This window comes from Paenibacillus thalictri (assembly GCF_004307995.1).
In the GTDB taxonomy this organism is placed as follows: domain Bacteria; phylum Bacillota; class Bacilli; order Paenibacillales; family NBRC-103111; genus Paenibacillus_AF; species Paenibacillus_AF thalictri.
In genome coordinates, this window is record NZ_SIRE01000008.1 from 115,344 (window position 1) to 230,686 (window position 115,343).

Below are 115,343 nucleotides of genomic sequence, written 5' to 3' on the forward strand. Positions count from 1 at the left end.
TGTCCATCACGCCAAGCTGACCGTCGCTGCGGCCCAGGCAAAAAAACACGTGTTTTGCGAAAAACCGCTTGGCGCTTCCCGGGCGGATATGCAGGCGATGGTAGAGGCTTGCAAGGCAAACGGCGTGCAGTTGATGACGGCGTTTACGAACCGTTATTCGCAAGCGGTTGTGCGGGCAAAAGAAGCGATTGACAGCGGAGCCATCGGCAAGGTGCTTGCCGTCAAATGCACCAACAAAGGCGGATTGCCCCGCCGCAGCTGGTTTACGGAGCAAAGCTTGTCGGGTGGCGGAGCGATGCTTGATCATTCGGTTCATGTCATGGACATTTTGAATTGGATTTTGCGTTCGCATGTGGTACAGGTGTATGCGGAGTCGGGCACGTTGTTCCACGATATTCCGATTGACGATATGGGTATGATCCATTTCAAATATGCAAACGGCGTTGTTGGCGTGCTCGATACGAGCTGGTCGCGGGTGAAGGCGTTTCCGATGAAACGGGATTTGACGCTTGAATTTATCGGGACCGGCGGTTCGATTTCCGTCGACGTGCGCAATATGGTCAATGAAGTGTACAGCAATAACGCGAGCAGCGCGGCATGGAGCGATTGGAGCGAAAACTTGAGCGATTTGGCCGTCGCCGATTTTGTAAGCTGCTTGCTGGAAGACCGACCTGTGCCGATTACCGGTGAAGACGGGATGAATTCGGCGCTTGTTGCGCTTGCCGCCTACGAATCGTCCCGGTTGGGCCGGGCGGTCAAGCTGGCTGATGAGTAGGACGGCAACTTTTCGTATTCGCTGGCAATGTATTGTCACCCATTTATTATGGAGGTGAGTTTGGCGTGAGTCAAAAACCGAACATTTTATTTATTATGTCGGACGATCATGCATCACACGCGATTGGCTGCTACGGCAGCCGGATCAACGAGACTCCGCAGCTTGACCGTATCGCAAGAGAAGGCATGAGGTTCGACAACTGTTTTTGCACCAATTCGATATGTGCGCCGAGCCGGGCGACGATTTTAACCGGGCAATACAATCATATCAACGGGGTTATGACGCTGCGAGACGATCTGGACGGCCGGAGAACAACGTTTCCCAAGCTGCTGCAGCAAGCGGGTTATCAGACCGCGATCATCGGCAAGTGGCATCTAGGCCACGGCGGGAACAGCGATCCGACCGGGTTCGATTACTGGAACGTGCTGCCGGAGCAGGGAGTGTACACGAATCCGGAGTTTATCGAGATGGGAGAGAACAGGCAATACAGCGGTTATGTCACCGAGGTAATTACGGATATGTCGCTGCAGTGGATTCAACAGCGCGATAAAAACAAGCCGTTTATGCTGATGTGCCACCACAAAGCGCCTCACCGGCCGTGGCAGCCTGCGCCGAAATATGCCGATTTGTACGAAGATGTCCTGATCCCGGAGCCGGATACGTTTGATGACGATTACAGCAACCGTGCCAGCGCCGCCGGGGCCGCCCGCATGCGGATCGACCGCGATTTGCAGAAAAAAGACGTGAAGGCCGATCCCCCCGAAGGACTGACGCCGCAACAACTCAAAAGCTGGAAATACCAGCGGTATATTAAAGATTATTTGCGTTGCGTGGCCTCCATCGACGAAAGTGTCGGCATGCTGCTTGATTTGCTGGACGAAGAGGGAATCGCGGACAATACGATCGTTGTATACACTTCCGATCAAGGCTTTTTCCTCGGGGATCACGGCTGGTTTGATAAACGTTTTATGTACGAGGAGTCGCTGCGTATGCCGCTGCTGATCCGTTACCCGCAAGAAATCCAAGCCGGCTCGATATGTACCGACATGGTATTAAATCTCGATTTCGCTTCCTCTTTCCTTGATGCGGCGGGTGTTCCCGTTCCGGAGGAGATGCAAGGCAGCAGTATCCGTCCTATCTGGAACGGGGAAACTCCTGAGGATTGGCGGACGTCGATGTATTACCGCTATTGGATGCATTTGTCCGGTCATTATATTTATGCCCATTACGGTATACGCACCCATCAGTACAAGCTGATTTATTATTACGCCGATGCGCTGGGCACAAGCGGTTCGATTGACGAACCAAAGCCGCCGGAATGGGAGCTGTTTGATCTGGAGCGCGATCCTTGCGAGATGAGCAACGTGTATCACGATCCCGAATACCGCGAGATTGCCGCCCGGCTGACAGATGAGCTGCACGCGCTGCAGCTTGAAGCTCAAGACAAGCCATACCTGGAGAGGGAACGAGCGTAAGCAATCGTGTTATCCTGCGGTCGAATTTCCATGGGCTGCAGCTTATCCGATCTCGTCATATGTCATCGGACTTCTTGCGCTAAAGTATCGCCGAAAGTATTGACTTCTGCGGTTAGTAAGGTAAAATAACTTACGTGGAAGTTTGTAAGTTTTGTTAACTAACCTGAAGTGAGCGATACAATTACCGTACAAAGAAGGTACTGAGAAGGCCGAGTGAATGCTAACGATGAAGACGATAAGTAAAAACGATATGAAAGAACTTAACCGGCTGAGCATATTAAAAACGATCAGAAGCGGCGTTTGCTCGCGCGCGGAAATATCCGCCTCGCTGGGCTTAAGCAAACCCGCCGTATCGTCGCTGGTCGACGAGCTGATCAAGGAAGGGCTGGTTGTTGAAACCGGCCGGGGCGATTCCACGGAAGCCGGAGGCAAGCGGCCGATTCTGCTTGATTTTCAAGCCGATGCGGCGCTGATTGCCGCCGTTTCCTTCAACAACAAACGTTATGAGGTCGCGTTGACAAATCTGGTCGGCAAAGTGTTGTTTTATGTGAAGAAAAAAATTACTTTGCACAGCGATTACCGCGAGACGATGGACCTGATTGTGCAGGATATCCGCCAATTGACGGATAAGGCACGTGAACAAGGCATTCAGCAGCCTGTTGTCGCTTGCGGCATGGCCATTCGCGGGCTTGTTGATACGAAGCGGGGAATGATGCGTTACTCCGCAGCTATTCCGTGGATCGACGCGCCGATCGGCGATTACATGGGTGAACGTCTGGGTATCCCGATTTTTCTCGAAAACGACGCCCGGGCTGGCACTTACGCCGAGCTGCTGCACGGCAACGGCACGTACAGGGACGCGTTGGTATGCGTCAGCGTTGGGCTCGGGATCGGGACGGGAGTTGTTATCAACAATGAGGTATACCGGGGAGCTTTTGACGCCGCAGTCAATTTGGCGCACTCGACCATCGATCATGCCGGCCCTCTTTGCCGTTGCGGCAATCGCGGCTGCTGGGACGCGTTGGCGTCGCTTACCGCTTTTGGCGAAGAGCTGTCGCGCCGGGACGGGAAATACGCCGAGCTTGATTTTGACGCCGCTTTGCGCATGTACCGCGAGGGAGATCCCGCCATTGCCGATGTATTGTTCAATTACACCGGTTATTGGCTTGGGGTAGGGATCGCCAACATTTTAAACGTGTTTAACCCGGAGCAGGTGATTATCCAAGGCGAGATTACAAACGCCGGCCCGGAGCTGGAACGGAAAATCGTCGAGGTCGTCCAATCAAGGGCGCTGCCGGCCGTCGCTGCCGGGGTGAAGATCGGGTTCTCCGAGAACTCCGCGCAGCTGCAGGTCAGAGGGGCGGCGGCAGTGATCGGCAAGCACTTTTTTTCCGAAACATACCATCGCGTCATTTGGAAATAAATTATGCAGCTAAGGAGTGGGATGATGCCGGGAGTTTACGGTTTGCACGATAAAGAGCAATTGATTGAACATATCGCGGATATTCGCCAACTGGCCGGCTTTCAGCGCACGGAACTGCTGCAGGGCAAAGGCCGGGGCAATGAGGTTATTCAGGTGCGCAACGGTTCGGGTTTGCAGTTTCAAATCGCGGTAAGCCGGGCCTTCGATATCGGGATGTGCGAGTTGTTTGGCATACCGCTGGCTTGGATGTCGCAGAACGGGCCGGTCGCTCCATACTTTTACGAAAAAGACGATTGGAACCGCAGCTTTGAAGGCGGTTTGCTGGCTACCTGCGGCCTGGCTACGATGGGCAAGCCAAGCGTAGACGAGGGGCGGGCGTTTGGTCCGCACGGGCGCATTTCCTCCACGCCGGCCGAGCTGCTGCAGGCGGAAGGGCGCTGGGACGATGAAGGACGTTACGAGCTCATATTTCGCGGTATCATGCGCGAAAGTACGGCAACCGGCGAAAATCTGGTCCTGGAGCGCACCATTGTGACCCGGCTTGGTGAAAACCGGATTTATTTGACCGATACGGTCACAAACGCATCACATCAGCCGGCCGTGCATTTGATGATGCACCATTTTAACTTCGGATTTCCGCTGATCGGGGAAAACTGCTCCATCGACATCCCGCCGGGTCCCAAAAGATGGATCAACGGGCAAGGCGCGACAGACGGCTGGAACGGGTTTCCCGCACCGCTGGAGTGCGGTCAGCCGACCGTAATGGTTCACGAGGATGTGCAGCCGGATCACGAAGGCGGCGTTCAAGTACAAATCAGCAATCGCATTTGGCATAACGGCCTGGCGCACAAGCTGCGGGTCAAGCTCCATTACGATAAAGCGGCAAGTCCGTATTTGACGCAATGGAAACATCCCGGCAAAGGCGTCTATGTGCTGGGTATTGAGCCGGGCAATGCGACTACCGAAGGGCGGGCCGTTCACCGCGAACGGGGAACGCTGCCGATGCTTGCTCCGGGAGAGCGGAAAACGTACACATTTTGCATCGAAGCGCAATTGGAAGCAATTTTAACATAACTAACGGGACATTGCGGCGAATATGAAGCGATGTTGAGAATCAACTGGACAGGCAGGTAAATCATATGAACGATGTATATCAGGATCAGCAGAACATGGCGACACATACGCCGAATCTTATCGTTACCGAGGATTACGCAGCCATGTCGCGTATTGCATGCGACATCGTGATGGGCCAGCTGGCGCAGCGCCCGGACAGCGTGTTGGGGTTGGCGACCGGCGGGACTCCGGTCGGCTTGTACGCGCAGCTGTGCGACCGACACGCGGATTTGTCGCGGACGGCGGTGTTTAACTTGGACGAGTATTACCCGCTTTCCCGGCAGCATCCGCAAAGCTTTTACCAATTTATGAAGCAGCACGTATATGACTCATTAAAGCCGCTCAGCTGGGATATTCCAGACGGGGAAGCTGACGATATAATCCGGGAATGCGCGCGTTACGAAACCGCTATCCGCGAGTCGGGCGGACTTGATCTGCAGGTGCTAGGCGTCGGCCGCAACGGGCACATAGGCTTTAATGAGCCGGGTACGTCTTTTGCCTCGCGCACTCGTCTCGTTTCGCTCAAACAAGAGACAGTGGAAGACAATGCGCGTTTTTTCGAGAACGCCAGCCTTGTTCCGCTGCAAGCCGTTACGATGGGGATCGCGACCATTCTGGAAGCGAAATCGATTATGCTGTTGGCAAGCGGGAGCGCAAAGGCGGAGGCGCTGCGCCAGTTGTTTTACGGCCGAGTATCAACAGAGGTGCCGGTGACGGCACTGCGCTTGCATCCGAACGTTCATGTTATCGCCGACAGGCAAGCGGCAGCTTTGCTGAGCGTGAAGTGATCTCGCTTCAGCTTCGCTGAACATCGGGGAATCGGACGGAACTCTGCCCACCTGATTCAAGCCCGCCTATAAAGGGAGGCCGCTGAAAAAGTAGCGAAGTGAGCGAAATGATTGTGGAGAAGCGCCAGCTTTTCGGATAAAGGAGGGTGCCCGAAATGGAAAAGGAGTTGCGGGTCGGCATCATCGGCTGCGGCGGGATTGCCCATGCCAAACATATGCCCAGCCTGGCCAAACTGCCGCAGGTCAGCTTGGCGGCATTCGCCAACCGCACGGAAGATAAGGCCCGGCAGGCCGCACAAACGTTTGGTTCAACCGATGCGAAAGTATTTTCCGACTACCGCCGGTTGCTCGAAGACCGTACGATTGATGTCGTTCATGTTTGCACCGCTAACGATACACATGCGGAAATTACGATTGCGGCTTTGGAAGCGGGCAAACATGTGATGTGCGAAAAACCGATGGCCAAGACGTCGGCCGATGCGCGGAGAATGGTGGAGGCGGCGAAACGTTCGGGCAAAAAGCTGACGGTCAGCTACAATAATCGCTATCGTCCCGATTCGCAATATTTGTACCGGATGTGCCGGGGCGGCGATTTGGGCCATATTTATATGGGCAAAGCCCATGCGCTGCGCCGCCGGGGAGTTCCGACGTGGGGGGCTTTCCTCGATAAAGAGAAGCAAGGCGGAGGGCCGCTGCTGGATATAGGCACCCATTCGCTGGATTTGGCGTTGTGGCTGATGGATAACTATAAGCCGAAAAAAGTGCTGGGCAGCGCGTTTTATCAACTCGGGAAGATGGCCGATGCGGCCAATCCGTACGGGTCGTGGGACCCTTCACGGTTCACGGTCGAAGATTCGGCGCTTGCGATGATTACGATGGAGAACGGGGCGACGGTGACACTGGAGGCCAGTTGGGCGTTAAACATCGTGCGCGACGGAACGGCGAAAGTCACTTTATGCGGCACGGATGCCGGAGCCGACATGTGGGACGGATTGACGATCAACGGCGAAAAGTACGGAAAGTTGTATACGACGCGTATTCATCTGCAAAACGAAGGTATTCCTTTCTACCAAACCCGCGAAGAAAGTCCGGCGGAGCTGGAAGCCCGCCTCTGGATCGAAGCGCTGATTAACGGTAAAGATCCCGTTGTCAAACCGGAGCAGGCGCTTATCGTGCAGCAAATACTCGAAGCGATTTATGTTTCGGCCGAGACTGGGGAAGCGGTGACGTTGTCAGGCGGCAGTGAGGAAAAGGTTTAATTCCGCAACAACGCAAGTTAAGGGGGATGACTATGATCCAAATAGCTATGGCCGGAGCCGGTGCAGCCGGGATGAGGTATACACAGCATTTGCTGAAAACGGGCCAAGCGCAAATCGCCGGCATATTTGACGAAACACAAGAAGCGGCAGCAGAGTTGGCAGCACATTGCGGATGCTCTGTGTTTGCTTCGCTGGAGGCGTTATTGGAAGCGGTGCCCGAGGGAGTTGTCTTTGTCTGCTCCAGACAACCGGAAAACAAGGCGCGCCACGTGATACAGGCATTGCAGCAAGGACGGCATGTGATTGCCGAACTGCCGGCCGCTTCCCGGCTGCAGGATGTGCGGGACATGTTGGCAGCCGCCGGGCCAAGCGCCAAGCGCCTGCTGTTTACGAACCCGGAACGGTTTTATTTTCATAACGCCGATGTGAAAAAACGCATCGCAGGCGGTGCGATTGGCAGCATCGGCATGATCAACGCCAAACGTTACAGCCCGCTGCCGTCCGAACATGCCGATTCCATCTCGTATGGCGCCGCCTCGGATGATTCGGTTTCGCTGTCGCCGGCTATCCAGCCGGGCGCCAATCAAGCGGCATGGACGGACAGTATCCGCTGGTCGAACGGCCAGCAGGAACCCGAAGGACAAGAAGCTCCGGCCGGCGCTTTATACCGGCTCGCTTTGTCCGATATCGGCCATCTTCGCTGGATCGCGGGGGATGTGGCCAGCGTCTACGCGATGCGCACGGTGGCCGAAGGTTTGGATTACGTCCTGGTGACACTGAAATTCCAATGCGGAGCGATCGCCAACATCGAAGCTTATTGGGGTTATCCCGGGGGATACGTATCCGCTGCCGAGTATGCCGGCCCCAAAGGCGTGATCCGTTATGATAGCCGTAAAACAAACGCGCTTTCCATCCATAAAACGGGGCATGCGGGCGCACACGCGCAGGCCAAACACCAAAGCAGTCCGTCATTCCGCGACCCCGAGGTAGCCGAATTTACTCATTTGTTAAGCTGCATAACGGATAGCCAACAGCCGGTGTCAACGGCGGCGGATGTGCTCGAAACGTTGAAGGTGACGGATGCGGCGTTACAGTCGATTCGGAGCGGGCAGCCGGTAGAGATGGCGGCGTTTGCTGCTGCTGATCAACTTGATGATGGGAAGGGGGATGGCGAACGTGCGTAAACTGAAGATCGGCATGATCAGCTTTGCTCATCTCCATGCTGTCAGTTATTTGCAGGCATTGGCGCAGCGCAGCGACGTGGAACTGACGGGCATTGCCGATGAAAACAAAGAGCGGGTGGAGCCGTACATCCGGCAGTACGGGCTTCCTTATTACGCCGACTATCGCGAACTGCTGGCCGGCGACGCCGATGCGGTCATCATCAGTTCGGAAAATGCCCGCCACGCCGAGCTGACCATCGCCGCAGCCAAACGCCAAAAACACGTGTTGTGCGAAAAGCCGCTGGGCCTTTCCAAAGATGAGATGCGTCAAATGATCGCAGCGTGCGAGGAAAACGGCGTGCAACTGATGACTTCTTTTCCGAACCGTTACATTCCGATGGTTGTAGAAGCCAAACAGGCGATCGAACGTGGCGAGATCGGCCGGGTGGTGGCGGTGAAAGCGACCAATAAAGGGGAGATGATCGGCGGTTGGTTTAATGACCGCACATTGTCCGGAGGCGGAGCGGTGATCGACCATACGGTACATGTGATGGATTTGTTGAACTGGATCCTCCGCTCCCAAGCGTTGGAGGTATACGCGGAGTCGGGCAGCTTGTTTCACGGCGCCGATATCGACGACGCGGGTATGGTGCATGTGAAATTTGCCAACGGGGTTATTGCCGCCCTTGATGCAAGCTGGTCGCGAACACATCCTTTTCCGTATAAACGCGACTTGACGATGGAAGTAATTGGCACGGATGGCGTCATCTCTTTTGATTATTTTGCCCAAATCAACGAGATTTATAGCGCAACGACCGATCATGCGGAGTGGAGTTATTGGGGCGACAATAAAGACGAACTGCTGATCGACGATTTTATTAGCTGCATCAGAGAAAACCGGCCGGTGGCCATTACCGGGGAAGACGGCTATAATTCCACCGTTATTGCGCTAGCCGCATACGAGTCGATTCGCTTGAAAAAGCCGGTCCGCTTATAAAGCGGATCGGATGGCAAACACGGATCAGCGGGCGGAAAAGGGGCGGAATACTTGGCATCCGCTAGGATCCGCCCTGTTAGAAGAATGTTCAATCCGCAAACAAGAATACATGCGATATCGGGGGAGGGAACACATTATGCTTACTATTGGTGTTGATTTGGGAGGAACGCAGATCAGAGCGGGGTTGTTTGACGAAGCCGGAGGACTGCTGTTTAAACATGAAGATTTAACGTTGGCCCATGAGGGGGCGGAGGCGGTGATCGGCAGGATCATCGAAGGCATTAGGCGGGTCGTTTCTTATGCGCAGGAGCAAGGACACGGAGAAAACATAACAGGCATCGGCATCGGCTGTCCCGGTCCGCTGGATCCTTTTACAGGCGTCGTATTGTCCCCTTCCACCTTGCCGGGGATGGTTGACATTCCGCTGCAGCACATCGTACACAGCGAATTTGGGCTGCCTGTGTATGTAAACAACGACGCTAACGCCGCAGCTTTAGGCGAGTGGCTGTACGGCAGCGGACGCGGCACCAACAATATGATTTATTTGACGATCAGCACGGGTATCGGCGCAGGCATTGTGATCGACGGGCGGCTGCTGCTCGGCGAGCAGGGCAGTGCCGGGGAAGTCGGACATATGATTATCGACCCGTACGGCCCAATGTGCAGCTGCAGCAACAGAGGCTGCTGGGAAGCATGTGCTTCGGGGACGGCGATCGCCGATATTGCCATCGAAAGATTAGCAAATGAAACGTCTGACAGCCAGCTCCGGCAAATCACGGGACCGGTGACGGCCAAAGAAGTCATTACGGCTGCGCTGAACAATGACCGGCTCGCCATGGAGATCATGGAACAAACCCGCATTTACTTGGGCATCGGGTTAATTAACATGATTAATTTATTTAATCCGCAAAAAGTCGTCATCGGCGGAGGCGTCAGCAAAGCAGGGGACTTCTTGTTGCAGCCGGCGGTGGATATGGCCAAGCAGCGATCGCAGCCGGGGATGAACGATGTGGCGTTTGTGATGGCGGAGCTTGGCGACGATGTCGGACTGTATGGCGCAGCGGCGTTGGTAAGCTATCAGAAGCAGCTGCGGAAGTAATTTGGTTTTTTGTTTAAATAATTAAATTCATATTGAAATTAAATAAAGTGAATGGTATGATTTATGTATGTTCACTATCCCGTTCGCGTTAGTGCGGACGAGGATTTCTCGGTGAAATCACCATAATTATATTCATAGTGAAATTAAAATAGAAAGGAGGTGAGAGCATGAAACAAAGATGGCAGGCGCAGCTGAAGAGGTACGGGTATAGTTTGCCGGAGACGTTGTCGGGGTATTTGTTTTTATCTCCCGTGTTGTTGTGGACGGCCATTTTTATGCTGTTCCCGCTCTTTTACATTATATATTTAAGTTTTTTCGAGTGGAACATGGTTGATCCGGATAAGAAATTTATTGGCTTCAGCAATTATACCCGGATGCTGGAAGACAACGAGTTTATTCAATCGGTCTACCACACCTTGTATTTTACCGTCGGCAAAACCGTTTTATCGGTCGTAGCAGCCCTGGCTATCGCGATGCTGCTGAACCGGAAAATTCGTGGCATCGTGCTTATTCGCGGCTTTTTTTACTCGCCGGTAGTCGTTTCGATGATTGCTGCGGCGATGATTTGGGGGTATTTGTTTGATCCGCAAATCGGCCCGCTGACGCAGCTGTTTAAAGCGGTGGGCTTAACCGCACCGCAATGGCTGGACGATCCGGACTGGGCGATGAGCTCGATTATCATCATGAGTGTATGGAAAAACATGGGCTATTATGCAGTCATTTATTTGGCGGCGCTGCAAGGCATCTCCGGAGATTATTACGAAGCTGCAGCCATTGACGGAGCGACGGGGGCCAAGCAATTTATACATATCACCTGGCCTTTGCTGATGCCGGCGACCATGCTTGTGCTGATAATGACCGTAATTCATGCGTTTCAAGTGTTCGCGCAGGTGTATGTCATGACGTCGGGCGGTCCGCTCGGCAGCACAAGCGTGATCGTGTATTACCTTTACGAAGTGGGCTTCCAGCATTTCGAAATGGGTTATGCCAGCGCTATCGGCTTCGTTCTGTTCATCATCATGTTCCTGGTCACGCTGGTCCAGTTCAAAATGATGGACAAAAAAATCGATTTTTAACACGAAAGAAGGGGTGGCTTTGGTTGACAAAGGTCAAGGCCGAAAAACGTTTTTCCTCTACATTACCGCTTATGCAACGGGGATCCTGACGCTTTTTCCGTTCTTGTGGATGGTTTCGACGTCCTTTAAAAGCCAGAAGGAGGCTTTTACTTCGGGCCTGAGCATTATCCCGCAGGCGTTTCGCCTGGAAAATTATGCTGACGCTTTCGAGAAGGCGATGTTATGGCGTTACTTGTTTAATTCGCTGTTTGTCAGCGTTTTATCCACCGCAGGTGTCGCCGTCACTTCGCTGCTGGCAGGATATGCGTTGTCGCGGATGCATTTTCCGGGACGCAAAACGATATTCCTGATCGTGCTGGGCACGATGCTGATCCCGCACCAGGCGACGATGGTGCCGAGCTTTTTGCTGATGAAAACATTTGGGTGGGTCAATTCGTATCAAGCGCTGATCGTGCCGTTTCTGGTGTACCCGTTTGCCGTGTTCTTGATCCGCAATTTTTTGTTCTCCATTCCGAAGGATTTGGAGGAAGCGGCGAATTTGGACGGCTGCAGCCGTATACAAACATTGCTGAAAGTAATCCTTCCGATCTCGAAGCCGGCGATCGCCAGTGTCGTTATTTTTAACTTCACCTATGTGTGGAACGACTTCTTCTGGCCGCTTGTCATGACGACATCAACGGAGATGAGAACCATTCAGGTTGGGCTTGCGTTGATCAAAAGCGAATTTCTCATGCAGTGGCCGATGCTGATGGCAGCGACCGTGTTGTCGTCGATTCCGATTTTTGTCGTATACACCGTGTTCCAGAAGTTTTTTGTGCAGGGCTCCGTTTCTTCAGGAGTGAAAGGGTAGAAGGAATCAAAGTTATCGTAAAGGCACGAAAAGTACGAATGTGTGTGCCTCATCGAAAGGGCTTCGCTCAAAGCTTCCTTACTATAAAACTGGGGTGAATTGTATGAAACAGATGAAATGGGCGCTTGCGGTTTGTCTCGCCTCCACATCGTTGTTATCGGCTTGCGGCAGCAGCGCCGATCCAAAGGAAAACAAAAGCAGCACCGGCAAAAGCGAAGCCGGGAATAAAAGCGAAACGGCGCCTGCAGCCAAAACTAACGTCGAGTTCCTCTACGCGTTGGCCGGAGCAAACGGTGGAGTTGTGCAAACTTTGGTGAAGAAATACAACGAATCGCAAAACAAATATAACGTCAAGGCTACGTTTGTGCCGCCGGATCAGCGGATCGAGAAAATAACGACTTCCATCGCCGCCGGTTCTCCGCCCGATCTGTATACCGCAGGTCCGCCGGATATCGCGCAGTTAAGCGGCTCCAAAGGTTTAATGTCGATTGACCAACTCGCCAAAGATAAAGAGAAAAAAGTGATCCGCGAGCAATTTTTCGAAAGCTTGCGTCCTGTCGTGATGAAGGACAACGAAATGTGGGGCGTGCCGATCAGCGGTGGCGTTGCGGCTTTATATTACAACGAAGATTTGTTTAAACAGGCGGGACTGACAAGAGCACCGGAGTCGTGGGAGGAAATCGTCGAATACGCCAAAAAGCTGACCGATCCGGCCAAAGGCCAATGGGGCCTGCTACTGCCGACCAAGGAAGTATTGTTTACGAACAACTTGTGGGCACCGTTTTTATGGCAGGCCGGAGGCGATTATTTCACCCCGGATATGAAGCATGCGGCGTTTAACTCCAAGCCGGGCGTCGAAGCGCTGCAGCTGTGGGTCGATTTGGTGCAAAAACATAAAGTGACGCCGCTTCAGCAAATGGATGAAAACTTGATCACTCAGACGTTTGCTACCGGTAAAATCGGCATGTTCATCGGTTTCCCGCTTTGGATTACGCAGTCCAAGGACTTTCCGTTTGTGACCAAAACCGCCGTGCTGCCTAAGCGCGAGAAAGCGGCTTCGTATTTGGGCGGCTGGTATTTGACCATTCCTGCAGCAGGCAAAAACAAAGACGGAGCTTACGACTTTATGGCATGGCTGCTGCAGCCGGAAAATTCGGCGGCTTGGAACATCGGAATGGGCAGCTTGCCGACCCAGCAATCTACGCTGGATACGAAGGAATATCAAGATTATGTGAAAAAGACGCCGCTTGTTCAGCCGTTCTCCGAGATGCTGAAGTTTGCGGTCGCACCTCCGCCTACAGATAGCTATACAAGGGTCGGCACAACGATTTCCAAAGCGATCGTCAAAGCGATGTACGGCAAAGAATCGCCGCAGCAAGCACTGGATGAGGCCGCACAAGAGGTAAACAAGCTGCTCGGAGGCGGCAAATAAAGGCGGAACTTTTCAACGGTTAGCTGTGCGGTCTTCGGTATCTTTAAACCGGCGGCAGGCCGGCCTGCGACCCTATTGTCATCCGCCGTCCCAAGCCGTTCATAGACTTTCATTGCCAAGTTTAGTAAGATGAAACCAAGAGATTATGGAGCGTTGTACCGCAGCCATTGTGCCGGTCACCGCCGTCACATTGCGAATTTGGCAGGTTGAATAACGAAGGGGACATAACGGATGGTTTTGCATGTCGGAAAAGAACTGAATATCAAAAAAGTGATCAAGTTCATTCGTGAGAACGGGCCGATCTCACGCAAGGAAATATCGGAGAAGATGGACATCCCGCAGCCGACGATTACCCGGATCATTGAGGAGCTGCAGCAGGAGGGGATCATCAAGGAGCTGGGAACCGTCCCGTCACATCGCGGACGGCGGCAGGTGATGCTTGCTTTGGATCCGAAATGCTATTATGCCATCGGCGTGGAAATCGGAAGAAACGTCGTTCATACGGCGCTGGTCGATCTTGACGGCAGCATGATTAATTTCAAAATGAAAGAAATGTCCAAGGGTGACAAAATAGCGGATGTGATGAGCTACTTGCGGGAAACGACGGGCCAGCTGCTTCAGGAAGCGAAGGTAGACGATTCCCGGCTGCTCGGCGTTGGCGTCGGTATTCCCGGCTGGCTGCACGAAACGAAAGAAGGCTTCATCTCCCCATCTAATTTTTACGGGGAGAAAAAAATTCCGCTGCGCACGCTGCTGGAGGAAGTCATCCCTTATCCGGTCATTATCGACAACAACGCCAACGTGGCCGCTCTGGCCGAGAAATGGTTCGGCAAAGGGCGCGGGACAACCAATCTCATTTATGTTTTGGCGGAAATCGGGATTGGCAGCGGCATCATCATTCGCGACAATTTGTACCGGGGATTGGGCGGAAAAGCGGGTGAAATTGCCCATACCACCGTCGATATTTACGGCGAGTTGTGCACATGCGGCAATTACGGCTGTTTGGAAACGCTGGTGTCCGTGCTGCGTATCGTCGAGAAGATGAAGAAAAAGCTGAAAGTGGAAGGCCGCGACGAGCTGCGCTATTTTGCCAAGGAGATTGATGAGATTGAGCTTGCGGATATCGTCTCCGCCTGTCGTCAAGGTTCCGTTTTGGCCCAAAAGCAGCTGGAGGAAACGGGTACGTATTTGGGCATCGGCATTTCCAACGTCATTCAGCATTTTGCCCCGGACATGATCATCGTTGGCGGCAAGCTGGGGACGTGTCATCCGATCATTGTCGATGAAATTAAACGAACGATCGAAGCAAGGGAAGCCAAAAGCAGCGCTCCAAAAACGCCGATTGTCGTCTCGGAATTGCAAGAGGTCATTGTGCTGGGAGCTGCCGCTCAAGTCATTGACGACGCTTTTTCGCTTTATTCGCTGCTGTAGCGCAACGGCGAAGTTTTTTTAGTCATATAATTTCACTATGAAAATAAGTTAATGGCGGACTCCGGTCCCGCTAACGAATAACGGGGAGGTCAAAGAATGCGAATTATTTATTTGGACATTGATTCGATCAGGCCGGATCATATCGGGAGTTATGGGTATACACGCAATACGACGCCCAATATCGATAAAATTGCGGAGCAAGGGGTTCGTTTCAATCATGTGTATTGCGCGGCGTCACCTTGCGTCCCGTCGCGAGCCAGTTTTATGTCCGGCCGGTTTGGCATCAACCACGGTGCTTTGACGCATTGGGGGACAGGCGGCCAGTTTCATTATCCGGAAGGCGACTTTCATAGTACGGAGCTGCCGTTTTTCACCCGTTATTTGCGTCAGGCGGACTACCGGACGATCACTTTCTCCTCGTTTGGCGACCGCCATCACGCCTGGTGGTACTTTGCCGGATGGAATGAAATTCATACGCATTCGCTCAAAGGCGGCAACGAAGACGCGCATGAAGTGAACGCCGCGGTGATCCCGTGGATCAAGCAGCATGGACTCGAAGACAACTACTTTTTGCACATTCAATATTGGGATCCGCATGCAAGATATACGTATCCGAAGCAGTATGCGGAGCAGTTCGCGGACGAACCGGCTCCCGCATTTCCGGACGAGGAGACGATCCGTGAGCACCGCAGCAATTCGCATCCGCGTTCCGCGACGTTCCTGCATTGGTCGGACGATTACAGCAAAATTCCGAAGGATACGATGCCGTTGGAGATTGCCGAACGCCGCGATTTCAAAAAGCTGATCGACGGTTATGACGGCGGCATTTCCTACATGGACAAGTTTGTCGGAGAGCTCGTGGAGGCCTATCGGGAGCTCGGGATCGCTGATGAAATATGTTTTATTATTAGCGCGGACCATGCGGAATCTTTCGGCGAGCAGGGCGTTTACATGGAGCACGGCATGGCCACCGAAGCGGTGCATCACATTCCGCTGATCGTCAAAATTCCCGGCGTGACCAAACCCGGACACGTCAACAGCGATTTGATCTATAACGTGGACGTGATGGCTACGGTAGCCGAACTGCTCGGATTACCCGTGCCAACAGGCTGGGACGGTTCGTCCTTTTTGCCGGCATTAAAAGGCGAAGAGCTGGAGGGCCACGACTATATCGTGCTGGAACACGCGTTATATGCTTGTCAGAGGGCGGTGCGCGATCATAAGTGGTATTTTATCCGCACGTATCATGAAGGATTTTATGATTTTCCTGAAGTCGTGCTTTACGATCTGGAGAACGACCCGCATCAAACCGCTAATGTCGCCGACCGCCACCCGGACATCGTTGAACTGATGCAGACCCGGCTGACCGAGTGGGAACAAGCTAATTTGGCCAAAAGCGGCAGGGAGAGCGATCCGATGCAGGACATTATCCGAACCGGCGGGCCTTTCCGTTATATGCAGCCGGAGCAGTGGATCGGAAGACTGCAAAGAGCCGGCTGGAACCAACATGCGGACGCATTGGCGGACAAATATGCGCGTTAACGCACATGTGAATGAAGGGCTGGAAACAAGGAGCAGGTCATAACGGCGAGGGGAAGCACTTGCAACGAGACAGACCGCCGGAGCAAATGTGAGATTCGCTTAACCAGATGAATAATTAACTATGTAAAATAATGAATTGGAGGAGTTGTCTTATGAACATTTATTGGGGAGATTTGCACAATCACTGCGGTATCAGCTACGGTTACGGGAGCTTGGAAAATGCGCTGAAAGCGGCCAAGGGGCAGCTGGATTTCGTAACGGTCATCGGTCACGCTTCTTGGCACGATATGCCGGAGCGGACACCGGAGCTGGAGTTTCTCGTCGATTTTCACGTCAAAGGGTTTGCCAAGCTGAAAGCGCAGTGGGAGCAAGTGCTGGAAACCGTCAAACAGGCTAACGTGCCGCACGAATTCGTCGCATTTCAAGGTTACGAAGCACACTCCAGCTTATACGGCGACCATCATATCGTCTGTATGGACGACGATATGCCGCTGTTGCAGGATGATTCCCCTTATGGCGTCGTCGCCAAGCTGAAGCCGCGGCGCGCAATCGCCGTGCCGCATCACGTCGGTTATACGCCGGGTTACCGTGGCGGCAACTGGGATACGTTTGATCCGGCGATCAGTCCGATTGTCGAAGTGTATTCGAAACACGGCTGCGGCATGTCCGATGAAAGCTTGTACCCGTATTTGCACGATATGGGCCCACGCGACTCCCGCAGCATGGTATTCGCCGGCATTCAAAAAGGCCACCGCTTCGGTTTTGTCGGCTCGACCGACCATCATGCCGGATATCCGGGTTCCTATGGAGACGGGCGCCTGGCGGTGCTGGCGACGGAAAAAACACGCGAAGGCATCTGGGAAGCAATTCAAGCCCGCCGCACGTATGCGGTAACCGGGGATAAAATGCAGTGCGGCTTCCGTTTGAACGGCGCCGACATGGGCAGCGAAGTACAGGTTTCCGGCGAACGGAACTTGCAGCTGGATATCAAAGGCTGCGACCGTTTCGACAAAATCGTCGTCTACAAAAATTTACGGCCGTGGAAGACTGTTGCCGGAGAATCGCTGCGTGTGGCGGCAGGTTCGGCTGCGGGAACGTATAAAGTGCGTGTGGAGATGGGCTGGGGCGATGCCAAAGACGGTTATTTCTGGCAGGGCCAAACGTCCGTACAAGGCGGCAAGCTGGCTTCCGTGGAGACATGCTTCAGAGGCCGCAGCGTGCTTGCGCCGACGCCGGATATGAAGGACAATCCGAATATGAACGAGCTGCATAACGAACTTGTAAGCCAGACGGAAAACGAAGTCACTTGGACCTGCACGACCTTCAAAAACCCGACCACTTTGCATTCTCATACCGCCGCGCTGATCCTTGAAATCGAAGGTGATGTTTCCACCGTTGTGGAAGTGACGCTTAACGGCAAAACGATGTCCGCCTCGATCGGCGAACTGCTGCTTGGCAGCCGCAGCGTACATCTGAAGCCGCACAATTCCGAAGCTTTTGTGCTGCACCGCGCCGTTCCGGAAGCGGAATATACGTTCAGCGGCGAGTGGATCGATACGGAAAAAGAAGCGGAAACCGACGTGTATCATGTGGAGATCCGTCAAGTCAACAACCAGTATGCCTGGATTTCACCGATTTTTGTTGTATAAAACAGTCATCTGCAAATAAACAAGCTAGGTGAAATACTGAGTAAATAAGTCAAGGCCTCGTCCATCGCGACGAGGCTTTTTTCTCGCTTGCGCTGATCCCTGATCGTTCCCTGCGAAAGAAAATCTCCGGCTATTTCCCGCTGCTGCAATTTGTGCAAGAGCCTTCCTATATCGATCCGAAAATATTTTACTTGGAATGCGTAGGGTTGAAACATTTGCTTCGCTTGATCAGTCCAATTAAGTAGCAAATAAATAAAGGGGGAGCGAAATGCGCAAAGCTCTAATTGTAAAAAGTATAGCGGCATTTCTTCTGCTCACGGCTTGCGAGGTAAAAACGGATGCCGGACCTGCGGCGTCGGAGATAGCGGTGGATACGATTACCGTCCTCGCCAAATCGGACATCGATTATGACCGCAACGGCAGCATGGAAAAACTTGAGGTGCGGATGCTGTCGGGAGGTTTGAAAGAAGAGCAAGAGCCCGGACCGTACACGGGTCCGTATTGGGAAGGGACTTTTCAGTTGATGCTGTCTGGGGTAGACGGGACGCCGCTTCATCGGCTAGATTTGAATTCGACGTTCGGAAGCGAAGCGCTCATTTTTGCCAAAAATCGCGCATTTAACATCGCTTTCGCCGATTACAACAATGACGGGTATCCGGATTTTACAATCGGCCAATATTTTTCTTCGAACGGGTTTACCTACAATATATATTCGCTTCAGCCGGAAGGCATTATTGTTCTGCATCGCGATTTGTACACGGCTGCCGGCGAATATTCGATCCTCTACGAGAAAGCAGGCACTGCTTCGTTCAAAAACCGCTATTATGACATGGATAAAGGAAAAATGACCGAGACGTTATTTACATGGCAAGGCGACAAGTTCGTCCGGACGGAATGTGAAGGCTGCGGTATGCCCCGGCCGGCTGGAGATGAGCAGTGGCTGCTTTCGAAGGAGACGGAAGAGCGGTACGGCCGGTTTGCGGAGAACAAGGAGGAAGAGCTGCTTCGCGGACTTTCGCCGCTTGACGTTTTCAAGTTTTATGTTAAGGCTTCCGAAGAGGGAGACTACGAAACGCAATATGCGCTTTTCATCAAGGATCCCAGTCACGAGCTGCCCTCCTATAAGACGTATATCAACGAAATTTCGCGGGATCAGGAAGCGCTGGAACGGTCCAACAGATGTGGGCGGAGCTTAAAGCAAGCTACGGGCTGACGGAAGAGGTCGAAGGAGATCGGGCGCTTATTCGCATCTCCAACGGAAGCGGCAACAAAGAAGATGAGAAAGGGTTCCAGCTTGTCAAAAGCAAAGACGGGATATGGAAAGCCGCGTGGCTGCCGATGCAATGAGCAAACGCATGGCGGGTCATTTTGTAATACGGAGAGTTTAGCTATAATCGTACTTTACAAGAGCATTTGTGATAACCTCTTAAAAGGGACGGTTTCTGACGTTCCATTCCAATTCATCCAAGAAAGGCAGAGTGAATAACCGTGGCAACCATCGATGATTTTTTGAGTCTGGATATACGTATCGGTACTGTGATCAAAGCGGAAGCATTTCCCGAAGCACGAAAACCCGCTATCAAATTGGAGATTGATTTTGGTGAGCTAGGTATAAAACGTTCTTCGGCTCAAATAACGAAAAGATACAGTCCGGAACGGCTGGCCGGTCAACAAGTGGCCGCCGTAGTCAATTTTCCGGCAAGACGTATTGCCGGTTTTGAATCTGAAGTGCTGGTCATCGGAGGTGTTCCGGAGGAAGGTGATGTCGTATTGCTAAAACCGGATGAACCGGTTAAAAATGGCACTCCGGTTGCTTAAAATGGCAAGTGAACGCTGCTGCATGAGCGAATCATGCTTACGATCGCTAATTGTCCCCGAATATCTTGAATGTACCTGCTTACGGCAGGTGAAATTCGGGGACAAAAGCGAACGCTGGCGCTTCTCCAGCATGATTTCGCTCACTTAAGCTGCTTTTTCAGTGGCCTTGGTTATTCCGCACGGGATCCTTTCATTGATATACGTTTAGCTCCCAACTAGACGGTTCCCGTCTTCCAACTTGCATTCAAAGCGGTATGTTCCGGAGCCAACCGTCTGATTGGCATGGCCGGGCAAAACAACGACGGCTTCGGTATTGGCAGGAACGGTGATTTCGACATCGATGCTGCCGTCCGAGTTCTTTTCCCACGAAGAGCGGATCGTTCCGTATATCGATTCGTAGGAGGCCCGGACATAATTCAACTGCTCGCCGAATTGAGGCGCTATCCGGAACCGCTTGTATCCGGGCTGGCCGTCCAAGGTGTCGATGCCCGCCGCGGACCGGTACAGCCATTCTCCGACGGAGCCGTATGCGTAGTGGTTGTAGGAATTCATGTTATCGCTCCAGAAGGAGCCGTCGGGTTTGATGCCGTCCCAATGTTCCCAGATCGTTGTAGCGCCTTGGGTGACGGAGTACAACCAGGACGGATATTCTTTTTGCAGCACAAGTTTGTACGCCAAGTCGTTGTATCCGTAACGGGTCAGCACGGGGCAAAGGTAAGGCGTGCCGACAAAACCGGTCGTCAATTTGCAGTCGTTTTTCTCGATGAGAGACGCCAGGATGCCGGCGGCGCGCTCGCGATGACGCTCTTCGAGCAGGTCAAACATAAGCGCAAGCACATAAGCAGTCTGCGTTGGAGCGATGACCCGGCCGTTCGGCGAAACGAACTCCTTGCGGAAGTTCTCGACGACATTCCGGTGCAGCTCACGGTACGCCGCGGCATCATCGGAATACCCGAGCGCTTCGGCGCTGCGCGACAGCAGATCTGCGCAATGGGCGTAAAACGCGGTAGCAATCAGGTCTGTCGGCGTCTGCCCGATATAACTGCCATCCTTGCCGTCCAACGCCAGCCAATCGCCGAAATGGAAGCCGGTGTTCCACAGAAACTCGTTGTCGCCGCGGCTGTGAATATATTCCACCCATGCTTTCATGCTGGGATACTGCTGCTTCAATAATCGGACGTCGCCGTACACTTCGTACATTGTCCACGGACAAATCACCGCCGCATCCCCCCAAGCGGATGAGGAGTGATTGCTGTCGTCCTCCGTGAATTGGTCGTTAAACGGGATAAACGGAATGACGAAAGGTACGCCGCCATTTTTCAACTGGTCTGCCGCCAAATCGCGAAGCCATTTCGTAAAAAACGGCGCGACATCCATCAAAAAGGTAGACGTACGAATGAAAACTTGAGCGTCGCCGGTCCAGCCCAGACGTTCGTCGCGCTGCGGACAGTCGGTCGGCACGTCGAGGAAGTTTCCTTTTTGCCCCCAAAGAATATTTCGCCACAACTGGTTGAGCAGCTCGTCAGACGTTTCGAAGCTGCCGGCCGGCTCCAGATCGGAATGTGCAACGCAGCCGACAAAGCGCCCTTCAAGCTTATCTTCGGACACGCCTTCCACCAGCACGTAACGGAAGCCTTGGAAGCTGAACAAAGGCTCAAATGTTTCCTCGCCTTCACCATGGCAGATGTAGGTTACGGTTTGTTTGGCTGTTCTCAGGTTGCCGGTGTAGAAGTTGCCTTCCTTATCCAATACTTCGGCATGCTGTAAGCGAATCACGGTACCCGGCGCTTCATTCACAGTAAATCGCATCCAGCCGACCATGTTTTGGCCGAGGTCCAGCACGGTTTCGCCTTTTGGCGTACGCAGCGTGCGAATCGGCAGCAGTTCCTGGATAACGCGGACCGGTTCATTTTCCTGGGCGATGAGTAGGTCCTTCGACCAAGCTTGACGTTGCACTTGAGTCCAGGCGGCATCGTTAAAATGAGGTTCGGCCCAGCCCTTCGCTTCTTGGCGAGCGTCGTATGTCTCGCCGTGATAGATTTCCGACATGCGCAAGGCGCCTTCGCTTGCCTTCCAATTTCCGTCAGCATCCGTGAAAATACACTGTTCGCTCCCGTCCGCATAAGTGACGTGAAGTTCAAGCAGCAGGCCGCGTTCTTTTCCATATAAGCTGCGGCCGCCGGTCCAGGCAAGGTTTCCGCTGTACCAGCCGTTCCCCAGCACTACGCCAAGAGCGTTACTGCCTTCCGTCAACAGCTCCGTCACGTCGTACGACTGGTATTGCAGCCGCTTGTGATAGCTGGTCCAACCAGGCGCCATCCGGGTATCGTCCGCGTCCCGCCCGTTGAGAAAAAGCCGGTACACGCCGTGGGCCGTCGCGTAAACACGCGCAGATACAGGGTTTTCGTGAAGGGTAAAGGCCGTTCTTACATAATGGCACGGGTCTTCTTCGAGGGAGGGAGAAGCAGGGAGTTCGGCGGTAATCCATGCCGCCTGCCATGCCTGAGGCGACATTAAGCCTGTCTCCCAATAGGCCGTTTCGCTCCAGTCCGACTCTGTTCCGTCGGCGAGTTTGACGCGCACGCGGTACCAGTACCGGGTCCGCGGCTTGAGCGCCGTACCTGCGTAGTCAACATGAACCGACTGATCCGTATCGACAACCCCCGAATCCCATAATAGCGCCGCGCCGTCCATATAGGGATGCGTACTGACTTGAATCCGGTATGCGCTTTGTTTTGCTCCTTGCGCCTCTACCGATAACTTCCAGAAAAACCGGGGGATTTGCACATCCATTCCGAGCGGATTCCGCTTATATTCGCAGCGCAGATCGTAAACCGATACCTTTTTCATCAATTGGAGCCCTCCAAATCAACTGTATTTATACCAAGTATACGAAGGGAAACCACGTCAACACACGGGTATTCTTGACAAATGAACAAGGGATATATGACAATAAATAAAGGATAAGGACAGTCAGTTTTGGGGGGATGTACATGGAGCGCCGGGTGGGTCTGTTGCGCCGTTCCGAACTGTTAGGTGAAGAAGAAAGTCTTTTCGTGAATCGGGTGGAAGAAACATTTGAATTGGAATATCATTCCCACGATTTTTACGAAATCGCTTATGTGTCAGGGGGCAGGGGTTTCCACCATTGGGGCGGCCGCGTTGTGCCCGTATCCAAGGGAGATTTGTTTCTTCTCCCGATCGGATTGCCTCATGTGTTTCGTCCTGCCTCGGCGGACGAAGGAGAGAAGCTGGCGGTGTATAACTGCGTTTTTTCCGAATCGCTGCTGCGTAAGGCCGCGGAAACCATCGAAGATATCGACTTGTTCGTTATGTTTGAGCCGGAAGGAAAACAAATACGGGATACGCGATGGATGATCGAGCCGTTATACCAACGTATGTTGGAGGAATACAAAGGGAAATCCGCCGGTTCAAGCGGCATGCTTTTTGGTCTGTTTCTGCAGTTGCTAGTGCAGCTTCACCGGTTTATATGCGGCATGGATGTTGCAGGTAAACCGCAAAACGGCGACGATCCGATTCAAGATGCCATCGATTATATTGGCCGTCATGCGGCGGAAAATCTGACGATTCGTCTGCTTGCGGAACGATGCGGAATGAGTGAACGGCATTTTTTCAGACTATTTAAGTCGCGGACAGGGCACTCGTTTCTCGAATATGTGCAGCATACCCGCATCCGTATGAGCTGCGAGCTGCTTCTGGGCACCCGGCATAAGGTGGGCACGGTTGCGGAGATGGCCGGTTACCGCGATCCGCAATCCTTCCACCAAGTATTTAAAAAAATTGTCGGCATGACGCCGGGGGATTATCGTAAAAAAGAAGGAGCCGTTACATTAGGGCAATGATATAAAACATCACCCATTTGGAAAAAGCGAGAGTGAGAATATGAACATTAGATTGGCAGCCGAATCTGACAACCCTGATTTAAGAGAAGTCTATTTGGAATCACGCCGTAATCGTTTTTATTGGGCGGTAACAGAAAACATGAAATTAGATGACTTCGATCGGGATACTGTGGATGAAGTTATCCTATTAGCGGAGGAAGATTCGCGGGTAGCAGGATTTGTTTCGTTGTATTTACCCGACAATTTTATTCATCATTTATTTGTTCATCCCGATTTCTTCGGGAAGGGTGCAGGCGTTCGGCTGCTTCAGGCCGCCATTCATAAGATGCATACACCCGTAACGTTAAAGTGTGTATCGAAAAATCACAAGGCAATGAAATTTTACGAGAAGAACGGTTGGCAAAAGGTGGTCGAAGAGAGCGGGGCGGGAGAACCGTATTGGATTATGAGGTATGAATAAAAATAATTACCAGCCGTAGTTAACCGCCGGGCCGTAATCAGGCTTCAGGCGGTTGTTTCTTTTTGTGCGGCAAAAGAAAAAAATCGCTGCAATCCAGCTTTCCACAAGGAAATCCGGGCAAGAGCAAAAGTTGTCTATTGAGTGCCGATTTCGTTTGTTTATATACTGGGTGTGTGTTTTAGAAAACTGTTTGTTATACGAATGGGGAGGAATGAGACATGGCCTGGTGGCAGGAAAAGCCGATGCGGCTGGTACAGACCAACTTAAGAGAGATTGATGCAACCCTTGATATCGACACATACTTACAAAGCCTTGAGCAATTTTCCGCAAACGTTTTGTTGTTTAACGTCGGGGGGATTGTTGCCAACTATCCGTCTGAGCTTGAATTTCATTATGTAAATCCGCATATGCAGGATGATTTTACAGGAAAAGTGATCGAACGTGTACACCGGCAGGGGATGAAATTGATCGCCCGTTTCGATTTCAGCCGGTTAAACGAGGCCTGCGCTTTGCCCAATCCGGAGTGGTTATACCGCAGCACCGAAGGAAATATCGTCAATTATAACGGACAGGTACATACCTGCGTTAACGGGTATTATCAGCAGGAATATTCGCTGAAAGTGCTCGAGGAAGTGGTGGAAAAGTATCCGATTGACGGTGTGTTTTTTAATATGCACGGTTATGTGACACATGACTACAGCTACAATTATTATGGGATTTGTCAATGCGCGAGCTGCCAGAAACGCTTTTTGGAACAGACCGGCCATAACCGGCTGCCTGTCAAGGAAGATTCGAACGATCCGGTATTCCGGGACTATGAACGGTTCCGCACGCAAACCGTGAAAGAGTTATTCCAGCGGCGGGTAGCCGTTGTCAAAAACCGCAATCCCCACATTGCCATTTGTAACTATACTCATGAAGGAACGGATATTTATCGTAAGGAATCCAACACGGGAATTGACCGCGCTCTGCCCGAATGGAATTATTCGGCCATGGAGAACGTGAAGACGGTGCTCGGCTCTTGGGAAGGGATGGCAGTAAGCAACTCGGCCGTTCATTTCGTAGATTTTGCAATGAGGCATACGGCCGTATCCCCCCATTTAACCGCACTGCGGCTGGCGCAAAACATGGTGAACGGGGCTTGGCTGGATTATTACGTTATCGGCACATTAAACAATCAGGATGACAGGATATGCTTCGATCTGGTTAAGGACATGTACCGTTTCCACAAGGAACATGAGCAGTATTATACGAATCTCCGGTCATTAGCCGAAGTCGTCGTGGTTGTACCCGATAGCAGCAATATGTACGGCAGCAAAAAAGAATTAAAAGGCATCATCCGCTTGTTGGCCGAAAACCACGTACCGTACGATCTGCTGCACGATAGCGTGCTCGAATCGCCGGAAGCCGAAGACAAACTGCGGCGGTACAAGGTGCTGATTCTTGCCGATCAACGGAGCATGGGCGACGGGGCTGTAGAAGCCGTTGACCGGTTTGTGAAGATGGGAGGCAAGCTGCTTGCGACAGGTTTTACGTCCACCTGCGATGCCAAGGGGCATCCCCAAGGCCGGATTCGATTGCCAAGTCTGGGCGTAAAGGAGTATGTCCATAAGCCAAAAGTGCAAGGCGCGTACTTTCGCGTCCGCGAATCGGACAAAGTCGAGCTTAGCGGCTTCGAGGCGATTGACCTTGTGTACCTGTACGGCGAAGCATTGGAGTGCATCGCAGAGGAACAGGCAACAAGCCTGCTCGGACTCATTCCTTCTTGTATGTTTGGCCCTCCGGAGAAATGTTATATTACCGAGGAAACCGAGACGCCCGGACTGATTGCCAACCGTTACGGACAAGGCGCCGCTGTTTACTTGCCTTGGGGGCTGGGCGCCCACTATGATAAATTGAGCAATCACGGCCACTCACGTTTGTTTATGGCGGCGCTGCGGGATGTGCTTGAGTACAGACAGCCGATCCTAACAACGGCATCTCCGCTGGTTGAAGTCACATTTCATGAAACGCAAGGTTCGCCGCGCCGTTTGATCAGCACTGTGAACTTATCCGGCCAGCTAGGTACGGGCTTTCACGCTCCGCTGCCGGTTAGAGATCTGCGCTTCACCGTCCGGTTAGAGCGGAAGCCGGCACGTGTCCATGCTTTGCGCCGTTCAGCAGATGTTCCGTTTGAATATAGCGGCGATGAGCTTACGTTTAGCTTGGATGAGCTGGAGTTGTTTGAAACGATCGTGATTGAGTGATGGACTTGAAATCGGGAAAAAGCCCGGGATCTGCGTTTGAAATATGACGAGTTGATTATCAAATATTGATTTTCATAATCCGCATCTTGGCAGAAATCGGAAGGGCGTGATAGACTGGAGAAAAAAGGGAAGGGAGACCTTTATGCGGAACCAACACGATTTGAGTGAATGGAGCCCGATCCTGAAAGCGGTTGCGGAACGGATGATTCCGAAAGATGCTTGGCCGTCGGCAGTCGAAGAAGGCGTCCTCGGATACTTGGAACGATGGGCCGAGGAAGATGAGACTGCCTGGAAAGAGTTGCTGGAGCCGGGTCTTCGCGCGTTACATGCGCAGGCATTGGCTTCCCATCATCGGCCGTTCCAGGAACTGTCCGCGGACGAGCAGGACGGGATGTTGTCCGATCTTGAACATGGAAGGGTGCAGGACTGGCCTGTTGCACCGAATCACTTTTTCAACTTTCTGTTGAACTTGGTGGTCGAAGGGTATTATGGAAGTCCGCAACCAGGTGAAGCTTACGGGAGAAAGTCATGGGAAATGATCGGATTTCGGCCTGAACCGCTTTCCGGCAGTAAGTCGCATGTTGCCGAAGTGGATCCGCAGCAGATTTCCTTCAATCAGCTTAAGGACCGGTATGATGCTGTCGTAGTGGGGGCCGGTGCCGGGGGTTCGGTCGCTGCGGCGATTCTGGCTGAATCGGGTCTCCGCGTCCTCGTGGTCGAGCGTGGGAGCTGGCTAAGCTACGATCGGGTAGGGCGCGATCATCTGCGCAATCATCGGCTTAGCAAATACGGGCACAATACCGGGCCCGAGCTGGAAGGCCACCCTCGCACCATTCTTACACAGGACGGCAGGGAGCGCGTTACGTTACCTTATGAAGGCGATTATCATAACAATGCGATGACGGTCGGCGGAGGCACACGGGTCTATGGCGCTCAGGCATGGCGTTTTCATCCGGAGGACTTCCGGATGGCTACCCGTTACGGCGCTCCGGAAGGAAGTTCGCTTAGCGATTGGCCGATTCGCTATGAAGATCTCGAATCGTATTATGATCGGGCGGAGTGGGAAGTCGGCGTCTCAGGCGACGGCGGCGCCCATCCTGAATGCGGCTCGCGCCAGCGCCAATACCCGATGCCGGCACTGCCGCTGACTCTGGAAGCGGAGCGGTTGTCCCAAGCGGCAGCAAAACTGGGCTGGGCCGCGGGACCGGTTCCCCTCTTGATCAACTCCGTCGAACGCGACGGTCGGCCGGCTTGCGGACGCTGCGGCGAATGTGTCGGTTTTGCTTGCCCGACCAACAGCAAAAACGGCGGTCACAATACGATGTTATTAAGGGCGCTTGCCACCGGCAATTGCGATTTGATTTGCGACACGATGGTGGAACGTATCGATACCGAAGCAGGCAGACATGCAACAGGGATTCGCCTTGTTCATGCGGCAGGAGGGAAGGTCCAGCGCCGACAAGTACAAGCTGGCCAGGTGGTTATAGCGGCCGGAGCAATCGAAAGCGCACGTCTGCTGCTGAATTCGGCAAGCGTGGAAGAACCGGATGGAATAGGCAATCGGAGCGGCAACGTCGGCAGGAACTTGCAGGGACATGTATACACCGGTACTTACGCTTTATTTGATGAGCCGATTCAAGACGGCTTGGGACCTGGCGTGAGCGTTGCCACGCGACGTTTCTCCCACGGCAATGGAGACGGGATCATCGGGGGCGGGATGTTGGCCAACGAATTTATCCGCCTGCCGCTCACACATTGGACCCGCGCTTTTCCTCCTGATGCGGCAAAATGGGGAATTTCCGGAAAGGCGGCAATGCGCGAAGGTTACGTGCGAACCAGTCATGTGCAGGGACCCATCCAGGATATTCCGTCCCCGGATTCGAGAGTCAGGCTTTCTCCATCGGTCAAAGACCGCTTCGGCAACCCGGTGGTTCAACTCTCCGGAAGGATTCATCCTGAATCGCTGCGCGCAGCCGATATGCTGGCCAAGCAAGCGGAGACTTGGCTCTGGGCGGCCGGGGCTCGTCAAGTATGGCAAACGCCGCGCGGGACGGGGCTTAGCGGAGGGCAGCATCAAGCGGGAACCTTGCGTATGGGCAATGACCCGGCCACTTCGGTCACCGATCCCATGGGCCGAATCCACGGATACGACAATTTGTGGGTGTGCGACGGCTCTGTTCATGTCACCAACGGCGGAGTAAATCCGGTATTGACGATCCTTGCTTTGGCCTTCCGCACGGCGGAGAACCTGGTGAAACAAGCGTGATCGTTCCGTAAGTCGATTGAGCAGCCTTTACATCGTTGTAATACCCACTGAGGCCAGCATCAGATAATATAAGTATACAAGCCCATAATAGCCGATTGGGAAAATAAGGTTTAATGGACATCGTCATCATTGGCGATGTTTTTTTATGTGAAGGTTGCAGGTCTGCCATTCAGCCCCTTTAACATGTTCACAGAATGACGCCGGGATTTGCAAGTGCGGGCAGGTTAACGCACTACCGGTGTAGAAGATTAGTGGTAATGCCAAACATATGTTGCTATTATAAGGAAATAACAACCTATATAAATTGAACAAACGAACATCCAGGAAGAACTGAGTGCAGTGGAGAAAGGGAATTGTTTTGCCGGCGAGTTTTGGCTTTGAATTCCTGCCATCCGCAGGCCTATTCAATAAAAGGAATTCAAAACAAGCTGTCTGAAGCGGCAAAATAATCCCTTTCGGAATGGAACGGGCTTAGTCATTTATTCAATTTATATGGAAAAAGGGAGTGAAACCGTTGTTCAGCGAATCAGAATACGACGATAAGCAGTTTAAGGATGTCCAATTTGCCTATGAGACATTGGATTCCGTCAAATTCTACGATTGCACATTTACGAATTGTGAGTTTAGCGAGACGTTATTTAGAGACTGCAAATTTTCAGGCTGCCAATTTATAAATTGCAATTTGAATTTGATCAAAGTCGTGGATAGTCAGTTTTCGCAAGTCCGGTTTTCCGAATGTAAATTAGTCGGAATCAATTGGACGGAGGCGATTTGGCCGAAAATTAGCATACCTGGCGCCCTCGCCTTCGAAGAATGCACTTTAAACCATTCTACCTTTATCGGACTTGAACTGCAGCAGTGCGTCATCCGAAAATGCATGGCCAAAAACGTAGACTTCAGGGAAGCCAACTTCACGAAAGCCGATCTGAGCTCGACTGATTTCAGCGAAAGTGTATTCGGAGAAACCAATTTGACCAGTGCAGACTTCTCGTATTCCAGGAACTATCAGATTGATCCAAGCGGCAATCGGATTACGAAAGCGACTTTTATGCTGCCGGAAGCAGTATCCTTGCTTTACTGTATGGATATCCAATTAAAAGATGAGTAGCGCTTGCTTGCAACAGGCCTAAAATGAGGTTAACTCTACATGAATCTGGTAAAAATGAAGGAAGACTGCGGGTGCGGTGAATTTTCGACATGAAAGGTGATGAATATGGGACGCGTATTACTGATCAACGCAGGCTCCGAGGGGCATATTAATCCAACCCTTGGTGTGGTGCAGGAGCTTATCCGCCGTGGCGAAGAAGTCATTTATTTTATATCTGAACAATTCCGTGATCGGGTTGAGCCGACAGGCGCAGAGGTAATCACCTTTGACAGCAATCAATTTCTGCAGGCGTTTCTTGCCGGAGGAAGGAGCCCTTGGGGCCGGGTAAGCGGATTAGCGCGCACTGCCGACATCGTCATTCCCAGTGTGCTTGAGCAGATAAAAGGCAAACCAATCGATTACATTATTCATGACTCTATGTTCGGCTGCGGGCGTATGCTCTCGCAAATTCTCGATTTGCCGGCCATCAACTCGTGTACGAGTTTCGCCATGCAGCAAAGCGGTTTTGAGCACATGCATAACCACCTACTGAGCCATTTTCCAGATGAAGTGAATGAACGTGAACAACAGGTGTTTCAAGAGCTGATGCACAATATACAAACAAAATATCATGTGCAAATGAACTCCGCTTATGAAGTTTTTTGCAATCCGGCGCCGATGACCCTTGTTTATACGTCCAAACAGTTTCAACCGGATGGGGAAAGCTTTGACGATACGTACAAGTTTGTCGGGCCGTCAATCGAGTTCCGGTCGCAAGGTCAGTTTGATTTCTCGCATGTGCACACGGACCACCTCGTATACATATCGCTTGGCACCGTTTTTAATCAGGCGGCGGAATTTTACAAGCTCTGTTTTGCGGCGTTTGCCGGAACAAAATTCAGCGTCATATTATCCGTCGGCCGGCAAACCCAGATTGCCGATTTGGGAGAAATTCCAGCCAATTTTATCGTACGCGACTATGTGCCGCAGCTCGAAGTGCTGCAGCGCGCTAAACTGTTTATTACACATGGCGGCATGAACAGCACAAGCGAAGGACTTTATTACAATGTGCCGCTGATAGTGCTGCCACAAAGCGCCGATCAGCCTGTTATAGCGCGGCGTGTAGCTGAGCTTGGTGCGGGCCTTCACCTCAATCAACAAACCTTAACTGCGGAAGAACTCCGAGCGGCGGCGGAACGTGTGCTGCAAGATGCGTCTATTCGCAAGGCAAGCGGCGAGCTTGGCGAATCGTTCCGGGCTGCGGGCGGGCAGCAGCGGTCTGTCGAGGAAATTTTGATGTTTAAAAGGCAGCTGGGCATGTAACGGTTTGCGGACCTTTTTTTCATTTTCAGCGTATTTGATGGGATAACCCGAGTTTATACTTTGTTAATAGTTCATTTATAGAGTGTCAATACCCTGCCTGTATACTGGAAGGTGAGGTGACGATTCCCAAAATAATGAGGGGCATCTTCACCGATTGCCAGCTGTCGACATCATGAACCTGCAAAAGTTCTGTCTTATACAGCAATCCGGAGGTAGGAGCAAAAAGAGATGAATTCATTAACGCGATTTTCCATGAAAAATATAGCGGCCGTTCTGATCATCATCCTGCTGTTGTTCGGCGGGGGGACTTATGCGGCATCGCTGCTCAAAGCGGAATTGTTTCCCGAGGTGTCGATTCCGTACGTCTTTATTCAAACTCAATATCAGGCGCCTCCCAAAGATATAGTGGAGCAAATTACGAAGCCGCTCGAGAAAGCGGTCGCAGGGCTTAACGGGATTAAAAATTTGCAATCGATGTCCAGCGACAATTACTCGCAGATCACGATTACGCTGCAGCACGGACAAAACACGGACAAAGCCAAAAACGACGTCGAGGCGTTAATCGCGGGCGTGAACTTGCCCCAATCGGCGGAGCGCCCGAAAGTGATGACGTTTGGCATGGCCGCCATTCCGGAATATACGCTGGCGGTATTCGGCAAAGACAATATGAATCAGCAACAGTTGGATAAGCTGTATAAAGATGTATTTCAGCCCGGATTCACAACGATTAAAGGAATGGATCATGTTGAATCGATAGGCAATGACGAAGCGATATTGACGATCAAAATGGACGGCAACGCGATGAACAGCTACGGGCTGATGCCCGACGATGTGACCCGAGCGATCCAGACGGCCCTTCGCTCAAGTCCGGTCGGCGCTTTGAATACGGACGGAATCGACCAAATGGTTCGCGTGAAAAGCGATATTAACAGCATTTACGCGCTGGAGAACATCAAACTGAATACGGCCTCCGGAGACACGCTGCTGCTTAAGCAAATCGTCAAAATCCAGGCAGTCAACGAATCCAAGCTCATCTCCCGTTTGAATGGTCAACCGTCCATCGGGGTCGTTTTGTACAAAACAAGCGGAACCAATTCGGTTGAATTCGCAGATAAAGCGGATGCGATGATTGCCGGCTGGCAAAAGCTGTATCCCAACGTCGAATTTATGTCGATCAAGAAAAACTCCGAGGTTGTTCAGGAATCGATCAACGGGATGATTAAGGAGGGGGCGTTGGGGGCGCTGCTAGCCTCCATCATGATTTTGCTGTTTCTCAGAAACTTCCGGATGACCATCATTGTTCTTGTCTCCATTCCTTTGTCCATCTTAATCACGTTATTAATTATGGCGCCGCTGAACATTACGCTCAACATCATGACCCTTGGCGGCATGGCCATCGCCGTTGGCCGCGTGGTGGACGACAGCATCGTGGTGATCGAAAATATATACAGCGAGCTGGTCAAGACGCATGAGCGGGGAGAATCGGTCATTATAAAAGCTACCGCACAAGTCGCTTCGGCCATTACGTCTTCGACGTTGACCACGGTAGGGGTGTTTGCTCCGATTGCTTTTGTCGGAGGAGAGCTGGGGGACATGTTTCGTCCGTTCGCGATCACGTTGTCGGCAGCTCTGCTGTCGTCTTTGATCGTCGCCGTTACGGTCATTCCGATGCTTGCCAAGCTGCTTGTGCTCCGTTCAAGGAATATCAAACATCACAACGAGCATCACGTCGGCAAAGTAGAAGCCGGTTATTTAAAGGCGCTGCGATGGTCGCTTAACAACCGCAAAAAAAGTATCGCTTTGGCGTTGTTGGCGCTGGTAGTATCCATTGCCGGCACGGTTCCGTTTCTTGCGTTTGAATTTATGCCAAGCAGCGATTCCGATAAACAAATGAGCATCAGAGTTACTTTACCAAGGGAAACGGCGCTGGATACGACCGATCAGATCGTCAGGAACATTGAAGCGATGATGCGGGAGACGAAGAACGGCGCGGGTGAACCGGCATTTGAATATGTGCAGTCGTTGATTGGAGAGGGCGGAAGCGGAGGGGCCAGTTACCGCTTTTCGTTAAATGCGTCGGCTGCCGACGGGGCAAACGCGAGAGCGCTTGTCGACGACATGAAAGTCAAAATCGCCGCTATGATCCCACAAGAAAGCGAAGTCCGCGGCAGCATCATCAGCTTTGGCGGCGGAGGCGGGGGAAGCGGCATCGACTTTTCTTACATGCTGCGTGGCGACGATGTGGATTCGCTCATTCAAGCGGCTAATGAGGTTAAAGCGAAAATGAAGGAAATCCCCGGTTTTCTTGATGTGGAAGACAGCTTAAGCGTGACGAACAAGGAAGTGGAAATTGCCGTCGACCAGAACAAAGCCCGTCTGTACGGGCTCTCCTCCGGACAAATCATCGATTCGATGTATGTATGGTTGGCTGAGCAAAAACTCGGCGATTTGAAATTCGATAGCGTAACTTATAACACCAAAGTGATGATGGACAGCAGCTTCAAAAATTCGGTGGAAAAAGTCGGAAACTTTCTGATCACAACCTCGAAAGGACAAGTTATTAAGCTAAACGATGTTGCGAAAATACGGCAAGTCGAAGGACCGGCGTCGATCCCTCGCGACAACCAGGAGCAATATGTCAGCATCACCGCCAAAATCGATTCCAAGGATAAGGGAGGCGTCAGCGCCCAAGCGTCTCAAATATTGAGCCAAATGGATCTGCCTCCGGGCGTCCATACGGAATTGCAAGGCGCTGCGGCGGATATCGACAAAGAGTTCAGAAACATGTATTTTGCCATGGCGGCTTCCATTTTTATCGTCTATTTGGTGATGGTTCTCGCTTTCGGCAACGCCAGCGCGCCGTTTGCCATCTTGTTTTCGCTGCCGCTAGCGGCAATCGGCGGGCTGCTTGGCTTGCTTGTCACCGGTGAATCGCTGAACTTGACGTCTTTGATCGGTTTCCTGATGCTGATTGGCGTCGTCGTGACCAACGCGATTGTGCTGATCGACCGTGTGCAGCAGCTGCGCGAAGCGGGACATACCGTACGCGAAGCGCTGCTGGAAGCGGGGCAGACACGGCTGCGTCCGATCATCATGACGGCGGGGGCGACGGTGTTTGCGCTGATGCCTTTGGCGCTTGGACTTTCCAAAGGAACGATCATTTCCAAGGGGCTGGCGGTCGTTGTGATCGGCGGTCTGACGACATCAACTTTGCTTACGCTGCTGATTGTGCCAATCATCTATGAAATGATCGATAACATGAAAGTGAGGGCAAGACGTCTATTGGATCGCAATAAATCGGAGGAAGCGCAGGGAACATCTGTCTGATTGGGATTAGGAACGAAGCAAGCTGTGGTTGTTAATCAAGGAACATGATAAATTAAGCTCCCTATAGGATGCGGCATTACAGGTCGAGTACCTTAGCGCAGCCATAGGGAGCTTTTTGTTATTGGGAAGCTGTTTAGTCAAAATGGGATGATTGCTGGGAGGAAAGCGCCGGTTGTCTGCCTCGAACGATGAAAAACCCGGCAATACCGCAAAGACCGGTGAACAAAAACACCGCCTGAAACGATAAGTAGTCCGCCACCCAGCTGCTGCCGATCAGTACTACCGAGCTGGTGCATAAACTAAACATCGAATTAATGCTGATCGCCATGGGCAGACGTGATCTGGGGATCTGCTCCAGAATGAAGACGCTTCCGCTCAAATTGTAACCGATGATGCATATGTTCGTTAATGCGAACGCGGCGTATACCGACCACAATCCGTGAAACGAAACAATCAGCAGGCTGCCCAATCCGCCGGCGATCGCAGCTGCCATAAGCACATGCCTATGTCCGATCCGGTCCGCCATGATTCCAAAGATTACACTGCCTGCTATATTGGCAAGCCCGGTGATGGCCGTAAATAAAGCAATCGTCGTACTGCCGGCCTCAAACGTCCGTACGGCATATAACGTATAATAAGCCAATGCGGAATGAGATGCCACGATAAAAGCAAATCCCGCAACTGTGCGTTTATATTGTGGAAACTCCCGAAACATTAACGGAACCGCCTTGAAGTATTGGAAATAATTGAAATTGACCTTAGCTACCTCGTCAGCTTCATGTTCCTTCATCAGCCGAAACATTAACACATCCAGCAATAACAAGGCCACACCGGCTGCGAAAATAACGGTATAATTATACGGAAACGGCACTTTGGTTAGCAAGACCCCGCACAGCGCCGCGGATCCGAGCGCAAACACGCTGCCGGCTCCGCTGCTGAAGCCGCGCAAACGTCCCCGAGCATTGGGCGTTACCAATTTGGCAAACAAACTCATATAAAAAATGTTGTAAGATCCGACAAACAGATTAAATATCGCCCAGCCGATCAGAAACACTAGAACCATCAGCTGCGGACGGGATTCGGCAAATAAAGGGACCGCGGCGACAACAAGGAGGAAGCTGATCCGCTGAATGAACAAAATTTTTGCAAACATTTTCGCTTTATGGGAGAGGTTCATGACCAGCTTCGCGAACAACGGCTGACTGATAAAGCTGCCGATCGATACCAAGGCGTTCACTAAGCCGATTTCAAATGTATCCGCTTGCAGATTGGCGAGAAAATACGTAATGATAGCATTAACCGAAAGAAATGTCATTGCGTTTACGAACAGCACGGTGTCCATAAAGAAAAGGAAATGATTACGGCGTTGATCGTACATGGATCTGCTCTCCTGCCTGGGGTGTCCCTAACTATCGCCCAATATTTGCCACGCTCAAATCATAGCACGGTTATCCAAAAATGAAAATATGGTCTTTGTTGCTAATAAATGAGACACGCGCACATTGATGCAGTATGATACACTTGTGTATAATTTATTGCATAAATTGATATGATGCAATTCTTTTGTAGAAAGCAAGGTGTCTCACAATGACCAAAGTAGATAGAAGAATCCTCAAATCTCAAAGCTCCATAAAAACCGCATTTTTGGAGCTGATGTCTGAAAAAAGCTTCGACGAAATTACCGTCCAAGATATTGCCGACAAAGCCAATGTAGGCCGGAGAACGGTTTATCTTCATTATTTGGATAAATACGATTTACTTGACAAGCTCATTGAAGAGCACTTTAACGAACTCAGGAGACTTTGCAAATTATCGGCGGAATTGAGTTTTGTCGATGCAACGGTAGTTTGGTTTGAATACTTTGAGAAAAATCATTCTTTCTTTTCGACCATTATAGCAAGTAAAGGGGCTGCTTCCTTTCGCAGAGGCTTTCTCAAGCTGGTCATTGAAGAATTGGAAGTCGAATTAAATATAAAAGAGGGAGTCAATAAAGGGCTTAGCAAAGACATTGTAGTTAAGTTTTTTGGAACCGCCGTGGTAGGTATAGTCGAAGCGTATTTTAGCAACGAAATCACTGATCCGGCTCGTGCCGTAGCAGAGCAGGTGGGGCTTTTACTGGAAAAAAATTTTTAACCGCGCTGGTTAACGGGAGTGCATCATTCCTTGGAACCGACGCGCTGGAAGGACATGGGGATTATTTTCGAGGCCACTTATTTTCCCTGTGTCCTTTTTTCTGCACATTTTTATGCTTGATGCGCACTAACGCACAAATGACTGTTATTTGATCATTGAAGATATTTGATGCTCATATATAATACACATATAGAACTTATTACTCGTTTGTGTAATTACTAGTAACAGACGAGCAATATAACAAGTTGGTTTGATTTGCACCCATATTAAGGAGGATTATATATCATGAGACAAAATGTCAAGTTTAAAAATAACGGCTTATTATTAGCAGGCCATTTGTATGTTCCGGCTCATTTTGATGAAACAAAAAAATACCCGACTATTGTTGTCTCTCATCCGGGCGGAGGCGTTAAAGAACAGACGGCAGGGCTTTATGCGGATAAACTGTCCGAATTGGGTTATGTTACTTTAGCATTTGATGCATCCAACCAAGGAGAAAGCGAGGGATCGCCCCGTTATTACGAAGATCCTTACGCCCGTACGGAAGACATCCGTGCAGCGGTGGACTATTTAACCACATTGTCTTTCGTGGATACCGATCATATCGGCGCGTTGGGCATTTGTGCCGGAGGCGGATATACGGTGGCAGCCGCGCAAACCGATCGCCGTATTAAAGCTTTAGCTACGGTGAGTATGGTCGACATTGGATCACTGTTCAGCGAAGGCATGGCCCGTGTTGTGCCGGTAGAAGATCAAATCAAGCTGTTGGAGCAAGTATCGCAGCAGCGTACGGCAGAAGCAAATGGCAATGAAACGTTCTTTGTTACTTATGTGCCGCAGCAATTGGAAGAAGGCATGACAGGTACCATGGCCGAAGGACATGACTATTATGTTACAGCTCGCGGTTGCCACAATAATGCGCCTAACCGCTTGGTGTTCGCAAGCTTTGGTAAAATCGCCACATATTCCGCCTTCAGCCACATCGATAAATTTTTGACGCAGCCATTTCTAACGATCGCAGGCAGTGAAGCCGACACTCTTTATTTCAGCGCAGAAGCCGTTGAAAAAGCAGCAAGTCAACATAAAGAGCTGTTTATCATCAAAGGCGCCACACACGTTGCTTTATATGATATCCCTGAAAACGTAAATGTGGCCATTGAAAAAATAGACGGATTTTTTACGGAAAATCTTAAGTAAGCGAACCGAAAAGCAGAGAAGATACGCAATATGCGAATTTAGTTGGTTGAGCGGCATGCATCACGTGCTGCCCAACCATTTTTTTAACGTTAACCTGTTATGACCCGTTCCTCCGGATAACGGATTTTGGCCTTCTTCTTAGTTCCCCCAATGATAAACAAAAGCGAAGTCAGTCCGATTCTTCCGGTAAACATCAGGACCATGAGAATGCATTTTGCGCAAATGCTCAGATCGGGGGTAATTCCCGTTGACATGCCTACCGTACCGAAAGCCGAGCACACCTCAAGAATGATGGACACAAGCTGAGCTTGTTTATCCGTAAAGCTAATCGTGATAACCGATATCGTGCACATGACGATGGCTAATAACGATATCGCTAGCGATTTCATTACGTCGTAGGGATGCAGCTCTCTGCTGAAAATTTTAATTTCATTGTTTCCTTTAGCAAAGTTGTAAATAAATAGCAGATTTAAGGCGAATGTTGTTGTTCGGATTCCGCCGCCTACAGAGTTAGGCGATCCTCCAATAAACATGTAAAGGCTGATAAACAGGAGTGTCGGCAGCGTCAGCTCGTTAATATCCAAAGTCGTTAGCCCCGCGCTTCTTGTCGTTGTAGATTGAAATAAAGCATAAAACAAACTTTTGTGCCAAGGCAGATCTTTAAAATAGTGGTTGTATTCGAACAACCAGATCACGCCGGCTCCAATAATCAGCAGAATAAAGTAAGTGGAAGTGGCAATTTTGGCAAATAAAGAAAAGCGGAACGGACGCTCGAGTTTTCTTCTTGTCAAATATGTTTTCACTTCAATGAGTACAGGGAATCCGATGGCTCCAAAAATAATTAACACCATACTGATCGACTGTACAAAATAATCGTCAGCATAAGGAATCAGCGACTGGCCCGTGATGTCCATCCCGGCGTTGGTTGTCGCGCTGACGGATGCAAACAGGCCTTGAAGAAACGCTTCCTGCCACGTCGAAAAGTACCTCAAAAAATGAAAGCCAAAAATAACGGTCCCGATGAGTTCGGTCAAAAGAATAATTCTCAAAATTTCGATAACCAGCTTAACGAGACCCGATAAGTCAAATTGATTATTGTCGACCATTATTAAACGCCGTTCGCGTAATCCGATTTTTCGCCCCAATAAAAGCCAGAAGAAGGTGCTCATCGCCATAATGCCGATGCCGCCAAATTGCAATACGAGCATCACCATAAAATAACCAAAAACGCTGTATGTCTCCGCAACGTTAAAAACGCCGAGCCCCGTATCACTGACGATGCTGACGGCGGTAAAAACGGTATCAAAGAAAGAGACTTCAACCCCAGGCCGGCGCACGGCTGGAATACTAAAAATTAAAATCGATGTGAGCACGACCAGCAGGTAATATCCGGTTACTACTTGGGCCGGAGACCGTTTTTCTATCCAGTTTTTCATTGCAGCCCTCATAGACAGGAACGACCTTTCCGTTTCGCTTTACATAAATCCCCATAACTCATCCGTAGTATGTCCCATTTTTTGGCGGTAGTATTCAGGTAAGGGAAGGTGCCACTTGGTTCACTGAATTGGGCAACAGCGGTTGTCGACATCGCTTTTACCCGCCGATGAGTGTGCCCCTTAAAAATTGTTGTTGACATCTAATATCTAAGTATTTACGATGAAGTTGGTCATCTAAATTTGAAGAAGGAGGCTTCATTCATTTTGTAGTTTTATAAACGCGCGTTTATTAAGCGTTTTCACAGGTTTATCGATCCAGTTTCGTTTTGAAATGATGATATCTAACCAAAGGGAGGAAGCCAAAGATGAGCGAATATTCCGAGCTGCTGCAAAGTTTGCTTCAAGAAGAAGAAGAGCTTCAATTCACCGAATTCACGAATGATCTGGCTCTTCAGATCGGCCTGTTTATCATTGAAAAAGTGAAGCAAGAAAACAAGCACATTACGCTGGATATTTCCAGAAACGGGCAGCAGTTATTTCATTATGCATTTCCCAAAACCTCGGCGGATAACGACGACTGGGTTCAACGCAAGAGCCGGGTGGCCGTCCGGTTTGGCCATAGCTCCCACTATGTCGGCACTTACCTGAGATCGATCCAAAAAAATATTCAAGAAAGATATTTCTTGAATCCATCCGATTATTCCCCAAGCGGAGGGGCTTTTCCGATCATCGTGAAAGATGTTGGCGTTGTTGGAGCTATTGCGGCTTCCGGATTAACGCAAGAGGAAGATCATGCTTTGGTTGTATCGGCGATTAGACATTTTTTGAATGGAAACGGAGAGTAAGATGGCACAACAAACTAAGGTACTGCTTGTTTCAGGCAATGAAAATCACAAGTGGCACAATTGGGAGCAAACGACTCCGTTCATCAAAGCGGCATTGGAAGAAGATTCGAGTATTTCCGTTACCGTGTCTTTGTCGATTGAATCGTTGGCCGATGAGGAATTGTTCACATACGATGCGCTGGCGCTCAATTATTGCAACTGGCACGAACCCGCCGGGCTGAGCGAGCGGGCCAAAGCCAACCTGATCCGGTTTGCGGAGGAAGGAAAAGGTTTGGTTATTGTTCATTTTGCCAATGGAGCGTTTCATTATTCCTTGCCCGAAGCGGAGGCTTCCGATTGGCCGGAGTACCGCAGTATCGTACCGAGAGTGTGGAATCATCATGGCGAAAGCTCACACGATAAATACGGCGAATTCACCGTACATATGACGGGCGAGGCCCATCCGATCACTCAAGGAATATCATCGTTTGCGATTACGGATGAACTTTATTTTAAACAAGAAGGCGTTGTTCCGATTCAGGTGCTTTATGAAGCGGAGTCCAATCGCACAAACCGGAGAGAACCGCTCGGGTGGCTGGCCCAGTACCGCAATTCGCGAGTGTACCAAACCTTGTTGGGGCACGACGAAAAAGCCTATGAAGTGCCGCAGGTCCGAGAGATGCTAAGACGTGGCGTTCTTTGGACGGTTCACCGCTTATAACTACTTGTGATGCAGCTACGCTTGCATGCTGAAGAAAAGGAAGATGGTATGGAAGAAAATAGTGGTGTTCTAGATAGGAATGTGATCGCTCAGGTCGCTTTGGTCGTGCATGACATCGAAAAAACAAGCCGCGCGTACGCTGACTTTTTCGGGATCGAAACACCGACGTGGAAGCTAACGGATGCATGGGATCAAACGCAAGCCGTTTATCGGGGGAAACCGACAGAAGCGAGAGCCAAGCTGGCTTTTATGAACTTTGGCTCTGTCGTGATTGAATTAATCGAACCCGATCACCATCCCAGCATCTGGAGAGAATTTCTGGACGAACGAGGGGAGGGTTTTCACCATATTGCCTTTAAGATTGCGGGTATGGAAAACATAACGGGCTTAATGGAACAAAAATTTCATATGCCGCTTGTTCAAAAAGGTGAATATACCGGCGGACGATATGCTTATATTGATAGTTTAAAAGATTTGAAGGTCCTCATCGAACTACTGGAGAACGACAATAATTAAATTGACAAACAAAAGTAGATATGATAGTTTTACAGAGTAAAATAAACGCGCGTTCACAAAATGATAGATGACCAGAGGTAACGATGAAAAAAATTGATTTAAGAAGCCAGGAAATAGCGGAAATAGCCGGTGTCTCTAGAAGCACGGTGAGCCGAGTCATCAATAATTACGCCAATGTGCCTCCCAAAACGAGAGAGAAGGTTTTGAAGGTTATTGAGCAATACGGTTATACTCCCAACATTTCCGCAAGAACGCTTGCCGGGAAAAAAACGAAGATCATCGGGTTGTTTTTTATCGATCAATGGCAGTTTTCCAAGGATAGCTCGGCTAACATGCTCATCACCGGCGTCATCGAAAGCGCCGCTGCCATGGGATATATCGTTCTCACGACGGTAGTCAGAGACCTGAAGAACCCCGAAAGTATGAAAAATGTCAAAGAGATGTTTTATCAAAGCAGCATTACAGCGGGCATATTTATCGGCGCTGAAAACCATGAACCCGTTATTGAAGAGCTGATTTCGGAAGGGTTTATTATCGGCGTGTTGGATCAAGTGCTTCCTGGCCGCAATGAGCCGAACCGGATCGTATATAATCTGAACAACGAAGCGGTAGCCAGAAAAGCGGTAGATTACTTATATGGATTAAACCACACAAGAATTGGCATTATAAACGGGGATCTGAAGAAAGCTCCCGCTAACTTCAAGTTCAAAGGGTTCTTAAGCCAGATGGAACACCACGGTCTGGATGTTAACAAAGCTTGGATTATGCACGGCAATTACGAGGCGGGCAGCTATGAAGCGATGACTAACCTGCTGGCGAACAGCAGCGATCTTCCGACGGCCATTTTTGCAGTCAGCGACAGTCTTGCTTTTGGCGCTATACGTGCAATAAACGATTTTTCATTAAAGGTGCCTGACGATATTTCCGTCATCGGTATGAACGACCAACCGTTAAGCGCTTACTATAAACCGGCGTTAACGACATTCCGGGTGAATTACGATCAACTGACGGCAGGTGTGACCCAAAATGTCATCCGCACTGTAGAAAACGGAGTTACGGGCGACAGCGTAATTTCTACGCTGGATTGCACCTTAATCGAGAGAGAGTCCTGCAAAAAAATTTAAAAATTTTTTGACAGGAAATAAACGCGCGTTTATTCTGAAAAACGCGATCTTCGCCAAGATTTATACGCTTTACATATGTGACAATCAGATCCACACATCATGGAGGGAGAATGGATATGCCAAGTGCAGTAAAAACCAGCGCTTCATTAATCACCGCAATTTTAGTAGGAACATCGTTAACGGGATGTACAGGGGGAAACAGCACGTCCGGCGGCGCCGCCAGTTCGGATAAGCCAGTTGAATTAACGTATTGGGACGGCGCATTTAACACAAATACGCCGGCTATCGTGAAAAAATTCGAGGAAAAATACCCGAATATCAAAATCAAAGTTCAAACTTTCCCTGATGCCGGGATGTCCGATAAATATTTGCTTGCCTTAAAACAAAAAAACGGTCCGGATTTGATGGATATGGCTGTCGACTGGGTCACCCCGTTTGCCGCAACGGGCGGATTGGTAGCTTTGGATGACTATATTAAAAAAGACAATGTAGACCTGAAAGATTTTTATGACGGCGCGATCTCGGTAACCAAGGTGAACGACAAGATGTATGCGTTGCCTTACCGTTCGGAAACACATGGGCTGATTTATAACAAAAAGTTATTTGACGCTGCCGGGATCGACTCGAAAAAAGGGCCTGAAAACTGGAATCAGGTGCTCGAGCAAACGCAGAAATTAACGAAAGGCGACACTTTCGGCATCGCGCTTCCGGGAACTAACGTCGGCAACGTAACAACGCAGCTCTTCAACATGATTCAATCCAACGGAGGCAGCGTTCTGAATAAAGACAACACGAAGTCGGCGCTGACGGAACCGGCGGCAATGGAAATGGCCAAGCTTTATGTAGAGCTGTTCACGAAATATAAAGTTGTTCCCAACAGCATGCTGCAAAATGACAATATCGCCAACCGCAACTTGTTCGCTAATGACAAGGTGGGCATGTACATGTCAGGCATTTACGATATCGATCCTATCAAACAAGCCAATGCTAACGCCCAGTTAGGTGTCGCTATGGTACCTGCCAATAAAGACAGAAAAACCATTCTGGGAGGCTGGGCGGTCGGTGTGACCACAGCAAGTAAAAATCAGGAAGCTGCGTGGAAGTTTATTCAATTTATTTCCCAACCGGATATTTCCGCAGAATATAGCGTAACTTTCTCGTCCAGAAAATCGGCGGCTAATAACCCGAAATACCAGGATCCGCTTGTCAAACCGCTGCTGGATGCACTGGTTTACGCGCAGCCGCTGCCGCAAATTCCTCAATGGAATCAAATCAAACAAATCATTTTTGACAACTTGCAAACGGCATTAAGCGGAAAATCAACAACAGAAGATGCGATGAACCTGGCGTCAAAGGCCATCGACGAGCTGCTTAGCAAAAAATAACTTCAGCTTCAGTCTCCTTTTGCGGAAATATGCGCTTCAGGCACAACTTCTGCAAGAGGAGACCCCTCGCTCAAAGAAAATCAGACCCGAGCGGAACGAAAGAGGTGCACACATTAACGTATGAATAAGCTAAGCCGCAACCCCGGATTATTTTATGTTTTGCCGGCCGTTTTAGCGATTGCCTGTGTCATGGTTTTCCCCCTCATTTATACCTTTGTGGTGGGATTTAATAAGACCGATATTTACAGCGATGAATGGAAGTTTGTCGGGTTAACTCAATATGTCGAATTGTTTCATAATCCCGAGTTTTTGTCTTCGATCCATCATACTTTTATTTGGACCGTTTCCAGCGTCACATTCCAATTCCTTGTTGGATTTATGGCGGCGGTAATCATTAACCAAGATTTTATCAAAATGAAATGGTTGATCCGTATCCTGCTCATGATCCCTTGGGTACTGCCCAGCGTTATCAGCGTGAACATATGGAAATGGCTTTACCATCCTGATTTTGGCTATATCAACTATGCCCTGAAGGCAATGGGCATTGCAACATCCGGCATCAATTGGGTGGCCGACGAACGTTACGCGATGCTCTCCGCGGTAATCGTGAATGTATGGAAGATGTTCCCGCTTGTCATGCTGATGATCGAAGCGTCGCTGCAATCCGTGCCCAACGAGCTGAAGGATGCCGCCAAAGTGGACGGAGCTACCGGAATTAAAGAATTTTTTACCGTCACGGTGCCTCATGTGGCTTCAACATGTTATACGATCATCCTGCTGCTCATCATCTGGACATTAAACGCCTTTACGTTTATTTTCGTTCTGACCGGCGGCGGCCCTGCTAACAGTACACAAGTATTATCGATGTTCATCTATAAAACCGCATTCCAAAATTACGATTTTGGCATGGCCGGAGCGGCCAGCGTCGTGTTATTTATTATCACCGCCGTGCTCAGTGTGATTTATATGAAATTTGTTATGAAAGGAGGGGAAAAGAGATAATGAACCAGAAAACAGGCGGTCTCAAAACAAGAATGCTGTTCAGTTACCTGTTTTTACTCGTGCTCGTTATCTTCAGTTTGTTTCCTGCGTTGTGGATGTTTATTACTTCCATTAAAACGTCAAGCGAAAACTTTACGATCCCTCCCAGACTCATTGTCGAAAACCCTACGATCGCAAACTATTCCCGAGTGATATTCGAAAGTCAAATTCCGCGGGCATTTCTGAACAGCGTTATTGTCACGATTTGCGCTACGGCTTTGACATTGGTGGTGGCGATTCTTGCGGGTTACGGATTTTCAAGATATAAATTCAGAGGATCGCGGCTGTTGTCATCGGGGTTATTATACGGACAAATGATGCCGGGTGTCGTTATTATCATCCCATTATACATGGTTTTCAGCAAAATCCATCTGACCGATACGTATTTGTCGCTTATTATTGCCGATTTGGCCATTACAGTTCCCATGTCGGTCATTATGCTTCGCTCGTTTCTTGAGACCATTCCCAAAGAATTAGAAGAAGCTGCCAAAATCGACGGCTGCAGCAATCTGGGCGCGCTTGTCCGCATTATTCTTCCGGTTTCGCTGCCTGGCATTATCGCAGTTAGCGTATACGCCTTCTTAAATATTTGGGAAGAATTTTTATTTGCGCTGAACCTGACCAACTCGGATACCGTCCGCACACTCCCGATTGCCATCAACAACTTTAGCGGGGAGTTTGTGATCGACTGGGGAGCGATGATGGGCGCTTCGATGGTGGTTTCAGTTCCTGTCTTGTTAGTCTTCCTGTTGTGCAACAAGTTTTTTGTCAAAGGTTTATCGGACGGTTCGGTGAAAGGCTGATCATTTTTTTAATCAGGAAATTAGGGGGTTGTCAAAAATGGCTGAATCCAAACATATACTGATTACCGGGGCTAATCGCGGCTTAGGTTACCAATTAACTTTAGAAGCTGTAAGCCGCGGACATATGGTTTACGCGGGTGTCCGCTCTCTTGCTGCACCGTCCCCGCTGCTGGACGAGCTGGAGCGGAAATATCCCGGCCAGATTCGCAAAGTGGAGCTGGATGCAGCCGACATGAGTTCGATTCGCCGTGCTGCCGAAGAGCTCGGTAACTTAACTCCTGCTCTGGACTGCGTCATCAATAATGCCGCAGTTCTGCTGGAGAAAGAAAAAACGCTGGAAGAGCTTGATTTTGACCAGCTCCGCATGAGCTTCGAAATCAATACATTTGGTCCTATGTACATCATTCAGCAATTATTGCCGCTTATTTATAAGGGCAGCGATCAGACCATCATTAATATCTCTTCGGAAGCAGGCACAATCATCAACGCTTTCAGTACAAATTATGCATACAGTATGTCCAAAACGGCATTAAATATGTTCTCGGAACGGCTGCGTCATTATGTGAAGGATCGGGGCATTGAAGTGTATGCCGTGCATCCCGGCTGGATGAAAACGGACATGGGGGGAGAAGATGCTCCCGCAGAACCGCTGGATACGGCCAGAGGCGTCCTAAATATCATCGACAAAAAAGTGACGATCACAAGCAAGATCGCATTTATCAATCATTTGGGCAAACCGATGCCATTATGACAAAAGCCCGCCTTTCATACGCAAAACAAAAGGAATGAGATCATGCGCGAGTTAAACGTTGCTTTAATCGGATACAATTTTATGGGAAAAGCTCACAGCTATGCTATAGGAAATGCCGCGTTTTTTTTCCAGCATCAAGTCAAACCTGTTAAAAAGGTCATCGTTGGGCGTACGGAAAGCTTGCTGCGCAAAGCGGCTGAAGAATTTGGGTGGCAGGAATATGCAACCGATTGGAAAGAAGTAATCGGCAGAGACGACATCGATCTTGTCTGCATTGCTACACCGACGTCTTCGCACAAGGAGATCGCAATTGCCGCCGCAAAAGCCGGAAAGCATATTTTATGCGAAAAGCCGCTCGGAATGAATGCTGCGGAAGCAAAGGAAATGTGGGAAGCCGCAAATGCTTCGGGTGTCATTCATATGATAGGCCACAACTATCGCAGAGTGCCCGCCATCGCGCTGGCGAAAAAGCTAATCGATGACGGAAAAATCGGGGATATTTACCATTTTCGCGGAGTTTATCTTCAGGATTGGCTGTCGGATGAACATGCGCCGATGAGCTGGAGATTGGATAAACGGATCGCAGGCTCCGGACCGCATGGAGATTTGAATGCGCATCTGATCGATTTGGCCAGATATTTAGTCGGCGATATAAGCCAAGTCATAGGGATGGAAAAAACGTTTGTAACGAAGCGGCCAAAGTTGGCTGATGAGAACCAGCACCGGTCGGCCTCGCCGATCCAGCTTGATGATGTGACTGTCGACGATACCACATCGTTTCTAGCGAAATTCAATCATGGCGCGTTAGGCACGTTTGAAGCGTCGCGGATGGCTAGCGGAAGGAAAAATCACGAGCGAATCGAAATCAACGGCAGTAAAGGAACTTTGGCGTTTAACTTTGAACGAATGAATGAGCTGGAATACTGGTCCAAAGATGACGATCTTGAAGTGCAAGGGTTCAGGACGATCTTGGCAACGGAAGAGGTTCATCCGTATATTCATGCCTGGTGGCCGCCAGGTCATGCGCTTGGTTACCAGAACACGTTTGTGAATCAGTTTGCCGATTTTATTCAGGCCATAATAACGAAAGATCAAATTCAGCCGAATTTTTACGACGGCTGGATGTGCAATAAAGTGCTTGATGCAGTAAGCAAATCGATCGACACTTTAACTTGGGAATACATAAGGTAATTGCGAACGGAGGACCTTTTAATGTCAGATAGTTTCGAAACGGCGTTACAGCATGTAAATACAAATTCAAGACCGTCCGAGCTTAAAATAACCGACATGCGATTTGTGGATTTAGCCGGTGCGCCCATGCATTGCACGCTCGTCAAAATATATACCAATCAGGGTATCACCGGAATCGGGGAGCTGCGCGACTTCGGAAGCCGCACCTACGCAGCGATGCTGAAAGGCCGTTTGCTGGGTGAAAATCCATGTAATGTAGACAAGCTGTTTCGCCGAATCAAGCAGTTCATGGGAACAGGGAGACAAGCGGGCGGCGCCGCAGGTATCGAAATTGCGCTTTGGGACCTCGCAGGCAAGGCCTATGGCGTTCCCGTATATCAGATGCTTGGCGGCAAATTCCGCGATGCGGCTCGTGTATACTGTGATCTGGGGGTCAATACGCCGGGGCTTCAAGGCGACGGCTATTCGATGGGAAGACGGCTCAAAAAGTTTGCCGATGAAGGCGGATATACGATGGTCAAAGCGGTTCTGGGAGTCGAAAGCCTTCAGGCGCTTTATCCGGACGAAGAACTGATTTCCGCACCCGGCAACTATGTAGAGGAGCTCCGCCAGGCGGGCCAATACAACTTCGATTTCATTAAAAACCGCCGTCATACGCCATACGGTCCGGAATTTCAGAAACGCAACAGGGCTTATGATATCGTCAATACCCAATCTCCGTATACGATGTTCCGGATGACCGAACGTGGTCTGGACAGGTATGAAGAAGAAGTCGCACATATGCGGGAAGTGCTTGGTTATAAAATGCCGCTGGCGATTGATCATCTCGGTTATCTTCATTTTGAAGACGCCGTACGTTTGCTGCGCCGGTTGGAAAAATACAATTTATTGTGGGCTGAAGATATGCTCCCATGCACATACACGGAGGAATATGTCCGCTTAAGACAGTTAACGTCCACTCCATTGGCAACGGGTGAAGATCTGACCACATTGGAAAGCTTTGAACCTCTGATTTTCAATAAAGCGGTGCCGATCATCCATCCTGACATTTGCTCCTCCGGCATTTATGAGACCAAAAAGATCGGCGACTTGGCCCAGCGCCATAACATAGCGATGGCCATGCATATGTGCGAAACGCCGGTTGCGGCGCTGGCTACTGCTCATATGGGCGTTGCGACCGAAAATTTCATCGCAACCGAATTTAACGCGCCGGATGTTCCTTGGTGGAACGATATTATAACAGGTTTTGGCGGCGACGTGATCAAAAACGGTTTTATTCATCTGACCGATAAACCCGGCCTTGGATTCGACGACATCAACGATGAAGTAATTAAAGATCACTTAATGCCGGGATTTCCCGACATGTGGGCTTCCACCGAGCATTGGAATTCGGAGTACTCCAACGATCGCTTGTTCAGTTAATTTGAACTTATTATATAATCCGGAGGTTATGGAAAATGTATAAACGGATCGGTCATACGGCATATAACGTATTGGATATGGAACAATCGCTTCATTTTTACAGAGACATTCTTGGATTTCAGCAAGTATTCGAATTAAAGAACGATAAAGACGAGCCATGGATCATCTATCTGAAAGTCGTTGACAAGCAGTTTATCGAGCTGTTTTACGGCGGCAAGCAGGGAGCCGACAACGACACCAAGGTCGTGAAGGGCTATAATCACTTGTGCTTGGAAGTAAACGACATCCAGGAGATTGCGCAGCATTTAAGAAGCAAAGGAGTTGCTCTTGATGTCGAGCCGAAAATGGGCAAAGATACAAACTGGCAGTGCTGGGTCAGAGACCCCGACGGCAATCGCATCGAATTTATGCAGCTGAGCCCGGAATCTCCCCAGTCACAATTTTAAAAAATTGTAACAGAGAACACTCTGTCATTGAGTTATATTGCTGAAGAGCTTGAGCGGATGCCGTTCAAGCTTTTTGCATTCCGAAAAAGAGTTATTGCGGCCGGAACATATCCAGAAAAAGGTTGCCGTTACATGTAACTTCTGCTAAGATAATCAAGACTTATTAAATTGATTTAATAAGTTCGCCGCATATTTTGAAGAAAGGCTTGGATCTGCATGACGAATCTACCACTCATTTATCGTATCCGCGCAGGTCTCATCATGATGGGAAGCGCCACAAAAGCGGAGCTCAGCCAGCGGTTAGGGATCAGTTTCCCGACGATCAGCAAATTTATGGCCCAGATGGAGCAGGACGGAGAGATCCGTTATACAGGCGATGACGATTCCAGCGGGGGCAGAAGGGCGAAGCGTTATACCTATGACCCGGAATATATGCTGGGGCTTGCTATTTTTATCGAGAAAAACGAGACAAATTATTCGATATTTAATTGTATCGGCGAGGTCAAAGAGCAGGGGACCCAACCAAGCGTTCTACAGCAAGATGTGCAGCTGCTGGCAGACCTTATTGAGACGCTGATTGAGAAATATCCGAGGCTTCGATCGATCGCGATCGGAGTGCCCGGCGCCGTTAACAATGGAAAAATTATTTATATCCCGCCATACCAGCAATTCCTTGACTATGATTTAAAAGGGGAGTTCGAAGGCCGATTCCAAATCCCGGTTGTGGTCGAAAATGATATGAACGCATCGGTGCTTGGTTATGCGTCCAACTTCGAGCTGGAGAATGAATCGCTCGTTTATTTGTATTTTGGCCAGAACGGGCCGGGTTCCGGCATTATGATCAATGGCGATGTCGTGAGGGGCAGCACATCGTTCTCGGGTGAAATTTCTTTCGTACCCCAAAACGAGCGGCAATCTTTCCTGCAGGCGCTGCAGCTGGAAGAGGGCGATCGCCGGGGTATCTTAACCGGCGACAACCGGATCGATGCCGTCGCCCGTTTAATTGCCACATTCGCTGCGATCCTTAACCCACGCGCAGTCGTTTTTTGCGATGACGAGGTGGATGAAGCGCTTCTGGCAAAGATTGCAGAGCGCAGCGCGGCATATATTCCGCAAGAACATTTGCCTATTCTTATGATGAGCAATTGGAAACATGATTATTTGACCGGCTTGCAGCATCTGGCTTTGAATCTGATGATTACGGAATTCCGCTAGAGAAATAAACCTATGCAGTTAAAGACCGTAGAACGAGGTGTAACATGGCTACCCTGTTTTTAGCTATTATTTATTTGGCTTTTATTAGCCTGGGCATTCCGGATTCTCTGCTTGGATCGGCATGGCCCGTGATGCGGCCGGATATGAATGCTTCTTTTGGCTTCGCGGGGATATTATCGATGATTGTCGCTGCAGGAACGATCGTATCCAGTCTGGCAAGCGGAAGTTTGGTTCAGCGAATGGGAACGGGGAAGATCACGCTGATCAGCTGCTGTCTGACTGCAGGAGCGCTGCTTGGATTTTCGATGTCGCCTTCGCTGCTCTGGCTTGTGTTTTTGGCGATTCCTCTAGGGCTGGGCGGAGGTGCCATTGACGCTGCGCTTAATCATTATGTGGCTGAAAACTACAAGGCCCACCACATGAATTGGCTGCACTGCTTTTGGGGTGTAGGGGCAACGATGGGCCCGATTATTATGTCTTATTTTATTGCCGAACATCACTCATGGAGAGATGGATATTGGACGGTATCGATCATCCAGTTCACGCTAGCGGTGATATTATTTGTTACTCTCCCTTTATGGAAACGTATCGCCGCAATCAAGGAAGCCGAACGCCGCAATGATGAGGTTGCAGAAGACTATTCCGGATCCGAGAAGATGCAGCCCGAAGGCAGCTTTAAGGTTAATGTGCTCCAGATAAAGGGAGTTAAGCCAACACTCATCGCATTTTTGTTTTATTGCGGAGTTGAATCCACTGTCGGATTATGGGGCGCCAGCTATCTGGTCAGCGCAAGAAATATAACAGCCGAGACGGCTGCCTGGTGGATATCTTTATATTACGGCGGCATCACGATGGGAAGGTTCATAACCGGTTTTATTACCCTGAAAGTCCACAACCGTGTGTTAATCCGGGGCGGGCAAATGGTTGCCGTCGCCGGCGGGGTCATGCTGCTGCTCCCTCATCCTTCGTTTATGCTTACGGGTCTCATTTTTATCGGACTTGGGCTTGCCCCGATTTTCCCCGGGCTGCTTCATGAAACACCTTCACGTTTTGGACGGGAACATGCCGCAAAATTAATGGGATATCAGATGGCAGTAGCATACACGGGCACCACATTTCTGCCTCCGCTTTTTGGCTTGCTCGCCACACAAACCAGCATAGCCGTATTCCCTTATATTGCGCTTGCGTTTGTTTTGTTTATGATGTTCAGCGTGGAGAAAGTAAATTACATCATGAACAATCTAGCGAAATACAGCAAGGAAAAATAGATCGTAAGAGAACTGCGGCAGCTGCGAAGTGAAATTCGCAGCTGTTTTTTTGCTGCAATGTGCCTGTCGTGCGCATGCAAAAGCGGCAGAACCTTGATGTCAAAAGGTTTTCTGCCTTTTTGACTGGATAAATTTGTATTGACACTTTACAGATCCGTACGCTATGATAACTGTATGGTACAGTTAGAAAGTGAGTGATACATAAGCATGAATATCGGCTCGACCCAGAAGGCTAAATATTTGCACGACATTTTGAAGCAGGAGCTGGAATCAAACAAATATGCCATAGGGGAGAAACTTCCGTCCGTCCGGGATTTATCCACGATGTACAACGTCAACAAAAGCACCGTCGTTACCGTACTCGCGACATTAGCCAGCGAAGGGCTGATCCGCACGGAGGCGGGCAAAGGGGCGTTTGTGCTGGAACCAAAGACGGAGCCAAAGCAAATTGCGGCTTTATTTTTCGATTCGCAGTCCCCGCTGAGAGTAGATACCGAAATTCTCGGTCATATCCAAAGAAACATGAAACCCGGTTATTTTCTGTCGCTCCACGATACGTCCCAGAACTACAAGGTGTTCGAGAATACGATCGCAAGGCTGGTGGAGAGCGGAGTCAAGGCGATTATCGCCATTCCGCCCAAGTTTTATACGCCCGGTCCAAGCGAAGTCGAATATTTGAACCGGCTGCTAGGGGACACGATTCCGCTTGTGTTTATTATCCGCAATATCGAAGGCGTCAATGCCGAATATTTCTCCATGGATTTAAGCAAAGGCATTCAGAAGGCCGTTACCTATTTGAACTCGATCGGCAAAAAGAACATTTGCTTAATCAAACACGACAGTCAGAAGTTCATCGATGAGGAGCTCGCCGGCCTAGAGTTCGCCGCCCAGCAATATAACCTGCAGATCAATCCGAAATATTTGCTCGAATACGACGATAATATTGAGCGGATCGGCAATATATTAGGTTCAATCATTCACGAGGTCGATGCGATTATCGGGCCCGATCATACATTATGTTCGCTGCAGGGCGTTATTCGCGGCACTAGCAAGCAATTTCCCGAGCAGCTTTCGATTGTCGGCATCAACGACGTCGTCTCGCATTATTTCGCGCCGCCGCTTACGTCGATCCGGTTTCCGGTGGAGCATATCGGCGTGAATGCGGTGCAAACGGCGATTGCGCGGATTGAAGGCACGATGCCTCCCGAGCGAATCGTCAAAAATTTTATCCCCGATCTGGTCATTCGGGAGACGTAAGCGGAAGCGATCTATCTGTCCGATTTGGATGTTGCCGAGCAATAACGGCAATTTGCAAATAATATGGAAAAAGAAAGGAGTCCGATATGGTTTCGGCGGCTAGCGCGACAGCACGGAGGAAACGAAACGGCTCGCTCATCAACATGTGGAAGCACAGATATTACTTTCTTCTATTGATGCCGGCGCTCATTTATTTCGTGCTGTTCCATTATGTGCCGATGGCGGGGGTGGTGCTGGCATTTAAAAATTACTCGATCGCCAAAGGCATTTTCGGCAGCGAGTGGGCAGGACTTGAGCATTTCAGACGGCTTTTTGACAGCGCTTCCTTTTACGAAATTTTGAGCAATACGATTCGTATCAGCTTGTACCGGCTGATCTTTGTTTTCATTGCTCCGGTTGTGTTTGCCCTGCTCTTAAACGAGATTCGGGGAACCGGCATCAAGCGGACGGTGCAGACGATTTCGTATTTGCCGCATTTCATCTCCTGGGTCGTGCTTGGCGGCATCATTCAAGAGCTGCTGTCGCCGACGCGAGGCGTCGTCAACTATGTGATCAAGCTGCTTGGAGGCGAGCCGGTCTACTTCCTGGCCGATCCCAACTACTTTCGCGGCGTACTGATCGTGACCGACATCTGGCAGTCGGTCGGGTGGGGGAGCATCATTTATTTATCCGCCATCGCCGGCATTAATCCGGACCAATACGAATCGGCGTCGATCGACGGGGCGTCCAGATGGGATATGATCGGCAAAATCACGCTGCCGTCGATTTTACCGACAATCGTGATCATGTTTATTTTTCAGCTGGGCGGCATTATGAATGCGGGGTTCGATCAAATTTTTAACCTGTATAATCCATCGGTGTATAAGGTTGCCGATATTATCGACACCTACGTGTACCGGATCGGACTGGTCAAGATGGAATACGATTATACGACGGCGGTTGGTTTGTTTAAAAACACGGTTGGCTTCATTTTGGTCGTATTGGCCAATCTCGTCACAAGCCGGGTAAGGGGCGGTGAATATAAGTTATGGTGACAAGGCGCAGATGGACAATTTTTGATGCTGTTAACATCGTGATTATGGCGATGGCCGCCATCTTGTTTTTTTATCCGTTTTGGCAGACGCTTGTACTTTCTTTCTCCGCGCCGGAATACGCTTCCGCCCTTGGCGTCAAGCTGCTGCCAGGTAAAGTAACGCTGGATGCTTACAAGGTCGTGTTTGCTACAAGCAGCATTTACATCGGATATGCCAACACACTGTTCCGTACAGTTGTCGGAACTTGTCTGACCGTTGTCGTCACTTATTGCGCCGCTTATGCATTATCCCGGGAAACGCTGCCTTATCGCAGAATCATTACGTTTTTTATCGTGTTGACGATGTTTTTCCACGGCGGGCTGGTCCCGACCTTTCTGGTGATGAAAAGCTACGGGCTGGTCGGCTCCGTCTTCGCTCTGATTTTACCGGTGATGACCTCGGCCTGGAACATCATCATTACCCGCAATTACGTAGCGTCGATCAACAAGGAGCTGGAGGAGGCGGCGATGGTCGACGGCGCGCATCCGCTGAAAATCGTGTTTCTTGTGATGTTTCCGGTTTCCCTGCCGATCATCTCGGTTATTACAATATGGACTGCGGTATACCATTGGAATGCGTGGTTTGACGCCCTTGTCTATACGAATGGCGAGAAAAATATCGTTTTGCAGCTTGTATTGCGCAGGCTGCTCATCGATACGCAGGCCGAAACAAGCATCATGCAGTCGACCGTGGCGGCGACGACCGGCGCAACGATCAAGGCGGCTACGATTATGGTCGCCATCCTGCCGATCATTTGTATTTACCCGTTTTTGCAAAAGCATTTCACAAAAGGCATCATGGTTGGCTCAGTGAAAGGTTAATCTTGCATTGCTTCAATAATGACAAGTTGGAGGCAAATGTATGAAAAAGGGGAATAGGAATAGGTCCAAACAAACTGCCGTATGCAGTCTGGCGCTGATGATGACCGGCGTGCTTGTACTTTCGGCCTGCAATGCGGACAGTGCAGCGTCTACCCAGAAGACACCCGAGCAGAAGAACGATCCGGCAGCTCTGGTGAAGATCGATATTGTTGCATACCCGCAGGCCGGATTTGCGCCGGTTAACGGCACGGAGACACAGAAATTTCTCGAACAAAAGTTTAATGTGAAATTTAATGTTCTGCCGGTTGATTCGGGCAGCCCGGAGAAGTTTAACCTTTTTTGGGCCCAAGGGGGCAAAGCGGATGTCATTATGGCACGCACCGAATTAAACGATATGATTGATCAGGGTTTGATCAAGGAACTGAACACAGACGAGTTGTACAAACGGATGCCGACCTGGATGAAAAAAATCGACAGTCTCGTCGGTAATCCCGAGTTGACCAAACGGCTGATCACGTACAACGGCAAGTTGTATTCGATTCCGTTCACTCATGGTCCGGTGATGGAAAGCGGCGTGATGATTGCACGCAAAGATTGGATGAAAAATGTCGGGATCGAGAAAGCTCCGACCAACCTGGATGAGTTTGAGCAGCTGCTGAAGGCGTTCACCCTGAACGACCCTGATAAAAACGGCAAAAACGATACGTACGGCATCCACGGCGGGCAGCGTTACCATTTCAATTATGTGTGGGGCGCCTATGGCCTCATGCCCAAAACATTCACGCTGCAAAACGGTAAAATCACCTACACGAGCATTTTGCCCAAATATAAAGAAGCGCTGAAGCTGATCAGCAAATGGTATAAGGCCGGTTATATCGATCCGGAATTTGTCACTGACGACCGGACGAAGCAGCGGGACAAATGGAGCCAAGGCAAGTTTGGGGTGCTCGCCGACAATGCGTTCTGGGCCGATTCCGTGCGCGGAGAAAGCGGTGTTCTGGCGATGGTCGAAGCGAAAAACAAAACCGCCGACTTTATGTTCCTGCCGCCGTTTAAAGGACCGGATGGTCTCGTCGGTTCGTTTGTCGATTTTCCATCACTTCGGGCAGACGGCGCGGTCTATTTCGGCAAAGACGCCTCCGCTCAGGTAGTGAATAAAATGATGGAAATCAAAGAAGCGCTCGCCAGCGACTGGGAGCTGTACAAACGGGTTTATTACGGCGTGGAAGGAACGGATTACACCGTCGAATCCGGCGGTAAAATGACCGTGTCGCCGAAGCTGAACGCCGAAATCATTACCAAAGAAGGCATCGCGCAAACGTGGGGGCTTATGCCAATTACAATCGACTGGATGAGCAAAACGATGACCGAGCGGGACAAAGTCGTACATAGCATGTCGATGGAACAGCCGAAAACGTTCAACGGCAAAGATTTCCCGGTCAGCAGCACCAACAAGGCGCTGAAAAATAAAGGCGAAGACGTATTTAAGCTGGTCGACGAGTTTTACGTCAATGCGATTACCGGTAAGGTGGACATCGATGCTGCGTGGGATAAATATGTCGATTCCGTCAATAAGGCGGGTTTGACCGATATTTTGGCCGAATACCAAACGCTGTACGATCAAAAGAAATAACGGGAGGTATGACAAACGATGCAACGGACGATTGTAATGGACAATATGTGCGGATGGCCTAATTTAACCCAATTCCCGGACGGCAGCCTGATTTCTTCGGTGTTCAACCATCCGAGCCACGGCTTGGCTGAATCGGAGGTCGACTGTTACCGCAGCGTTGACGGGGGATATACGTGGCATTACCACGGGACTCCGGCCAAACATGAGCCGGAAAGAAATCGCATGAATGTCGCCTGCGGGCTCGCGGCAAACGGAGATTTTCTTGTTCTCGCCGGCGGTTGGGACCGGCGCCCGAAGCGCAAGGAGGACGCTCTCCCTTGGAGCGAGTGCAACCGGCTGCCGGCCGTCGTCTGCCGCTCCAACGATCAAGGGAAGACGTTTACGACAACGGCGTTTAACTACAGCATTCCGGGCAACGAAAACGTGCTTGTCCCTTATGGCGATATGTTTATTGTCGAAGGCAATCGCCTTGCTTGTGCTTGCTACACGTGTTCGAAGGATATGAAGTTTACTAAATCGTACATTGTGTTCAGCGATGACGACGGATACACGTGGACCAGCCATGGCGTGATCTCGGAGCAAAATTATCATGAAACCGCGTTGTGGTTTCACGACAGCTTAAATGGGATTGCAATCAGCCGCAAAAATCTGATCGATTACGTGGATCAGTTCGGCACCACGGACGGCGGGAAAACGTGGACCTTCCAGCAGCGGGTTACGATGGCCGGTGTCCATCCCGCTCACGTGACCCGGCTGGATAGCGGATTTTTGCTGATGACATGCGGCATTAGACTGAAAAACAACTGGGGCATCGGCGTTTGCGTCAGCAAAGACGGGGGAGACAGTTGGTCGCGCATGGCAGGGCTGTGCAACTTCGGCCAATTAAGCGACGGCGGTTATCCGGCCACGGTTCAGCTAAGCGATGGTGAGCTGCTTACCCATTATTATGCGAGCGGTGTTCCTTTCCATGAGCGGTATTTCGTCGGGCAAGTGAAGTGGCAGTACTCGGAGCTGTTCTGATGGCTTACATAAACCAAGTGGCAGGTGCGGAAATGGATAATCTCAGCAAATATTTAAAGAAAAGTGTCATTCTGCAAAAATTGCGCCGCAATGAGCTGGTCAACTGTTTGAAGCTGAACGTTTCCAATCAAGCCGCCTTTGAGATTGCCGCGATGTCCGGGATTGACAGCACGTGGGTGTGCCGGGAGCATGTCGCTAACGATTGGGAGATGATTGAACGGTGCAGTGTGGTGGCGAAGCTGTACGGCTGCGATTTGATCGTCAGGGTGGAAAAAGGCAGCTACAGCGACTATGTGAAACCGCTGGAACTGGACGTCACCGGCATTATGGTGCCTCACGTCAAGTCCGGCGAAGAAGCAGCGGAAATCGTTAACAACACACGCTTCTGGCCGCTCGGCAGAAGGGCGTGGGATGGCGGAAACGCCGACGGCAAATATTGCGCAATCGGTACGGAAGAGTATATGAATTACTCCAACTCCGAGAAGCTGATTATCGTGCAAATCGAAAATCCGGAGGGCGTGGAGGCGATCGAGGACATCTGCAGCGTGGATGGCATCGACATGATCTTTTTTGGGCCGGGCGACTTGTCGCAAGCGTACGGCGTGCCGGGACAGCTGACCCACCCGAAGCTGCTGGCAGCAAGAAAGAAGGTCGCGGACTGCGCTTTGCGGCATGGCAAATTTCTCGGCACGGTCACGACACCCGAGATTATCCAAGGCGTTATCGCCGACGGCTACCGCTTCCTGAATATCGGCGCCGACGTGCACGCCTTGCGTGAGTCCTATGGAGCCGCCATCCGCAGCTTCTCCGACTTAAGATAGGGTTTGATTTTTAGATTTTTATCATTTATTATAAAATCAGTTTAGTCGAATAGTTAACGATGTTGAGGAAGAGCAAGTACGTGTCAGTAAGTGGGGTTCAGAGAGTCGGTGGTTGCTGTGAACCGATCCTCACCTGATACCGAATGGGCTTCTGAATCGCTCCGCTGAACGATGAGTAGGTGGTGCCGGGATTCTCTCTCCGTTATCAAGAGAGGAGTATCGTAAGATGTACGACATCTTACCGTACTTTTGAGTGAATCGCATTTTGCGGTTAAAAAGGTGGTACCACGATAACCTCGTCCTTTATTTGGCGAGGTTTTTTTGCATTTCTTAAGGGGGGGATGTCCATGGATGACGGTTGGTGGCGCTTCAGTTCAACGTATAAAAACCAAATGATGAGGAGCATAAAACATGAAAGAACGTATATTAACTGGAGACCGGATCACCGGCAAACTTCACCTTGGGCATTATGTCGGGAGCTTAAAAAACCGGGTAGAACTGCAAGATCAATATGAAACTTACCTTTTGCTGGCGGACGTTCAAGCGCTGACTACCCATTTTGATAAACCGGATTTAATCCAACAAAACCTGCGCCAAGTCGCGTTGGATTATTTATCAGCAGGAATTGACCCGGATCGGGCAACGATTTTTGTGCAATCGTTGATTCCGGAAATTGCGGAGTTGACCGTTTATTTTTCTATGTTTGTGACGGTGAATTCATTACGCCACAATCCGACTATTAAAGCGGAAGCTAAAGAACGTAAATTTGATGATATGTATTACGGATTTCTTGGCTACCCTGTAAGCCAAACGGCGGACATTACCTTTTGTAAGGCGACGCTGGTGCCTGTAGGGGAAGATCAGCTTCCTCATATTGAGCAGTCAAGAAAAATCGTTCGCCGGTTTAATCAGCTTTATCATACAAACGTGCTGTTGGAACCAAAACCGCTTGTCGGCGAAATTCCACGGCTAATCGGTTTAGATGGAAACCAGAAAATGAGCAAAAGCCTCGACAACGCCATTCATTTGGACTCCACACCTGATGAGGTCAGCGAGAAAATAAAAAGGGCGAAGACCGACCCTTCCCGAATCCATGCGACGGATATCGGTCATCCCGATATTTGTCCCATCTATGCTTATCACCAAGCGTTCCGAAAAGAAGAATCCGATGAAATATATGAGAGCTGCAAAAAAGGGCAGATTGGCTGCAAGGAATGCAAGCGACGAATCATTAATGGCATTAATGATATGCTTGATCCGATGAGGGATCGAAGAATAACGTACGAAAACAATCCTAAGCGGCTCGATGAAATTCTTATGTCGGGCACCCAAAAAACACGCCTTCTGGCAAAGGAAACGATGCAGGAAGTGCGCGAAGCGATGAGCATGAACTATTTCTGAAGGTAACAACATGATGACGCACCAATTATACACAGGCGAATCAACAACAGATCAGCGAAATGCCGATCTGCCATCCTTATCAACCGTCAGGTCAACTTCCTGGCGGTTATTTTACTTTTGGTTACCAGGACAAAAATGTACAGTCGTTTGACAAAATCGTGCAGCCTGCCCAGCTTGAAGCGGCGATAGAATTAGATCATCTGCACATACACAGGGGATATGTCAACAATGAGCAAATAAAATCCAAAGGAGGGAGCGACTGATTTTTCCGCTAGTAAAGATGTGTTGACCAATCCGAAGTATGGAGGTTAAACCGATGTTGAAAAAAGCTTTGATGGTATTTCTGGCTTTGATTCTGCTTGCAAGTTTCGAGTTGTTTCCAGCTCCATCCCAAGTGTACGCCAATCTTCAGACTACGTTTACGAACCCGGTAAAATACCACAGAGCGGCGGATCCCGACGTGTTTAAAGCAAGCGACGGCAACTATTATCTCATTCAGACAGAGGGAAGAAAGCAGATTGTTTTGAGAAGAGCCAAATCTATGGTAAACATCATGTATGGCGATCAAAAAACGGTGTACAGTTTCCCCAGCAACGAACATAGCATTTGGGCTCCTGAGATCAGGCAATTTGACGGAGTATGGTACATCTATTACTCCTCCTTGCTGGATAACAACGGAACGGGCACGAGAAGAAACTATGTATTAAAAAATACGTCCGCAGACCCTTTCGCGGGAACATGGACGTATGTCGGCAAAATGACGGATGCCACGGATGAGTTTGCGTTGGACAGCGATGTTTTTCAGGTGAATGGGCAATATTATACCACATGGTCAGGCTGGAACGGCTCCAATCACGATCAGCATCTTTATATTGCCTCCATGAGCAATCCGTATACGATCAACTCGGCCCGCACATTGATCGCAGCGCCAACCCAATCATGGGAAAGAGCTACCGGTGTAGGGATATGTGAAGGTCCCAGCGCATTGGTGAAAAACGGTAACGTATATATCAGCTACTCCGGAAGCCAGAATTCCGCTTATTCCATGGGACTGCTTACAGCCAGCGCCGGCAGCAATTTGCTGGACGCCTCTTCGTGGACTAAGACGGGACCTGTGTTTCAAGCGGCAAACGGCATATCGGCACCGGGGCATAACGGTTGGTTCAAATCAAGCGACGGTACTGAGGATTGGTTTATATTCCATGGCAACAACACCTCCGGCATTCGCAGCCTCCGCATGCAAAAAGTGACCTGGAATGGCAGCACTCCGAATTTTGGAGTTCCCGAAGGTCCAAATACAAGTTTGGCCATCCCGTCAGGGGATAATCCGACAGACCGTTATCAAGCCGAAGATGCCGCGGTTTCCGGAGCTGTAAAAACTACGTTTACGGCTGAAGACGACTTTAATGGATTTTCGGGAACAGGTTATGTGAAATTTGTTAACAATACCGGCGATTCCATTCAGTTTACCGTCACCGCAGCAACGGCAGGGACATATAACTTGTTGTTCCGGTATACCAACGATACCACTTCATCCAAAACTTTAAAACTTACCGTAAATGGAACGGCGGTCAACAACGCCTTGGGTTTTATCTCGACAGGAAACGGTACGGATAATTGGGGAGACCACTATTGGAACTATACACGCTCCACCCAATCCGTTACTTTAAATGCCGGAACCAACACCATCAAGCTGGAGACAAACGGAAATGGCGGTCCCTGGATTGACAGCCTCGTTATTGCTAAATAACATCAATGCCCGCTAAACATTACATTCTTTCGTCGTGCTTGGCGAATTGCTTCGAATAGTGCATGAAAGTAAATAAAATCACAATGGAACGCACATACTTAGTATATCTGGAGTTGTTTTTTCTAGAGGAATATAAATACACATGTCGTCCCTTGGAAGAGCGGCATCGTGTGTTTATGTTCCTTTTTTGATGTTGACATGACACTAAATGGTGTCCTATAATAAAATGTCACCAAAAGGTGTCTAATTGAGAGAGGGAGACGGCGAAATGAACCGCTATCCCTTGGCAATCCTATGTAGGAGAGGGTGTTGTGAGCGAGAACAATCCGTTACGGGATGTATTTGACGCGATTGCAGATCCGACCAGGCGCCGGCTGATTCGTATGCTCGCAGAAGCGGAGGAGATACCGCTTCATGAGTTAACGGCACAGTTTGACATGGGCCGTACGGCAGTATCCAAGCATTTGACCATCCTCAAAGAAGCCGGACTGGTACTTGACCGGAAAGTCGGCAGAGAAACGCGATTTCGGCTAAATGCCTCTCCACTTAGAGAAATTCAAGATTGGGTGGCATTCTACAATAAGTCCTGGAGCACCAATATGCTTCGTCTAAACCAACTATTAGAGGAGGAAGAAATATGAGCTTGGCATTGGCCTTGGACTTTCAGTACACAACATCGATTGAGAAACTTTGGGACGCTATAACCGATTCGAACAAGCTGGCCAAATGGGTGGTCAACATCCATAATGGACAGGCGATGGAAAATGATTTTAAACCCGTCGTTGGACACCATTTTCAGTTCCGTACTCAGCCGTCCGAATGGTGGGATGGAATCATTAACGGCGAGGTGCTGATCGTGGAAGCACCAAACCGTTTGTCTTATACGTGGGCCAGCGGGGGAGAGAAACACACGGTTACCTGGACGCTGCAAGATTTAGGTGACGGCAAGGTTAACCTTCATCTCGATCAAACCGGATTCACAAACCCTCAAGGACTCGAAGGCGCTAAATATGGCTGGAGTAAATGGTGCGGCGAACTGGAAAAGTTGTTGGGACAATAACAGCATCCGCACTCCTGCTTGAACCGAATGAACATAAACCGGCTGCACCTTGCAGCCGGTTTATGTTCATTCAGGGTTTTATCATCTAATTGTAATTTCCTAATTGTCCACGTCTTATACATGCCGAGACGCGGATAAGTTTCAGATGGAAGTTCGACCGCTCTACTTTCTTTGCACGAAATAGTACAATGTGAATAGAGATGGAATTTAACATGATCGGAAGGGATGTTAACCATGAGCGACTCTAATCAGGAATATATCGTTATTTCGGGTGCGCGGGAAAACAATCTCAAGAACGTTTCCTTGCGCATTCCCAAACGAAAGATCACGATTTTTACCGGGGTATCCGGATCCGGCAAGTCATCGATCGTCTTTGATACGATCGCTGCAGAATCCACGCGATTGCTAAATGAGAACTTCAGCATGTTTGTCCGCAACTTTCTGCCGCGTTTTCCGCAACCCGAAGCAGATGCGATCGAGAACTTGAGCATGGCTGTGATTGTGGATCAAAAACGTCTGGGCGGCGGTTCTCATTCCACGATGGGCACGATTACCGATATCTCTCCCATTCTCCGTCTTCTTTTCTCTCGAGTGGGTCAACCCTATGTCGGACAAGCGCATATGTTCTCGTTTAACGATCCGCAAGGCATGTGTCCCGAATGCAACGGAATCGGCCGCAGTTTGAACGTCGACATGAGCAAGGCGATAGACAAGTCAAAGACGCTAAATGAAGGGGCCATCTTGCTGCCCGGTTATACAGTGAACAGCATGGATTGGTCGATGATCGTGCAATCGGGGCCATTTGATCCCGATAAGAAGCTTTCCGATTACGCAGAAGATGAGCTGGACCAGCTGCTGTACGGCAAGGCGAGAAAAGTGGAAATGCAGTTTGCCGGCAAACCAATGAATATTACGGTAGAAGGCGCCATCGAGAAGTTCACCAACAAGTACATCAAACGTGATGTGAAAATGATGTCCGAGCGCACACAACAGACCGTTGCCCCGTTCATTTCGGAAGGTCCTTGCTCCAGCTGCCGCGGCGCACGACTGAGCCAGGCTGTACTTAACTGCAGAATTAACGGACTTAATATTGCGGATATGGCCGCCATGGAGGTCGGACAGCTGATCCGTGTCATTCGGGAAATGGACTACCCGAACGCTGCGCCTATCGTCAAGTCGCTCACTGAGCGGCTGCAGCATCTGGTGGATATCGGACTTGAGTATTTGACGTTGGATCGCGAGACGGATACATTGTCCGGCGGCGAGTCGCAGCGCGTCAAGATGGTAAAGCACTTAAGCGGCAGTTTGGTGGATGTCACTTATATTTTCGACGAACCTAGCGTTGGTTTGCACCTTCGTGACGTTCACCGGCTTAACGAATTGCTTCAGAAGCTGCGCGACAAGGGCAATACCGTACTTGTTGTCGAGCATGATCCCGATGTGATCAAGTTGGCGGATCATATCGTTGACGTCGGGCCCCATGCCGGCAGCCGCGGCGGTTCCATCGTATTTGAGGGAAGTTTTCAAGGTCTGCTGGAGTCGGGTACATTAACCGGCACCCATATGAAGCGGCCGCTCCAGCTTAAGCACGATTGCAGGAAGCCTGCCGGTAAGTTGTCCATCAAGGATGCACAGCTTCACAACCTGCAGAACGTGAGCGTGGATATTCCAACCGGAGTGCTGAACGTCGTTACCGGTGTCGCCGGTTCTGGCAAAAGTACGCTGATTAACGAAGTGTTCCTCGGCCAGCATCCCGATGCCATCGTCATCGACCAATCCGCGGTAGGCGTTTCGACACGCTCCAATCCCGCAACTTACACGGGCATTATGGACGATGTGCGCAAAGCGTTTGCTTCTGCAAACAAGGTGAACCAAGGTTTGTTCAGCTTTAATTCCAAGGGAGCTTGCGAAAACTGCCAAGGGTTAGGTGTTGTGTACACAGACCTGGCATTCCTCGACAGTGTGAAGTTGCCATGCGAAGTATGCGGAGGCAAACGGTTCAAGGAGGAAGTGCTAGCGTACAAGCTGAACGGCAAGTCCATTGCCGAAGTGCTGGAGATGACGGTGGAGCAGGCTTTGGAGTTTTTCCAGTTAAAAGAGGTCGTGCGCAAGCTCCAGGCGATGAGTGACGTAGGGCTGAACTACATTACCCTTGGCCAGCCGCTTAGCACGCTTTCGGGCGGGGAATGCCAGCGGATCAAGCTGGCGAGCGAGCTGCATAAGAAAGGCAGCATCTACGTGATGGACGAGCCGACAACCGGCTTGCATATGTCAGATATCGGCCACCTGCTGGAAATTATGAACCGCCTCGTGGATGCCGGCAATACGGTGATTGTCATCGAGCACAATCTGGATGTGATCAGCCAAGCGGATTGGATCATCGATATGGGACCGGACGGAGGCAGCAAGGGCGGCCGGGTTGTATTTGAGGGCCCGCCTTCGCAGATCGTCCATGCGGAACAGTCGATCACGGGCAGGTATTTAAAATAACGGGATCGGAAAACGAAGGGTTCTGTGGAAAGAGAAAGCTTTCCCTGGGCTCTTTTCTTATTTCATCGACGTTTTACATGCCATTAATTTCCTGCTTATAAAAGCGAGGTATGATCAGTGCATACGAACATTTCAGCATCATCCTGACAGGAAGTTGGTTGTCGACACGCGAGAAAGGGGTGTGGTTGGATGGTACTTAGCGTCTCTTGGAGTTTACCAAACGGAAGGAGGAGATCAGGCTGGACACAGCTAGCCATCTGGTGCTTGGAGCGACGCTGGCGGGACTTGCGTATATAGAACCGGCTGTAGCAGCGGAAGCGAGCTTGGCTCAAGCCGTATGGATCGGTACGTTAATCGGTTCACATGCACCCGATTTTGATACGGTGCTGCGCTTGAGAGGGTTTGCTTCTTATCTTCAATACCATCGGGGGGTGACGCATTCCATCCCGGCTTTGTTCGTGTGGCCTGTCGTTATTGCTTTGCCGTTATGTATGGTGTTCCATCTGTTTCCATACTGGCATGTGCTGCTGAAGTGGGTCTTCATCGCCGTAGCATTTCATGTCTTTCTGGATACGCTTAACAGCTATGGAGTACAGAGTGCAAGTCCTTTCTCGCAGAAATGGATTCACCTGGATATTTTGTCCATCTTCGAGCCGTTTTTGTTCGTACTTCACAGCGTCGGCCTTATGTTATGGCTGGGATTCAAATTCGAGCCGATCCCGCTATTTATATGGATTTATGCGCTAACGTTCGTTTATATCGTCATTCGCTCCTGGCAGCATCACAGGATGGTTCGTCGTGTGATTAATGTGATTAATATTTCAGGAGTATACCATATTATCCCGACTTTACATTGGTTTCATTGGAAAGTTGTCATCGAAGCCGATAATTGCTTTTACACGGGAAAAATCCTGTACACCAAGATAGTCTGGGAAGCTGTTTATCCGAAGCAGGAGAGGAATACGGCAATCCTTGCGACGATGGGGACGGATGGCGTCCGGGCGTTCCTCGGGTTTGCCCAACGTATTCATGTGACGTGCAATGAAGTAAAAGACGGCTACGAAGTCAGCTGGAGCGATGTGCGTTTTAATCAGGGCAGCAAGCTTTCGTTTGGCGTTGACGTCCAGCTGGATAAGCAGATGAATGTTGTCCATCACCGGATCGGTTGGCGGAAAAAAGCTTGGGACCCGCCCTTTGTGTAACAAAAATAAAAAACGGAGCGCCGATGCTAAATCAGCTCTCCGTTTCTTTTTGTGCATCGCAGGGCGATCAAACGATCCAATCAAACAGGATCGGGGGATTTCATAGCGGTTGATGCATAAATCACAGGCCTTCCCATGGAAATGTACGTGATATGGCAGGTGTCGGCCACATGCTGCATGTCGTCCCAATCAAACATGTTTCTGCCATCGATCACTACACGGGTACGCAGCTTTTGACTGACGAGCTGCCAATCCAAATCGTGAAGTTGTTCCCACTCCGTAAGAATGACGATGGCGTCAGCGGAATCAATCGCTTCATACATGTCACGGTGCAGCACGACTTCGGCAATGGGATAATCGCGGACGAATGGATCGTACGCATGCAGATCTGCTCCATGCTGCAAGCATAAGCGGCTGACGGCCAGCGACGTGGCTTCCCGCAAATCGTCTGTCATCGGTTTAAAGGTAAGTCCGAGAAGGGCGATACGTTTTGCTTTTAACGTCCCCAATGCATGAAGCAGCTTATCTACCAGATGCTGAGGCCGCTGCGCGTTGATCGACACAGTCGACTCAAGGAGAGGAAGAGAGCAGTTCCACTTGTGGCCCATCGATAGTAATGCTTGCAGATCCTTGGGGAAACAGGAACCGCCGTAACCGATACCGGCTTGCAGGAAAGATTTACCGATCCGTCGATCCATGCCCATGCCTGCAGCGACCACGTCAATGCGGGCGCCTGTGTGCTCCGAGAAATCAGCCATCATATTGATAAAGGAAATTTTCATCGCTAGAAAAGCATTGGACGCATATTTAATCAGCTCCGAGCTTCGGCGGTCGCAAAAGTAAACATGTGCAGCAATATCTTTATACAGCTCGGTAATAACACTTCTGGCTTGTATAGTCCTGCACCCGGCAACAATTCGATCCGGATGAAAAAAATCGTAAACCGCGGCGCCTTGCCGGAGAAATTCGGGATTATGTATGACCTCGATCGACGGCTTCGTCTGAACCGTGTGCAGCCATTGTTCGATCTCGTCGCTTGTTCCCACCGGCACTGTGCTTTTGATAATCAGAAATGGCCCTTGTTTGCAATAAAGCGCCACCTGACGAACGACCGACCATAATGGATCCAAATCCGCTTCCCCGCCGGGACCCCACGGCGTTCCGACACAAACGATAAGCACATCCGAGGATTGTACGGCGCTTTTCATATCCGTTGTAAAACAAATTCGCCCCAGCTTTATCGTTTCGTTAAGCAGCTCGTCAAGCCCTTGCTCCCATAACGGCAGCCCGCCGGAGGAGAGGATAGCGATTTTCTCGGCCGAACTATCGACGCAAACGACGGAATGACCTGAGTAAGCCAAGCAAGTGCCTGTTACTAAACCGACATAACCTGTGCCAATGACTGCAACCTTCACGTTAAATCCCTCCCACCACATTATGCGGAAAACGGTTTTCCTCTGGATGCTTTGGAACGTAGAATTTGCTCGTAGTTTACCAATAAACGGTCGAAAATAGCTTCCCATGACTGGGTTAAGGCGTAGGCTCTGCCGGAAAGTCCCCAAGCTTTCAGCGTATCAGGCTGTTGCAGCATGTTGGTAATCGATTGAGCGAACATATCTGAATCGCGGGGAGGACACAGATTACCGGTTCGGCCGTGCTGAATGATTTCCTGGACTCCGCCCGAGGCTGCGCCGATGGCGGGTGTTCCCGACGCTAACGATTCCAATACGACATTGCCGAACGTTTCCGTACTCGAAGGAAAAACAAACAAATCGGCCGAGGCATAAAGCTCCGCCAACGCTTCGCCTTTCATATACCCGGTGAACGTTGTGTTTGCCGGAACCCCATCCTGCAGTTCTTTAAGCGAAGGGCCGTCTCCGGCAAAAATCCAGTGGATCTCATCCCGCAGCGACTCGGGCAGTTTTCTCATGATGTCCGGTATTATATCGAGATCTTTTTCAGGGGCAAGCCGGCCTGCATACAGCAGGATAAATCGTTCCTTGATACCGTAACGCTCACGGACCGCCGCGCTTTTTTTTCCGGGATGAAACAGTTTGCAATCTACGCCGCGTTGCCACAGCTTGATTCCATCAATGCCCTGGGCGGCAAGCTGCTGCGCTGTTTCTTGTGAAGGGACAAAGGTAGCCAAACAGGATTGATGAAACCAACGGATATAACGCCATAACAGAGGGGAGGCGAATTGGAGATGATAGTAGTGCAAATAGCGGTCAAAATGGGTATGGTAGGAGGCGACATGGGCGATATCGTATTTTCTGGCGTAAAATAAACCGGAAAGTCCGATATTAAACGGTGTGGCGATATGGATCAGATCCGGTTGAAACGCTTGAAGCTGACGAGTGATCGAGACGTAATTCGGAAGCGCAATCCGGCATTCGGGATACAGCAAAAACGGAAAACTGGCGAAACCGTGAACATTGCTCGTATACAACTCATCTTCGCATCGCGGCACAAATATTTGATAGGTGACGTTTCGGCGTTCCAGATGTTCGGTGAGCCGCTTCAGCGTCATGGCAACTCCGTTGACTTGAGGCCAATAGGTATCCGAAAATAAGGCGATTCGCATGCAACCCCTCCTCGTCATGACCATATGACTTAAGATTACATCGGAATTATTAATTTACGACCAGACAATCTATAAGGAAATATTAAAATATTCGTTTGTGGTAAGAGCTCTTGGCATGTGCAATAAGTCGTCGGAAGCAGAAGGACCAAGACAAGTCTTTCCACCCGACTTGGTTTATAGTATGCTAGCCGTATAAAGGAGGAGAGCGAATACATGGTAAAACAACTGATCGTCGGCGACGCCATGCATGAGCTGGCTACCACGCGCCGTATGCTGGAACGCTTGCCCAACGAGCAAATGATGTGGAAACCGCACGTAAAATCGATGTCAGTGGGTGAACTGTCCACACACCTGACTAACCTGCTGAATTGGCAAATCGCCATTCTGCTTTATCCGGAATTCGATCTTTCCACCGTACCGCTTCGGCGGCAAGCTTTGGAAAGACGTGAAGACGTGTTGGAGGAATTCGACGCCAACGTTGTCAAGTTTGAGCGGCTGCTGGCGGATTGCGATGAAAAAACGCTTGGTGAGGAATGGGTGTTGCGAAGCGGCGACCATTTCATCATGCGCCAACCGCGGGCGATCGCGCTGCGTACCTTCGGTTTAAGCCACATGGTCCACCACCGCGCGCAGCTTGGAGTTTATTTGCGGCTTCTCGATATTCCGGTGCCGGGCGCTTATGGTCCATCGGCTGACGAGGAAAGCCAATGAAGCTGTAAAAAAGGAGAAATACCCCGGTTCCAACCCGCATAAATCGCGGGTTTTTATTTTGCCCGGAGGCGTATGCCGGCGGGAAACAAGTTACAATATATAGAAAGGAGCCCCATGAGAATGGAGGGAGCAAGGATGAATTTCGAAGGTGTAACCGTTAGGGAACTGCTGCGGCTTCCTATTCTGAAGGATGCCAAGGTTATCGGCGGTGAACAGGGGCTCGACCGTATCGTGCGTTATATCGATATTATGGAAGTTCCGGATATCAAGGGCTGGCTGCGGGAAGGCGAGCTGATCTTGACGACCGGCTATTCGATACGCCATGATCCGGGTCTGCTGGAAGATGTCGTCGAACAGCTGGATCTTGCGAATGCGGCGGCGCTTGCCGTGAAACCGGAACGGTTCATTACGAAAATTCCGCAGGAAGTTATAGATAAAAGCAATTTGCACCACATTCCCCTCATTCAAATTCCGCCCGGCATTCCTTATATTGATATCACTTACAATATGATGGAACAGATTTTGGATCGGCAAGCGGCTTTATTGAGACGTTCTGAGGAAGTATACAAAGCGCTGACGAATCTGGTCCTGAATAATAGCGGACTGCAAGTCATGGCCGACAACGTAGCCGAGCTGATTCAATGCCCGGTCTGGGTGATCAGCAATACAGGCGACGTGCTTGTTTCTTCTCCGCAGGATACGCAGATCACAGCCTCCATGAAAACACGTCATTGGGATGTAACGGTCGAAAAGCAGTTTGTCGGCAAGCTGATCGTTGGGAAAGAGCAGCTGGATGAGTTCGAACAAGTATGCGTCGAGCAAGCGCGGCTCGTATTTTCCTTGGAGCTGATGAGAAGAAAGATAGCCCTCGATACCGAAGTCAAGCTGAGAGGCAGTTTTTTTGAAGAGCTGTTGATGGGATTGCCGCTGTCCAGACAAGAGGTGGATGATAAAGGCCGGAAACTGGGGCTGCTGCCGGGGTGGATATGGGAGGTCGGGATGATCGAAGGCGAACCGTCACACTTCGAAGAGCAATCGTCATTTTTAACGGAATTGCAGGCTTTGATTCAGCGTCATTCGGAGCAACGGAAAGTCCGCGTGCGATCGCATGTGCAGCGGTTAGGCGAACGGCTCATACTGCTGCTTGCGACCGGATCTTCAACGGATCCGCCCAAGAAACTGCCCGCCGGCCAAGAGGATATCAAGGAATGGCCGCAACTTCTGGCACCCCTGCTTGCCAAGTGGAGCGGATTGCGCACAGGCTTCGGAAGTAAATGCTCGTTATGGGAAGTGCACCGCAGTTACATTGAAGCGCGCAAAGCGATAATCATCGGTTCCCACCTCGACCGCAACAAAACCGTTTTCACCTTTAACGATGTGGAGATGTTCCAGTTATTGCTGGATGCCTCCGAGCATGTTTCCTTCGATGAACTGATGGATAAGAAAATAGGCAAATTGTCCCTGTATGACAAACAAAACGGAACAAATCTCGTATCGACCTTGTATTATTATTTGGCGACAGGGGGAAGTCTAATGGAGACGGCCCGGCTGCTTTACGTCCATCGCAACTCCGTGAAGTACCGGATGGACCGGATCAAGGAAATTGTCGGTAAAGATTTCGATAATCCGCTAAACCGTTTCGTTTATTATTTATGTACGGCGTTTTATTTGTTGAAAAAAGAAGATTGATGATGCCCTATTGTGCTGCGAGCACAATAGGGCATCTTTAGTTTTGGCGGGCCAGTACATTGTGTGAACGTTCCGTGAACCTTTACAATTTATTTATTCACTCATCATAAGTAAGCAATGCAAACCAAGAAGGGAATGAGTACAAATGATCGGGTTAATTCGTGTATTAACAACAGCCAATTTAGAAGTTCTTAACGAGCATGGTCGCATCATCTCGGAATTGTATGCGGTTCCGGTGAACAATGAATGCATCCCCGATCAACCGTTTGGGATTCACAATGACGAGACCGAACAACTCGCCAATCCCAAAATTGTAGCGCTTGGCCAACGTATGGAGCAGGACGGCTGCAGCGTCATCGTCGTCAGCTGTGCCGCAGATCCGGCCGTGGACTTGCTCCGCAAGCATGTATCCGTTCCCGTTATCGGCGCCGGCAGCGCGGCATCCTATATGGCCCGCATGATCGGTAAACCTGTGGGGGTTATGGGCATTACGGAGACGCTGCCGAAGGTCATGCACGATATTTTGGGAGATTTGTTCGTCAGATACATCCAGCCGGAAGGAGTTGCCAACACAACCGATTTAATGACGCCGGCAGGCCGCCAGCAAGCGATCCAAGCGGCCAAAACGTTAATGGAGCAGGGAATAGAAGTGATTGTATTTGCTTGCACGGGTTTTTCCACCATCGGTCTCGCCGACGTACTTCGGACAGAACTGAATATTCCAGTTATTGATGCGGTGGAAGCGGAAGGGCTGATTGCTTCGAACTTATACAAGCAGCTTAAGCGGTGAATATTCGGTTGACTGAATCCAAACGTTCCTTTGGCGTATCCTATCTGCTTCTCCTGGCATCGGTCTTTATTTGGGCGCTGAATTATATCGTCAGACAAATTCTGCTGCAGGAATTTTCTCCCTTTTTCCTTTCAGCGCTCAGCCTCACGGTTGTTTCCTGCATCTTTATTGCCGGATCCTTCATGACCAAATCGCTTGTTTCCGTTACGCGAAAAGAGCTGCTGTTGCTGTTGCTGTCAGCTGTCGTTGGCCTGATCGCCAACCAGATTTTTTTGTATCAAGGCCTGCAGCGCACGTCGGCAACCAACGCTTCCTTATTATTTACGTTGTCGCCTTTGATGACAGCCGGTCTGGCCGCCCTGTTTCTTAAAGAAACGATCACCTGGCGTATGATAGCGGGTTGTCTCATCGCAATGGCCGGTCTGTACCAGGCGCTCAACATGACGGAATTTAAGCTGCAGCTCGGAGATTGGCTGATACTGGGCGCTACGTTTACGTTTTCTTGCAACCTGATTTTTGTCCGCATGCTTTCAAGACGGCTGACGCCTTTTCAAGTTACGGCGTACAGCTTTGCCGTCAGCTGCTTGTTGTATGATCCGTTTATCGTCTTTTTTTCCAAGATGCAGTGGCATCACTCCTTCTCAATCTGGGCACTCGCAATTATCTCCATACTTGTCGCTCAAGGGCTGACCAATGTCATGTGGAACAAAGGAATGGCAGCGGTGGGGGCCGCCCAAGCCGCTATCGTGCTTAATTTGCAGCCGATGATGACCATCCTGCTTGATTTCTTGCTTTTAGGACATATTGTAACTAATAAACAAATTGTAGGGGTATTGTTTGTATTTGTCGGCGTTCTTCTCGGAACGATGCATAAGCGAAAACACATGACCCGGCCGGAACCACCTGCAAACCGCAAAATCCAAGCTTAAACGAATCGGGGGACAAGATTATGGAAAAAGAAAAAAAACATCCGAGTATTTTTGAGCCGTTTGCGCTCATTTTGAATATCGTTACCGCCGTGATCGGCGCCATTATCGGTATGCAAATCGTGACCACGCTGGGGGTCACTCCGAATACGGCGATTATCGGCGCGCTTGTAGCGATGCTGATTGCCCGAATTCCCATTGCCATTTTCAAAAAATATAAATCGGTCCACCGTCAAAATCTCGTTCAGACATCGATTTCGTCGGCCACGTTCGGAGCGGCGAACAGCTTGTTAATTCCTATCGGCATTCCGTTTGCCATGGGGACTCCGGACCTGATCGTGCCGATGCTGATCGGCGCCGCACTTGCGATGTTCGTGGATGCAGCGATTTTGTACAAAATTTTCGACTCCAAGCTGTTCCCGGCATCGGGAACTTGGGCTCCCGGCGTTGCTACCGCCGAATCGATATTGGCAGGGGATAAAGGCGGTAAAAGAGCCGGTTTCCTGGGAATCGGTACGGCCATCGGACTGATCGGATCGTATTTTCACATCTCGATGTCCGCTTTTGGCGTAGCGTTTATCGGCAACATCTGGGCCCTGACGATGTTTGGCATCGGTCTTATGATCCGCCAGTATTCCGTCCCATGGTTTAATATCGACGTCAATCAGCTGTATATCGCACACGGCGTAATGATCGGCGCGGGTATCGTCGCATTGATCCAGGTCTCGATCCTGATTTTCAGCAAACACAAAAACGAGCAGCAATCGAAGGAAGCCGATTCCGAGGACAAGCTGACCCGCCCGATCAATGAGGCGAAACGTGCGCTTGGGTTTGGTTTTGTCGCTTATCTTATTATTGCGCTGATCATTGCCATCATAGGCGGACTCATTACCCACATGTCGCTTGGCATGCTGATCGGCTTTATGGTGTTCGCCGCTTTCGCCGCTTTTGTCCACGAGCTGATCGTTGGGATCGCAGCGATGCATTCCGGCTGGTTTCCCGCTTTTGCCGTAGCGTTTATTACGCTGCTCTTCGGTATCTTGATCGGTTTCCCGCCGGTAGCTCTTGCTTTGCTTGCCGGATTTAGCGCGGCGACGGGCCCGGCTTTCGCAGATATGGGTTATGACTTGAAAACAGGCCATATTTTGCGCGGCAACGGTGAAAACAAGGAGCTGGAGCTGCAGGGCAGAAAGCAGCAGTACATTACAGGCATGATCGCATTTGGCGTGGCGCTGCTTACGGTTCTCGTATCTTACAAAGGATACTTCGCGCAAAATTTGGTGCCGCCGATCGACAAAGTGTATGTTTCGACGATCAAAGCAGGCGCTTCTCCCGATATTATGCTGCAGCTGCTGCTCTGGGCGATTCCAGGGGCGCTTCTACAGTTCATTGGTGGTCCAAGCCGCCAAATCGGCGTATTGTTCGCCACTGGCCTGCTGATTTTAACGCCTAATGCTTGTTGGGCCGTACTCGCGGGGATCGCGATCCGGTTGATCGTATTGAAGATTTGGAAAAAAGAAGCCGAAACGCCGATGAGCATTATGGCCGCGGGATTCATTGCGGGGGATGCGCTTTACAGCTTCTTTAACTCGATATTCAAGTTCAGAAAGTGAGGTTAGCTCCATGTCAAAAATCAAATTGGACGAAAAAATGGTGGAATATGCGGTTTACGGCGGCGCCGTGCTCGGCGGCGGCGGTGGCGGCTGGATCGAGGAGGGGCTGAAAATCGGCCGCTTGGCGCTTGAAGTCGGCCAGCCCGAGCTGCTGACGATCGACGAATTTGACGATGAGGATCTGCTCGTCACCGTGTCGATGGTCGGCGCTCCCGCCGCAAAGGACCAATACGTCAAGCCGATTCATTACGCCAGAGCGCTGGACATGCTGTCGCAAAAAATCGGCCGGCCGGTTAAAGCGCTGAATACCAACGAAAACGGAGCGGGAACAACGGTCAACGGCTGGTTCCAGGCTGCGGTTACCGGCCTGCCGGTTGTCGATCTGGCATGCAACGGACGGGCTCATCCGACCGGAGCTATGGGTTCGCTTAATTTGACCGAGCTGGACAACTATATTTCCCATCAAGCGGCCGCGGGCGGCAAAGGCGAACATTATATCGAATTAAGCGTATCGGGGACGCTGGAGAAAGCCGCCTCAATGATTCGCAAGGCATCCGTCGAAGCGGGCGGACTGGTCGCTGTGGCGCGCAACCCGGTTACTGTCGCTTATGCGCGGCAGCATGGCGCGGCGGGAGCGATCTCGCAAGCGATTGAAATCGGCCGGGCGCTGCTCTCCCGCCAAGGGGAAGCCGCCATTGATTCGGTTGTCTCCGAGCTTGGCGGCAAGCTGGTGACAGCCGGGATCGTAACGGATTTCCAACTGGAGACAACCGGTGGATTTGATGTCGGTACGGTGCAAATCGACCATAAGTACGAAATGACGTTCTGGAACGAATATATGACGCTGGAGAAGGACGGGGAGCGGCTCGGCACGTTCCCGGACCTGATTATGACGCTGGATGCCAAGACGGCAAAACCGATCGTCACCGCGGCGGTCGAGAAAGGACAGCAGCTTGCCGTTATTACCGTACCGAAGGATAAGCTGCTGCTCAGCAGCACCATGAGAAACGAGAAGTTGTTAAAGCCGGTGGAAGAAATCATCTGCAAATCGATTATTCCCTTTTTAGTTTAATTCCAAATCAGCATAGAGAAACGGATAGGAGTGTTTGGCGATGGCATTGAAACAAACATTAGTGGCAATGGATGTTATGGACGACGGTTTCGTAAGCGGGGCGAAAGTAAAGGCATTGTTTGACGTTTATCCCGCTGTTTCCGTTACCGTAACAAAAGTAACCGGCGAAAAAGGCAGCACGGACTTTATAAAAATCGTTATTCCGGGAACAAACGGCAAACTTAAAGGCGGCGACGCTCCGACCTTCGGCATCATCGGACGTCTTGGCGGGATTGGCGCGCGTCCAAGCCGGATCGGACTTGTCTCCGATGCCGACGGAGCCGTAGCAGCCGTTGCATCCGCGCTTAAGCTGGCCGATATGCAGACCAAGGGAGACTCGTTAAAAGGCGACGTCATCGTCAGCACCCACATTTGTCCGGACGCCCCGACGCGCCCGCACGAGCCGGTTGATTTTATGGACTCGCCGGTCGATATTTTGACAATGAATCAGCATGAGGTTACCCCTGAGATGGAAGCGATCCTTTCCATCGATACGACCAAAGGGAACCGCGTCATTAACCATAAAGGCATCGCCATTTCGCCGACCGTCAAAGAGGGCTACATTTTGCGGATCAGCGATGATCTGATACGGATTATGGAGATGGCGACAGGCCAATTTGCCGTGACCTTCCCGATCACAATGCAGGATATTACTCCTTACGGCAATGATTTGTATCATATCAATTCCATATTGCAACCTAGCGTGGCTACGGATGTGCCGGTGGTCGGAGTTGCCGTTACTGCACAATCGGTTGTGCCGGGCTGCGGTACAGGCGCCAGCCATGAAACCGACATCGCCACAGCCGTTCGTTTTTCCGTTGAAGTGGCCAAAGAGTTTACAAACGGAACCTGTTCGTTTTACGATAAAGAGGAGTTCGCGCGTATCATCAAGTTGTACGGCTCGATGAAAATACTGCAAACCGGCGGGGAAAACGTCGTCCGCGCATAATCGCACCATTTTGGAGATGGGAGGCTGGGGAATATATGGAACGTTTGGGCATGATAACTATAGGTCAAGCGCCTCGCGACGACGTAGCGCCGATCGTTGAGAAATATTTGGAGGACCGCGCCGAGCTTGTGCAGTCCGGCGTTTTGGACGGGCTAACCAAAGCATATATTGAACAGCACCTGCAGCCGGAAAAAGATGATTATGTACTGACGTCCCGGCTGACAAGCGGAGAGTCGGTTGTCATGGCCCGCCGCAAAATACAGCCGCTGCTCCAGGGGAAAATCGAAGCGCTGGAAGCGCAAGGCATCAAGCAAATTTTATTGTTGTGCACCGGCGTTTTTCCAGGGCTTCGCAGCGGCACTTCGTATTTGATCGAGCCGGACCATATTATTCCGCCTGCGATTAAGGCGATGGTCGGCTCCCGCCGGTTAGGGGTTCTGGTGCCGCTCGAAGAGCAGAAGGAATCGCTGCGCTCCAAATACGAGCCGTACGGACTTGATCCCGTTTTTGCCGTTGCTTCTCCGTATAAAAACGACGAAGCGAATTTCCGTAAAGCGGCCGACGAGCTGAAAGATAACGCCGATCTCATATTGCTGGATTGCATGGGTTACACGGAGCAAGCCAGAAGGCGGATGGCGGAAGCAACCGGGCTTCCCGTGGTGCTGTCTAACGCGATCATGGCCAAGCTGGTATCCGAAATGATTTGACCGGAGGTAACAAGAAATGAACCCGCAGCTTACCGAAATCAGTAAAAATGTGCTCCGGAATTGCCTGGGGCTCCGAGAACAAGAATCGTTTCTCATTGTGACGGACGATACGAAAAAAGAACTCGCGGAAGCGGTATACGAAGCGGGCAAGCAGCTTGGCGCCGAAGCGATGATGGTCGTGATGAAGGAGCGCTTGAAATCGGGTGAGGAACCGCCGGCGGCGATATCCGTCGCGATGGCGAATGCCGATGTCGTCTTATGTATCACGCAGCATTCGCTGACGCATACACAAGCGCGCAAAAATGCCGCCAAAGCAGGAGCGCGGCTGGCCACGATGCCGGGCATTACGGAAGATATGTTTCTGGAAGGCGCAATCGCCGCCGACTATGCCCAGGTCAAGCAGTTGACATACGAGGTGACGGACCTTCTAACGAAGGCCGGCAAGGTGCGGATTGAGAAGGACGGTTATGTTCTGGCCTTTTCCATTGAAGAGCGGCAGGGCATTCCAAGCACGGGCGTATACGTGAACCCCGGAGAATCCGGGAACTTGCCTTCCGGCGAAGCGTACATTGCTCCTGTAGAAGGCAGCGCCGAAGGACAAATTCGCATTGACGGCTCGATCGCCGGCATCGGCAAATTGTCCGCTCCGGTCCTGCTGACTCTTGAGCAGGGACGTATCGTCCGCGCCGAAAGCGAAGGCCAGGAAGCGCAACAGCTGCTGCACATTTTGGGCGACGGAGACGGCAGGTTGCTTGGCGAATTCGGCATCGGCACCAACGATAAAGCGAGAATTACCGGCGTGGTGCTTGAGGACGAAAAAGTATACGGCACGATCCATGTGGCATTTGGCAGCAACAATACGTTTGGCGGCACGATCTCGGCCGGCGTGCATATCGATGGGGTTGTCACCCGTCCGAATGTTTTCCTTGACGATGTATTGATTATGGAACACGGAAAACTCGTCGAGGTGCCATAAGCAATTTGCCGGATTCATGTGCCGGTTCATTGAAGACTCTAACAATCCATAACAGCGGTTTTAGAAAACCATCGTCATTCATCTGGCGATGGTTTTGCTGTCCTATATTTTGTTAAACCTCCGCAGCATGCGGGGCTGTATATCCCGTCTCAAGCATCGTTGGGAGGAAGGGGTACGCGAACTTCTCCAACTTATTGGGCATAAGCTGATATATGTCAATTGGAGAGGATGTTTTACATTGTTTGCTTATCGCCCGGAGTTTTATCAGCCTATCTATTCCGATTACCGGTTTATCCCGGCCGCGTATGATGACTCGGCATATCCCAGTGGCGGATGGCACTGGGGGGATTATAGCACCCTGGAGACGGACGAAAGCTACCGCAGGCCTGCCCAGCAACGTCTGAACTTCGTACTTGTGCATGGTTCCTGGGCCGATGCTCATTTCTGGGACGGCATAGCGGCCGCGCTGCGCAAGAACGGGCACTCCGTCCATACACCGGAATATGCCGGTCACGGCAAAGATCCGAACAAAAATGTGACACATGAGATGATCACGAAGTCCGTGGTCGATTTTATCACAAAGCTGAACTTGGGTAATATCGTTCTGGTAGGGCACAGCTTCGGCGGGACGGTCATTCAGAAAGTTGCCGAACAGGTAGCGGACCACATCAAACGGCTTATATTCTGGGATGCATTTGTACTGAAAGACGGCGAATCGCTTGCCGATGAGGTTACGCCTCTAACGAGGCAAGGTTTCGAGCAGCTCAGAGCCGCCTCGAAGGACGATACGATCATGCTCCCGTTTCCGCTGTTCCGGGATCTGTTTGTCAATACGGCCACCTTGGAGTTAGCCAACCGGATGTATGCAGTCGTCACACCGGAACCGGCCAAACCGCTGTTTGAGAAGCTGGATCTTAAAGTGTTCTTCGCATTGCCTACACCCAAAAGTTATGTTTATTTCTACCAAGATAACGTTTTGCCGCAAGGAGAGGGGTTCGGCTGGAATCCGCATATGTCCACACGGCTTGGCCTGTTCCGCCTGATTGTCGGTGACGGGGACCACATGACGGATTCACGCACAAGGCCGGCCTATGTAGCGCAGAAGCTTTACGAAGCGGGCCGGGACTAATCGGAAACGATATTTGAGATTACGGGTAAAGTTAATACAATAACCGACAAAAGTAGGCTGCCGATGAACCGATGGGGAGCCTATTTGATTTGGATGTTTGTAGGAAACATCATTAATTCTATCGGAATTATTAGTATAATTTTACTATACTTAATATAAATGAAGGAGTGAGTATCATAGCGATTACTACATTTAAAACGACAGCACACCTGCAAGAAGGTGTGGTAATCAAAGTTCGTTCCAGAAATTTCGAGTTTACAATAGATGAGCCGAAAAGCTTGGGAGGGACCGATACCGTAATGAATCCAGTCGAAGCGCTGCTTGATTCATTAGGGGCGTGCCAGTCGATTGTAGCTTACTTAAATCAAGGCTTCTTTGACCTCGGAAAGAGCAGAGTGCAGTGGAGGAAGGGAATTATCTTGCCAGCGAGTTTTGTCACAATCATTCGCGGCTGTATTTGAACAGGAATTACTGGGAGGGGAATGGGGAAGTTAGACGAAAGTTTGGAAAAAAATACTAATTAACGAGAAAACCCCTTCTGCATTTTCAACAAGGGGTTTAAATTTTGTTGTCAGATAATTGCACATTATGTAGAATTAAAGGAGAATGTGGAAAGAGGTCTAACTTGAATAATCAGGGATATAGTCCAATAACTGCCTCCTGCTTCACACTACATGTCGTCTTCCCGAGAGCGATCGAGAAGACCGCTTGTCTTTGCTAACATGGAAAGCGATTGCAGGTTGTAACGTCCGACTTCACACTACATGTCGTCTTCCCGAGAGCGATCGAGAAGACCGCTTGTCTTTGCTAACATGGAAAGCGATTGCAGGTTGTAACGTCCGATCGGGGAAATCCAGGATAATAGAGCGGTTAGCAGGGTTTGGGGAAAGGAGGCATAACCATCATGAAATTGGGAAACCGAATTGCTTCTCTAGCTTCATCGCTCAGTTTTAAAAGGAAAATGATCGTTCTCATGATGGTGATCCTGATCAGTATCGTGGTCCTGATCGAGGTCGTCATCTACAATGTGAGCATCCCATTGCAGATGAATGCCGCATTAAACGAAAATACGCAGGAGGTCGGCTATATCAGCGAACGACTTGATATGGTCATCTCCAACTACGACTGGTTTATGAATGCCTTGACGATGGACGACGTGCTGCAGTCGATTTTGAAAAAGCCCTACACGAACCGGCTGGACGAGCAGTTGTTAAACTTCGACTTGGAGCAGCGGCTGATCTCCAACAGCATCCTTGCCACCGACAAGATCGAAAATATTTTTATTTACGATACGCAAAAATACAGGGCCAGCGTGCTGCACTCGCATGATTTTGATAACGTTTACCTGGAGTTGGATACACAACGCTACAACAGCGAAGGAAACATTCATTGGAAAGTGGAGGGCAGCAAGCTCTATATCCACCGGGCGATCCGCGACCACAAGAGTCTTAAGATCATTGGTTACATGACGGTTTCGGTTCAGATTAGCTACTTGGACGAAATCATCAATACCGCGATTAAGCGTTATACGTTAATCGTGAACGAAAACGGCCAGTTGATGCTGCAAAATCAGGCGGTTTCCGTATCTGGGGTGAACTTTAAAGAAGTACTGGCGAAAGAAACAGCGCTCCAAGGCAAATCCGGTATAATTGACATCGTACCTTTGGGACAAGCCATGATGGTGACGAAAGTGTCTCAATTCTCGTTATGGAAAACGATTTCAATCGTTCCGCTGAGTCAGGTGGCCTCGGAAACGCGGCTGATTGGCAAATGGATTGTCGGTATCGGTATTGTCGGCGTGTTGGCGGGCAGCCTGATAACATGGATCAGTTTTCTGCATCTGATGCGGCCATTGGGTGAGCTCACACGGGCAATGAAACTCGTGGATCAAGAAAATTTCAATCTTCGTGTTAACATCCGCCAGAACGACGAGTTTGGCCGACTTGGTAGAAGCTTCAACAGGATGATGGACAAAATCGACTACCTCATTTCCGAGGTGTACCTGAAGGAGCTCAGCCGAAAGGAAGCGGAATACAAAGCGCTCAAGGCGCAAATCAATCCGCATTTTATATACAATACGCTGGAGACGATCCGCTACCTCGCGGAATTCGATGAACGGGACAAGGTAGAGATGATCACGATCTCACTTGGCCGGCTTCTCAAGGCGAGTATCGATCATAAAAGCGATATGATTACCGTCCGGGACGAACTGGTGTACATCGACGCCTACCTGAAAATCCAAAATACCCGGTTCGCGGATAAAGTGGACGTCAAGGTCTTCGTCGAAGGAGGCATTTACGGGCATTTGATTCCCCGCTTTATTTTACAGCCGCTGGTGGAGAACGCATTTATCCACGGGCTCGAGAACAAAATCGGCAAAGGAGACCTCTTGATTAAAGGATGGGCCGAGGGGGGCATGATTCATTTTCGGATACAGGATAACGGAATCGGCATGGATGAGAAAACCTTAAGCGAGCTTTTTAATCCCGACCGGACGGAAAAAGAGAAGAAAATCGGTGCGGGCACCGGTTTTTTAAATGTCCATAACCGGATCAAAATGCTCTACGGCGACCCTTACGGCCTGAACGTACAAAGTTCTCCCAACATAGGCACGATCGTAGAGGTGCAACTCCCTATTCAACCTGAACTAGGAGGGAATTTTCATGTTTAAAGTTGTGATCGTCGATGATGAACCGCTGGTTTTGCGCGGATTGGCCGAAAGGTTTCCTTGGAAGGACTGGGGCTGCGTCGTTTGCGGCACCGCACTGAATGGTTTGGAAGGAAAGGAGCTTATTGACCGCGAGCAACCGGATATCGTTCTGACCGACGTGAAGATGCCGGGATTGTCCGGCCTTGAACTTGCGGAACACGTGAAGCGGAATCATCCGGATGCGCTTACGATCGTATTGAGCGGCTTCAACGAGTTCGATTATGCCCGTCAGGCATTGCGTCAACAAGTGTTCGATTATTTACTGAAGCCGGTCGACAAGGAGGAACTCAAAAAAACGCTCCGTAAAGGGTTCCAGCACTTGAACCGGAGGCGGGAAACAAGCCGCAATACGGAAGAAATGGAGAAGAAGCTAAGCCAGGTCAATCCGCTCGCGGAAGCCGGAATTCTTATGGATTTAATGCTCAACAACAAACATGAAGCCGACTCCTTGCACAACAGGCTTAAAGAGTTCGGTATCTCGTTCCAGAAAGGACAAGTCGTTGTTTTCGAAATGCTTGCCGTTTGGGAGCAGCACCAAAATTACAAGACGCTGCATCAGTTCGCTCTATCCAACATATTATACGAGATTTACGAAAAGTACCGTTGTCGTGCGGTTATCCAGTGGATTGCCGGCAAGTGCACGGCAGCCATCCTGTTTGATTCGTCGATACCAAGCGTTATCGCTCAGAAGCGGGTGATCGAGGCGACCGGAGAAGGGATCGCGCAGGCGACGTCTTTTTTTAAGCAGCGCGTGTTTGCCGGCATGGGTCATTTCGTCAACCGGCTCGACGAGTTAAACACATCTTATCTGACAGCGCTGTCAAGTCTGGAACACCATTTATTCTGGTCGCTGGAATTTGCCGAAACCGGGCTTGCATCCACGGAGCGGGTTGTTGTCCGGGTGGACGAGAGAATGTACGACGCCGTAAACGAAGGCTATGAAGACCGGGCTCTTCAGGAGTTCGACGCAGTATGCGCGCAGCTCCGAATAAACCGGGATGTGGATCACGTCTACAGTATTTGCTTGGAGATTGTAATGAACCTTTCGAGCATCGCGAAATTTTGGGAGCTTGACCTTGCGATACCGAACTTGAGCGAATTGAAGCAGCACGCTTTCTTCGACAATCTGGCCTTGGGACTTCGGGAGCTAATCCTCAACTTGTGCCTGACCATTGCCAATAAGAGACAGTTCATCACTTTGCCTTTGATGGACAAAATTCTGGCTTATATTCAGGACCATTACGCCAATCCCGATTTGAGCCTGCAGGATGTCGCGAATGAATTCCACCTGAGCGTCAGCCATCTCAGCCGAATGTTTAAGAAAGAAGCGGGGACGAACTTCAATGATTACCGCTCTATGGTCCGTATCGAGCAAGCGAAAGAGCTGCTTTGCAAGAAGTATTGGCTCACCAGCCAGGAAACCGCCTATCTGGTCGGCTTTACCGACGGCAAATATTTCAGTCAGGTGTTCAAGAAATATTGCGGCATGACGCCGAGCGAATACAAGGAAAGCCAATACACGTACGAATAACAATTGTTATCAATGGCCGGAATTAGATGAGGGGAGGAAGCAGATATGAGCCCGTTACCGTTACGACTGACCGTATTGTTTCTTTGGATAATGTTACTGCTTTTGCTGGCAGGGTGCAGCTTTTCAGGTATCGTGAAAAAGCCGGATTCCGCTTCGTCATCGGAGCCCTTCGCTGCCGCCGACAGGAAGACCGTTACGCTCCGTTACTTGATCTGGAACAGCGACTACAGCGCTTCTTACCAAAAGATGTTTGCGGAGTTCAATAAGGAGTATCCGGGGATCAAAGTGGATCTGCAGGTGGTGCCGTGGGGCAATTACTGGGATAAGCTGATGACCGAAATTGCCGGCGGCAAGGCACCGGATCTGTATTGGGGTTATTTTCCCCGCTTCCCCGGATTTATTGACAAGGCGGCGGTTTTGGATTTGACAAATTATATGAAGCGGGACCATGTTGATTTGAGCAAGTATAACTCGTCGATGCTGCAGGCATATGCGTCGGATGGAAAACAATATGCGATTCCACAAAGCTTCGGTGCGATGGGCATTATCTATAACCGCGACCTGCTGATGAAGGCCGGCTTCGACAGCTATCCCGAAGGACTGGAATGGAACCCGGTGGACGGCGGATCGTTCGTCCGATTCCTGCAGCGGCTGACGCTGGACAAGGAGGGGAGACATCCTGACGAATCCGGTTTCGACGCTGATCATATCGTCCAATACGGCTTCAATTTTATCGACAAGGATCAGGTCGATCCCGGACAGCTGATCGGCCTTATTGCCTCCAATGGCGGCACGTTTATGAAGGACGGCAGGCTAGCGTTGGATGACAAACTGAGGGAAACATATCAATTCGTCTACGACCTCGTATTCAAATACCATGTGATGCCGAATTTTCAGGATATTCATACAGGCGGTTCCGAAAACAAGTTTCTTTCGGGGCAGACCGCCGTTTGGATGAACGGGCAATGGATGATGAAGCCGCTGAAGGACAAAGCAGGCTTCGATTGGGCCGTCGGTTCTTTGCCGAAGGGCCCCGCAGGTACATTTACATTGGTGGCAGGTTTAGGAGATCTTATCTATTCAGGCACGAAACATCCCGAAGAAGCTTGGCAGCTGGTAAAATTCATGGCAGGGCCCAAAGCCCAAAATATTTTGGCTGAATCCGGCATCGTATTTCCGGCCTATGAGGATGCGATCTCGAGGTTTTTGGAAACGTATCGGAAGATCGGTATCGACGCCCAATTGTTTGTCGACGGCTACAACGGGGCGACCGTCGTCTCGCCGGGCGCCAAAAACTACGGAGAATGGTACCAGGTGTTTGTCAAATACACAGGCCTGATGCTCTCGGGCGATATCGATCCCCGTACCGCGCTGGACCGGCTCAAGCAGGAGGGAGACGTCGCCGCGAACCAGTAGTTCTCGATGGCGGAGCGTACAAGCAACAAACAACGAATGGTTGAACAAAGGAACACTGTCCCGAACATCAATAAGCAGCATCCGCAAAAAGGCGGATGCTGCTTATTTCTTGTAATACGGATAACCTTGTAGCGCCGCCCCCTTTCGGTCGACCCCGATCATTTGCGTACCGTAACGGCCTGATTGAACCTTGCCACGAAATTTCCAGCCTTCAATTCAGGCAGCCGCTCAAATTTTTAAACCAATAAGCAATTTTTTAATCCTCCGTTCGGGTTGGTCGGCCGCTACAATCAAACTGTAATTACAAAAAAGGCAGAAACAGCCTGGCTTGAAAGAGGTGAAACGCAAGTGAGTTTGCTGATTGACGGAACGTGGATCGAAACGGAAGAACAAATCAAGGTTTATAACAAATTCAATGGCGAGGAAATCGGCCAAGTCTCGGTTGCCTCCCGCGAGCAGATCCGGCAAGCGGTTGCCTCATCCCAGCGGGCAATGAAGGAGCAGCCGTTGTCCTCGGAAGAAAGATACCGGATATTGTCCCGCACCTCCGAGCTGATTATGAAGAATCAGGATGAATTGGCTTTGACGATCGCAACAGAGGCGGGAAAGCCTGTTAACGAAGCAAAAATTGAAGTCGGCCGGGCAGCCCGCACTTTTCAGATATCGGCTGAGGAGGCGAAACGCATCGCCGGCGAAATGGTGCCGCTTTCTTCTGCGGACCCGGTTGCGAAGCTGGCGTTTACTTTGCGCAAGCCGATCGGCGTCGTGTGCGCCATCTCGCCTTTTAACTTTCCGATCAATCTGGTCGCACATAAGGTGGCGCCGGCGGTGGCGGCGGGCAATGCCTTCGTGCTGAAGCCGGCTACAACGACGCCGCTCATCGCGATACGCCTGCTGAAGCTGATGCAGGAGGCGGGACTGCCGGAAGGTTACGGTCACCTGGTGATCGGCAGCGGATCGACCGTCGGGGAGTGGCTGCTGGAGGAGCAAGGATTTTCCTTTTACAGCTTCACGGGCAGTCCGCGCGTCGGAAAACACCTGAAAGAAGCAATTGGCCTCAGGCCCTGCGCGCTTGAGCTTGGCTCCAACAGCGCGACAGTCGTCCATCACGACGCTGATATCGAATATGCAGCGGAACGGTGTGGCCGAACGGCTTTCAACAATGCCGGACAGGTGTGCATTTCGGTTCAGCGGATCATGGTGCATGAGGATGTGAAGGTGCGCTTCTTAACGAAGCTGGTCGAGGTCACGAAGTCGCTGCGCGTCGGGGATCCTTCGGATCCGGCGACCGAAGTCGGCCCGATGATCAGCACGGCGGATGCCGAGCGGACGATGGATTGGATTCAGGAAGCCGTCGATCACGGGGCCAAGCTGCTGTGCGGCGGAACCCGCGACGGTGTAATGATTCAGCCTGCGGTTTTGGCGGACGTACCGACTCATCTGAAGTTATGCGTGGAAGAAGCGTTTGCGCCGATCGTGGTCGTCAATACGTACCGCACGCTGGATGAGGCGATCGCCATGGTTAATAATTCCAAATATGGCCTGCAGGGCGGCTTGTTCACGAAGTCGCTGGAAGTCATGATCCGATGCGCCAACGAAATCCACGTCGGCGGGTTGATGGTCAACCAGACATCCGCATTCCGCAGTGATGAAATGCCTTATGGCGGCGTAAAGGAAAGTGGCATCGGAAAGGAAGGACCGCGTTACGCGATCCAGGAAATGACCGAAGTAAAACTGATCGTTATCCATCAATAACACGAGAGCGCGGCAAGTAGCCTCGGCACGAACCTTGACAAAAACGGAGGAATGGCAAAAATGGCCCAACGTATTATCGATTTGAGCATGACCGTTCATGACGACATGAAAGTGTTTCCCCGCGTGGTGCGGCCGGTGACTGCGCTTTACGAGACTTGGGAAGAATTTGCCGCCCGTATCGGGGCAGCCCAATACGGGGCGAAATCGCTGACCGCGACTTATGTCATTACGCAAGGCGACCACGTGGGTACGCATATGGATGCAATGAAACACATTGTGAAGGACGCCCCGGGCCCGGAGGGCATTCCGCTGGAATATTGTTTCGGTGACGGGGTCATACTCGACTTTCGGGATAAACCGGCAGGTCACTTCATCACAGTGGACGACATCAAGGAGGCTTTGGCCAAAATACAGTACACCATCAAGCCGCTCGATATCGTGCTCATCCATACCGGAGACGGCGACGGCGGCAAAAACGAGACGGACGCCTACTTCACCGAACACTGCGGCATGACGGCGGAAGCGACCGTTTATTTGATCGAGCAAGGTGTAAAGGTGTTTGGCATCGACGCCCCGACGTTCGACGCGCCGGTCAAGACGATGTTTGAGACCCGAAAATTTTGGCAAGCTCATCTGGTCATGAACACCCACGAATACTACCATCTGGAAAATATGATGAATCTCGATCAAATCGGAAGGTCTTACGGCTTTAAGCTCTCCGTGTTCCCGATCAAGTGGAAAGGGACAACCGCCGCTCCCGTAAGGGCCGTTGCGATTATCGAAGAATAAGGCGGGGCGCAAGGCATTGAATTTTAACCTACAAGGAGGAATTGAACATGAAAGTATTGATCGCGCGTTACACCGTCAAACCCGGGCAAACCGAAACCGTGCTGGAGCATCTTAGCGAAATGGGCAAAAAAGTCAGAGCCGAGGAGCCGGGTTGTAAAGTATACAAAGTCCACCGTCCGGACGGTCAGGAAAATATGCTGGTGCTCTACGAAGCATACACCGATCAGATGGCGCTGGAAGCGCATCGGGAAACGCCTTTTTTCAAGGAAATCATCGAAGGCAAGGTCGTTCCGCTGCTGGAAAAACGCGAACGTGAAGTTCTGGAACTGGTGCTCGAGTAAACGGCTGCCGCCGCATGGCGCAGCCAGAGGAGGAAGTCTATGCGACTGGTCACATTTGAAATTCCAGGCATTCCGGGCAAGTTGTCCCGCATCGGCGCCTTGACGCCCGATGGACGGATCGTCGATTTGACGGTGGCTTACCGGCTCATGCTCGTTCGGTCGGGGATGACGAAATCGGCGGCGGACCGGATCAGCGGGGCGCTGGTTCCCCCGGATATGCTGCTCTTCATCGAAGGGGGAGGCGGCTCGCTTGAAGCGGCGCGCAAAGCGTTCGACTGGGCGCTCGAAGCCACTGTGCCGGACGGGGAGATGTGCATGTTCTCTCAAGGCGCGGTGGCGATCCGCTCCCCGATTCCGCGACCGCCGCTGCTGAGAGACTTTATGGCCTTCGAGGAGCACCTGCAAAATATTTATCCGAAGCTGGGGCGCTCCATTCCGCCGGAATGGTACAACCTGCCGGTTTACTACAAAGGCAACCCAGGCAGTACGGGCGGGGACGGAGACGACATTCGCATTCCTTCCTACGAACAGGAGCTCGATTATGAGTTCGAGATGGCGTTTGTCATCGGGGTTGGCGGAGCCGACATCCGGCCGGAGGACGCATTCAAGCACATCTACGGTTATATGATTTACAACGATTTCAGCGCCCGCTCGATTCAGGAACGCGAAATGACGGTTGGCCTCGGTCCGGCGAAAGGCAAAGACTTTCAGCGCGGGCATGTGCTGGGGCCCTATCTGGTAACTGCAGATGAGATTTCGGACGTGTACAACCTGACGATGACGGCACGGGTCAACGGAAAGGAAATTTGCCGGACGAATACGCGGACAATCCATTGGAAATTCGAAGACATGATCGCTCATGCCTCGCGGGATGAGGAACTGGTCCCCGGCGAAGTGTTCGGGACGGGCACTGTCGGCAACGGATCCGGTAAGGAGCTCGGCAAGCTGCTCAAGGCCGGCGACGTGATCGAACTGACGGTGGAGGGATTGGGCACACTGCGAAATAAAGTAATTTCTAACCGATAGAAAGCGGAGGTTAACATGAGAGAATTGAACATTCACAAGCTGAAAATCCGGACGACGGACGATCCGTTATTCGAGACGGTGGCCCGCATGGCCAAGCCGCCGCAAATGACGTCCGAGAAAAGCCTGTTCGCCCCGGCGTACGGCAGCTTCAACATCGCCGACGGTACAGTGGTGGATCTGTCGTACCTGTATGAGCCGGGCTCCGACACTCCCTGGAGTAAGCCGCGGAACCGGTTCGACCGCCATCTGTTTACGGAGGAGCTCTGGATGGTAAGCGAAGGCGACTTCTACGTGCCGTTCGGTTTGTGCAAAAATCCCGACGACCCGGAGGACATTCCTCAACCGGATGAAATCCACTGCTTCCTCATCCGGAAGGGCGATGTGTTCGTGCTGAAGCCGAATGTTTGGCATTGCGGCCCCTGGCCGAGAGAAAAAGGAATGGCTGTCAGCTTCTACATGGCGCTGAGCGGACATCGCCAGAGTGCTTCCGGCGGCAACGTCGATTATATCATGAAGGACTTTGCAGGAGACTGGGCGATTTTGCCGGATCTCGACGATTCCGGACGACCGCTGTAGGCAGACAACTCTGTTTGTAACGCAGACGGAAACCGTTAGATTTATCGGAGGTGAAACATATGGGGAAATTGGACTGCAAAATCGCCATCGTCACCGGCGGCGGTTCAGGCATTGGCCGCGCTTCCGCCGAGCTGCTGGCGAAGGAAGGCGCCAAGGTCGCTGTGGTGGATAAATATTTGCACAAGGCGCAGGAAACGGCGGCACTCATCGGCGATACGGACCGCGCGCTGGCCATTCAGGCCGATGTGGTTAACGAAACCGAGGTTTCCGAGATGGTGGCCCAAGTTGTACGCGAATGGGGGCAGGTCGACCTTCTGCACAATCACGCCGGTATCTTGCATCCTCACGACGCATCGATTCTGGAGATCGACGAGAAGACCATTGACGAGACGCTGGGCATCAATGTGAAAGGCCAGATGCTCGTCGCCAAGCACACTGCCCGCGCCATGAGCAAAAGCGGCGGGGGCGCGATTGTCGGCACCGCTTCCGACTTATCGTTTATCGCCCTGGCGGGCGTCGCAGGCTACGTTACGAGCAAAGCGGCCATCGCCGGCTTGACGCGCGCCATGGCCGTCGACCTCGCGCCGCACAACATTCGCGTCAATGCGGTTTGCCCCGGCTTTATTTATACCGGGATGACGGCCGGCCTCGCCGGCAACGCCGAAGTGATGGAATCGATGCGCGAAAGCTATCTGATCAAAAGACTCGGTCAGCCGTCCGACGTGGCTTCGGCGGTGTTATACCTGCTGTTGCCGGACGCCGGTTTCGTGACAGGCTCGTTGCTTGTGGTAGACGGCGGCCATATCATCCAATAAGGCAAATTTGACGGAAAATGGAGAGATTCGATGATGAGAATTGGCTTGGACGAATGGAGCGTTCACCATATGGATACCCCGGCATACGACAAGCTGGATTTGGTCGAACGCCACGGTTTGGAGGGTATTCAGTTTGCCGATGCGCTGTCGCTCAGCAAAACGCTTGACCATGGGGAGCTCCGCGAAATCGCGGCCGAGGCTAAGCGTCGCGGCCTGTATTTGGAAATGGGCATCCCCGGTTTAAATATATTGCGGCCCTCACCGAAAGCGCTTCAAGCGGGGCAGGGCGATTTCATGAACGGGCAGCGCAAATTGCTGGAAGCCGCTGCCGCCACCGGCGCGAAGGTGATTCGCACATTCGCCGGCGGCCCCGGTGACCGGCTGCGCAGAGGGACCGAATGGCAGGCGCAAATGCAAGGCTCAGTCATTTTGGCAAAACATTTGGCGCCGCTCGCGCGCGAACTCGGCGTCATCCTGGCATTCGAGACGCACGCCGACGTCACTTCGTTCGAGCTGCTGCGCATTCTGGAACAAATCGGCGAAGACGATGTTGCCAAGGTTTGTCTGGACACCGGCAACTTCCCGATCGTGCTCGAAGACCCGTTGGCCGCAACGCGCCGTTTGGCGCCGCACGTCATTGCGACTCATTTTAAAGATTGCATCACCGAATTATCCGAAAGCGGCATCACCGTCAACTGCCGGCCTGTCGGTACGGGCATCCTGCCGGCGGCTGAAATTCTCGCCGTTCTGAAGCCGCTGCATCCGGATCTGACTTTATCGATTGAAGACCATGAAGGCGTTTTTCATCTGGATATCTTCAAGGACGGCTGGCAGCGCAGTTACCCGGATGCGGCGCCTGACGAGATCGACTGGCTGGTGGCGCAGGCCGGCAAAAGCAAAGAACGTATCGCAAGCGGAGAAATTCCGCTGACGGAACAGTTGGAGCAAATCCCATGGGCAGACCAAGCGGACGAGAGAATCTGCATTGGCACCGCCAATCTGAAACGAATTTTACAGGAGGCCACAATATGAAGAAGCCATTAGGAGTCGGATTGATCGGCTGCGGCGGCATTTCACGCGGACACATCAACGATTATTATAAGCAAAACCATGAAGCCGCCCGCCTGGTAGCGGCCGCCGAGATCAGTCCGGAGCTGCGCCAGCGTTATAGTAACGATTTTAACATCGGCACCATGTACGACAGTGTAGAGAAGCTGCTTGCCGATCCGGCCGTAGACGTTGTCGACATCTGCACCCCGCCGAGCACGCACGCCGATCTGATCGAGCAGTCCGCCCGCGCCGGCAAACATGTGCTATGCGAGAAGCCGCTTGATTCCGATCTGCAAAAAGCCCGCAGGGCCGTCGAGACCGCGGAAGAGTGCGGGGTGGTGCTGGGGATCATGCAGAACTACCGCTTTCGGCCCGAGTATGTGGAGGCGCATAACTATCTGATCAACAACAAGCTGGGGCGACCGTTCTTCGGCACCATGGAAGGCTTCTTTAACTGGAACGGCGGCGCATATCGCACGCAAAGCCAGCGGATGCTGATTATCGAGCAGGCGTATCATTACATCGATCTGCTGCGCTTCCTGTTTAATGACGACGTAGTGAAAGTATACGCCGCCGCCGGCCGCTCGGAGGCAGCACAGACCTCCGGCGAAACCTGGGGTTCCCTGACGCTTCATTTCTCGCGGGGGGCGGTCGGGACGATCGTCGCTTCCGGCGAATGCCACGGGTTTCAGGCCAACTGGGGCGCCACCGCCGTCATCCAATGCACCTCGGGCACGATGGAGATCAACCGCAAGCAGCTGTACAGCCTGAACGTTTACGTCGTCGGCGGCGGAGGCCATTATCCGCTCCAGACATTCCCGAAAGAATTGTACTCGGCGAACACAAACGCGCCATTCACCCGCCCACTCGATGCCTTCTTCCAAGCGGTTGCGGGCGGGCGCAAACCTCCGGTTACCGGCCGGGAAAATCTGAACACGCTTGAAACCGCTTTGGCCTGTTACGATTCTATCGAATCCGGCCAAGCTGTGGACATCACCTAAATAACATTCTCATAGCGGTTAACGGCGCAAGCTGTATTCGACTTCAAAGGGGTTGCGCCGCAATCCGCTCTATTGACCGGGAAAGGAGGAATAACGTAAATGGCAGCTATCTTTGCGGAAAACGATAAACCGCTGGCGGTGCGTAACAAGATGAGAAAAAGAAAAATCAAAGAAGAAACCGTCTTCGGTTATCTCTTTCTTCTCCCTACCCTCGGTGCTTTTATCTTGTTTTCTTTGATTCCAACCGTTGCCGTGTTCGCGCTCAGCTTCTTCAGTTGGGACTTGATCCGCGCCCCGATTTTTCTGGGGTTTCAGAATTACACGCAAATTTTCACCAGCCATGACTTCTGGCACGGCTTATGGGTGACGATCCAGTACGTATTTTACAGTCAGACGCCTAAGCTCATCATCGCGCTTCTGCTGGCGATTTGTTTGAACCGTTCGCTTCCCGGCATCAAGGCGTTCCGGATTCCGATCATTCTCCCCTGGATTGCGATGCCAATCGCCGTTGCAACGGTGTGGCGATGGATTATGGATCCGATGACTGGTCTGCTCAACTATTATCTGAAGCTGATTGGCCTGCCGGGGATCACGTTTTTCACGCCGGGCAATACGCTTCAATCGATCGCGCTGATCGATGTGTGGCAGCATTTTGGTTTTGCGACGATTCTGTTTCTGGTCGGCCTGCAAAGCATCCCGTCCATGTATTACGAAGCAGCCGAATTGGACGGCGCAGTAAGGTGGAAGGCGTTCCGGCACATTACGCTGCCGCTGCTTAAACCGACGATCCTGTTCCTGCTGATTACGTCGATTATCGGTTCCTTCCAGGTTTTCGACATCGTTTATGCCACTACGCACGGGGGACCCGGAGACGTTTCGCGTGTATATTATTACCTGATTTACGAGAAGGCGTTCAACTCCCTGCAGATGGGCTATGCGTCCGGATTGTGTGTCATCCTGTTTATTCTGCTGATGCTGCTCACGATAGTCCAGCTCCGTTTATTCCGAGAGAAAGACACCTATTAGGAGACGAGACGACATGAAAAAAATTACTTCGGCATTGACGTATCTGGTCCTTATGTTCATGACGGTCATCGTCGCAGTCCCTTTCCTCTGGATGATCGGTACGTCGTTTAAGCCACAGAAGCAGACCTTCAACTATCCGCCGGAATGGATACCCAAGCCGTTTACGCTGGACAATTTCAGCCGTGTGTGGCAGGAGATGCCGTTTGGTCATTTTATTTGGAACACAGTGTTCGTCACGCTGGTGATTCTGGTCGGGCAGTTGCTCTTTTCGTCGATGGCGGCGTACAGCTTTTCGCGTTTGAACTATCCGGGACGCGAAACCATTTTCCTGATCTTTATCGGGAGTTTGATGATTCCCGAAATCGTCACGATGATTCCTCAATATCTCATCATGAAGCAGCTGTCCTGGCTCGATACGTATAAGGCGATCATCGTACCTCAGATGTTCGGCAACGCTTTCGGCGTGTTTATGCTCCGTCAATATTTGCTGGGAATCCCCAAAGAGCTGGATGACGCGGCTAAAATCGACGGTTCGGGTATTGTCCGCACTTTTACGACGATGATTCTCCCGCTGTCGAAGCCGATTTTGAGCACACTTGCCGTCTTCGTGCTGGTAAAGTCGTGGAACAATTTCCTGTGGCCGCTCGTCGTCACCACCTCCCCCAAAAAATACGTGCTCACCATCGGCCTGGCGAACCTGAACGGGCAATATACCGCCGACTGGTCGGCCATAATGGCGGCATCTTTCATGGCGCTGCTGCCGATCATCGTATTGTTCGTTTTTTTTCAAAGGTATTTTATTCAGTCCATTCAAATGAGCGGAATGAAATGACAAGAGATACTGTGACTGGAAGTGGTTCACAAGTGATCGGGGCGGAAAGGGCGGCTAACGCTTTTTGCCCGGCCCTGGCATAATCGCTTGGAAACGCTTTAGAGGGGGAACGGCAGGCGGGCGCCCGTGAGGACGTGTCATGATGTGATTGTAATTGCGGGATCGGCTTAAAGACGATCCGCCCGCCGTCAAGCAGTTCAGCAAAAGAAGCTTGTATTAAAGCTAGTTAAATTGGGGAGGGAAATTTGTGAAAAAAATCAATTTCATTCTGGCAAGTCTTTTGATTATTGCCGTATTTTTAGCGGGCTGCAGCAGTTCGACGAAACCGAACGCGGGATCCGGTGCCGCTTCTGACACATCGACGGCCCCGACAGCTTCCAAATCGCCGGCACCTCAAAAAGAGGTTACCTTGCGTTATGCCGTCTGGGGGGCGCAGCCGACTTATCAAAAAGTCGTCGATGCCTTCATGAAAGAGAATCCCAACATCAAAGTGGAACTTCAGGTAACGCCGTGGGCGAATTTCTGGGATAAATTATTTACCGAGCTTGCCGGTGGAACGGGGCCCGACGTCTTCTGGGGTCATCCGACACGCCTTCCCAGCTTGATGGAAAAAGACGTGCTTATGGATATTACGGACAAAATCAAAAAAGATAACATCGATATGAGCAAGTACAGCGACGCGATCACCAAGATGTACATGAAGGATGGGAAAAATTATGCCATTCCCCAGCAATGGTCGACCATCGGCATCATTTATAACGAAGATTTGCTGAAAAAAGCCGGATTTAGCGAATACCCGAAAGATCTGGCCTGGAATCCGAAGGACGGCGGAACGTTCGTCCAATTCCTGCAGAAGCTGACGCTGGACAAAAACGGCAAGCATCCGAACGAAGCGGGCTTCGATCCCAAAAACATCGTGCAGTACGGATACAACTATATCGACAAAGATCAAATCGATCCAGGCCAGTTTATCGGATACGCGGCAGCAAACGGCGGCGCCGTGTTGGATGCCGACGGCAAGCTCGCTTACAATGATAAGCTGCTGGAGACCTACCAATTTCTCTATGATCTTACGTATAAATACTACGTTGCGCCTTCTTATACGACAATCCATACAGGCGGTTCGGAAGCCAAATTCGTGGGGCAACAAATTGCCGTTTGGAATGACGGGAACTGGATGATGACACCGCTTAAACAAAAGGCGGGTTTTAATTGGAAAATTACGTCCATTCCTGCCGGTCCTCAAGGAAAAGTGGCTACCATGCTTGGTTTGAGCGACGTGATCAATGCCAAAACCAAATATCCCGAAGAGGCTTGGAAATTGATCAAATTTATTACAAGCAAAACGGGGCAGGACATTATCGGAGGAACAGGGGCATACTTCCCCGGCAATAGCGATTCCTACAATGCTTTCCTGGATTTCTACAAAAGCCAGGGGATCGACGCAACTCCTTTTGCCGAGAATGCAAAGCTTCCCAGCGTTAATGCCCCGGTGACCAAAAATTACAACGATTGGCTGCAAATCTGGACGAAATACACAAGCCTCATGTTGTCCGGTGAAATGGATCCAAAAACGACGCTGGATAAAATCAAGGCGGAAGGCGACCCGGTCGCCATAAAGTAAAGAGCACCGAGTCGTCCTATTAGCTCTTCCGCTGCTCTTCGATCCGCCAACTTCTAACTGCTTGGTGGAGATAGCTGTACGGTCAAGCCGTCGGGAGCGCAGCTGCGACGGGTTAAGGGAAACCTTACCCCGTCTCATTATCCTTTCTGTATTATGATCACTACATTTCGAATGCTAACACGATATAAAAATATAATCACTCTTGATTTTTAGAAAAAATTGATAACTATTTGAGTACCCATGAGGAGAAGCTGCCATCAGGGAACAAAAGCCTTGTTAGCTGATGCGAATTTTTTTGCAAAGCAAGCTGCTCCCTTTATTTGCTAAAATGGTTAAAGTGGTTGCGCAAATTAACGTATTCGGAAGCCTTATTATAAGTAAAGCGGCGACCCAGACCGGTCTTATGAGCAAAATGATGATGATTGTCACCGCGATCTCCGTAATTGGCACCTATCTGCCGAACTTTCAAATGTCATATACGTTCAGGCTCTGGAAATATCCGTTCATTGCCGCGGCGGCTGTGCTGGGCTTGTATGAGATTGTGCTGATGATCTTTGTCCTGCTATCGCATTTATGCACCAAACAATCATTTGGCATTCCTTATTTGGGAACGATTACGCCATTTCGGATTCGGAATTTTCAGAACAGGAAATCGGGATATTAATTAGCGGATACTTCCTTACATTCCTTGATGCAATATTGGTCGTTTGCCAGCGTGTTTCTGTTGTCGGGCTGTCGACACTGATGAGAGCAGCAGTACTATGTCAAGACCTTAATTGGAAAAAATCTTGAGGAACCGTAACTTTTTGGAGAGGTGAACCTAAAAAGGGCGAATTGAACTAGAGCCACCCTATCCTCGTTTTCAGATATTTCCTTATTACCAAGAAAATAGGTTGTTTTTCGGATGTGCTATGTCAAGCCTTTTGTCGGATCACCTCCCGAGGTTCGTAGAGTCGGTTGGATCGCAGCAGATAATCGACCAACCGCACCAATTTACGAGCTGTAAGCGCAAAGGCGCGTTTTTCGGTGTATTTGGCCGGCTCCGCTTTTTTGGACTGTAATACTGAGCAAAGACAGTGTCGTGCACCTGGACACTCTTCGCGGCTTCTGTAAAGTAGTACTTCAGATAACGGTTGACGGATTAAAAAAGCAGAGATTCAACACCTTTAAAGTCGCCAGACTGGTTTTCCGTCCAGGCTAGGCCTGCATATTTGGCCAGAGACATCTGGTTTGGAAACCGCTGAATATCACCAATTTCTGAAATCAAGCCAGCTGCAAAGATCGTAGCGATTCCCGGTACAGACGTAAGCGTCTGCGGAATGGTAGCCAGGTGTTCTTCAATAGCCTTCTTTAGCGAGTTGGCTTGCTCTTGAAGAGAACGAATGATTCGAATATTGGAAGCCATCGCCAGGTTCACGGCATCAGCCATCGCTTTGGGCAAGCGGTAGGAAGAACGGGCAGCCTTTTGCAAGGCTTGCGCGACTTCCTGTGGATGATCAAAGCGGTTTTTACCCGACTCGACGACGAAAGCGATGAGGTCCTCGATGGACATGTTCACGATGTCTTCGACACTGGCGAACTCCTGAATCACCGCCAGACTGGTTGCCGATGTTTTCTTGCCGAATGGGCCGCTGGAATAACTGCTGAACTTTAAAAATAAGTTGGTCAGCAGGACATTCGTCTCCCGTGTCAAAGTCTGTACAATGTGGTAACGAGTCCTTGTGAGGCGCTGCAATGCAGCGAGGGTCTCGCTCCACGTAAAGGCACGGGGTAGATACCGGATCGGAGCTTCGCGGTGATGAACCAGGCGTCTACTCTGTCGTTTTTTGGGGCGTCAAGGAAAAAGGCAACAGATCACGTTGTTCTTACTGCTTACATCGATCCAACAAATAAGATGTAAGTCATAGAAATCACCTCCTTTCCAATGGGATTGGGCGCAACGGTCCTGGGATGTCCTTGGGAATCTCTCCGCTAACAGCCTTGCGAGCTATAGGTATACACCGCGGGCCATCGGTGCACGTAGCTTCCTCTGCAATGCGGAAGGGATGGCGACGCGCGGGATACAGTCAGCGTGTAGGAAAACACGGAAGAGGCCAAGGGAACAATCTCAAATGGAAGAACCCGTAAACGGGTCAACAGGAGGAAAAGGAACAACCCCGTCGGTATGCACCTATTAGCAATTGTCCCAAAGACATCACAAGATCGTAAATACCTTTTTTCGTTCCGGGGGGACGGCTCCCGCGCCTTCGCTTGGGTTACGTCCTCAACCGGATAAATACATCAAAAATTCACTTTTCAAAGATCAAAAAATTAAGAAGAGCAATTTCCAATTCATAAGAGAATCGGTAACTGCTCTTAGCATATAAGGAGGAAGGAAAGTGATGCTTAAGAATGTGAAGTGGCTCGGGTTGGTATGGCTGCTGCTCCTGCTATTCGTTACCTCCGAGGGAAAGAGCATAGTGGACTGCATGCAGGACGTCCAAACCAAAATTTATCGGAAATTTACGCTCAGTAAGCTGTAATATGTAGTATTCGGTGAGGCAGCCCTCAAAGGGCATTCAGCTCAATCCGATTAGGTCGATCAACGCATTCATATGTTTGTGACAATTGGTCCAAGCTTGCCATTTCTCAACCAGACGGCAGGTCAGCTTTAAGGATTCATCTTGAACGATTATGCGGTTGATAAAACCTATCTCCCTTGCATGCTTGACAAATTGTTCGTGTAATTGACAGGCCGCTGAGAAGCGGGTATTTGAATGAAATCGGAGTGAAAGGGGAAGGTAATAAAACAAAAAAGGTTGTTGCACCAATTACGATGTAATGATATATTAGCTATAGAAAACGTTTTCCATGGAGGTGAACGAACATCGCAGACATAAGAAAAATCGCCAAGCTTGCCGGCGTATCTGTTTCCACAGTATCCAAAGCCTTAAACGGCTATGATGGCATCAACGAAGACACCAAGAAAAAGATTATGCAGATTGCCAAAGAGATGGACTATGTCCCTAACGTCATGGCCAGAGGACTGGTCAAGAAAACAACCAACACTATCGGCGTTTTTTTCGGCGATCAGGTGAATTCCGGTTTCGACAGCCCTTTTCTAAGCGATTATTTTCGCTCAATTAAGGATATTGTCGGCGAAGCCGGTTATGATTTGCTTATTTTCAGCAACCGCAACCGGGACACCTCCAGCTACAAAATGATTTGCCACGAAAAAGGCGTTGACGGCGTCATTTTAATTTTGACGGGCAGTAAAAGAACCGACGGGAAAATTCATGAACTGCATGAAGCGTTTCCGACAGTTTACATTGACAGCTTGCCTAACGATCGAATGCGCGTTAATTTCGTAGAGTCCGATAACGAACGCGGCGCATACGAGGCGACCCGCCATCTGATTGAGCTGGGACACCGGAAAATTGCCAAGCTGGCAGGCGATCAAATTGCCAAAGGTTCGTTTGATCGCATTTCGGGGTATAAAAACGCTTTGCTGGATAGCGGGATGCCCTATGACGAGCGATTTATCCGGTACGGTTACTTTTCCGAGGAAACCGCTTATCGGGAAACGCTGGAATTGTTTGCAAGCGACCCGGACATCACGGCCGTATTTGCATCCAGCGATTTGATGGCATTTGGCGTTATTCGGGCACTGGAGACTTTGGGGAAAAGGGTACCGGAGGATGTGTCGGTTGTCGGCTTCGACGATATCGATTCCGCGCAATATTTCCGTCCCCCACTGACGACGGTGCACCAGCAGCGCTTTAAAATGGGTGAAACCGGATCGAAAATTTTACTTGAGCTGATTAAAGAAAATGTGGGCATAACACACCACATTCGAATTCCGACCCAATTGGTAGTCAGGGGAAGCTCCGGGCCGCTTCATTAATACCAAATGACCTGGAGCCCCTTTTTTACGCTTCATAGAAAACGTTTTCCATAAACAAAGGGAGGAAAAACATGAAAAGAAAAACGGCAATCGCAATGATCTCTTTATTGGTAGGCGCGTCCGGCGCTCTTGCAGGATGCGGCTCAAACGGCGGGTCGGGCGGCAGCGGCACGGCTGCCAGACCGGCAGATAACGCCAAAACGGAGGGCAGCGCCAAAGAAACAAAAAAGGTGGATTTTCAATGGATGGCTCATACGGCATATTCGCTGCAGTCTTCCGATCCGAAAAGGGTGGAGTACATTAAAGCCTCTCTTGATGCCTATCAGAAGGCTCATCCGAATGTGACGGTAGATTCGACCCGTACATATGACGGGGCGGTATCCAACCTGATGGTGCTCGCCTCTCAAAACCGGGCGCCGGACGCAGCGATGATCGACGCTTATATGCTTCCGAAATTTTATCAATATTTGCAACCGCTGGATGAATATTTTCAGAAGGCCGGACTGAAAATGGATGACTTTTTTCCTTTCGCGCAAAATGTGATGAAAGGCCCTGACGGTAAAATATACGGCATCCAATTTACAACGGATACAAGAGTGCTGTTTTACCGCAAAGATCTGGTGCCAAATCCTCCCAAAACGTGGGACGAAGTGCTGGAGGCGGGCAAAAAACTGCAAGGTCAAGGATATGATGCCTTCCTGCTTCCCGGGGGCCGAGCTGAAGCTTCAACGGTGACGGTTTCCTTGCCGATGTTTATGTCGCAGGGCGGAGAGCTCATCAACAAAGACGGCCAAGCGGCCTTTGGCGAAGGCGCCAATAAAGATAAAATGCTGAATGTGCTGAAATTCCTGAAAACGGCGGCGGACAGCGGGGTAACGCCCAAGAGATCGGCCAATATTAAAAACGAAGCGGACCAGAACGCCGACATTGCTACGGATAAGGTCGCGATGTTCTTAGGCGGCAACTGGCAGGTGAACCAATTGAAGGATTTGCTTGGTCCCGACAAGTTCGCCAAGTGGGCGATAGCGCCCATGCCGACATTTAAGGCCGGCGATGCAAGCGTTTCCTTGTCCGGCGGCTGGGCTTGGGGTATCTTTACGAAGGATAAAGACAAACAGCAGGCTGCATTTGATTTCTTGCTGCAAACCTATATGGATGATAAAGGGATGGCTAACTGGACCAACATCGGAGGGTACCTGCCTCCGCGCAAATCGGTTTACGACACGCCGGATTTCAAAGGTAACGAGCTGACCAAACCGTTCCGCGAAATTATGGAGAAATACGGTAAAGCACGGCCGGCCTCCGACGATTACGCCAAAATTTCAGAACAGCTCCAAATCGCCGTATCCAGCGTTATCTCGGGCAGCCTGCAGCCGGAGGAAGCTCTTAACAACGCTTGGAAAGGCGCATCCCAGAAGTAAGGAAAGTGATTCGGCATGGCTCACAACCCATCCGCCAAATGGAACGCCGATGCATGGCAAAAGCCGAAGAACGGCTTCAAGGTACTGGGGAGCAACTCCCCGGTGCCTTGGCTGCTTCCGCTTGGCGTCGTCCTGGCGCTCGTATTCCTGTACCCGATCGTTGAGGTGTTCCGGTTAAGCTTTACCGACGCCAGCCTGATCGATAAAAAGCTGCATTACACCTTCAGCTCTTACCGCTCCTTGTTCGCAAAGCCGGGATTTGGCCACATGGTGAACGTCACCTTTATTTTTGTCGCTTTCAGCGTGTTGTTTCAGATGGCGCTTGGCTTTGTCATCGCGCTGCTTGTCGATATCGGCACCAAAAGAAAGCTGCTCGGCACCGTCGTCGTTCGCACGACCGTACTGGCCGCTTGGGCGATCCCAGGGGTCATCATCGGCATTATTTGGAGCATGCTGTACAATGAATCGGATGCGGGTATCGTCAATTATATGTTAAGCCTGATGGGCTTTCCTAAAGTGCCGTTTTTATCGGATCCGCACGTGGCTCTGTTTTCGGTTACGCTTGCCAACGTATGGCGGGGAACGGCTTTTTGCATGATTTTGATTTATGCGGGGCTGCAGACGCTGCCCGGCGATGTGCTGGAAGCGGCGAAAATCGACGGAACAACCGTATGGCAAGCGCTTTTTAAAGTTATCATTCCGATGATTGCGCCGATTTTATTCATTAATATGATTTTGAGCGTAGTCTCGACGTTTAATACGTTTGATATGATCATGTCGTTGACGGCAGGCGGACCTGGAGAAAGCACACAGGTTATTGCGCTTGGAGTGCACTCGAGCATTTTTCATCTGTTTTCGCTTGGTGAAGGCGCAGCGACGGCTGTCGTGCTGTTTGCGATCAACATCGTGCTTACGCTGATTTACTTCCGCTTTTTAGAAAAGAGTTAGGGGTTGGCCGCTGATGAGCAAGATTTGGAAATACCGTTTAAGCAATCTAGGCATTTATATAGGTTATGCGCTCATTTTTGCTTTTTTTGCGTTCCCGATATTTTGGGTGTTTTCGTTGTCGCTGAAGTCGGTTCAGGAAATGTTCCAAACGCCTCCGCTTTGGTTCTCCAAGCATCCTCACTTCGAAAATTATACTTTTGTGATCAAAAACATGAGTATTTTGCAATATTTGGGCAACTCATTTCGCATCGTTGCCTGTACGGTTGTACTGACGCTGCTGATTGCCTTGCCCGCAGCCTACGGCTTGTCCCGGTTCAAATTTCGGATGAAAAAGTATACGCTGCTTGCCATTCTTATTTTTCAGATGATATCGCCGGTCATCATTGCCGTCCCTTTGTACCGGTTGTTCGTGGAACTAGGGATGATCAACAGCTTTGCGGGCCTGGTGGCGGTGTATGTTGCGATCGAGATCCCGTTTGCAACCTGGTTTCTTAAAGGGTATTTGGACACGCTGCCCCACGAGTTGGATGAAGCGGCTATTGTGGACGGCTGTTCCCGTCTGGCAACGCTGCGCAAAGTGCTGCTGCCGGTGGCTATGCCCGGTATCGCCTCGATTACGATTCTGATCGCCGTCGCCAGCTGGTCGCAATTCGTTCTGCCGTTTATTTTGCTGGATGACAAAAGTGTGTTTCCGCTGTCGCTGGGGCTGGTTCAGCTAAAAAACAGCTCGGACGCGGTTACGACGCATTACGTCGCTGCGGCCAGCTCGCTGGGCATCTTGCCGGTCATTGTGCTGTTTGTGTTGATGCAGCGGTTTATTGTCGGGGCTTTGACAAACGGTGCTGTGAAAGGGTAACAGGTTACGATTATATAGAGATACGGAAGGGAACTATATGGAGAGATATTACGCGCTGCAAAATAAAAAAAATAAAAAGCCGCTTGATGTCGGGTGCGGATCGTTGTCGGCGAGCATCGGGCTTGACGGTCGTTTGCGTTCGGTGAACGCAGTTCATCCTGTGCACGGGTTTGTGACGCTGACGCCACTTGAGCCGTTTGATAACGGCAAGTGGTACGATAGCGGATATGTGCGGCAGTACAGAAAGCGGATTGTCGGCGAGCCGGCGTTTGTTGGCGAGGGCTTCGGTTTTCAGGCGAAGCTGCCTGTTGCGAATCGAAGTTATGGATATGTTGACGAGACGAATCCTGTCATTGTTGAAAGCTGTGATGGTTTTGAGATTACACATATGTATTCGGCTGTCAGTGAAGCGGGAGCGTCTTATCTCATTCATGAGATGAAAGTCGAGAATATAATCGGGGAACAGAAAACGTTTTTCATAAGCTTCGGAGGAAACTTCAGCATGAACCGCTGCAGCTACGGGCAGCTAACCGAAGGTGGTCCGATCTTAATGCCTGATCCGCATAACCGGCTTAAAGCCGGCGGACACCATATGGCCGTGAGCAATCCGAACTTGGGCGCGCGTGCGGATATGCTGCTTTTTGACAACGGCCAGCCGCTTGCTGTCAAGGAGCATGACGAAAAGTCAAACCTGCCGGTGAGTTGGGAGACGGGATGGGATTTTTCGTTTCAGCCGGGAGAAATCCGCCGCTTGCATGCGGTTTATAGCATCAGTGCTGATGCGGAAGCAGTTCCTCAAATTCCAGGAGAACTGGCGGTATTGGATATGATGCCAAAGGATCTTGTATTTCCGCAGCTTGCTGAAAGCGGAGAAGACGAAACTTCAGGATGGGCTGAGTTTGTCATCCGCCGCAATGTCGACTATATCGTAAACTGCTGCTCGGTGCCGGTCGACGATAGCGTTTGTATCATTACGGATCACCAGCTGCTTCCTCTAGCCTGGAATCGGGATTCGTATTATATGATACAGCTGCTGATCGAAGCTGACCGGAAAGAGGGTTTCCTTTCCTCTGAATTAAAGCGGCGTGTCCACGGCGTTGTGCGTGGTCATCTGTTATGGATGTTCGAGCAGGCCGAACGGCCAAACGGTTATTGGGGCCGGGCTTATTTGACAAACGGCTATTGCAAGGATAATGTGTTCCAGCTCGATCAGCAGTGTTATCCGCTGCTGGAGCTTTGCGATTATTATGAATGGACCGGCGATGAGGTGACGGTTAAGCGTATTGCGTCTCGCGTAAAGCCGGTGCTGGACGATTTATTGGAAAACCGTGACGCGGCCTGCTGGATATTCCGGACCGGCGAAACCCCGGCGGACGACAAGGTGGATTTTCCTTATCATTTTTCCAGTCAGGTGTTGATGTGGCATACGCTGCGCAAGCTGGCTCAGCTAAATGAAACGTTTGATTTTACCGGCTATCCTTTGGCGGAGTGGGCGGAGCAAATTCATCATGATATATTGCGCCATTTCGTAGTAGAACGCGACGGCGTACGCATGTTTGCATATTTATCCGATCTGCAGGGCAACGTGCAATGTTACCACGACGCGAACGATTTGCCGACATTGCTTGCCCCGTCCTGGGGATTTTGCGGCAAAGACGATCCAATTTGGCTGCATACGATCGCTTTTGCGTTTAAAGAGGCAAATGCCGGCGGATTTTATGAAGGGCCATACGGCGGGCTGGGCTCGGTTCATACCCCTCATGCTTGGCCTTTGGGCGATGCCCAGGAGCTGCTGTTCAGCAGCGAGACAGGCGATCGCTCCAGATACGCGAGAGTGCTAAGCAAGCTGGAATCCATTTCTTTCTGGGATGGCATGCTTTCCGAAGGGGTTAACGAGCATACGGGTGCGGTCGAATCAAGGCATTGGTTTTCATGGCCAGGCGCGTTTTTATCGCAGGTGCTGTTGAAGACGGGGGACCGGTAAAATCGCCGGACAGTCCTTGGTGCGATGAGTTACTCTTGCGCGTGGGGTGGGCTGGGCACGGGACTCCAACCGCCAATGAACATGGTGTCCCTATGAACAGATAAGAGCGGACGGGACACCATGTTAAAAGCGGCCGCTATCGCTTTTCCGCCCCGTGTCCATCCCTTTGTTCAGCTCGGCTGAACATATATAAATTGTGGCATCAAAAAAGAACCAGCGTAAGCCGGTTCTTTTTTTTACCTTCTTTAAAAGGCGATATTTTTTTAATTAGCACAAAAAATATTTGAAAACAAAAACAACGCTATGTTATAATCGATAGCGCAAATAAAAATCATATTAGTAATTCACATTAATCCTAGTATCCTAATTTTATTGTACATCAGTGGCCCCTCATTTGTCAATGCTCTTTTTGATCCAGAGTAGACTGAAAAGGAGTGTGTTCAAAACACATGAAAACGAAGCAATGGCAGACTGAACAACAACGGCTGGATCAGGTTAGGGAAAAGCTGAAAGCACGAATCGACGAGCTGGAGCCGGAAGTTACCGGACTGCACGATCAGGCTGCTGAAATCCGCAGGCGATTCTGGGAGGAAGTAACGGTTAATACGAGTTCGGATGAAGATTTTGAAGAAACATTCCATACCATCCAACAGCAATCTGCTGTATTATCCGAGCGAGAGCGAGGTCTACGGCTTCTGACACAGCAATGGAGAAGCTTAAACCGGCTGTTTCCTTCTCCTTATTTCGGGCGTATTGATTTTGTGGAGGATGGCCAGAACCTGAGCGAGCCAATTTATATCGGCGTATCTTCCTTCGTCGATGAAGATGGATTGAACTTCCTGGTGTATGATTGGCGCAGTCCCATTGCAAGCCTTTACTACGACCATTCCCCCGGTGCGGCCGCTTACGTCACGCCGATGGGGGAGATTACGGGGACGATGGAGCTGAAACGGCAGTTTCAGATTCACAATGGGCAAATTCGCCATATGTTTGACGCAAATGTAACGATTGGCGACGAGCTGCTTCAGCAAGTATTAGCCAAAGGCGCAGATTCGCAAATGAAAAGTATCGTATCCACGATCCAGAAGGAACAAAACGCGATCATCCGGAACGATCATAGCAGGCTGCTTATCGTGCAAGGGGCCGCCGGCAGCGGCAAGACTTCTGCAGCATTGCAGCGTGTGGCGTATTTGCTGTACAAAAACCGCGATTCGCTTAAGGCGGACCAGATCGTTTTATTTTCGCCGAATCCGATTTTCAACAGTTACGTCGCCTCCGTTCTTCCCGAGCTTGGCGAAGAAAATATGCAGCAGACGACTTTGCAGGAATATCTCGAATATTGGCTTGGTTCATCTTTACGTCTGGAGGATCCCTTCGAGCAGATCGAATATGTGCTGACCGCACAAACAACGCCAAATGATGAGGCCCGCCTTCAGGGGATGAAATACAAGGCGTCCGAGTTTTTCTTCAGAGCTTTACAGAACTATGCGCAGTGGCTGGGGCGGGAGGGGATGATTTTCAAAGGAATTCGTTATCGGGACCGTGATCTGATTACCGCGGAACAGATGAGAACGCAATTTTATAGCTACGATCCCTCCCTGCGATTGGCCAACCGTGTCGAGCTGCTGCAAAAATGGCTTCTGAAGGAACTGTCGCTGCTCGAACGCCGGGAACGCACGGCGTCCTGGGTAGAGGAGGAGCTAAATTATCTCGATAACGAGCAATATGCTGAAGTTTTCGGCGAGCTGCATAAGGATAGGGAAGTTTTTGATATTGCCGAGCGTTATGCCGTAGTATACGAGAAAATAAGCAAAAAACGCCGGAGCGATGAAGGCGATTTTGACTTCGCCGAGAGGGAGGAAGAGCTGCTCAGCCAAAGCATCGTGAAGATGAGTTTTAAACCGTTAAGGCAAGGCGTGAGGAAGTTGTCGTTTATCGATGTTCAGGGCTTATACGCCCAGTTGTTTGACGATGAAGCTGCTTACCGGGAGAAAACAAATGAAGCCGAGCTGCCATCTCTATGGCCTATAATCTGCGAGCAAACCAAAGAAAAGCTGGAACGGCGCGAATTATATTATGAGGATGCGACCCCGTATTTGTATTTAAAAGAATTGTTTGAAGGGATTCGAACGAACACGGAGATTCGGCATGTCTTTGTTGATGAAGGCCAAGATTATTCGCCGTTTCAATACGAATACCTCAAAAAACTATTCCCTCGCGCCCGCATGACTGTACTTGGCGATTTCAGACAGGCGATTTTTATGCAGGCCACGAATTTGCAGGATCCCGATTCGCCGCTGATCCGGCTTTATGGCGAAGCCGAAACAAGCTTAATTCGTCTGGTGCGCAGTTATCGCTCCACCCGGGAAATTGTGGAGTTCACGAAAAGCCTGCTTTCCGAAGAGGCTGATATCGTTCCTTTTGAAAGGAGCGGACCCAAACCTCATCTGGCCAGCTTGGAAAACGCAGAGAAACGCGACGCGCGATTGCTGAAAGACATCGCGGCACTACAAGCCGAAGGTTTCGACTCGATTGCCGTTATTACGAAATCTGCGGCTGAAAGCGGCGCAGCCTATGAAGCATTACGGATGCAAGGAAGCCAAGATTTACAGCTCGTTACGAAGGAGTCGGTCACTTTTGAGAAAGGAGTGATGGTTATTCCCGTGTATCTCGCCAAAGGTGTTGAGTTCGATGCCGTGCTGATTTATGATGCTTCACCTCAAACTTACGGCCGGGAAAACGATCGCAAGCTTCTGTATACGGCTTGTACGCGGGCTATGCATCAGCTATTGCTTTATACAACAGGGGATTGGACGCCATTTGTGAAGGGAATGAACGCTAATTTGTACGAGATCGCGAAATGATAGCAGATTCGGAAGCTATGCGTCGTGACGAACATCGGTCGACAGCAATGTTCGCGCCGTGAGCCGGCAATAAGCAGAACCGTCCGGTGATCGCCGGACGGTTCTTGGTGCGAAAAGTTACTCTTGCGTGTGGGATGGGGAGGGTCATGGGACTCCAACCGCCAATGAAGATCGTGTTCCTTTTACACGGCTTTTTTTGAGAAATGCTGGTATAAGCAAAAGGGAAGCTTTACGGATGGACAATCCTTCCGTTTTTGAAGCGTATTTCAGGAAAACTACTGCCAGCGATTTCATTTTCCGGTACAGCATTCTCAATTCTTCGCATATCACTTTCACTTAGATTAACGTCTAGAGATTTAATTGAATCCTGAAGCGAAGACACCCGTCTTGCACCAATTAGAGGGATAATATCTTCACCTTTGGCTAAAGCCCATGCGAAAGCAAGCTGTGGAACCGTTATTTGTTTTTCTACAGCTATTTCACGTAAGGCTTCAACAAGGGAAAGATTTTTTTCTATATTTTCTTTGGAGAATAATGGGATCCTGGAATTGTTCCCATAAGTGCCGCTAAGCAGTCCGTGAGCTAAAATACCAAAGGCCACAATCCCGACACCCAGCTGCCTTGCTGCCGGCAATATTTGCTTTTCGATGTTACGGTTAAAAAGAGAATATTCCGACTCAATGAAACTTATCGGGTGAACAGCATGTGCCTTTTGTAAGGTATCGGCTCCAACTTGCGAAATGCCAATATGTTTTACATATCCGGCCTTAACCAAATCGGAAATGGCTCCTATAGTCTCTTCAACAGGGATGTCCAGGTCAATTCTTGCCGGCTGATAAAGATCTATGTAGTCCAAATTCAACCGTTTAAGCGAATAAGTGAGATAGTTCTTTATAGTTTGAGGCCTAACATCCAGACCATCGATCGTTCCGTTAGGAGAAAATAACACCCCAAACTTGACAGATACAAAAGCTTTCTCTCTATTGGAGCCCTTGAGAGCTTCTCCAACCAGCATCTCGCTTTGACCGCTGCCATAGAAATCTCCTGTATTAATAAAAGTGATGCCGGCATCTAGAGCAGCATGAATCGTCGCTATACTTGCAGATCTGTCGGAATCGGTAGCATTTGACATACGCATACACCCGAGTCCAAGTCTGGATAGTTCTTTTTTGTTTTTTGGATTTTCCATCGTCGTCTCCTTTAAGATTAATTTTAAATGTAAGCTGATTCTTACATATTAGCAGGTTGTCATGTAAGAAGCAATTAACCTCGGCACGTCCTTTGAATTGATTGTGAAAACGGAGCTCATAAAAAATATATATTGAAATTTGGATCAATACTTGTTAACATGATCCTATTATATTATATCGCATTGGAATAATCGGATTTAAATTTTCGATTGTTCAAACAGATGTTCGACCGTTAGGACGGAGGCATCCCTATTCAGGGGTTGCCTCTTTTTTTATTTTTAATTGAGAAAAAAGAAGGTGAATCATGTGGGCAAGTATGCTTGTGAGAATCCCGGTCGCGCTCGATACCAAATACGACGGGTTCGTTTCCGTTGTATGTGCAGACGTGTTGTTGTCGGCAATTCTGAAAGACCGTTGTAAAGCCGGATATTATGCAACAAATATCATATTCAAGGAGGAAATGATGATGACGGTAGCAAGGGAAGCAAGCGAACTGAGATTGAATGCCGACGTACTTGTAATTGGCGGAGGGCCGGCCGGCACTTGGGCTGCGCTGACGGCTGCAACTCAAGGAGCGAAAGTTGTTTTGGCGGATAAAGGGTACTGCGGTACAAGCGGCGCTACGGCGCCATCCGGCACAGGGGTATGGTACATCAAACCGGAGGAGCAGCTGCGGGAGGAAGCGCGGCAAAGCCGTTACACGCTTGGCGGGCAGCTGGCCGACGTGCCGTGGATGAACCGCGTGCTCGATCGCACATACGAGAACATGAACAAATTGGGAGCTTGGGGGTATCCGTTCCCGCTGGATGACCATGGCAATCAGTACAAACGCGGCCTGCAGGGGCCGGAATATATGAAGCTGATGCGCAAGCTTGTACAGAAGGCAGGCGTTAAAATTCTCGATCACAGTCCGGCTCTGGAACTGCTTGCCGATGAACACGGCGTTGGCGGCGCAACCGGCGTAAGAATACAAACCGGAGAAACCTGGACGGTGCGTGCGGGTGCGGTTGTCATCGCCACGGGCGGCTGCGCTTTTCTGAGCAAAGCGCTGGGGTGCAACGTGCTGACCGGTGACGGTTATTTGCTGGCCGCGGAAGCCGGGGCCGACTTGTCCGGCATGGAATTTTCCAATGCTTACGCGATCGCGCCGACATTTTCTTCCGTAACCAAAACGGCGTATTACCGTTACGCTTCATTTTATTACGAGGATGGATCGATTGTGGAAGGCGCCGGCTCGCAGCGCGGCCGTTCCATCATCGCCCGCAATTTGCTGGAAGGCCGTCAAGTGTATGCGAGTCTGGACCAAGCGCCGGAAGACATTCGGCCGCATCTGCGAATTAATCAGACTAACTTCTTTTTGCCATTCGACCGTATGGGGATCGATCCGTTTCAAGATAAATTCCCGGTTACGCTGCGTTTGGAAGGTACGGTCCGCGGTACAGGGGGGATTCGTATCGTAGATGAGGATTGCTCGACGGTAGTGCCGGGGTTGTATGCGGCAGGCGATGCGGCGACACGTGAGCTGATCTGCGGCGGCTTCACCGGAGGCGGCAGCCACAATGCGGCCTGGGCGATGTCGTCCGGATCGTTTGCAGGCGAGGGTGCGGCGTTGTTTGCTGCCGGGATCGGGGACAAAGCGGCGGACCGCAAGTTAAAAAGCGTATCGACAACGGTGCTGCAAAAGAAAGGCGGCGACGGTTCAAAGAGCTTGACGCAAGAAGCGATCCATGCCGTGCAAGAGGAAGTGACGCCTTACGATCGCAATCTGTTCCGGACGGAGCATGGTTTGCGTAGTTCTCTAAACCGTCTGGACGGTTTATGGAACGAGCTGCGCGAACGGGAGACAACGCTGGATGCGGAAGGCGTTCGCCGGCGCGAAGCGGTTGCCATGACGGCGACGGCCCGTTGGATGTACAATACCGCGCTTGTTCGCACGGAAACAAGAGGCATGCATAAACGCGACGATTTCCCGCAGCTTGACGCTGCGCAGCGTTACCGTTTGACGAGCGGCGGGCTCGACCAAGTATGGGTAAATAAGCTGCCGGTTGACAAGGAGGCTGTGGCCAAGTGATCGAGCTCGTTAGTGACTCCAGATGTATTACTTGTAACTTATGCGTATCCGTATGCCCAACCAATGTATTTGACAGTACGGAGAGCGGCATTCCCGTTATCGCCCGCCAAAGCGACTGCCAGACCTGCTTTATGTGCGAGTTGTATTGCCCTGCCGATGCGCTTTATGTAGCTCCGGATGCGGAAGGCGCTTCGGCGGTAAACGAAGATGAGCTTGAGCACAGCGGCTTGTTAGGCGGTTATAGGGAGAAAGTTGGCTGGGGGCCGGGCAGGAAACCCGTAGCGCAGCACCAGTTCATGTACGAATTAGCGAAGAAAATGGCCGGCGGATAAAATTTGCGGTTTGAAAGAGGAAGGGAGTTAACGTGATGTTCGTAAAACAAAAACAGGGGAAAAGCGGGTTCGCCCGCAAGCTGGGAGCCATTGCAATATTGTCGGCGGCGATAAGTTTGCTCGGAGCTTGCGGCACCGCGGACAATGGGCAGAAAGCGGCGGGTTCCGCCGCCCCGGCTGCGGCCGGCGGTGCGGCTGGGCCGCAGCTGCCAAGCGTATTAAATTATGGGTATATCGGCACGAATAAGCTGAATTACCCCGGAGGCGCCGAAGGCTGGGGTTTATACAAAGGCATTATTCAGGAGGAACTCAAAAAGTACGGGATTACCGAAGTGAAGCTGACAGGTTTCCCCAACGGGCCGGACCAAAGCGAGTCGTTAATCAGCGGCAGGCTTGATTTCGGAAGCTTGGGGGACACACCTGCATTGCTGGCCCGCTCGAACGGGGCGAAAACACGTGCGATTACCCAAGGGGCGACGGAAAGCGTCGGTTATTTGATCGGCAAAAAAGGCGGACCGGCTGCGGTTGCCGATCTGCAAGGCAAAACAGTGGCGATCCAAAAAGGGTCCTTCATGCACCGGTACATTGCCGGTCTAGTTAAAGAGCAGAATATTCCGAACGTCAAGTTCATACATATGCTGCGTACGGACGGGGAAGCGGCGTTGTCGCGCGGCGAAGTGGATGCGATGACGAACAGCGCGATCTATGCCTTCAAGCAGATCGATCAAGGTTATCCGCTGCTGGACGATGCGACGAAACATCCTCATTTGATCGGCACCAGCATCACTGTCGTCTCGGAAGATTTCCTGAAGAAGTTTCCGGATTTCCCCAAGGTATGGAATGAGGCCCGGCTTAAGGCGCTCAAGGATTTGCAGGCGAAGCCGGATGAATATTATCAATTTTTGTCCCAGCTGAACGGTTTCACCCCGGAGCTGAACAAGAAATCGTCGCCGATCTCTACCATTAAAGATGTGCCTTTTACGGACGAGGGAGTTAAGCTGTTGGACGGAACAAAGAAATTCCTGATTGACGAGAAGCTGGCGGACAAAGATTTCGATCTGAATTCCTGGATTGTGAAATGAATAGCGCCGGTCGCGCTGTAAACCGCTGTATTGGCATTAAACCGCTCTACTGGGTATTGCAACACGTGCTGCCGGGGTCTATGATAAAGAAAAGCGCAGGTGTTGAACGTGTCTGACAAGTGAGCGTCACTGCTCTCGGCTGTCGCAGTTCCCGGGAAGTGCTGGCGGAGATTGTACGGGCGAGATTGTGCGAAATTCGCTGAACGGCCATCGACTGCTGGCGGAGAGCATGATCGGATGCTTTTAACTTGGTGCGTCGCTAAACAGGCAACCCTCTCCATGTCGTTAGAGAGGGTTGCTCTATTTTCTATGGAAAGTATGAGGGGGGAGGTGCAGGAATGAAGGTGATATTGCCCTTTATCAAACCGTATCGCACGTCCGTCACGGTTGCGCTGCTGCTGATGCTTGTCGAGCTTGTTGTGGAGCTTTGGCATCCGCTGCTGCTCGCCCGTATGACGGATCAAGGAATTATAGCTCACGACTTTCATGCCGTGCTTCTGTGGGGCGCAATGATGGTAGTTATCGCGCTGATCGGATTCGCATCGGGAATCATCAATACATTTTATGCCTCGGATGCAAGCCAAGGTTTTGCCTTCGACCTTCGTTCCGCAATGTTCGGGAAGCTGGTTCATTCTTCTTACGCCGAATATAACCGGTACGAGACTTCATCTTTGCTGACAAGATTAACCGGCGACGTCAATCAGCTTCAACTTGCTTTTTTCTTAAGTTTACGGGTGTTTCTCCGAATCCCGCTGGTTATTGTCGGTTCCTTGATTATGGCGGTTATGGTAGATGCAAGGCTTTCATTGCTGCTTATCCTGGTGACTCCCGTTTTGTTCGGGGTGTTGGGTTGGTCGATGAAAAGAGGATTTGGCCTCTTCCGGTCGGTGCAAAATCAGGTGGATCGCATGAACGGCGTACTTCGCGAGAATATACTCGGCATTCGTCTGATTCGCGCTTTTGGACGAGGGGTTCATGAAAACAGGCGGTTTACGAACGCCAACGATGATTTGCAGGAGCGAACGAGCTCCGCTTTGCGATTGGCGGAGCTTACGATTCCGAGTCTTCTGCTGATCATGAATCTGAGCGTGCTGATTATATTATGGCTTGGCAGCGAGCGGATGGCGGCTTGGCAGCTGCAGGTAGGCGCCGTGCTTGCCGTCGTTAATTATGCGGCACGCATCACTGCCGCTTTCTCCACGGTTTCGATGATCGTAACGAGCTTGTCGAGGGCAAAAGCCTCCTCCGACCGCATCGCCGAATTGCTCCGCTTGGAAGATGCGGAATCCCCGCAGAAGGGGAGCGCGCTGGAGACGGGCGCCGCCGGACTGTCCTGCGGCGTTGTTTTTGAGCAGGTCGGATTCCGTTACCCGGATACCGCAGCAGCCGTTTTGTCCGATGTGACTTTTGAGATAAAGCCGGGACAGACCGCCGTGATTATCGGCGCTACAGGCTCGGGTAAAACATCTCTGCTGCAGCTACTTCCCCGGATCTATGAAAACAGCGAAGGCACGATCCGGCTGGACGGTACCGATATCCGCTTCTGGCCAGACGAGCGTTTGCGCGGTCAGATCGGGTATGTGCCGCAGGAAGCGCAGCTTTTTACGGGAACGATCAAAGACAACTTGCTTTGGGGCGAAGGGACGGCGTCGATGGATGACGTGATCGAAGCAGCGCAAAGGGCGCAAATTCACGGCACGATCATGAACCTTCCGCATGGGTACGATACGGTGGTCGGGCAGAAGGGGAGTAATTTGTCGGGGGGACAACGACAACGTCTGACGATCGCAAGGGCGCTGCTGCGCAAGCCCAAGCTGCTGCTGCTGGACGATTGCACAAGCGCATTGGACGCGGCGACGGAAGAGAAGCTGCTGGCCGCGCTGAAGTTATATCCATGCACGACCTTGCTGGTTACCAACAAAATCGCAAGCGCGCAATCGGCCGACACCGTGCTGCTGCTCGATAACGGCAAGCTGCTGGCTCAAGGCGATCATAACCGGCTGTTGGCGCAATCGGAGCTTTACCGGCGAATTGCCGATTCCCAGCGCAGAGAGGAGCTGGCTTCCAATGTTTAAATGGCCCGGCATGTCATGGCTTTATGGGCCGCCGCCGCTGCTTCCGGCTGCCCGGGAAACGGACGGCCAACGCAAGAAGGTGAAGGTGAACGACTGGAAAACGACGCTCCGCAGCATCTGGTTTTATTTATCCGCATATAAAAGGACATTGCTTGGCGTGACGTTATTGATTGTCATCAGCGCGTCGCTTAGCTTGCTTGGTCCGTTTTTGCTGGGTGTTCTTATCGACTCCTATCTCGTGAAACGAAATGGCGCCGAACTTCTTGCCCTTATCGGGCTGATGGGCGTCATTTATGCGGTGCAGACCGGGGCTACCCTGCTGCAAAACTATACGATGATTGGTGTCGCCCAAAGGGCGGTGGCCGCGATTCGGGCCGATCTATTCGCCAAGCTGCACCGGCTCCCGATCCCTTTTTATGCCAATAAACAAGCGGGCGAACTGATGAGCCGGTTTACGAACGATATTGACAACATCAGCCAGATGCTCGGCAGTTCCT

96 protein-coding genes, 1 pseudogene and 1 other annotated feature (2 of these 98 cut by a window edge) are annotated in these 115,343 nt (G+C 50.6%); of the genes and pseudogenes, 90 read left to right on the forward strand and 7 right to left on the reverse strand.

Going from position 1 to position 115,343, the window contains the following annotated elements; all coding sequences use genetic code 11:
- The 18 genes from EYB31_RS12345 to csaA all read left to right on the forward strand — a co-directional run.
- Positions 1 to 775 carry the 3' portion of a Gfo/Idh/MocA family protein gene (locus EYB31_RS12345; RefSeq protein ID WP_131013642.1) on the forward strand. 215 nt of this gene lie to the left of the window's left edge, so only the last 775 of its 990 coding nucleotides appear in the window; its start codon lies off the left edge, out of view; the stop codon is at positions 773 to 775.
- 65 nt (positions 776 to 840) lie between these two features.
- Positions 841 to 2,250, forward strand: coding sequence for a sulfatase family protein (locus EYB31_RS12350; protein WP_240762367.1), 1,410 nt, complete (start codon positions 841 to 843; stop codon positions 2,248 to 2,250).
- Positions 2,251 to 2,476: 226 nt separating this feature from the next.
- The gene (locus EYB31_RS12355; protein WP_165452373.1) at positions 2,477 to 3,673 is read left to right on the forward strand and encodes an ROK family transcriptional regulator; all 1,197 of its coding nucleotides are present in this window, start codon (positions 2,477 to 2,479) and stop codon (positions 3,671 to 3,673) included.
- Positions 3,674 to 3,694: 21 nt separating this feature from the next.
- The gene (locus tag EYB31_RS12360) at positions 3,695 to 4,747 is read left to right on the forward strand and encodes an aldose 1-epimerase family protein (protein ID WP_165452374.1); all 1,053 of its coding nucleotides are present in this window, start codon (positions 3,695 to 3,697) and stop codon (positions 4,745 to 4,747) included.
- A 65-nt stretch (positions 4,748 to 4,812) separates the two neighbouring features.
- Positions 4,813 to 5,574, forward strand: a complete 762-nt coding sequence (gene nagB / locus EYB31_RS12365) for a glucosamine-6-phosphate deaminase (RefSeq protein WP_240762369.1) — start codon at positions 4,813 to 4,815, stop codon at positions 5,572 to 5,574.
- Positions 5,575 to 5,729: 155 nt separating this feature from the next.
- Complete coding sequence (locus EYB31_RS12370; protein WP_131013645.1) at positions 5,730 to 6,833, forward strand: Gfo/Idh/MocA family protein; 1,104 nt, start codon at positions 5,730 to 5,732, stop codon at positions 6,831 to 6,833.
- A gap of 32 nt (positions 6,834 to 6,865) precedes the next feature.
- Entirely contained in the window at positions 6,866 to 8,017 is a 1,152-nt protein-coding gene (locus tag EYB31_RS12375; RefSeq protein ID WP_165452375.1) for a Gfo/Idh/MocA family protein, read from the forward strand.
- Positions 8,010 to 8,993 carry a Gfo/Idh/MocA family protein gene (locus EYB31_RS12380; protein WP_131013647.1) on the forward strand — a complete coding sequence of 328 codons (984 nt, stop codon included), beginning with the start codon at positions 8,010 to 8,012 and terminating at the stop codon, positions 8,991 to 8,993. Before EYB31_RS12375 ends, EYB31_RS12380 begins: the two co-directional genes overlap by 8 nt.
- Positions 8,994 to 9,129: 136 nt before the next feature.
- The gene (locus EYB31_RS12385; protein WP_131013648.1) at positions 9,130 to 10,092 is read left to right on the forward strand and encodes an ROK family protein; all 963 of its coding nucleotides are present in this window, start codon (positions 9,130 to 9,132) and stop codon (positions 10,090 to 10,092) included.
- A 167-nt stretch (positions 10,093 to 10,259) separates the two neighbouring features.
- Complete coding sequence (locus EYB31_RS12390; RefSeq protein WP_131013649.1) at positions 10,260 to 11,168, forward strand: carbohydrate ABC transporter permease; 909 nt, start codon at positions 10,260 to 10,262, stop codon at positions 11,166 to 11,168.
- 19 nt (positions 11,169 to 11,187) lie between these two features.
- Positions 11,188 to 12,018, forward strand: coding sequence for a carbohydrate ABC transporter permease (locus tag EYB31_RS12395; RefSeq protein WP_131013650.1), 831 nt, complete (start codon positions 11,188 to 11,190; stop codon positions 12,016 to 12,018).
- Between the two features lie 103 nt (positions 12,019 to 12,121).
- Positions 12,122 to 13,450, forward strand: a complete 1,329-nt coding sequence (locus tag EYB31_RS12400; RefSeq protein ID WP_131013651.1) for an ABC transporter substrate-binding protein — start codon at positions 12,122 to 12,124, stop codon at positions 13,448 to 13,450.
- Between the two features lie 231 nt (positions 13,451 to 13,681).
- Positions 13,682 to 14,881 carry an ROK family transcriptional regulator gene (locus EYB31_RS12405; protein ID WP_131013652.1) on the forward strand — a complete coding sequence of 400 codons (1,200 nt, stop codon included), beginning with the start codon at positions 13,682 to 13,684 and terminating at the stop codon, positions 14,879 to 14,881.
- 96 nt (positions 14,882 to 14,977) lie between these two features.
- On the forward strand, positions 14,978 to 16,423 hold the full coding sequence (locus tag EYB31_RS12410; RefSeq protein WP_131013653.1) for a sulfatase family protein: 1,446 nt from the start codon (positions 14,978 to 14,980) through the stop codon (positions 16,421 to 16,423).
- Between the two features lie 152 nt (positions 16,424 to 16,575).
- On the forward strand, positions 16,576 to 18,072 hold the full coding sequence (locus EYB31_RS12415; protein WP_131013654.1) for a PHP domain-containing protein: 1,497 nt from the start codon (positions 16,576 to 16,578) through the stop codon (positions 18,070 to 18,072).
- Positions 18,073 to 18,340: 268 nt separating this feature from the next.
- Positions 18,341 to 19,285 carry an FG-GAP repeat protein gene (locus EYB31_RS12420; RefSeq protein WP_131013655.1) on the forward strand — a complete coding sequence of 315 codons (945 nt, stop codon included), beginning with the start codon at positions 18,341 to 18,343 and terminating at the stop codon, positions 19,283 to 19,285.
- Positions 19,252 to 19,419: a hypothetical protein gene (locus tag EYB31_RS40200; RefSeq protein WP_165452376.1), complete on the forward strand. Its 168-nt coding sequence runs from the start codon at positions 19,252 to 19,254 to the stop codon at positions 19,417 to 19,419. The genes EYB31_RS12420 and EYB31_RS40200 overlap by 34 nt, the downstream gene beginning before the upstream one ends.
- A 141-nt stretch (positions 19,420 to 19,560) precedes the next feature.
- On the forward strand, positions 19,561 to 19,890 hold the full coding sequence (gene csaA / locus EYB31_RS12425) for a chaperone CsaA (RefSeq protein ID WP_131013656.1): 330 nt from the start codon (positions 19,561 to 19,563) through the stop codon (positions 19,888 to 19,890).
- Positions 19,891 to 20,094: 204 nt separating this feature from the next.
- Here csaA and EYB31_RS12430 read toward each other — a convergent pair whose 3' ends face one another.
- The gene (locus tag EYB31_RS12430; RefSeq protein WP_131013657.1) at positions 20,095 to 22,740 is read right to left on the reverse strand and encodes a family 78 glycoside hydrolase catalytic domain; all 2,646 of its coding nucleotides are present in this window, start codon (positions 22,738 to 22,740) and stop codon (positions 20,095 to 20,097) included.
- A gap of 143 nt (positions 22,741 to 22,883) precedes the next feature.
- Between EYB31_RS12430 and EYB31_RS12435 the strand changes: the two genes are divergently transcribed.
- From EYB31_RS12435 to EYB31_RS12465, 7 genes are all read left to right on the forward strand, one after another.
- Positions 22,884 to 23,753 (forward strand): helix-turn-helix domain-containing protein, encoded by an 870-nt coding sequence (locus EYB31_RS12435; protein ID WP_165452377.1) that lies wholly within the window; start codon positions 22,884 to 22,886, stop codon positions 23,751 to 23,753.
- A gap of 40 nt (positions 23,754 to 23,793) precedes the next feature.
- Entirely contained in the window at positions 23,794 to 24,213 is a 420-nt protein-coding gene (locus EYB31_RS12440) for a GNAT family N-acetyltransferase (RefSeq protein WP_131013659.1), read from the forward strand.
- Between the two features lie 218 nt (positions 24,214 to 24,431).
- Complete coding sequence (locus tag EYB31_RS12445) at positions 24,432 to 26,459, forward strand: alpha-amylase family protein (protein ID WP_131013660.1); 2,028 nt, start codon at positions 24,432 to 24,434, stop codon at positions 26,457 to 26,459.
- 142 nt (positions 26,460 to 26,601) lie between these two features.
- The gene (locus tag EYB31_RS12450) at positions 26,602 to 28,725 is read left to right on the forward strand and encodes a GMC family oxidoreductase (protein ID WP_131013661.1); all 2,124 of its coding nucleotides are present in this window, start codon (positions 26,602 to 26,604) and stop codon (positions 28,723 to 28,725) included.
- A gap of 505 nt (positions 28,726 to 29,230) precedes the next feature.
- Positions 29,231 to 29,833, forward strand: coding sequence for a pentapeptide repeat-containing protein (locus EYB31_RS12455; protein WP_420819435.1), 603 nt, complete (start codon positions 29,231 to 29,233; stop codon positions 29,831 to 29,833).
- 105 nt (positions 29,834 to 29,938) lie between these two features.
- On the forward strand, positions 29,939 to 31,135 hold the full coding sequence (locus EYB31_RS12460; RefSeq protein ID WP_131013663.1) for a macrolide family glycosyltransferase: 1,197 nt from the start codon (positions 29,939 to 29,941) through the stop codon (positions 31,133 to 31,135).
- Between the two features lie 228 nt (positions 31,136 to 31,363).
- Entirely contained in the window at positions 31,364 to 34,462 is a 3,099-nt protein-coding gene (locus tag EYB31_RS12465) for an efflux RND transporter permease subunit (RefSeq protein ID WP_131013664.1), read from the forward strand.
- Between the two features lie 133 nt (positions 34,463 to 34,595).
- On the opposite strand, the gene EYB31_RS12470 is transcribed toward EYB31_RS12465, so the two are convergent.
- On the reverse strand, positions 34,596 to 35,840 hold the full coding sequence (locus EYB31_RS12470; protein ID WP_131013665.1) for an MFS transporter: 1,245 nt from the start codon (positions 35,838 to 35,840) through the stop codon (positions 34,596 to 34,598).
- A 209-nt stretch (positions 35,841 to 36,049) separates the two neighbouring features.
- On the opposite strand from EYB31_RS12470, the gene EYB31_RS12475 reads away from it, so the two are divergent.
- Together EYB31_RS12475 and EYB31_RS12480 are read left to right on the forward strand one after the other, a co-directional pair.
- The gene (locus tag EYB31_RS12475) at positions 36,050 to 36,595 is read left to right on the forward strand and encodes a TetR/AcrR family transcriptional regulator (protein WP_131013666.1); all 546 of its coding nucleotides are present in this window, start codon (positions 36,050 to 36,052) and stop codon (positions 36,593 to 36,595) included.
- 285 nt (positions 36,596 to 36,880) lie between these two features.
- Positions 36,881 to 37,792 (forward strand): alpha/beta hydrolase, encoded by a 912-nt coding sequence (locus tag EYB31_RS12480; RefSeq protein WP_131013667.1) that lies wholly within the window; start codon positions 36,881 to 36,883, stop codon positions 37,790 to 37,792.
- Between the two features lie 89 nt (positions 37,793 to 37,881).
- On the opposite strand, the gene EYB31_RS12485 is transcribed toward EYB31_RS12480, so the two are convergent.
- Positions 37,882 to 39,228, reverse strand: coding sequence for a TrkH family potassium uptake protein (locus tag EYB31_RS12485; protein ID WP_420819436.1), 1,347 nt, complete (start codon positions 39,226 to 39,228; stop codon positions 37,882 to 37,884).
- A gap of 365 nt (positions 39,229 to 39,593) precedes the next feature.
- On the opposite strand from EYB31_RS12485, the gene EYB31_RS12490 reads away from it, so the two are divergent.
- The 25 genes from EYB31_RS12490 (at position 39,594) to EYB31_RS12610 (ending at position 66,463) form a co-directional block, all read left to right on the forward strand.
- Entirely contained in the window at positions 39,594 to 40,073 is a 480-nt protein-coding gene (locus EYB31_RS12490) for a heme-degrading domain-containing protein (protein ID WP_131013669.1), read from the forward strand.
- A gap of 1 nt (position 40,074) precedes the next feature.
- A complete protein-coding gene (locus EYB31_RS12495; RefSeq protein ID WP_165452379.1) occupies positions 40,075 to 40,773 on the forward strand; it encodes a ThuA domain-containing protein in 699 nt (232 codons plus the stop codon).
- 48 nt (positions 40,774 to 40,821) lie between these two features.
- Positions 40,822 to 41,289, forward strand: coding sequence for a VOC family protein (locus tag EYB31_RS12500; RefSeq protein ID WP_131013804.1), 468 nt, complete (start codon positions 40,822 to 40,824; stop codon positions 41,287 to 41,289).
- A gap of 83 nt (positions 41,290 to 41,372) precedes the next feature.
- Positions 41,373 to 42,413 (forward strand): LacI family DNA-binding transcriptional regulator, encoded by a 1,041-nt coding sequence (locus tag EYB31_RS12505; RefSeq protein WP_131013671.1) that lies wholly within the window; start codon positions 41,373 to 41,375, stop codon positions 42,411 to 42,413.
- A gap of 116 nt (positions 42,414 to 42,529) precedes the next feature.
- Positions 42,530 to 43,798: an ABC transporter substrate-binding protein gene (locus EYB31_RS12510; protein ID WP_165452380.1), complete on the forward strand. Its 1,269-nt coding sequence runs from the start codon at positions 42,530 to 42,532 to the stop codon at positions 43,796 to 43,798.
- 120 nt (positions 43,799 to 43,918) lie between these two features.
- Entirely contained in the window at positions 43,919 to 44,800 is an 882-nt protein-coding gene (locus EYB31_RS12515; RefSeq protein ID WP_131013673.1) for a carbohydrate ABC transporter permease, read from the forward strand.
- Complete coding sequence (locus EYB31_RS12520) at positions 44,800 to 45,642, forward strand: carbohydrate ABC transporter permease (RefSeq protein WP_131013674.1); 843 nt, start codon at positions 44,800 to 44,802, stop codon at positions 45,640 to 45,642. The genes EYB31_RS12515 and EYB31_RS12520 overlap by 1 nt, the downstream gene beginning before the upstream one ends.
- Positions 45,643 to 45,679: 37 nt before the next feature.
- A complete protein-coding gene (locus EYB31_RS12525) occupies positions 45,680 to 46,393 on the forward strand; it encodes an SDR family NAD(P)-dependent oxidoreductase (RefSeq protein ID WP_131013675.1) in 714 nt (237 codons plus the stop codon).
- Between the two features lie 42 nt (positions 46,394 to 46,435).
- Positions 46,436 to 47,584, forward strand: a complete 1,149-nt coding sequence (locus tag EYB31_RS12530; RefSeq protein WP_131013676.1) for a Gfo/Idh/MocA family protein — start codon at positions 46,436 to 46,438, stop codon at positions 47,582 to 47,584.
- 21 nt (positions 47,585 to 47,605) lie between these two features.
- Entirely contained in the window at positions 47,606 to 49,006 is a 1,401-nt protein-coding gene (locus EYB31_RS12535; protein WP_131013677.1) for a mandelate racemase/muconate lactonizing enzyme family protein, read from the forward strand.
- Between the two features lie 35 nt (positions 49,007 to 49,041).
- Positions 49,042 to 49,452 (forward strand): VOC family protein, encoded by a 411-nt coding sequence (locus tag EYB31_RS12540; RefSeq protein ID WP_131013678.1) that lies wholly within the window; start codon positions 49,042 to 49,044, stop codon positions 49,450 to 49,452.
- Between the two features lie 216 nt (positions 49,453 to 49,668).
- The gene (locus tag EYB31_RS12545) at positions 49,669 to 50,667 is read left to right on the forward strand and encodes an ROK family protein (RefSeq protein ID WP_131013679.1); all 999 of its coding nucleotides are present in this window, start codon (positions 49,669 to 49,671) and stop codon (positions 50,665 to 50,667) included.
- 44 nt (positions 50,668 to 50,711) lie between these two features.
- Positions 50,712 to 51,935 carry an MFS transporter gene (locus tag EYB31_RS12550; protein WP_131013680.1) on the forward strand — a complete coding sequence of 408 codons (1,224 nt, stop codon included), beginning with the start codon at positions 50,712 to 50,714 and terminating at the stop codon, positions 51,933 to 51,935.
- Positions 51,936 to 52,142: 207 nt separating this feature from the next.
- The gene (locus EYB31_RS12555; protein WP_131013681.1) at positions 52,143 to 53,192 is read left to right on the forward strand and encodes a GntR family transcriptional regulator; all 1,050 of its coding nucleotides are present in this window, start codon (positions 52,143 to 52,145) and stop codon (positions 53,190 to 53,192) included.
- 143 nt (positions 53,193 to 53,335) lie between these two features.
- Positions 53,336 to 54,226: an ABC transporter permease gene (locus tag EYB31_RS12560; RefSeq protein WP_240762371.1), complete on the forward strand. Its 891-nt coding sequence runs from the start codon at positions 53,336 to 53,338 to the stop codon at positions 54,224 to 54,226.
- Positions 54,220 to 55,086, forward strand: a complete 867-nt coding sequence (locus tag EYB31_RS12565; RefSeq protein ID WP_131013683.1) for a carbohydrate ABC transporter permease — start codon at positions 54,220 to 54,222, stop codon at positions 55,084 to 55,086. Before EYB31_RS12560 ends, EYB31_RS12565 begins: the two co-directional genes overlap by 7 nt.
- 40 nt (positions 55,087 to 55,126) lie before the next feature.
- Positions 55,127 to 56,719, forward strand: coding sequence for a type 2 periplasmic-binding domain-containing protein (locus EYB31_RS12570; protein WP_131013684.1), 1,593 nt, complete (start codon positions 55,127 to 55,129; stop codon positions 56,717 to 56,719).
- An 18-nt stretch (positions 56,720 to 56,737) separates the two neighbouring features.
- A complete protein-coding gene (locus tag EYB31_RS12575) occupies positions 56,738 to 57,739 on the forward strand; it encodes a sialidase family protein (protein ID WP_131013685.1) in 1,002 nt (333 codons plus the stop codon).
- Positions 57,739 to 58,560, forward strand: coding sequence for an HpcH/HpaI aldolase family protein (locus tag EYB31_RS12580; RefSeq protein ID WP_131013686.1), 822 nt, complete (start codon positions 57,739 to 57,741; stop codon positions 58,558 to 58,560). The genes EYB31_RS12575 and EYB31_RS12580 overlap by 1 nt, the downstream gene beginning before the upstream one ends.
- A gap of 53 nt (positions 58,561 to 58,613) precedes the next feature.
- Positions 58,614 to 58,867: a binding site (T-box leader), on the forward strand.
- Between the two features lie 104 nt (positions 58,868 to 58,971).
- Positions 58,972 to 59,961, forward strand: coding sequence for a tryptophan--tRNA ligase (gene trpS, locus EYB31_RS12585; protein WP_131013687.1), 990 nt, complete (start codon positions 58,972 to 58,974; stop codon positions 59,959 to 59,961).
- A 316-nt stretch (positions 59,962 to 60,277) separates the two neighbouring features.
- Positions 60,278 to 61,711: a family 43 glycosylhydrolase gene (locus EYB31_RS12590; RefSeq protein WP_165452381.1), complete on the forward strand. Its 1,434-nt coding sequence runs from the start codon at positions 60,278 to 60,280 to the stop codon at positions 61,709 to 61,711.
- Between the two features lie 311 nt (positions 61,712 to 62,022).
- Positions 62,023 to 62,352 (forward strand): ArsR/SmtB family transcription factor, encoded by a 330-nt coding sequence (locus EYB31_RS12595; RefSeq protein ID WP_131013689.1) that lies wholly within the window; start codon positions 62,023 to 62,025, stop codon positions 62,350 to 62,352.
- Complete coding sequence (locus tag EYB31_RS12600; protein WP_131013690.1) at positions 62,349 to 62,771, forward strand: SRPBCC family protein; 423 nt, start codon at positions 62,349 to 62,351, stop codon at positions 62,769 to 62,771. Before EYB31_RS12595 ends, EYB31_RS12600 begins: the two co-directional genes overlap by 4 nt.
- A 234-nt stretch (positions 62,772 to 63,005) precedes the next feature.
- Entirely contained in the window at positions 63,006 to 65,261 is a 2,256-nt protein-coding gene (locus tag EYB31_RS12605) for an ATP-binding cassette domain-containing protein (protein WP_131013691.1), read from the forward strand.
- 206 nt (positions 65,262 to 65,467) lie between these two features.
- Positions 65,468 to 66,463, forward strand: coding sequence for a metal-dependent hydrolase (locus EYB31_RS12610; protein WP_240762373.1), 996 nt, complete (start codon positions 65,468 to 65,470; stop codon positions 66,461 to 66,463).
- A gap of 80 nt (positions 66,464 to 66,543) precedes the next feature.
- Here EYB31_RS12610 and EYB31_RS12615 read toward each other — a convergent pair whose 3' ends face one another.
- Together EYB31_RS12615 and EYB31_RS12620 are read right to left on the reverse strand one after the other, a co-directional pair.
- Complete coding sequence (locus tag EYB31_RS12615) at positions 66,544 to 67,878, reverse strand: UDP-glucose dehydrogenase family protein (protein ID WP_165452382.1); 1,335 nt, start codon at positions 67,876 to 67,878, stop codon at positions 66,544 to 66,546.
- A gap of 20 nt (positions 67,879 to 67,898) precedes the next feature.
- A complete protein-coding gene (locus tag EYB31_RS12620; RefSeq protein ID WP_131013693.1) occupies positions 67,899 to 69,047 on the reverse strand; it encodes a glycosyltransferase family 4 protein in 1,149 nt (382 codons plus the stop codon).
- Between the two features lie 213 nt (positions 69,048 to 69,260).
- On the opposite strand from EYB31_RS12620, the gene EYB31_RS12625 reads away from it, so the two are divergent.
- From EYB31_RS12625 to EYB31_RS12750, 26 genes and pseudogenes are all read left to right on the forward strand, one after another.
- Positions 69,261 to 69,758 (forward strand): DinB family protein, encoded by a 498-nt coding sequence (locus EYB31_RS12625; RefSeq protein ID WP_131013694.1) that lies wholly within the window; start codon positions 69,261 to 69,263, stop codon positions 69,756 to 69,758.
- A 135-nt stretch (positions 69,759 to 69,893) separates the two neighbouring features.
- Positions 69,894 to 71,447, forward strand: coding sequence for a PucR family transcriptional regulator (locus EYB31_RS12630; RefSeq protein WP_131013695.1), 1,554 nt, complete (start codon positions 69,894 to 69,896; stop codon positions 71,445 to 71,447).
- Positions 71,448 to 71,592: 145 nt separating this feature from the next.
- A complete protein-coding gene (locus EYB31_RS12635) occupies positions 71,593 to 72,237 on the forward strand; it encodes an aspartate/glutamate racemase family protein (protein WP_131013696.1) in 645 nt (214 codons plus the stop codon).
- 8 nt (positions 72,238 to 72,245) lie between these two features.
- Positions 72,246 to 73,166 carry a DMT family transporter gene (locus tag EYB31_RS12640; RefSeq protein ID WP_131013697.1) on the forward strand — a complete coding sequence of 307 codons (921 nt, stop codon included), beginning with the start codon at positions 72,246 to 72,248 and terminating at the stop codon, positions 73,164 to 73,166.
- Positions 73,167 to 73,186: 20 nt separating this feature from the next.
- Positions 73,187 to 74,776, forward strand: coding sequence for an OPT/YSL family transporter (locus EYB31_RS12645; protein WP_131013698.1), 1,590 nt, complete (start codon positions 73,187 to 73,189; stop codon positions 74,774 to 74,776).
- A gap of 10 nt (positions 74,777 to 74,786) precedes the next feature.
- Positions 74,787 to 75,848: a DUF917 domain-containing protein gene (locus EYB31_RS12650; protein ID WP_131013699.1), complete on the forward strand. Its 1,062-nt coding sequence runs from the start codon at positions 74,787 to 74,789 to the stop codon at positions 75,846 to 75,848.
- A 40-nt stretch (positions 75,849 to 75,888) separates the two neighbouring features.
- A complete protein-coding gene (locus EYB31_RS12655) occupies positions 75,889 to 76,836 on the forward strand; it encodes a DUF1177 domain-containing protein (RefSeq protein WP_131013700.1) in 948 nt (315 codons plus the stop codon).
- A gap of 35 nt (positions 76,837 to 76,871) precedes the next feature.
- Positions 76,872 to 77,543: an AroM family protein gene (locus EYB31_RS12660; RefSeq protein ID WP_131013701.1), complete on the forward strand. Its 672-nt coding sequence runs from the start codon at positions 76,872 to 76,874 to the stop codon at positions 77,541 to 77,543.
- Positions 77,544 to 77,559: 16 nt separating this feature from the next.
- Positions 77,560 to 78,519: an aminopeptidase gene (locus EYB31_RS12665; protein ID WP_131013702.1), complete on the forward strand. Its 960-nt coding sequence runs from the start codon at positions 77,560 to 77,562 to the stop codon at positions 78,517 to 78,519.
- A gap of 238 nt (positions 78,520 to 78,757) precedes the next feature.
- Positions 78,758 to 79,648 carry an alpha/beta fold hydrolase gene (locus EYB31_RS12670; protein WP_240762375.1) on the forward strand — a complete coding sequence of 297 codons (891 nt, stop codon included), beginning with the start codon at positions 78,758 to 78,760 and terminating at the stop codon, positions 79,646 to 79,648.
- Between the two features lie 176 nt (positions 79,649 to 79,824).
- Positions 79,825 to 80,004 (forward strand): annotated as a pseudogene (locus tag EYB31_RS40900) (OsmC family protein); the annotation flags it as partial.
- A 548-nt stretch (positions 80,005 to 80,552) separates the two neighbouring features.
- Positions 80,553 to 82,319 carry a sensor histidine kinase gene (locus EYB31_RS12680; RefSeq protein WP_131013703.1) on the forward strand — a complete coding sequence of 589 codons (1,767 nt, stop codon included), beginning with the start codon at positions 80,553 to 80,555 and terminating at the stop codon, positions 82,317 to 82,319.
- On the forward strand, positions 82,312 to 83,889 hold the full coding sequence (locus EYB31_RS12685; protein WP_131013704.1) for a response regulator: 1,578 nt from the start codon (positions 82,312 to 82,314) through the stop codon (positions 83,887 to 83,889). Before EYB31_RS12680 ends, EYB31_RS12685 begins: the two co-directional genes overlap by 8 nt.
- A gap of 45 nt (positions 83,890 to 83,934) precedes the next feature.
- Complete coding sequence (locus EYB31_RS12690) at positions 83,935 to 85,305, forward strand: ABC transporter substrate-binding protein (RefSeq protein WP_131013705.1); 1,371 nt, start codon at positions 83,935 to 83,937, stop codon at positions 85,303 to 85,305.
- 348 nt (positions 85,306 to 85,653) lie between these two features.
- The gene (locus tag EYB31_RS12695) at positions 85,654 to 87,060 is read left to right on the forward strand and encodes an aldehyde dehydrogenase family protein (RefSeq protein WP_131013706.1); all 1,407 of its coding nucleotides are present in this window, start codon (positions 85,654 to 85,656) and stop codon (positions 87,058 to 87,060) included.
- Positions 87,061 to 87,120: 60 nt separating this feature from the next.
- Positions 87,121 to 87,849, forward strand: a complete 729-nt coding sequence (locus EYB31_RS12700) for a cyclase family protein (protein ID WP_131013707.1) — start codon at positions 87,121 to 87,123, stop codon at positions 87,847 to 87,849.
- Positions 87,850 to 87,896: 47 nt separating this feature from the next.
- Positions 87,897 to 88,190 carry a putative quinol monooxygenase gene (locus EYB31_RS12705; RefSeq protein WP_131013708.1) on the forward strand — a complete coding sequence of 98 codons (294 nt, stop codon included), beginning with the start codon at positions 87,897 to 87,899 and terminating at the stop codon, positions 88,188 to 88,190.
- Positions 88,191 to 88,229: 39 nt separating this feature from the next.
- On the forward strand, positions 88,230 to 89,216 hold the full coding sequence (locus tag EYB31_RS12710; protein ID WP_131013709.1) for a fumarylacetoacetate hydrolase family protein: 987 nt from the start codon (positions 88,230 to 88,232) through the stop codon (positions 89,214 to 89,216).
- A gap of 15 nt (positions 89,217 to 89,231) precedes the next feature.
- Positions 89,232 to 89,792: a hypothetical protein gene (locus EYB31_RS12715; RefSeq protein ID WP_131013710.1), complete on the forward strand. Its 561-nt coding sequence runs from the start codon at positions 89,232 to 89,234 to the stop codon at positions 89,790 to 89,792.
- A gap of 59 nt (positions 89,793 to 89,851) precedes the next feature.
- The gene (locus tag EYB31_RS12720) at positions 89,852 to 90,607 is read left to right on the forward strand and encodes an SDR family NAD(P)-dependent oxidoreductase (protein ID WP_131013711.1); all 756 of its coding nucleotides are present in this window, start codon (positions 89,852 to 89,854) and stop codon (positions 90,605 to 90,607) included.
- Positions 90,608 to 90,637: 30 nt separating this feature from the next.
- A complete protein-coding gene (locus EYB31_RS12725; protein WP_131013712.1) occupies positions 90,638 to 91,639 on the forward strand; it encodes a sugar phosphate isomerase/epimerase family protein in 1,002 nt (333 codons plus the stop codon).
- On the forward strand, positions 91,636 to 92,658 hold the full coding sequence (locus tag EYB31_RS12730; protein WP_165452383.1) for a Gfo/Idh/MocA family protein: 1,023 nt from the start codon (positions 91,636 to 91,638) through the stop codon (positions 92,656 to 92,658). Before EYB31_RS12725 ends, EYB31_RS12730 begins: the two co-directional genes overlap by 4 nt.
- A gap of 99 nt (positions 92,659 to 92,757) precedes the next feature.
- Complete coding sequence (locus tag EYB31_RS12735) at positions 92,758 to 93,684, forward strand: carbohydrate ABC transporter permease (RefSeq protein WP_131013714.1); 927 nt, start codon at positions 92,758 to 92,760, stop codon at positions 93,682 to 93,684.
- A 13-nt stretch (positions 93,685 to 93,697) separates the two neighbouring features.
- On the forward strand, positions 93,698 to 94,516 hold the full coding sequence (locus EYB31_RS12740; protein ID WP_131013715.1) for a carbohydrate ABC transporter permease: 819 nt from the start codon (positions 93,698 to 93,700) through the stop codon (positions 94,514 to 94,516).
- Positions 94,517 to 94,763: 247 nt separating this feature from the next.
- Complete coding sequence (locus tag EYB31_RS12745) at positions 94,764 to 96,140, forward strand: ABC transporter substrate-binding protein (protein ID WP_131013716.1); 1,377 nt, start codon at positions 94,764 to 94,766, stop codon at positions 96,138 to 96,140.
- Positions 96,141 to 96,423: 283 nt separating this feature from the next.
- A complete protein-coding gene (locus EYB31_RS12750) occupies positions 96,424 to 96,804 on the forward strand; it encodes a spore germination protein (RefSeq protein WP_131013717.1) in 381 nt (126 codons plus the stop codon).
- Between the two features lie 477 nt (positions 96,805 to 97,281).
- Here EYB31_RS12750 and EYB31_RS40645 read toward each other — a convergent pair whose 3' ends face one another.
- On the reverse strand, positions 97,282 to 97,833 hold the full coding sequence (locus EYB31_RS40645; RefSeq protein WP_206105457.1) for a transposase: 552 nt from the start codon (positions 97,831 to 97,833) through the stop codon (positions 97,282 to 97,284).
- Positions 97,834 to 98,518: 685 nt separating this feature from the next.
- Here EYB31_RS40645 and EYB31_RS40205 point away from each other — a divergent pair.
- From EYB31_RS40205 to helD, 7 genes are all read left to right on the forward strand, one after another.
- Positions 98,519 to 98,662, forward strand: coding sequence for a hypothetical protein (locus EYB31_RS40205; RefSeq protein WP_165452384.1), 144 nt, complete (start codon positions 98,519 to 98,521; stop codon positions 98,660 to 98,662).
- A gap of 362 nt (positions 98,663 to 99,024) precedes the next feature.
- Positions 99,025 to 100,023: a LacI family DNA-binding transcriptional regulator gene (locus EYB31_RS12760; RefSeq protein ID WP_276322042.1), complete on the forward strand. Its 999-nt coding sequence runs from the start codon at positions 99,025 to 99,027 to the stop codon at positions 100,021 to 100,023.
- Between the two features lie 71 nt (positions 100,024 to 100,094).
- Entirely contained in the window at positions 100,095 to 101,444 is a 1,350-nt protein-coding gene (locus EYB31_RS12765; RefSeq protein WP_131013718.1) for an extracellular solute-binding protein, read from the forward strand.
- A 15-nt stretch (positions 101,445 to 101,459) separates the two neighbouring features.
- A complete protein-coding gene (locus tag EYB31_RS12770) occupies positions 101,460 to 102,392 on the forward strand; it encodes a carbohydrate ABC transporter permease (RefSeq protein WP_131013719.1) in 933 nt (310 codons plus the stop codon).
- Between the two features lie 13 nt (positions 102,393 to 102,405).
- Entirely contained in the window at positions 102,406 to 103,248 is an 843-nt protein-coding gene (locus EYB31_RS12775) for a carbohydrate ABC transporter permease (RefSeq protein WP_131013720.1), read from the forward strand.
- Between the two features lie 37 nt (positions 103,249 to 103,285).
- A complete protein-coding gene (locus tag EYB31_RS12780; protein ID WP_131013721.1) occupies positions 103,286 to 105,232 on the forward strand; it encodes a glycoside hydrolase family 125 protein in 1,947 nt (648 codons plus the stop codon).
- Between the two features lie 449 nt (positions 105,233 to 105,681).
- Complete coding sequence (helD, locus tag EYB31_RS12785) at positions 105,682 to 108,096, forward strand: RNA polymerase recycling motor HelD (RefSeq protein ID WP_131013722.1); 2,415 nt, start codon at positions 105,682 to 105,684, stop codon at positions 108,094 to 108,096.
- Between the two features lie 229 nt (positions 108,097 to 108,325).
- On the opposite strand, the gene EYB31_RS12790 is transcribed toward helD, so the two are convergent.
- Positions 108,326 to 109,285 (reverse strand): aldo/keto reductase, encoded by a 960-nt coding sequence (locus tag EYB31_RS12790; RefSeq protein ID WP_131013723.1) that lies wholly within the window; start codon positions 109,283 to 109,285, stop codon positions 108,326 to 108,328.
- A 467-nt stretch (positions 109,286 to 109,752) separates the two neighbouring features.
- Here EYB31_RS12790 and EYB31_RS12795 point away from each other — a divergent pair, with 467 nt between their 5' ends.
- The 5 genes from EYB31_RS12795 to EYB31_RS12815 form a co-directional block, all read left to right on the forward strand.
- On the forward strand, positions 109,753 to 111,357 hold the full coding sequence (locus tag EYB31_RS12795) for an FAD-dependent oxidoreductase (RefSeq protein WP_131013808.1): 1,605 nt from the start codon (positions 109,753 to 109,755) through the stop codon (positions 111,355 to 111,357).
- The gene (locus tag EYB31_RS12800; RefSeq protein ID WP_131013724.1) at positions 111,354 to 111,689 is read left to right on the forward strand and encodes a 4Fe-4S dicluster domain-containing protein; all 336 of its coding nucleotides are present in this window, start codon (positions 111,354 to 111,356) and stop codon (positions 111,687 to 111,689) included. The genes EYB31_RS12795 and EYB31_RS12800 overlap by 4 nt, the downstream gene beginning before the upstream one ends.
- A gap of 35 nt (positions 111,690 to 111,724) precedes the next feature.
- Entirely contained in the window at positions 111,725 to 112,771 is a 1,047-nt protein-coding gene (locus tag EYB31_RS12805) for an ABC transporter substrate-binding protein (protein WP_131013725.1), read from the forward strand.
- Positions 112,772 to 113,109: 338 nt separating this feature from the next.
- On the forward strand, positions 113,110 to 114,846 hold the full coding sequence (locus tag EYB31_RS12810) for an ABC transporter ATP-binding protein (RefSeq protein ID WP_131013726.1): 1,737 nt from the start codon (positions 113,110 to 113,112) through the stop codon (positions 114,844 to 114,846).
- A 10-nt stretch (positions 114,847 to 114,856) separates the two neighbouring features.
- A protein-coding gene (locus tag EYB31_RS12815; RefSeq protein ID WP_131013809.1) for an ABC transporter ATP-binding protein crosses the window boundary here: on the forward strand, positions 114,857 to 115,343 show its 5' end (the start). 1,310 nt of this gene lie beyond the right edge of the window; 487 of the gene's 1,797 nt are visible here — the first part of the coding sequence; its start codon is at positions 114,857 to 114,859; the stop codon falls past the right edge of the window.

Excerpts from the sequence above, each read along its gene's own strand:
- EYB31_RS12620 (WP_131013693.1), bottom strand. The coding sequence starts at position 69,047 with ATGCGAATCGCCTTATTTTCGGATACCTATTGGCCTCAAGTCAACGGA.
- EYB31_RS12545 (WP_131013679.1), top strand. The coding sequence starts at position 49,669 with ATGACGAATCTACCACTCATTTATCGTATCCGCGCAGGTCTCATCATG.
- EYB31_RS12550 (WP_131013680.1), top strand. The coding sequence starts at position 50,712 with ATGGCTACCCTGTTTTTAGCTATTATTTATTTGGCTTTTATTAGCCTG.
- EYB31_RS12485 (WP_420819436.1), bottom strand. The coding sequence starts at position 39,228 with ATGAAAAACTGGATAGAAAAACGGTCTCCGGCCCAAGTAGTAACCGGA.
- EYB31_RS12725 (WP_131013712.1), top strand. The coding sequence starts at position 90,638 with ATGATGAGAATTGGCTTGGACGAATGGAGCGTTCACCATATGGATACC.
- EYB31_RS12530 (WP_131013676.1), top strand. The coding sequence starts at position 46,436 with ATGCGCGAGTTAAACGTTGCTTTAATCGGATACAATTTTATGGGAAAA.
- EYB31_RS12400 (WP_131013651.1), top strand. The coding sequence starts at position 12,122 with ATGAAACAGATGAAATGGGCGCTTGCGGTTTGTCTCGCCTCCACATCG.
- EYB31_RS12735 (WP_131013714.1), top strand. The coding sequence starts at position 92,758 with ATGGCAGCTATCTTTGCGGAAAACGATAAACCGCTGGCGGTGCGTAAC.
- EYB31_RS12370 (WP_131013645.1), top strand. The coding sequence starts at position 5,730 with ATGGAAAAGGAGTTGCGGGTCGGCATCATCGGCTGCGGCGGGATTGCC.
- EYB31_RS12515 (WP_131013673.1), top strand. The coding sequence starts at position 43,919 with ATGAATAAGCTAAGCCGCAACCCCGGATTATTTTATGTTTTGCCGGCC.
- EYB31_RS12570 (WP_131013684.1), top strand. The coding sequence starts at position 55,127 with ATGAAAAAGGGGAATAGGAATAGGTCCAAACAAACTGCCGTATGCAGT.
- EYB31_RS12525 (WP_131013675.1), top strand. The coding sequence starts at position 45,680 with ATGGCTGAATCCAAACATATACTGATTACCGGGGCTAATCGCGGCTTA.
- EYB31_RS12460 (WP_131013663.1), top strand. The coding sequence starts at position 29,939 with ATGGGACGCGTATTACTGATCAACGCAGGCTCCGAGGGGCATATTAAT.
- EYB31_RS12385 (WP_131013648.1), top strand. The coding sequence starts at position 9,130 with ATGCTTACTATTGGTGTTGATTTGGGAGGAACGCAGATCAGAGCGGGG.
- EYB31_RS12450 (WP_131013661.1), top strand. The coding sequence starts at position 26,602 with ATGCGGAACCAACACGATTTGAGTGAATGGAGCCCGATCCTGAAAGCG.
- EYB31_RS12445 (WP_131013660.1), top strand. The coding sequence starts at position 24,432 with ATGGCCTGGTGGCAGGAAAAGCCGATGCGGCTGGTACAGACCAACTTA.
- EYB31_RS12540 (WP_131013678.1), top strand. The coding sequence starts at position 49,042 with ATGTATAAACGGATCGGTCATACGGCATATAACGTATTGGATATGGAA.
- EYB31_RS12625 (WP_131013694.1), top strand. The coding sequence starts at position 69,261 with ATGGTAAAACAACTGATCGTCGGCGACGCCATGCATGAGCTGGCTACC.
- EYB31_RS12600 (WP_131013690.1), top strand. The coding sequence starts at position 62,349 with ATGAGCTTGGCATTGGCCTTGGACTTTCAGTACACAACATCGATTGAG.
- EYB31_RS12765 (WP_131013718.1), top strand. The coding sequence starts at position 100,095 with ATGAAAAGAAAAACGGCAATCGCAATGATCTCTTTATTGGTAGGCGCG.
- EYB31_RS12420 (WP_131013655.1), top strand. The coding sequence starts at position 18,341 with ATGCGCAAAGCTCTAATTGTAAAAAGTATAGCGGCATTTCTTCTGCTC.
- EYB31_RS12465 (WP_131013664.1), top strand. The coding sequence starts at position 31,364 with ATGAATTCATTAACGCGATTTTCCATGAAAAATATAGCGGCCGTTCTG.
- EYB31_RS12685 (WP_131013704.1), top strand. The coding sequence starts at position 82,312 with ATGTTTAAAGTTGTGATCGTCGATGATGAACCGCTGGTTTTGCGCGGA.
- EYB31_RS12410 (WP_131013653.1), top strand. The coding sequence starts at position 14,978 with ATGCGAATTATTTATTTGGACATTGATTCGATCAGGCCGGATCATATC.
- EYB31_RS12660 (WP_131013701.1), top strand. The coding sequence starts at position 76,872 with ATGGAACGTTTGGGCATGATAACTATAGGTCAAGCGCCTCGCGACGAC.
- EYB31_RS12720 (WP_131013711.1), top strand. The coding sequence starts at position 89,852 with ATGGGGAAATTGGACTGCAAAATCGCCATCGTCACCGGCGGCGGTTCA.
- EYB31_RS12810 (WP_131013726.1), top strand. The coding sequence starts at position 113,110 with ATGAAGGTGATATTGCCCTTTATCAAACCGTATCGCACGTCCGTCACG.
- EYB31_RS12790 (WP_131013723.1), bottom strand. The coding sequence starts at position 109,285 with ATGGAAAATCCAAAAAACAAAAAAGAACTATCCAGACTTGGACTCGGG.
- EYB31_RS12405 (WP_131013652.1), top strand. The coding sequence starts at position 13,682 with ATGGTTTTGCATGTCGGAAAAGAACTGAATATCAAAAAAGTGATCAAG.
- EYB31_RS12635 (WP_131013696.1), top strand. The coding sequence starts at position 71,593 with ATGATCGGGTTAATTCGTGTATTAACAACAGCCAATTTAGAAGTTCTT.
- EYB31_RS12500 (WP_131013804.1), top strand. The coding sequence starts at position 40,822 with ATGGAAGAAAATAGTGGTGTTCTAGATAGGAATGTGATCGCTCAGGTC.
- EYB31_RS12555 (WP_131013681.1), top strand. The coding sequence starts at position 52,143 with ATGAATATCGGCTCGACCCAGAAGGCTAAATATTTGCACGACATTTTG.
- EYB31_RS12355 (WP_165452373.1), top strand. The coding sequence starts at position 2,477 with ATGAAGACGATAAGTAAAAACGATATGAAAGAACTTAACCGGCTGAGC.
- EYB31_RS12435 (WP_165452377.1), top strand. The coding sequence starts at position 22,884 with ATGGAGCGCCGGGTGGGTCTGTTGCGCCGTTCCGAACTGTTAGGTGAA.
- EYB31_RS12715 (WP_131013710.1), top strand. The coding sequence starts at position 89,232 with ATGAGAGAATTGAACATTCACAAGCTGAAAATCCGGACGACGGACGAT.
- EYB31_RS12505 (WP_131013671.1), top strand. The coding sequence starts at position 41,373 with ATGAAAAAAATTGATTTAAGAAGCCAGGAAATAGCGGAAATAGCCGGT.
- EYB31_RS12680 (WP_131013703.1), top strand. The coding sequence starts at position 80,553 with ATGAAATTGGGAAACCGAATTGCTTCTCTAGCTTCATCGCTCAGTTTT.
- EYB31_RS12520 (WP_131013674.1), top strand. The coding sequence starts at position 44,800 with ATGAACCAGAAAACAGGCGGTCTCAAAACAAGAATGCTGTTCAGTTAC.
- EYB31_RS12590 (WP_165452381.1), top strand. The coding sequence starts at position 60,278 with ATGTTGAAAAAAGCTTTGATGGTATTTCTGGCTTTGATTCTGCTTGCA.
- EYB31_RS12795 (WP_131013808.1), top strand. The coding sequence starts at position 109,753 with ATGACGGTAGCAAGGGAAGCAAGCGAACTGAGATTGAATGCCGACGTA.
- EYB31_RS12510 (WP_165452380.1), top strand. The coding sequence starts at position 42,530 with ATGCCAAGTGCAGTAAAAACCAGCGCTTCATTAATCACCGCAATTTTA.
- EYB31_RS12605 (WP_131013691.1), top strand. The coding sequence starts at position 63,006 with ATGAGCGACTCTAATCAGGAATATATCGTTATTTCGGGTGCGCGGGAA.
- EYB31_RS40200 (WP_165452376.1), top strand. The coding sequence starts at position 19,252 with ATGTGGGCGGAGCTTAAAGCAAGCTACGGGCTGACGGAAGAGGTCGAA.
- EYB31_RS12375 (WP_165452375.1), top strand. The coding sequence starts at position 6,866 with ATGATCCAAATAGCTATGGCCGGAGCCGGTGCAGCCGGGATGAGGTAT.
- EYB31_RS12490 (WP_131013669.1), top strand. The coding sequence starts at position 39,594 with ATGAGCGAATATTCCGAGCTGCTGCAAAGTTTGCTTCAAGAAGAAGAA.
- EYB31_RS12645 (WP_131013698.1), top strand. The coding sequence starts at position 73,187 with ATGGAAAAAGAAAAAAAACATCCGAGTATTTTTGAGCCGTTTGCGCTC.
- EYB31_RS12360 (WP_165452374.1), top strand. The coding sequence starts at position 3,695 with ATGATGCCGGGAGTTTACGGTTTGCACGATAAAGAGCAATTGATTGAA.
- helD (WP_131013722.1), top strand. The coding sequence starts at position 105,682 with ATGAAAACGAAGCAATGGCAGACTGAACAACAACGGCTGGATCAGGTT.
- nagB (WP_240762369.1), top strand. The coding sequence starts at position 4,813 with ATGAACGATGTATATCAGGATCAGCAGAACATGGCGACACATACGCCG.
- EYB31_RS12705 (WP_131013708.1), top strand. The coding sequence starts at position 87,897 with ATGAAAGTATTGATCGCGCGTTACACCGTCAAACCCGGGCAAACCGAA.
- EYB31_RS12805 (WP_131013725.1), top strand. The coding sequence starts at position 111,725 with ATGTTCGTAAAACAAAAACAGGGGAAAAGCGGGTTCGCCCGCAAGCTG.
- EYB31_RS12430 (WP_131013657.1), bottom strand. The coding sequence starts at position 22,740 with ATGAAAAAGGTATCGGTTTACGATCTGCGCTGCGAATATAAGCGGAAT.
- EYB31_RS12740 (WP_131013715.1), top strand. The coding sequence starts at position 93,698 with ATGAAAAAAATTACTTCGGCATTGACGTATCTGGTCCTTATGTTCATG.
- EYB31_RS12565 (WP_131013683.1), top strand. The coding sequence starts at position 54,220 with ATGGTGACAAGGCGCAGATGGACAATTTTTGATGCTGTTAACATCGTG.
- EYB31_RS12770 (WP_131013719.1), top strand. The coding sequence starts at position 101,460 with ATGGCTCACAACCCATCCGCCAAATGGAACGCCGATGCATGGCAAAAG.
- EYB31_RS12440 (WP_131013659.1), top strand. The coding sequence starts at position 23,794 with ATGAACATTAGATTGGCAGCCGAATCTGACAACCCTGATTTAAGAGAA.
- EYB31_RS12470 (WP_131013665.1), bottom strand. The coding sequence starts at position 35,840 with ATGTACGATCAACGCCGTAATCATTTCCTTTTCTTTATGGACACCGTG.
- EYB31_RS12535 (WP_131013677.1), top strand. The coding sequence starts at position 47,606 with ATGTCAGATAGTTTCGAAACGGCGTTACAGCATGTAAATACAAATTCA.
- EYB31_RS12700 (WP_131013707.1), top strand. The coding sequence starts at position 87,121 with ATGGCCCAACGTATTATCGATTTGAGCATGACCGTTCATGACGACATG.
- EYB31_RS12560 (WP_240762371.1), top strand. The coding sequence starts at position 53,336 with ATGTGGAAGCACAGATATTACTTTCTTCTATTGATGCCGGCGCTCATT.
- EYB31_RS12580 (WP_131013686.1), top strand. The coding sequence starts at position 57,739 with ATGGCTTACATAAACCAAGTGGCAGGTGCGGAAATGGATAATCTCAGC.
- EYB31_RS12750 (WP_131013717.1), top strand. The coding sequence starts at position 96,424 with ATGCGAATTTTTTTGCAAAGCAAGCTGCTCCCTTTATTTGCTAAAATG.
- EYB31_RS12390 (WP_131013649.1), top strand. The coding sequence starts at position 10,260 with ATGAAACAAAGATGGCAGGCGCAGCTGAAGAGGTACGGGTATAGTTTG.
- EYB31_RS12730 (WP_165452383.1), top strand. The coding sequence starts at position 91,636 with ATGAAGAAGCCATTAGGAGTCGGATTGATCGGCTGCGGCGGCATTTCA.
- EYB31_RS12655 (WP_131013700.1), top strand. The coding sequence starts at position 75,889 with ATGGCATTGAAACAAACATTAGTGGCAATGGATGTTATGGACGACGGT.
- EYB31_RS12495 (WP_165452379.1), top strand. The coding sequence starts at position 40,075 with ATGGCACAACAAACTAAGGTACTGCTTGTTTCAGGCAATGAAAATCAC.
- EYB31_RS12575 (WP_131013685.1), top strand. The coding sequence starts at position 56,738 with ATGCAACGGACGATTGTAATGGACAATATGTGCGGATGGCCTAATTTA.
- EYB31_RS12475 (WP_131013666.1), top strand. The coding sequence starts at position 36,050 with ATGACCAAAGTAGATAGAAGAATCCTCAAATCTCAAAGCTCCATAAAA.
- EYB31_RS12650 (WP_131013699.1), top strand. The coding sequence starts at position 74,787 with ATGTCAAAAATCAAATTGGACGAAAAAATGGTGGAATATGCGGTTTAC.
- EYB31_RS12780 (WP_131013721.1), top strand. The coding sequence starts at position 103,286 with ATGGAGAGATATTACGCGCTGCAAAATAAAAAAAATAAAAAGCCGCTT.
- EYB31_RS12710 (WP_131013709.1), top strand. The coding sequence starts at position 88,230 with ATGCGACTGGTCACATTTGAAATTCCAGGCATTCCGGGCAAGTTGTCC.
- EYB31_RS12775 (WP_131013720.1), top strand. The coding sequence starts at position 102,406 with ATGAGCAAGATTTGGAAATACCGTTTAAGCAATCTAGGCATTTATATA.
- EYB31_RS12415 (WP_131013654.1), top strand. The coding sequence starts at position 16,576 with ATGAACATTTATTGGGGAGATTTGCACAATCACTGCGGTATCAGCTAC.
- EYB31_RS12630 (WP_131013695.1), top strand. The coding sequence starts at position 69,894 with ATGAATTTCGAAGGTGTAACCGTTAGGGAACTGCTGCGGCTTCCTATT.
- EYB31_RS12480 (WP_131013667.1), top strand. The coding sequence starts at position 36,881 with ATGAGACAAAATGTCAAGTTTAAAAATAACGGCTTATTATTAGCAGGC.
- EYB31_RS12690 (WP_131013705.1), top strand. The coding sequence starts at position 83,935 with ATGAGCCCGTTACCGTTACGACTGACCGTATTGTTTCTTTGGATAATG.
- trpS (WP_131013687.1), top strand. The coding sequence starts at position 58,972 with ATGAAAGAACGTATATTAACTGGAGACCGGATCACCGGCAAACTTCAC.
- EYB31_RS12665 (WP_131013702.1), top strand. The coding sequence starts at position 77,560 with ATGAACCCGCAGCTTACCGAAATCAGTAAAAATGTGCTCCGGAATTGC.